The organism is Marinomonas sp. S3726, from assembly GCF_000967665.1.
Lineage (GTDB): Bacteria > Pseudomonadota > Gammaproteobacteria > Pseudomonadales > Marinomonadaceae > Marinomonas.
Map to the genome: position 1 here is coordinate 1 of NZ_JXYC01000013.1, position 115,343 is coordinate 115,343.

The 115,343-nt window shown below is 40.0% G+C and carries 114 protein-coding genes (1 of these 114 running past the window's edge); 42 read left to right on the top strand and 72 right to left on the bottom strand.

The features are described 5' to 3' along the window. Nucleotides 1-151 precede the first annotated feature (151 nt). A complete protein-coding gene (locus TW85_RS12400) occupies nt 152-577 on the top strand; it encodes a PilZ domain-containing protein (RefSeq protein ID WP_046017455.1) in 426 nt (141 codons plus the stop codon). 100 nt (nt 578-677) lie between these two features. Here TW85_RS12400 and TW85_RS12405 read toward each other — a convergent pair whose 3' ends face one another. Then, on the bottom strand, nt 678-1,613 hold the full coding sequence (locus TW85_RS12405) for a DMT family transporter (RefSeq protein ID WP_046017456.1): 936 nt from the start codon (nt 1,611-1,613) through the stop codon (nt 678-680). A gap of 183 nt (nt 1,614-1,796) precedes the next feature. Here TW85_RS12405 and TW85_RS12410 point away from each other — a divergent pair, with 183 nt between their 5' ends. Beyond that, nucleotides 1,797-2,252: an Lrp/AsnC family transcriptional regulator gene (locus tag TW85_RS12410; protein ID WP_046017457.1), complete on the top strand. Its 456-nt coding sequence runs from the start codon at nt 1,797-1,799 to the stop codon at nt 2,250-2,252. Nucleotides 2,253-2,287: 35 nt separating this feature from the next. Here the strand turns inward: TW85_RS12410 and TW85_RS12415 are convergent, their stop codons facing one another. From TW85_RS12415 to phnW, 4 genes are all read right to left on the bottom strand, one after another. Continuing rightward, on the bottom strand, nt 2,288-3,166 hold the full coding sequence (locus tag TW85_RS12415) for a DMT family transporter (protein WP_046017458.1): 879 nt from the start codon (nt 3,164-3,166) through the stop codon (nt 2,288-2,290). A gap of 206 nt (nt 3,167-3,372) precedes the next feature. Beyond that, on the bottom strand, nt 3,373-4,182 hold the full coding sequence (gene phnX / locus TW85_RS12420; RefSeq protein WP_046017459.1) for a phosphonoacetaldehyde hydrolase: 810 nt from the start codon (nt 4,180-4,182) through the stop codon (nt 3,373-3,375). A gap of 89 nt (nt 4,183-4,271) precedes the next feature. Beyond that, nucleotides 4,272-5,651: an aspartate aminotransferase family protein gene (locus TW85_RS12425; protein WP_046017460.1), complete on the bottom strand. Its 1,380-nt coding sequence runs from the start codon at nt 5,649-5,651 to the stop codon at nt 4,272-4,274. Between the two features lie 3 nt (nt 5,652-5,654). After that, nucleotides 5,655-6,773, bottom strand: coding sequence for a 2-aminoethylphosphonate--pyruvate transaminase (phnW, locus tag TW85_RS12430; RefSeq protein ID WP_046017461.1), 1,119 nt, complete (start codon nt 6,771-6,773; stop codon nt 5,655-5,657). A gap of 263 nt (nt 6,774-7,036) precedes the next feature. Between phnW and TW85_RS12435 the strand changes: the two genes are divergently transcribed. From TW85_RS12435 to phnR, 4 genes are all read left to right on the top strand, one after another. Next, the gene (locus tag TW85_RS12435; protein WP_084616281.1) at nt 7,037-8,065 is read left to right on the top strand and encodes a putative 2-aminoethylphosphonate ABC transporter substrate-binding protein; all 1,029 of its coding nucleotides are present in this window, start codon (nt 7,037-7,039) and stop codon (nt 8,063-8,065) included. 132 nt (nt 8,066-8,197) lie between these two features. Then, on the top strand, nt 8,198-9,346 hold the full coding sequence (locus TW85_RS12440) for a putative 2-aminoethylphosphonate ABC transporter ATP-binding protein (protein WP_046017462.1): 1,149 nt from the start codon (nt 8,198-8,200) through the stop codon (nt 9,344-9,346). Beyond that, a complete protein-coding gene (locus TW85_RS12445) occupies nt 9,343-11,256 on the top strand; it encodes a putative 2-aminoethylphosphonate ABC transporter permease subunit (RefSeq protein ID WP_238326209.1) in 1,914 nt (637 codons plus the stop codon). The genes TW85_RS12440 and TW85_RS12445 overlap by 4 nt, the downstream gene beginning before the upstream one ends. Nucleotides 11,257-11,345: 89 nt before the next feature. Further along, nucleotides 11,346-12,053: a phosphonate utilization transcriptional regulator PhnR gene (phnR, locus tag TW85_RS12450; protein WP_046017463.1), complete on the top strand. Its 708-nt coding sequence runs from the start codon at nt 11,346-11,348 to the stop codon at nt 12,051-12,053. A 96-nt stretch (nt 12,054-12,149) separates the two neighbouring features. Here phnR and TW85_RS12455 read toward each other — a convergent pair whose 3' ends face one another. Next, nucleotides 12,150-12,674: a DUF1439 domain-containing protein gene (locus tag TW85_RS12455; RefSeq protein WP_046017464.1), complete on the bottom strand. Its 525-nt coding sequence runs from the start codon at nt 12,672-12,674 to the stop codon at nt 12,150-12,152. 555 nt (nt 12,675-13,229) lie between these two features. Between TW85_RS12455 and TW85_RS12460 the strand changes: the two genes are divergently transcribed. Continuing rightward, nucleotides 13,230-14,789: a PAS domain-containing methyl-accepting chemotaxis protein gene (locus tag TW85_RS12460; protein ID WP_046017465.1), complete on the top strand. Its 1,560-nt coding sequence runs from the start codon at nt 13,230-13,232 to the stop codon at nt 14,787-14,789. Nucleotides 14,790-14,862: 73 nt separating this feature from the next. Here the strand turns inward: TW85_RS12460 and TW85_RS12465 are convergent, their stop codons facing one another. Both TW85_RS12465 and TW85_RS12470 read right to left on the bottom strand, forming a co-directional pair. Continuing rightward, nucleotides 14,863-15,762: an AraC family transcriptional regulator gene (locus tag TW85_RS12465; RefSeq protein ID WP_046017466.1), complete on the bottom strand. Its 900-nt coding sequence runs from the start codon at nt 15,760-15,762 to the stop codon at nt 14,863-14,865. A gap of 77 nt (nt 15,763-15,839) precedes the next feature. Further along, complete coding sequence (locus tag TW85_RS12470) at nt 15,840-16,730, bottom strand: LysR family transcriptional regulator (protein WP_046017467.1); 891 nt, start codon at nt 16,728-16,730, stop codon at nt 15,840-15,842. 96 nt (nt 16,731-16,826) lie between these two features. Between TW85_RS12470 and TW85_RS12475 the strand changes: the two genes are divergently transcribed. Then, complete coding sequence (locus TW85_RS12475) at nt 16,827-18,035, top strand: MFS transporter (RefSeq protein WP_202904861.1); 1,209 nt, start codon at nt 16,827-16,829, stop codon at nt 18,033-18,035. A 38-nt stretch (nt 18,036-18,073) separates the two neighbouring features. Here TW85_RS12475 and TW85_RS12480 read toward each other — a convergent pair whose 3' ends face one another. Beyond that, nucleotides 18,074-18,997: a LysR family transcriptional regulator gene (locus tag TW85_RS12480; RefSeq protein WP_046017579.1), complete on the bottom strand. Its 924-nt coding sequence runs from the start codon at nt 18,995-18,997 to the stop codon at nt 18,074-18,076. Between the two features lie 111 nt (nt 18,998-19,108). Here TW85_RS12480 and TW85_RS12485 point away from each other — a divergent pair, with 111 nt between their 5' ends. Both TW85_RS12485 and TW85_RS12490 read left to right on the top strand, forming a co-directional pair. Next, nucleotides 19,109-19,564, top strand: a complete 456-nt coding sequence (locus TW85_RS12485; RefSeq protein WP_046017469.1) for a VOC family protein — start codon at nt 19,109-19,111, stop codon at nt 19,562-19,564. A 50-nt stretch (nt 19,565-19,614) separates the two neighbouring features. Further along, on the top strand, nt 19,615-19,968 hold the full coding sequence (locus tag TW85_RS12490) for a nuclear transport factor 2 family protein (RefSeq protein WP_046017470.1): 354 nt from the start codon (nt 19,615-19,617) through the stop codon (nt 19,966-19,968). A 42-nt stretch (nt 19,969-20,010) separates the two neighbouring features. Here TW85_RS12490 and TW85_RS12495 read toward each other — a convergent pair whose 3' ends face one another. The 9 genes from TW85_RS12495 to TW85_RS12535 form a co-directional block, all read right to left on the bottom strand. Then, nucleotides 20,011-20,247 (bottom strand): DUF2164 domain-containing protein, encoded by a 237-nt coding sequence (locus TW85_RS12495; RefSeq protein ID WP_046017471.1) that lies wholly within the window; start codon nt 20,245-20,247, stop codon nt 20,011-20,013. Between the two features lie 23 nt (nt 20,248-20,270). Then, on the bottom strand, nt 20,271-21,044 hold the full coding sequence (locus TW85_RS12500) for a cobalamin biosynthesis protein (protein ID WP_046017472.1): 774 nt from the start codon (nt 21,042-21,044) through the stop codon (nt 20,271-20,273). Then, entirely contained in the window at nt 21,041-21,823 is a 783-nt protein-coding gene (gene cobI / locus TW85_RS12505) for a precorrin-2 C(20)-methyltransferase (RefSeq protein WP_046017473.1), read from the bottom strand. The genes TW85_RS12500 and cobI overlap by 4 nt, the downstream gene beginning before the upstream one ends. 75 nt (nt 21,824-21,898) lie before the next feature. Further along, complete coding sequence (cbiE, locus tag TW85_RS12510) at nt 21,899-23,230, bottom strand: precorrin-6y C5,15-methyltransferase (decarboxylating) subunit CbiE (RefSeq protein ID WP_238326210.1); 1,332 nt, start codon at nt 23,228-23,230, stop codon at nt 21,899-21,901. A gap of 50 nt (nt 23,231-23,280) precedes the next feature. Beyond that, a complete protein-coding gene (locus tag TW85_RS12515; RefSeq protein ID WP_046017474.1) occupies nt 23,281-23,922 on the bottom strand; it encodes a precorrin-8X methylmutase in 642 nt (213 codons plus the stop codon). Between the two features lie 26 nt (nt 23,923-23,948). Continuing rightward, entirely contained in the window at nt 23,949-24,707 is a 759-nt protein-coding gene (locus TW85_RS12520; RefSeq protein ID WP_046017475.1) for a precorrin-6A/cobalt-precorrin-6A reductase, read from the bottom strand. Then, nucleotides 24,704-25,828, bottom strand: a complete 1,125-nt coding sequence (locus TW85_RS12525) for a cobalt-precorrin-5B (C(1))-methyltransferase (RefSeq protein ID WP_046017476.1) — start codon at nt 25,826-25,828, stop codon at nt 24,704-24,706. Before TW85_RS12525 ends, TW85_RS12520 begins: the two co-directional genes overlap by 4 nt. Nucleotides 25,829-25,834: 6 nt before the next feature. Next, nucleotides 25,835-27,166 (bottom strand): cobyrinate a,c-diamide synthase, encoded by a 1,332-nt coding sequence (locus TW85_RS12530; protein WP_046017477.1) that lies wholly within the window; start codon nt 27,164-27,166, stop codon nt 25,835-25,837. Between the two features lie 65 nt (nt 27,167-27,231). Next, a complete protein-coding gene (locus tag TW85_RS12535) occupies nt 27,232-29,028 on the bottom strand; it encodes an ATP-binding protein (protein ID WP_046017478.1) in 1,797 nt (598 codons plus the stop codon). 310 nt (nt 29,029-29,338) lie between these two features. Here TW85_RS12535 and zntR point away from each other — a divergent pair, with 310 nt between their 5' ends. Both zntR and TW85_RS12545 read left to right on the top strand, forming a co-directional pair. Continuing rightward, nucleotides 29,339-29,761 carry a Zn(2+)-responsive transcriptional regulator gene (zntR, locus tag TW85_RS12540; RefSeq protein ID WP_046017479.1) on the top strand — a complete coding sequence of 141 codons (423 nt, stop codon included), beginning with the start codon at nt 29,339-29,341 and terminating at the stop codon, nt 29,759-29,761. Nucleotides 29,762-29,802: 41 nt separating this feature from the next. Beyond that, complete coding sequence (locus TW85_RS12545; RefSeq protein WP_046017480.1) at nt 29,803-30,978, top strand: SO_0444 family Cu/Zn efflux transporter; 1,176 nt, start codon at nt 29,803-29,805, stop codon at nt 30,976-30,978. A gap of 135 nt (nt 30,979-31,113) precedes the next feature. Here the strand turns inward: TW85_RS12545 and TW85_RS12550 are convergent, their stop codons facing one another. From TW85_RS12550 to TW85_RS12575, 6 genes are all read right to left on the bottom strand, one after another. Next, nucleotides 31,114-31,371 (bottom strand): hypothetical protein, encoded by a 258-nt coding sequence (locus TW85_RS12550; RefSeq protein WP_046017481.1) that lies wholly within the window; start codon nt 31,369-31,371, stop codon nt 31,114-31,116. 294 nt (nt 31,372-31,665) lie between these two features. Then, nucleotides 31,666-31,929, bottom strand: a complete 264-nt coding sequence (locus TW85_RS12555; RefSeq protein ID WP_046017482.1) for a hypothetical protein — start codon at nt 31,927-31,929, stop codon at nt 31,666-31,668. A gap of 26 nt (nt 31,930-31,955) precedes the next feature. Further along, nucleotides 31,956-32,219 carry a hypothetical protein gene (locus TW85_RS12560; RefSeq protein WP_046017483.1) on the bottom strand — a complete coding sequence of 88 codons (264 nt, stop codon included), beginning with the start codon at nt 32,217-32,219 and terminating at the stop codon, nt 31,956-31,958. Between the two features lie 28 nt (nt 32,220-32,247). Continuing rightward, entirely contained in the window at nt 32,248-32,505 is a 258-nt protein-coding gene (locus tag TW85_RS12565) for a hypothetical protein (protein ID WP_046017484.1), read from the bottom strand. Between the two features lie 28 nt (nt 32,506-32,533). Beyond that, nucleotides 32,534-32,797, bottom strand: coding sequence for a hypothetical protein (locus TW85_RS12570; protein WP_046017485.1), 264 nt, complete (start codon nt 32,795-32,797; stop codon nt 32,534-32,536). A 572-nt stretch (nt 32,798-33,369) separates the two neighbouring features. Further along, nucleotides 33,370-34,017 carry a hypothetical protein gene (locus TW85_RS12575; RefSeq protein ID WP_046017486.1) on the bottom strand — a complete coding sequence of 216 codons (648 nt, stop codon included), beginning with the start codon at nt 34,015-34,017 and terminating at the stop codon, nt 33,370-33,372. A gap of 98 nt (nt 34,018-34,115) precedes the next feature. On the opposite strand from TW85_RS12575, the gene TW85_RS25845 reads away from it, so the two are divergent. Beyond that, the gene (locus TW85_RS25845; RefSeq protein WP_071210284.1) at nt 34,116-34,283 is read left to right on the top strand and encodes a DUF2496 domain-containing protein; all 168 of its coding nucleotides are present in this window, start codon (nt 34,116-34,118) and stop codon (nt 34,281-34,283) included. A gap of 29 nt (nt 34,284-34,312) precedes the next feature. On the opposite strand, the gene TW85_RS12580 is transcribed toward TW85_RS25845, so the two are convergent. The 10 genes from TW85_RS12580 to ndk all read right to left on the bottom strand — a co-directional run bounded on the left by TW85_RS12580 (nt 34,313) and on the right by ndk (nt 44,479). After that, on the bottom strand, nt 34,313-34,972 hold the full coding sequence (locus tag TW85_RS12580) for a hypothetical protein (protein WP_046017487.1): 660 nt from the start codon (nt 34,970-34,972) through the stop codon (nt 34,313-34,315). 172 nt (nt 34,973-35,144) lie between these two features. Beyond that, on the bottom strand, nt 35,145-36,509 hold the full coding sequence (der, locus tag TW85_RS12585; RefSeq protein WP_046017488.1) for a ribosome biogenesis GTPase Der: 1,365 nt from the start codon (nt 36,507-36,509) through the stop codon (nt 35,145-35,147). 110 nt (nt 36,510-36,619) lie between these two features. Continuing rightward, nucleotides 36,620-37,759 carry an outer membrane protein assembly factor BamB gene (gene bamB / locus TW85_RS12590; RefSeq protein ID WP_046017489.1) on the bottom strand — a complete coding sequence of 380 codons (1,140 nt, stop codon included), beginning with the start codon at nt 37,757-37,759 and terminating at the stop codon, nt 36,620-36,622. Between the two features lie 5 nt (nt 37,760-37,764). After that, on the bottom strand, nt 37,765-38,406 hold the full coding sequence (locus TW85_RS12595) for a tetratricopeptide repeat protein (protein ID WP_046017490.1): 642 nt from the start codon (nt 38,404-38,406) through the stop codon (nt 37,765-37,767). Nucleotides 38,407-38,484: 78 nt separating this feature from the next. Then, on the bottom strand, nt 38,485-39,765 hold the full coding sequence (gene hisS / locus TW85_RS12600; RefSeq protein ID WP_052702138.1) for a histidine--tRNA ligase: 1,281 nt from the start codon (nt 39,763-39,765) through the stop codon (nt 38,485-38,487). A 28-nt stretch (nt 39,766-39,793) separates the two neighbouring features. Beyond that, nucleotides 39,794-40,906 (bottom strand): flavodoxin-dependent (E)-4-hydroxy-3-methylbut-2-enyl-diphosphate synthase, encoded by a 1,113-nt coding sequence (ispG, locus tag TW85_RS12605; protein WP_046017491.1) that lies wholly within the window; start codon nt 40,904-40,906, stop codon nt 39,794-39,796. Nucleotides 40,907-40,914: 8 nt separating this feature from the next. Beyond that, the gene (locus TW85_RS12610; RefSeq protein WP_046017492.1) at nt 40,915-41,937 is read right to left on the bottom strand and encodes a RodZ domain-containing protein; all 1,023 of its coding nucleotides are present in this window, start codon (nt 41,935-41,937) and stop codon (nt 40,915-40,917) included. After that, complete coding sequence (locus tag TW85_RS12615) at nt 41,909-42,688, bottom strand: hypothetical protein (protein WP_157196942.1); 780 nt, start codon at nt 42,686-42,688, stop codon at nt 41,909-41,911. The genes TW85_RS12610 and TW85_RS12615 overlap by 29 nt, the downstream gene beginning before the upstream one ends. A 77-nt stretch (nt 42,689-42,765) precedes the next feature. After that, nucleotides 42,766-43,881, bottom strand: coding sequence for a 23S rRNA (adenine(2503)-C(2))-methyltransferase RlmN (gene rlmN / locus TW85_RS12620; protein ID WP_157196943.1), 1,116 nt, complete (start codon nt 43,879-43,881; stop codon nt 42,766-42,768). Between the two features lie 190 nt (nt 43,882-44,071). Next, nucleotides 44,072-44,479: a nucleoside-diphosphate kinase gene (gene ndk / locus TW85_RS12625; protein WP_009832329.1), complete on the bottom strand. Its 408-nt coding sequence runs from the start codon at nt 44,477-44,479 to the stop codon at nt 44,072-44,074. Between the two features lie 299 nt (nt 44,480-44,778). Here ndk and TW85_RS12630 point away from each other — a divergent pair, with 299 nt between their 5' ends. Further along, nucleotides 44,779-45,042, top strand: a complete 264-nt coding sequence (locus TW85_RS12630; protein WP_046017495.1) for a late competence development ComFB family protein — start codon at nt 44,779-44,781, stop codon at nt 45,040-45,042. Between the two features lie 154 nt (nt 45,043-45,196). Continuing rightward, on the top strand, nt 45,197-46,468 hold the full coding sequence (locus TW85_RS12635; protein ID WP_084616283.1) for an MFS transporter: 1,272 nt from the start codon (nt 45,197-45,199) through the stop codon (nt 46,466-46,468). 58 nt (nt 46,469-46,526) lie between these two features. On the opposite strand, the gene TW85_RS12640 is transcribed toward TW85_RS12635, so the two are convergent. From TW85_RS12640 to TW85_RS12665, 6 genes are all read right to left on the bottom strand, one after another. Beyond that, nucleotides 46,527-47,393 carry a hypothetical protein gene (locus TW85_RS12640; RefSeq protein ID WP_046017496.1) on the bottom strand — a complete coding sequence of 289 codons (867 nt, stop codon included), beginning with the start codon at nt 47,391-47,393 and terminating at the stop codon, nt 46,527-46,529. 64 nt (nt 47,394-47,457) lie between these two features. Further along, nucleotides 47,458-48,744, bottom strand: a complete 1,287-nt coding sequence (locus tag TW85_RS12645) for a diguanylate cyclase (protein ID WP_052702140.1) — start codon at nt 48,742-48,744, stop codon at nt 47,458-47,460. A gap of 316 nt (nt 48,745-49,060) precedes the next feature. Then, complete coding sequence (locus TW85_RS12650; protein ID WP_046017497.1) at nt 49,061-52,174, bottom strand: efflux RND transporter permease subunit; 3,114 nt, start codon at nt 52,172-52,174, stop codon at nt 49,061-49,063. Then, nucleotides 52,174-53,496, bottom strand: coding sequence for a hypothetical protein (locus TW85_RS12655; RefSeq protein ID WP_046017498.1), 1,323 nt, complete (start codon nt 53,494-53,496; stop codon nt 52,174-52,176). The genes TW85_RS12650 and TW85_RS12655 overlap by 1 nt, the downstream gene beginning before the upstream one ends. Next, the gene (locus tag TW85_RS12660) at nt 53,493-54,161 is read right to left on the bottom strand and encodes a TetR/AcrR family transcriptional regulator (RefSeq protein ID WP_046017499.1); all 669 of its coding nucleotides are present in this window, start codon (nt 54,159-54,161) and stop codon (nt 53,493-53,495) included. Before TW85_RS12660 ends, TW85_RS12655 begins: the two co-directional genes overlap by 4 nt. 658 nt (nt 54,162-54,819) lie before the next feature. Continuing rightward, complete coding sequence (locus TW85_RS12665; protein ID WP_046017500.1) at nt 54,820-55,131, bottom strand: cytochrome c; 312 nt, start codon at nt 55,129-55,131, stop codon at nt 54,820-54,822. 494 nt (nt 55,132-55,625) lie between these two features. Here TW85_RS12665 and TW85_RS12670 point away from each other — a divergent pair, with 494 nt between their 5' ends. Beyond that, a complete protein-coding gene (locus TW85_RS12670; RefSeq protein ID WP_052702141.1) occupies nt 55,626-57,587 on the top strand; it encodes an LTA synthase family protein in 1,962 nt (653 codons plus the stop codon). Nucleotides 57,588-57,635: 48 nt separating this feature from the next. Here the strand turns inward: TW85_RS12670 and TW85_RS12675 are convergent, their stop codons facing one another. The 5 genes from TW85_RS12675 to TW85_RS12695 form a co-directional block, all read right to left on the bottom strand. Further along, nucleotides 57,636-58,157 carry an outer membrane beta-barrel protein gene (locus TW85_RS12675; protein WP_046017501.1) on the bottom strand — a complete coding sequence of 174 codons (522 nt, stop codon included), beginning with the start codon at nt 58,155-58,157 and terminating at the stop codon, nt 57,636-57,638. A 237-nt stretch (nt 58,158-58,394) separates the two neighbouring features. Further along, the gene (locus tag TW85_RS12680) at nt 58,395-58,937 is read right to left on the bottom strand and encodes an outer membrane beta-barrel protein (protein WP_046017502.1); all 543 of its coding nucleotides are present in this window, start codon (nt 58,935-58,937) and stop codon (nt 58,395-58,397) included. A 158-nt stretch (nt 58,938-59,095) separates the two neighbouring features. Continuing rightward, nucleotides 59,096-60,370 (bottom strand): FAD-dependent oxidoreductase, encoded by a 1,275-nt coding sequence (locus tag TW85_RS12685; RefSeq protein ID WP_046017503.1) that lies wholly within the window; start codon nt 60,368-60,370, stop codon nt 59,096-59,098. Then, on the bottom strand, nt 60,367-61,764 hold the full coding sequence (locus TW85_RS12690; protein ID WP_046017504.1) for an NAD(P)/FAD-dependent oxidoreductase: 1,398 nt from the start codon (nt 61,762-61,764) through the stop codon (nt 60,367-60,369). Before TW85_RS12690 ends, TW85_RS12685 begins: the two co-directional genes overlap by 4 nt. Then, a complete protein-coding gene (locus tag TW85_RS12695) occupies nt 61,765-62,103 on the bottom strand; it encodes a 2Fe-2S iron-sulfur cluster-binding protein (RefSeq protein WP_052702143.1) in 339 nt (112 codons plus the stop codon). It lies immediately after the preceding gene. Between the two features lie 637 nt (nt 62,104-62,740). On the opposite strand from TW85_RS12695, the gene TW85_RS12700 reads away from it, so the two are divergent. Genes TW85_RS12700 through TW85_RS12710 form a run of 3 tightly spaced genes read left to right on the top strand, consistent with a single transcriptional unit; the run spans nt 62,741 to nt 64,530 of the window. Beyond that, nucleotides 62,741-63,139: a hypothetical protein gene (locus tag TW85_RS12700; protein ID WP_046017505.1), complete on the top strand. Its 399-nt coding sequence runs from the start codon at nt 62,741-62,743 to the stop codon at nt 63,137-63,139. A 57-nt stretch (nt 63,140-63,196) separates the two neighbouring features. Beyond that, nucleotides 63,197-63,769, top strand: coding sequence for a sigma-70 family RNA polymerase sigma factor (locus TW85_RS12705; RefSeq protein WP_046017506.1), 573 nt, complete (start codon nt 63,197-63,199; stop codon nt 63,767-63,769). Beyond that, the gene (locus tag TW85_RS12710) at nt 63,754-64,530 is read left to right on the top strand and encodes a hypothetical protein (protein ID WP_046017507.1); all 777 of its coding nucleotides are present in this window, start codon (nt 63,754-63,756) and stop codon (nt 64,528-64,530) included. The genes TW85_RS12705 and TW85_RS12710 overlap by 16 nt, the downstream gene beginning before the upstream one ends. A gap of 70 nt (nt 64,531-64,600) precedes the next feature. On the opposite strand, the gene TW85_RS12715 is transcribed toward TW85_RS12710, so the two are convergent. The 9 genes from TW85_RS12715 to iscR all read right to left on the bottom strand — a co-directional run bounded on the left by TW85_RS12715 (nt 64,601) and on the right by iscR (nt 72,696). Then, entirely contained in the window at nt 64,601-65,749 is a 1,149-nt protein-coding gene (locus tag TW85_RS12715) for an IscS subfamily cysteine desulfurase (protein ID WP_046017508.1), read from the bottom strand. Nucleotides 65,750-65,822: 73 nt separating this feature from the next. Further along, entirely contained in the window at nt 65,823-66,233 is a 411-nt protein-coding gene (locus tag TW85_RS12720; protein ID WP_046017509.1) for a SufE family protein, read from the bottom strand. Between the two features lie 167 nt (nt 66,234-66,400). Beyond that, nucleotides 66,401-66,931, bottom strand: a complete 531-nt coding sequence (sufT, locus tag TW85_RS12725) for a putative Fe-S cluster assembly protein SufT (RefSeq protein WP_046017510.1) — start codon at nt 66,929-66,931, stop codon at nt 66,401-66,403. 47 nt (nt 66,932-66,978) lie between these two features. Further along, nucleotides 66,979-67,344, bottom strand: a complete 366-nt coding sequence (locus TW85_RS12730) for an iron-sulfur cluster assembly accessory protein (RefSeq protein WP_046017511.1) — start codon at nt 67,342-67,344, stop codon at nt 66,979-66,981. A gap of 9 nt (nt 67,345-67,353) precedes the next feature. Further along, nucleotides 67,354-68,571 carry a SufS family cysteine desulfurase gene (locus tag TW85_RS12735; RefSeq protein ID WP_046017512.1) on the bottom strand — a complete coding sequence of 406 codons (1,218 nt, stop codon included), beginning with the start codon at nt 68,569-68,571 and terminating at the stop codon, nt 67,354-67,356. A 9-nt stretch (nt 68,572-68,580) separates the two neighbouring features. Next, nucleotides 68,581-69,843, bottom strand: a complete 1,263-nt coding sequence (gene sufD, locus TW85_RS12740) for a Fe-S cluster assembly protein SufD (RefSeq protein WP_046017513.1) — start codon at nt 69,841-69,843, stop codon at nt 68,581-68,583. Further along, a complete protein-coding gene (gene sufC, locus TW85_RS12745; RefSeq protein ID WP_046017514.1) occupies nt 69,840-70,637 on the bottom strand; it encodes a Fe-S cluster assembly ATPase SufC in 798 nt (265 codons plus the stop codon). Before sufC ends, sufD begins: the two co-directional genes overlap by 4 nt. 12 nt (nt 70,638-70,649) lie before the next feature. After that, nucleotides 70,650-72,086, bottom strand: a complete 1,437-nt coding sequence (gene sufB, locus TW85_RS12750; RefSeq protein ID WP_009832352.1) for a Fe-S cluster assembly protein SufB — start codon at nt 72,084-72,086, stop codon at nt 70,650-70,652. Nucleotides 72,087-72,198: 112 nt separating this feature from the next. Beyond that, nucleotides 72,199-72,696, bottom strand: coding sequence for a Fe-S cluster assembly transcriptional regulator IscR (iscR, locus tag TW85_RS12755; RefSeq protein ID WP_046017515.1), 498 nt, complete (start codon nt 72,694-72,696; stop codon nt 72,199-72,201). A 303-nt stretch (nt 72,697-72,999) separates the two neighbouring features. Between iscR and kynA the strand changes: the two genes are divergently transcribed. From kynA to TW85_RS12775, 4 genes are all read left to right on the top strand, one after another. After that, complete coding sequence (gene kynA / locus TW85_RS12760; RefSeq protein ID WP_046017516.1) at nt 73,000-73,848, top strand: tryptophan 2,3-dioxygenase; 849 nt, start codon at nt 73,000-73,002, stop codon at nt 73,846-73,848. A 1-nt stretch (nt 73,849) separates the two neighbouring features. Next, entirely contained in the window at nt 73,850-74,545 is a 696-nt protein-coding gene (gene kynB, locus TW85_RS12765; RefSeq protein WP_046017517.1) for an arylformamidase, read from the top strand. 13 nt (nt 74,546-74,558) lie between these two features. Then, nucleotides 74,559-75,827, top strand: coding sequence for a kynureninase (gene kynU / locus TW85_RS12770; RefSeq protein WP_046017518.1), 1,269 nt, complete (start codon nt 74,559-74,561; stop codon nt 75,825-75,827). 68 nt (nt 75,828-75,895) lie between these two features. Beyond that, a complete protein-coding gene (locus TW85_RS12775) occupies nt 75,896-76,222 on the top strand; it encodes an Lrp/AsnC ligand binding domain-containing protein (protein ID WP_238326211.1) in 327 nt (108 codons plus the stop codon). A 66-nt stretch (nt 76,223-76,288) separates the two neighbouring features. Here TW85_RS12775 and TW85_RS12780 read toward each other — a convergent pair whose 3' ends face one another. Further along, nucleotides 76,289-77,182, bottom strand: a complete 894-nt coding sequence (locus TW85_RS12780) for a LysR family transcriptional regulator (RefSeq protein ID WP_084616287.1) — start codon at nt 77,180-77,182, stop codon at nt 76,289-76,291. Nucleotides 77,183-77,568: 386 nt separating this feature from the next. Between TW85_RS12780 and TW85_RS25485 the strand changes: the two genes are divergently transcribed. From TW85_RS25485 to TW85_RS12800, 4 genes are all read left to right on the top strand, one after another. Next, on the top strand, nt 77,569-78,135 hold the full coding sequence (locus TW85_RS25485) for a hypothetical protein (RefSeq protein ID WP_052702146.1): 567 nt from the start codon (nt 77,569-77,571) through the stop codon (nt 78,133-78,135). Between the two features lie 535 nt (nt 78,136-78,670). Next, a complete protein-coding gene (locus TW85_RS12790) occupies nt 78,671-79,021 on the top strand; it encodes a hypothetical protein (RefSeq protein WP_046017520.1) in 351 nt (116 codons plus the stop codon). 38 nt (nt 79,022-79,059) lie between these two features. Then, entirely contained in the window at nt 79,060-79,233 is a 174-nt protein-coding gene (locus TW85_RS12795) for a hypothetical protein (RefSeq protein ID WP_157196944.1), read from the top strand. A 285-nt stretch (nt 79,234-79,518) separates the two neighbouring features. After that, nucleotides 79,519-80,061 (top strand): hypothetical protein, encoded by a 543-nt coding sequence (locus TW85_RS12800; protein ID WP_046017522.1) that lies wholly within the window; start codon nt 79,519-79,521, stop codon nt 80,059-80,061. Nucleotides 80,062-80,182: 121 nt separating this feature from the next. Here TW85_RS12800 and TW85_RS12805 read toward each other — a convergent pair whose 3' ends face one another. Next, nucleotides 80,183-82,219: an NADPH-dependent 2,4-dienoyl-CoA reductase gene (locus tag TW85_RS12805; RefSeq protein ID WP_046017523.1), complete on the bottom strand. Its 2,037-nt coding sequence runs from the start codon at nt 82,217-82,219 to the stop codon at nt 80,183-80,185. Nucleotides 82,220-82,368: 149 nt separating this feature from the next. Between TW85_RS12805 and TW85_RS12810 the strand changes: the two genes are divergently transcribed. Beyond that, nucleotides 82,369-82,971, top strand: coding sequence for a TetR/AcrR family transcriptional regulator (locus TW85_RS12810; RefSeq protein WP_046017524.1), 603 nt, complete (start codon nt 82,369-82,371; stop codon nt 82,969-82,971). An 82-nt stretch (nt 82,972-83,053) separates the two neighbouring features. Here the strand turns inward: TW85_RS12810 and TW85_RS12815 are convergent, their stop codons facing one another. After that, nucleotides 83,054-83,914, bottom strand: coding sequence for a DMT family transporter (locus TW85_RS12815; protein WP_046017525.1), 861 nt, complete (start codon nt 83,912-83,914; stop codon nt 83,054-83,056). A 160-nt stretch (nt 83,915-84,074) separates the two neighbouring features. On the opposite strand from TW85_RS12815, the gene TW85_RS12820 reads away from it, so the two are divergent. Next, nucleotides 84,075-85,016, top strand: a complete 942-nt coding sequence (locus tag TW85_RS12820; protein ID WP_046017526.1) for a LysR family transcriptional regulator — start codon at nt 84,075-84,077, stop codon at nt 85,014-85,016. Between the two features lie 29 nt (nt 85,017-85,045). On the opposite strand, the gene TW85_RS12825 is transcribed toward TW85_RS12820, so the two are convergent. Then, entirely contained in the window at nt 85,046-85,996 is a 951-nt protein-coding gene (locus tag TW85_RS12825) for an AEC family transporter (RefSeq protein ID WP_238326212.1), read from the bottom strand. A gap of 164 nt (nt 85,997-86,160) precedes the next feature. Here TW85_RS12825 and TW85_RS12830 point away from each other — a divergent pair, with 164 nt between their 5' ends. Next, nucleotides 86,161-86,631, top strand: coding sequence for an acyl-CoA thioesterase (locus TW85_RS12830; protein WP_084616289.1), 471 nt, complete (start codon nt 86,161-86,163; stop codon nt 86,629-86,631). Between the two features lie 107 nt (nt 86,632-86,738). On the opposite strand, the gene TW85_RS12835 is transcribed toward TW85_RS12830, so the two are convergent. Together TW85_RS12835 and astA are read right to left on the bottom strand one after the other, a co-directional pair. Continuing rightward, nucleotides 86,739-87,719, bottom strand: a complete 981-nt coding sequence (locus tag TW85_RS12835) for an arginine deiminase-related protein (RefSeq protein WP_052702147.1) — start codon at nt 87,717-87,719, stop codon at nt 86,739-86,741. After that, a complete protein-coding gene (astA, locus tag TW85_RS12840; protein ID WP_046017527.1) occupies nt 87,716-88,765 on the bottom strand; it encodes an arginine N-succinyltransferase in 1,050 nt (349 codons plus the stop codon). Before astA ends, TW85_RS12835 begins: the two co-directional genes overlap by 4 nt. A 145-nt stretch (nt 88,766-88,910) precedes the next feature. On the opposite strand from astA, the gene TW85_RS12845 reads away from it, so the two are divergent. Continuing rightward, nucleotides 88,911-89,780, top strand: coding sequence for a LysR family transcriptional regulator (locus tag TW85_RS12845; protein WP_046017528.1), 870 nt, complete (start codon nt 88,911-88,913; stop codon nt 89,778-89,780). A 14-nt stretch (nt 89,781-89,794) separates the two neighbouring features. On the opposite strand, the gene TW85_RS12850 is transcribed toward TW85_RS12845, so the two are convergent. Further along, entirely contained in the window at nt 89,795-91,219 is a 1,425-nt protein-coding gene (locus TW85_RS12850) for a PLP-dependent aminotransferase family protein (RefSeq protein ID WP_046017529.1), read from the bottom strand. Nucleotides 91,220-91,380: 161 nt separating this feature from the next. Here TW85_RS12850 and TW85_RS12855 point away from each other — a divergent pair, with 161 nt between their 5' ends. Further along, nucleotides 91,381-92,298 (top strand): EamA family transporter, encoded by a 918-nt coding sequence (locus TW85_RS12855; protein ID WP_046017530.1) that lies wholly within the window; start codon nt 91,381-91,383, stop codon nt 92,296-92,298. A 182-nt stretch (nt 92,299-92,480) separates the two neighbouring features. Next, the gene (fdhA, locus tag TW85_RS12860) at nt 92,481-93,677 is read left to right on the top strand and encodes a formaldehyde dehydrogenase, glutathione-independent (RefSeq protein WP_046017531.1); all 1,197 of its coding nucleotides are present in this window, start codon (nt 92,481-92,483) and stop codon (nt 93,675-93,677) included. Between the two features lie 138 nt (nt 93,678-93,815). Here fdhA and TW85_RS12865 read toward each other — a convergent pair whose 3' ends face one another. The 8 genes from TW85_RS12865 to TW85_RS12900 all read right to left on the bottom strand — a co-directional run bounded on the left by TW85_RS12865 (nt 93,816) and on the right by TW85_RS12900 (nt 100,911). Next, entirely contained in the window at nt 93,816-94,172 is a 357-nt protein-coding gene (locus TW85_RS12865; protein ID WP_046017532.1) for a VOC family protein, read from the bottom strand. Between the two features lie 102 nt (nt 94,173-94,274). Then, nucleotides 94,275-95,639 carry a dicarboxylate/amino acid:cation symporter gene (locus TW85_RS12870; protein WP_046017533.1) on the bottom strand — a complete coding sequence of 455 codons (1,365 nt, stop codon included), beginning with the start codon at nt 95,637-95,639 and terminating at the stop codon, nt 94,275-94,277. Between the two features lie 248 nt (nt 95,640-95,887). Further along, complete coding sequence (locus tag TW85_RS12875; protein WP_046017534.1) at nt 95,888-96,124, bottom strand: hypothetical protein; 237 nt, start codon at nt 96,122-96,124, stop codon at nt 95,888-95,890. A gap of 219 nt (nt 96,125-96,343) precedes the next feature. Continuing rightward, nucleotides 96,344-96,748, bottom strand: coding sequence for a hypothetical protein (locus TW85_RS12880; protein ID WP_046017535.1), 405 nt, complete (start codon nt 96,746-96,748; stop codon nt 96,344-96,346). A gap of 4 nt (nt 96,749-96,752) precedes the next feature. Further along, nucleotides 96,753-97,226, bottom strand: coding sequence for an isoprenylcysteine carboxylmethyltransferase family protein (locus TW85_RS12885; protein WP_046017536.1), 474 nt, complete (start codon nt 97,224-97,226; stop codon nt 96,753-96,755). A gap of 106 nt (nt 97,227-97,332) precedes the next feature. Further along, nucleotides 97,333-98,067, bottom strand: coding sequence for a transporter substrate-binding domain-containing protein (locus TW85_RS12890; RefSeq protein WP_046017537.1), 735 nt, complete (start codon nt 98,065-98,067; stop codon nt 97,333-97,335). Between the two features lie 148 nt (nt 98,068-98,215). Continuing rightward, a complete protein-coding gene (locus tag TW85_RS12895) occupies nt 98,216-98,902 on the bottom strand; it encodes a 3'-5' exonuclease (protein ID WP_046017538.1) in 687 nt (228 codons plus the stop codon). Further along, entirely contained in the window at nt 98,902-100,911 is a 2,010-nt protein-coding gene (locus TW85_RS12900) for a DUF294 nucleotidyltransferase-like domain-containing protein (RefSeq protein WP_046017539.1), read from the bottom strand. The genes TW85_RS12895 and TW85_RS12900 overlap by 1 nt, the downstream gene beginning before the upstream one ends. 290 nt (nt 100,912-101,201) lie before the next feature. Between TW85_RS12900 and TW85_RS12905 the strand changes: the two genes are divergently transcribed. From TW85_RS12905 to TW85_RS12915, 3 genes are all read left to right on the top strand, one after another. After that, nucleotides 101,202-101,894 carry an SDR family oxidoreductase gene (locus TW85_RS12905; protein ID WP_046017540.1) on the top strand — a complete coding sequence of 231 codons (693 nt, stop codon included), beginning with the start codon at nt 101,202-101,204 and terminating at the stop codon, nt 101,892-101,894. A gap of 302 nt (nt 101,895-102,196) precedes the next feature. Beyond that, nucleotides 102,197-103,933 carry a GMC oxidoreductase gene (locus TW85_RS12910; RefSeq protein ID WP_046017541.1) on the top strand — a complete coding sequence of 579 codons (1,737 nt, stop codon included), beginning with the start codon at nt 102,197-102,199 and terminating at the stop codon, nt 103,931-103,933. A gap of 93 nt (nt 103,934-104,026) precedes the next feature. After that, the gene (locus TW85_RS12915; RefSeq protein ID WP_046017542.1) at nt 104,027-104,950 is read left to right on the top strand and encodes a DUF2608 domain-containing protein; all 924 of its coding nucleotides are present in this window, start codon (nt 104,027-104,029) and stop codon (nt 104,948-104,950) included. A gap of 107 nt (nt 104,951-105,057) precedes the next feature. Here the strand turns inward: TW85_RS12915 and TW85_RS12920 are convergent, their stop codons facing one another. Next, entirely contained in the window at nt 105,058-105,828 is a 771-nt protein-coding gene (locus tag TW85_RS12920; RefSeq protein WP_046017543.1) for a siderophore-interacting protein, read from the bottom strand. A 618-nt stretch (nt 105,829-106,446) separates the two neighbouring features. Between TW85_RS12920 and TW85_RS12925 the strand changes: the two genes are divergently transcribed. Further along, a complete protein-coding gene (locus TW85_RS12925; protein ID WP_046017544.1) occupies nt 106,447-107,241 on the top strand; it encodes a crotonase/enoyl-CoA hydratase family protein in 795 nt (264 codons plus the stop codon). 66 nt (nt 107,242-107,307) lie between these two features. Here TW85_RS12925 and TW85_RS12930 read toward each other — a convergent pair whose 3' ends face one another. Beyond that, the gene (locus tag TW85_RS12930; protein ID WP_052702151.1) at nt 107,308-108,909 is read right to left on the bottom strand and encodes a methyl-accepting chemotaxis protein; all 1,602 of its coding nucleotides are present in this window, start codon (nt 108,907-108,909) and stop codon (nt 107,308-107,310) included. A gap of 301 nt (nt 108,910-109,210) precedes the next feature. Between TW85_RS12930 and TW85_RS12935 the strand changes: the two genes are divergently transcribed. From TW85_RS12935 to maiA, 5 genes are all read left to right on the top strand, one after another. Then, the gene (locus tag TW85_RS12935) at nt 109,211-110,755 is read left to right on the top strand and encodes a sigma 54-interacting transcriptional regulator (RefSeq protein ID WP_046017545.1); all 1,545 of its coding nucleotides are present in this window, start codon (nt 109,211-109,213) and stop codon (nt 110,753-110,755) included. Nucleotides 110,756-111,121: 366 nt separating this feature from the next. Continuing rightward, the gene (hppD, locus tag TW85_RS12940; protein WP_046017546.1) at nt 111,122-112,213 is read left to right on the top strand and encodes a 4-hydroxyphenylpyruvate dioxygenase; all 1,092 of its coding nucleotides are present in this window, start codon (nt 111,122-111,124) and stop codon (nt 112,211-112,213) included. Further along, entirely contained in the window at nt 112,206-113,333 is a 1,128-nt protein-coding gene (locus tag TW85_RS12945) for a homogentisate 1,2-dioxygenase (RefSeq protein ID WP_046017547.1), read from the top strand. The genes hppD and TW85_RS12945 overlap by 8 nt, the downstream gene beginning before the upstream one ends. An 89-nt stretch (nt 113,334-113,422) precedes the next feature. Next, nucleotides 113,423-114,415, top strand: coding sequence for a fumarylacetoacetate hydrolase family protein (locus tag TW85_RS12950; protein WP_046017548.1), 993 nt, complete (start codon nt 113,423-113,425; stop codon nt 114,413-114,415). Between the two features lie 89 nt (nt 114,416-114,504). Continuing rightward, complete coding sequence (gene maiA, locus TW85_RS12955; protein ID WP_046017549.1) at nt 114,505-115,146, top strand: maleylacetoacetate isomerase; 642 nt, start codon at nt 114,505-114,507, stop codon at nt 115,144-115,146. A gap of 76 nt (nt 115,147-115,222) precedes the next feature. Here the strand turns inward: maiA and hpt are convergent, their stop codons facing one another. After that, nucleotides 115,223-115,343: the 3' end of a hypoxanthine phosphoribosyltransferase gene (gene hpt, locus TW85_RS12960; protein ID WP_046017550.1), read on the bottom strand. Its footprint extends 413 nt past the window's final position; 121 of the gene's 534 nt are visible here — the last part of the coding sequence; its start codon lies off the right edge, out of view; the stop codon is at nt 115,223-115,225.

Consider the following 115,343-nt stretch of genomic DNA (forward strand, 5'->3'; position numbering starts at 1 on the left):
AAAAGTAACACCCTGTGTTGTTACTTCTCGAAAGGTACTACATTACGTCAAAGTAACGCCTTGTGTGATACTTTTTCTGAAAAGACTGAGACGAGGTGGCTTATTCGCAGGCTCCTTAAATACATTGCTCGTAAATTGATTGGAGAAATAGATGAGGCGTTTTTTTAGACACCCAACTGATATTCCAATTTGTGTCAAAACAGCGGTCGTGAGCAAGGAAGAACAATGTGACATGAAGGACTTAAGTGAAGGTGGATTGTCTTGCTTTTTATATTCACTTATCGAAGTTGGCATGATTGTCGATATTACCATTACCTCAATTGACCCACCTTATTATGGTCAAGGGAAAATCGTTTGGGCGAAATTATGTGATGACGATAGCGCCACTCATCGTTATGAAGTCGGTATTAAATTCACTGATAATGATGAGATGTACAAGGTCAGAATGGTGCAGCAAATTTGCCATATAGAACAGTACAGACGACGCATTCTAGAAGAAGAAGGCCGAGAGCTAGACAGCAATACAGCAGCGCAGGAATGGATTCAATTATATGCCGCAGACTTTGGCCGTCACTAAGGTAAATAACTTAACCAAGATAGAACTCTATTCTCTTATGAGTATATAGCACTTATAAAGAAATAGAGTTCATCCTTATCCTCTGATAAGCAAAACAGTCCTAACTATCTTGTTTAGAAGAAAAGCTTGGCGCTTTAATCAAACGCTTTGGCATACGGAAAACCTCAAAGGCAAACAACATTCCAAGACACACTAGAATTAAACCTCCAACCTCAACCCAAGTAAGTACTTCTTCTAACAAGAATGAACCTAATAATAATGACAAAGGTGGAAGCAAAACGGAAAAAATTGCCCCTTTTGATGCACCTAACAAACTGATCGCTTTCGAATATAAATAAAGCGCGCCAATTGAAGCAAATACCCCTTGATACAAGCCTTGAACAATTAAGGTATCAGTATCAACAGCTAAAATTTGTCCACCAAATTGGTAAAGGTAAAATGGCATATAGAGCACAATAGACACCATAGAAACTAACACAGTGGCATCCCATGGATTGATCTTCCAGTATCTTGCGAGAACAGTATAAATTGACCATAAAAAACCACACATAAGGAACATAAAGTCACCAATAAGTGTGTCTTCTAGGGCCAAACTACCTAAACTATTACCTCCCACAAACACCACGCCAGCAATTATAAAGCTAATGCCTAGGATACGTGCCAGGGTGAGCTTCTCTCCTAGCCAAAGCACGCTTGCTATGGTGGTAAACAGCAACATAGAGGTAGGCATAATTATGCTAAAGTGTGAGGTAGGCGCATAAGCCATACCAGAGGTACCAACCAATACATAAGGTGCGCCTGCACCAAATGCGAGTATTACGCCTTTCCCTGCAATGGCTTTTAATTTAGCAAATCGCACAATAAATAACGGCAACAAAACTAGCCCAGAGATGCTGAACCTAAGCATAGTAATATCATAAGGCGCTAACTGACTATTCGTCGCTATTTTAGAAAGCACAGGCCAACCGGCCCAAATGACAGTGGCACTAATGCCCAAAACAATGCCTAGAATTTGATTACGATCTAATTGCCCCATCACTCACCTCACTCTTTTCGCCTAATGCAAAAAAATACTTCAAATCACGCTAAATCGCTTTAACCCGCTTTAACTAATTAAGGTGATAAGCTTAAAAGATAGATGCCGACGTTGCGCACTAAAGAACACTCATATACGCTCTTTTTATGCGTTAATTTTATTTTTAAGAGGAATAAAGACTCAATGGATAACTTTGATCATCAAATACTCAAAATTATGCAAGAGAACTGTCGAACCAGCACAGAGCAAATAGGCGCTCAAATTGGCCTTTCAGCAACCGCTTGCCAAAGGCGTATTAAGCGTTTGCGTGAAACGGGTACTATCAAAAAAGAAGTCGCTATCTTAGATAGCAAAACACTAGCAAATCATGTCACTGTCTTAGTTGAGATTATTGTGAAATATGGAGGCAGCGAAGAGATTGAAAAATTCAAACAAGCTATGCTGAGTCATGAAGAAGTTCAACAATGTTACTATGTCACAGGTAATGCGGACTTTATTTTAATTATTACCGTTGAAAATATGCATAAATACGAAGCGCTGACTCAAAAGCTATTTTTTAGTAATAATAACATCCAGCGTTTTCATACCAATGTGGTCATGGACAATGTCAAAACAGGGCTCAACATTCCCATTAATTGAAGCAATTAACAAAACCAAATTAATAATCTGACTCTTTATTTAGAACGCCCTTTTGAAGTCACTAAATAGACTCCTAATACCGTTAGCCCCATGGCAAATAAGGCAGCGGGGACTAAGCGTTCGTCAAAAAGGACCCAAGCATTGAGACTTGCTGTCGGTGGCACCAAATAAAAATAGCTAGCCACTTGTGAAGCTTCCCCTTCACGTATCAAATAAAGTAGTAAAAATGTGGCCATGAAAGACAATACTAAAATCAACCAGGTGAGTGACAAAATTAAGGTTAGCGACCATTCAATTTCTTGCGTTTCAAAGGTAAAAGACAAAATAGTGACTAGCACTAAACTACTCACATATTGCCAAAAATTAGCCGCTAATAACTCTACTTTGGCACCAAAGTGCTTTTGATAAAGACTACCAAGTGTAATCGCTAATAGTGCCAGTAAGGCATATAAAACGGCCGTAAATGAGAAGCTAAAATCAGCTACTCCCTGAGTAAATAAGACAGTAGCAATCACACCAATTAAACCAAACCCAAAACCAAAACTTTGCCTTAAGGTGAGCCTGGCTTTATAAAGATACCAACTCAAAACGACGGTTAAGATAGGTTGTCCACCGACAATAATGGCGGTTATACCAGCAGGAAGTCCGGCTTTAATGGCAGCAAACACACCAGATAAGTACACGCCATGAATTAATAAACCAGCCACCATCTGGTGTCCAATTTCTTTTTTGGTTGGCCACTTTTTGACCCAATACCAGCACATAGCCCCTAAAAGCACTAAGGTAATAAACATACGTACCATAAGCAGCGTAAAAGGTTCGATATAAACCAGCGCGTACTTGGCACCAATAAAACCAGTACTCCATAGGAACACAAAGAAAAAGGGAGCTAAGGTGATAAGTCGTGAGAACAAAACTGAGTCCTTGTTATGTAAAGCTTAATAGCTGATATACATTCAGTTTTGCAGTGTGACTGGCTTTTACTCTAAGTGAAAGTATCAAAGAGGATAAAATAGAGAAAAGCCGCCCTAAGGCGGCTTAAAATCAATTTAGATTTGCTTTCAATTTGCCTATCTAAATTAGTGGAAGGCTGATATTTGTTTAATAAACAAGTTAGCGACTATGGCTTTTCTCCCGCCGCCATTCTCTTATCAATGTCTTCAAGTACAGCCGGTAGGCTAGCAATGGTATCTATTTGATAATGTGCTCCTGAATCTTTAAAAGCCAGCCTTGCCTTAGCTCTTGCTTGAGCTAATGTCTCTTCATTAGCCGCTTCATACTCAGCTTGGGTTAAACCAGCTTCATTACCTGATAATAAAAGAGCGACTGTCCACATGCTGGCATTCAGTCCTTCTGTAATACCTGGCACTGAGTCATCAACTTTAACGCAAGCATTAACATCAGTAACCGCCAAATCAATGACGTTTTTAAGCACCATATAAGGTGCTGGTCGGCCACCAGAGGCAAGATCATCCGTCGCCACCACATTATCAGGTGCGATACCATTTGCCTTTGCAGCAGGCAATAATTCGTCAATGACACAACGAGGGTAACCCGTACAAGAACCTATTTTTAAGCCTTGCTCTCTTAACTGATTTAGTACCTGTGGCGCACCAGGGATCGGGTCAGCATGTTGGGCAACCTTTGCAATTTGCAAAGGCATAAAAACTTCATAAATATCATCGATATTCTTATTTGTCATTGGCTCGCCAAACTGAGTTAACCAACGCTCTGCAACCTCTGGAATTCGCCCAACGGCCTGAATATGATCCCATTTACCCAGCCCCATAGGAACACGTGCCTCTGCCAAGGAAACATCAAAGTCATAACCTCGTTTAAAGGCTTCCACAAAAATGGTTGTTGGCGCAAAGGACCCAAAATCAACCAAGGTGCCTGCCCAATCAAAAATAACAGCTTGTAACTTTTGCATTTTAAATCCTCTCGTTTATTTGCTATCAGGCTGAGCCCTAGCATCTATAAAAATCTAATGTCTATTAACAATGGCATATTAAAAACGGTCTATTTAAGAACCGTGAATTCAAGCTCTGACAAGGCTTGCTCTAAAATGGCTAGCGCTTCGCTTAATTCAGAACGAGTAATAATGAGAGGTGGACTAAGTTGCAGCACATTACCCTGACTCACCTTAAAACTTAGGCCTAATGCCAAACAGCGATACATCACTTGCTCAGCTTGCACCAGAGCGCGGGTTTTCTTTATAGGATCTGTTACTAACTCGATCCCCCATAGCATGCCAACGCCTCTAACATCGCCAATAATGGGAAATTTAGCCGATAACTCAGCTAATCTTGCTTTGACAAACTCATGATCTTGCCGTGTTTTTTCTAACAAATTATCCCTTTCAATCACCTCTATCATTGCCAATGCAGCAGCACAGCCTATGGGGCTTTTCTCATGGGTATAGTGGCCTAAAGACACTTGCTCAGCCGTGTTGTATTCATCCCTCGTCAGCATGGCGGCGAAAGGCACGACGCCTGCGCCTAAACCTTTACCTATACAGAGAATGTCTGGCTCTATGTCATAGTATTGATGGCTAAACCAATGTCCTGTTCGCCCCATGCCATTAGGAATATCATCTAATATCAAGAGCACATTATGGCGATCGCAGATTTCTCTTACTCGCTTCCAATAAGCCTTACTTGGCACTTGAACATCGGTATTACGCACAGCTTCTGCGATAAAAGCACCAACGCCCCCTTCTTTTTCAATCACATACTCTAAGTAGTCTGCATAATGAAGGTCACTACCATCGGGTGAAGGTAAAGCGCCACGATAACTTACCGCTGGTGGAATGCGCTCAACACCAGCCATCAATGGTCCCATGTTTTCTCTAAAACAGGCTTCACCACCGACTGAAATTGCATCCATGGAAGCGCCATGAAAACTGTCCCACAGTGAAATCACCTTGGCATTTCCTGTCACATGCCGTGCAAGTTTTAGCGCCATACCAACAACTGAAGTACCACCTGGCGCAAAAAGCACACGATTTAAAGACTCTCCAGCAATGCTAGTGAGCTTAGCTGCACAATCAACAGCGACTTGATGAGTAAAGCGCCTTGGAGCGAAAGGTAAATCAGCTAATTGAGTTTGTATTTTCGCTATCACATGAGGATGTCCATGACCTAACTGATGAACATTATTGCCATGAAAGTCCATGTATTTATGGCCAGCTAGGTCTTCTAAATAAATCCCTTTGGCAGCAACTAAGGCATCCAAGCAAGGTGTTGACATAGCCTGATGCAAAAAATGGCGGCTATCTTGTGATAGCAGATCCTTAGTTTTTTGATCGTGACTTTGTTCTATCCAGTCTTGTCTTGCAGCACTGGTATTTGTATCCCCTTCGCTGCAAGCACTTTGCGGATTAAGCGGTGAGATTTTCATATTCTATTTCAACCAGTACATAGCATTGCTGATGGCTAAAATAAGACGCTCAATATCCCTAGGATACACATCCCCGATATTGCCAATTCTAAAACAGTCCGCATCAGATACCTTGCCTGGATAAATAACAAAGCCTTGTTTTTTCAATGCATTATAAAAATCTTTGAACTTGTAACCTTGCTCTTTTGGTGAGTAAAAAGAGGTAATAATCGGCGAGTGATGGCTTTCGTCTAATAGACACTTAAAGCCCAATCCTTGCATACCTTCAACCAAGATTTTTTGGTTTTGTGAATAACGTTGATATCTGGCTTCTATACCACCTTCTTCCTCTAGTTCTAGCATAGCTTGAGCAAAGGCCCTTACCGTGTGAGTAGGAGAAGTAAAGCGCCACTTACCCTTGTTCGCTTCCATACATAACCATTGCTGATAAAGGTCTAATGAGAGCGATCTTGCTTGACCTTGGCAGACTTCTAATCGCTTTTTATTAGCAATCACAAAACCAAAACCTGGTACACCTTGGATACATTTATTCGCAGAACTAATGAGAAAATCTATGCCTAATTCAGACATATCAAGCGGTATACCACCAAAGCTAGACATGGCGTCTAAAATCATAACCTTGTCATGCTTTTTAACTGTCTCACAAACGGTTTTAACGGGATTCAGCATGCCAGTGGTTGTTTCACAATGCACCATGGCAACATGGGTAATCTGAGCATCTTGTTGCAAAACTTCATCTATCATGGCGGCACTTGGCATGGCCATTTCACCCAGCTCAAAGACATGACAATCTAGTTCTAAATAGCTCGCAATTTCTGCCATACGTGCCCCATAAGCACCGTTATTAACCACCAGCAATTTACCGCCTTTTGGTATCACAGTCCCAATCGTTGCTTCCACTGAAGCGGTACCACTTCCTTGCATCAAGGTCGCTGTATATTGTTCTGCATTTGATGCTGATACGGCTAATGAAACCAGTTTAGATCGTATGACCTGCACTATGTCTAAATTGTATTCATCATCCCAAGTACACCAATCTTGTAGCATGGCTTCACGTACTGTTTTTGTCGTTGTTAAAGGGCCTGGGGTGAGAAGTAAGTATTGATTTTCAAGATTTCGCATTCAAAAACTCCATTTGGTATATACCAGTTTGGAGAAACTATACTGACTCTTTCACTTTCTTGTAAAGCCATAAATGAAAATTTCATAAGAGAAGTATTTTAAATACTGTGTCTTTTAATGGATTTTGACACGATAAACTCATGATATATGCAATATCTCATTGTCATCAAAACTTAATATAATGACTTATCTTTGAAACATGAGTGTCATATTCCTTTTCTAGTATGAAACAAACAATCTGGTAAATACCAAAAGGAAAACTTATGAAAACCTTCTCTAAGCTCCACACGTCTTTATGTTTTAGTGTCACTTCTCTATGTGCTGCCATGTTCACTAGCTCACTTGCAAGTGCAAAAGAGCTAACTGTTTACACGGCTTTTGAAACAGAGCAACTTGCACCTTACAAAGCAGGTTTTGAAGCTGAAAACCCAGATATCACTATCCGTTGGGTGAGAGACTCTACTGGCATAATGACGGCAAAACTCTTAGCTGAAAAAAATAACCCTCAAGCAGAAGTCATTTGGGGGCTAGCTGGCTCTTCTATGGCTCTACTTAAAAACGAAGGCATAGTAAAACATTATGTACCACAGGGTTTGGCCGAAACTCGCTCCTATCTAAATGACCCTGAAGCACAACAAGCTTGGTTCGGTAATGATGCTTTTTTCAATGCCGTATGCTTTAACGAAAGAGTTGCTAAGACAAACAACTTACCTAAGCCAAACAGCTGGAAGGATTTAACTAAGTCGGTTTATCAAGGACATATTGCCATGCCAAACCCAGCCTCTTCTGGTACGGGTTATATGCAAGTCTCAACTTGGCTACAAACCATGGGAGAGCAAAAAGCATGGCAATTTATGCAAGAGCTTGATCAAAACATTGCTCACTACACCCACTCCGGCTCTAAACCTTGCGTACAGGCAGCTATGGGGGAAGTAGCAATTGGTATTTCTATGGCAAGCCGTGGTGCCAAGTTAAAGTCACAAGGTGCACCCATTGATATTCTTATGCCAAGTGAAGGCATAGGTTGGGAAGCGGAAGCGGTTGGTTTAGTAAACACTCAATCAGAAGCGGCTAAACGCCTTGTCGAGTGGTCTTTGTCTCGAAAAGCCAATGAACTTTACAGCCAATTCTATCCTATTGTGTCTCACAAACAGGTTAATAAAAAAGTGGCGAACTATCCTGACGTTGAAAAAGCCATGGTGAAATTGGACTTTAGCGCTATGGCACAAGGTAGAAGCTCCACACTGGCAATCTGGTCTCAAAAATTTGATGCCAAGTCTGAACCAAAATAAGGCTTTACATTTTTTGTGGTAAGCCACTTTTTTTGGCTTACCACAAAATTAAAAGTCTCTTAGCTAACGTCATCATGCGGTCACACAGCTAGCGTAAAACTCATCACCTACTAGACAAGAATAGGGACGCCCATGTCAGCCTACTTAAATATACATAAGCTCAATAAATCCTTTGCAAACTTTAAAGCCTTGGAAGATATCTCTCTTAGTGTTGAAGAAGGAGAGTTTATTTGTTTTTTAGGACCATCAGGCTGTGGTAAGACCACCCTATTACGCTGTATTGCAGGTTTAGAAATTGCAGACCAAGGCTATATTACTCAAGCAAGTAAAAATATCACTCGATTACCCGCAAGCCACAGAGACTTTGGTATTGTCTTTCAGTCCTATGCACTTTTTCCCAATTTGAGCGTTGCTGACAACCTTGCTTTGGCTCTCAAACAGCAAGGTCATAATAAAAAAGAAGTGCAAAAGAAAGTTAACCACTGGCTGTCTGTTATTGACCTCGCGGGTTCTGGCGATAAGTTCCCAAGCCAACTATCCGGCGGTCAGCAACAAAGAGTCGCACTTGCAAGAGCGCTAGCTTTATCGCCAGGGCTACTTTTACTCGATGAGCCTTTATCCGCGCTTGATGCCAAGGTTAGACATCATTTGCGTACAGAAATTTGCCAATTACAAAAGCAACTTGGCATCACCACTATAATGGTGACTCACGACCAAGAAGAAGCCATGGTAATGGCGGATAAAATTGTGGTGATGAATCACGGCAAGATAGAGCAGGTAGGCACTCCCAGTGAAATTTACCTAGAACCGGCCTCCCATTTTGTCGCTAATTTTGTCGGTAGTATGAACTTTCTCCCAGCACAACTTGGACAAGATAATGAATTTAGATTGGCAGGCCAAAGTTTTTCTCCACTTTGGCCTGAGTTTATTAGTGACTACATAGAGAATACAGAATCGGATGTTCAGCAATCTCTTATTTTAGGCGTTCGTCCCGAAGATATTCAATTCTCGAACATTGAAGAGAGCAACCAAAATCTTGCCTCTAACATCAGTTTTCCTATCAATATTCAATCGCTTACCTTTCAGGGTGCAAGTATTAAAGTTGACTGCCAACTTTTAAAAGATAAAGAAAAAAGAACTAGTGAAACAATAGTGCAGGAAATACAGGTCGAAATCCCTTTGCAAGAAAGCCTGAATTTAGATTTAAAAATTGGTGATCACAAGCAAATCTTCTTCCCCCACAACAAGCTTCACTACTTTCGTACTGAGATAAGCCAATGATAACAACTAAAATGAAAACAACAGGTGCTCAGGTACTGGATTATCATCTTGGTTATCAAGAGCAATCCACTACTCAAGAAACGACACTTGCTTCCAAGGAAGACACTCCTAGAAATATCCCTAGTAAGGATTTTCTTGACGCCTTTGTAACGATTGAAGAGAAAAGAGAACCGACTAAAACAAGCACCAGACAAAAAACATTTGCTCTTGAAACAAATCCAGCAACCAATCAAACGAGTTGGCTCTCGTTTCTTAACACTGATACCTTGATTAAGTTCACCTTAATTAGTCTATTGAGCCTAATGCTTTTCATCTTTACGGCTGCGCCACTTTTTAGCATGTTGCAAAAAAGTGTACTGGATAGCCAAGGAAGTTTTGTCGCACTAAGCAATTTTATCCATTACCTACAAAGCCCAACCCTTAGGCAATCCTTTATCACAACATTAACACTCGGGTTTTCGGTTAGTGGCATAGTTTCAGTTCTAGCCTTTGTTTATGCCTATGCGATTAATCGCTCTTGTATGCCGGGCAAAAACATTTTTGCAAATATTGCTTTAGGCCCTATTTTCGCCCCTTCACTGCTCCCTGCTATTAGTTTGATTTACTTATTTGGCAATCAAGGTTTAATAAAAGAGGTGCTATTAGGTCATTCGATTTACGGCATGATAGGCATAATGATAGGGCTTGTGTTTTGGTGTTTCCCCCACGCATTTATGATTATCAATACCGCATTAAAGACGACAGATGCAAGGTTATATGAAGCCGCATCGGCACTAAAATTGTCACCAATTAAAACCTTTTTTACCGTCACTCTTGCCACAGCAAAATATGGTCTAATTAGTGCGTTTATGGTGGTTTTTACCTTAGCTGTTTGTGATTTTGGTGTTGCTAAAGTAATAGGTGGAAATGTAAACGTGATGGCCACAGACATATTTAAGCAAGTGGTCGGTCAGCAGAATTTTTCAATGGCAGCGGTTACCAGTGTGTTATTACTCTTACCCGCACTTATTACCTTCATCTTGGACAATAGAGTACAAAAGAAACAACAGCAGCTCTTTAGCTCTAACTCAATTGTTTATAAGCCTAAACCAAATATGAAGAAAGACCTCGCCTGCTTCGCTTTTTGCAGCACCATTGCTTTACTGATTCTTTGTATCTTGGGGATGGCGTTATATGCTTCCTTGGTCAAGTTCTGGCCCTGGAATATGAGTATTAGCCTAGATAACTACCAATTTAGCCAATTCAGTGTATACGGCTGGCAGCCTTACTTCACTTCGCTCAAACTAGCTAGTTTAGTTGCTATTATTGGCGCTTTGCTTATCTTTGTTGGTGCTTATTTACTAGACAAGGGGCAGTTGAACAAAGGCCTAAAACAAGTATTACAAATGCTTTGCTTACTGCCTATGGCCGTACCTGGCATGGTACTTGGTTTGGGTTATATCTTCTTTTTTAATCACCCAAGTAATCCTCTTAATTTACTATATGGCACCTTAGCCATTTTAGTCATCAATACGCTGGTTCATTACTACACAGTGGGACATCTCACGGCATTAAGTGCATTAAAACAACTGCCACAAGAGGTTGAATCTGTTGCAGCCTCTCTCAAGGTTCCTCAATATAAGATTTTCTTTAAAGTCACCTTGCCTGTGTGCTTTCCTGCGATTTTAGACATTGGTATTTATCTGTTTATCAATGCCATGACGACCACCTCTGCCATCATCTTCTTATATTCAAGTAATACGCTCCCTGCTGCTGTTGCTGTATTGAATATCAGTGATACAGGTAACTTGGGGGCAGCGGCGGCCATGGCCAGTCTTATCATGCTCACTTGTGTACTCGTAAAAATAGTCCACGGACTGTTACAACAGACCTTTTATTCTAAGTTTCAAGCTTGGCGTCAACCTAGTTAGCTTTTCAGGCACCTACTTTAGTAAAGAAGGTGCCTTTGTTATGATTCCCCAAATACCCCACTCGCTTTTAATGATAGGAAACGCTTTTTTTGCAGTATCTAAAAATAATGGAATCCATCAATGAACAAATTGAAGCTGGATTACTCGCCCCTGGAAGTAAGTTTCCCGCTGAAAGAAAACTAGCAGAGACCTTTAATACTAGCCGAGTAACATTAAGAGAAGCCCTCTCCTTATTAGAGTCTGATGGAAAAATCTTCCGTGAAGATAGGCGTGGTTGGTTTGTATCACCTACAGCACTTGCCTATGATCCAACAAATACCGACAACTTTAAAACTATGGCAATTAAAGCCAAACGTGAACCTAGGTCTGAGTTGCTGAGTGCGGAGTTATTACCTTGCCCAAGGGATGCAGCCAAGTTATTAGGAGTAGAAGCCTTTACTCAGGTGTATAAGTTAGAAAGGTTGCGTTTTTTAGATAATAGGCCCGTTGCTGTCACAATAAATTATGTGATCGCTGAATATTTCCCAGAGTTACAAGAAAAAGATTTTATAGCGTCTCTTACCCATACCTATAAGGAAGATTACGACATTCTTTATAGCCAAACCCGATATCATATTCGAACTAGTTCATTACAGGGGGAGATTGCGCAAGCACTTAGAGCAACATCAGGAAGCCCAGCCATGCTAGTAGAAAGAGTCAATCATGACCAAAATGGCCGCTTAATCGATTGCGATCTAGAATATTGGCGCCACGATGCCATTAATATTCAGTCCGTGGCGACCTTAATAAAAGAATAGATAAAAAATACTGACACAAAAAAAGAAGGTATTTCTTTAGGAGAACACCTTCTTTCTAAAACTTCCATTTGAGCCTTATACCAAGCTTATTGCGAATTAAAGAATACCAAAGGTAATTTCTAACTCTTGGTTTTTCACAATGATGGATTGCAAGGTAGCTTTAGCAATCTTCTGTTTTACATCCTGATCATTTAGTACATAAACAGGACGCTGAGATAAAGTTCTAGTCAGGCTAGACTGGGCAATTTTTTTCAGTTCTGGCTGAATTTCTGGTGGAACGCCATTAAGGCTCAATTCAATTAAACGAGCATTTTTGAAATACAGTGCTCCTTCAGCCTGATTGTAATCAAGTTGACCTACCACATGAACTATCCCATCCCCTTGCAAACCGCCCGGAGCAGTCACATTAATATGAGATTTAAGGCCTAGCTCATCAGAACCTTCTATCAAGTCAATTTTTGGATCAGATAGGGTGATTGTCATAAAGTATTTCTTTTTAACAATCGGCATTACTTTCTCAACTTCTTGTTGCAGCTCTGCTTGAGTAAAATTTTGCGTATAAGAAAAAGCATTTGCAAAGCTAGTCATTGCGATAAAAAGGCAGGTAATTAGTAGTTTCATTTCATTCTCTCAAATATTAATTAATAACAAGGTAACCTACGAATAAGTTCCTCGATTTTCTTGCCTGCTCAAAATCCTTTACATAAAACGAGAATCTAAACTCGAATACTAATAGCAGTTTACTCGCACCTTTTACATTAAAAGGTGATTAATTTCAGGTTATCTAGCCTAACCATCAAAGCTTAAAGAAGCCTTAAGGATTTATAAAAAGAAAGCTGTTATTCATCCCTACTTAAGGCCTTCTTTAGGGTTAAAGCAAAGCTATCTGTCTCATTATAAATTTGTATTTTACCCTTAAAAAGCGCTTTTTTGCCTCTAAAAGAGTGGAAAAAGTGAACATAATTGAAGAAATAAAGACCTTCAAAAAACCACTCATTTGGCCTTCGTCTGACCCATATCATTTTTAAAACACAAGTTTACACTAAAATGAAATTGCCATTATTTCAGTAAACTTTTCACTACAAATAAGCGCTCTCAAGGCATATACACTGTTCGTGAACTAGTGAAAACTTTACCGACATTTGTATTAGCTTTAGAGTATTTACTGAGAAAACTATGAGAATAAACAACCCAGTCACAGGCAAAGAACAAAGCTACCCAGAAGATTTTAACATCCTATCTATTGTCTCCCCTTCTAGTCATATTACCCATGTCAGTAAGGACTTTGTTAGCCTTTCTGGGTTCAGTGAATCTGAGCTATTGGGACAGCCTCACAATATTGTTCGACATCCAGATATGCCAGAAGCGGCTTTTGAAAATTTATGGGATAACCTCAAGCAGCAAAAATCTTGGATGGGGCTGGTAAAAAACCGCTGTAAGAACGGAGATCATTATTGGGTTGATGCCTTCGCTTCTCCCATTATTCAGAATGGTAAAACAACCGAGTATCAATCAGTACGTTTAACACCAAAAAGAAAGCATGTGGAAAATGCAGAAAGGATTTATGCAAAAATCCGTTCTGGTAAGAGCCCTCTCGCACTTAAGCTTCCTCGTACACGACTCTGGCAAAGAGCCTGCCTCAGCTTCTTACCTTGCTTAGTTATTTCCTATTTTATCCAAAGTGTGTCGCCAATTGGTGCTTTGGCATTTTTATTCTTAACTAGCTCATTAGCAACCTATTGGCTTACCAGGCCATTAGAAGCCTTAAGTAAAGAGTCGAGAAAGATCTTTGATAATCCACTTATGGAACTGATTTATAACGACAAAATCAACGATATTTCTGAAATAAAGTTAGCCTTAAAAATGCGCCAATTCGAAGTAAATGCCATAGTAGGTAGGATTCAAGATTCGAATATCCAGCTAGGTTCCTCTGCCCAAATATCCAGTAATAATGGCTCGATGACAGCGGATAACTTGGATAAACAAACCCAAGAAACAGAGCTGGTTGCTACTGCTGTTGGCCAAATGAATGCCACTGCCAATGAAATTCTTGAAAATGCAGTCAATACGTCTGATGCTGCAAAGCAAGCTAATGATGCCACCACAGATGGATTACAAGCAGTAAGCGAAACCGTTAACTCAATTCATAGTCTTGCGGGCCAACTCAATAATGCATCACATGTGATAGGCCAATTAGAAGAGCACGGCAAAACAATTAATGATGTATTAGGTGTTATCGAAGGCGTTGCAGAACAAACTAACTTACTGGCACTTAACGCTGCAATTGAAGCGGCTAGAGCGGGAGAACAAGGCCGAGGCTTTGCGGTAGTTGCTGATGAAGTCAGGGCTTTGGCTAAACGCAGTCAAGATTCAACCAAGGAGATTCAGGAGGTTATTACTCAAATTCAGGGAGCGACTTTAGATGCAGTATCAGCCATGAAAGAAGGTAATATCCAAGCGGATATCTGTGTAGAAAGCGCAGAGCGTACTGGTGAAAAGTTACGAGCATCCTCTAATCAGGTAAAAGACATTTCAAATAAAAACGATCAAATTGCCAGCGCTATTCATGAGCTGGCCCAAGTCTCAAGTGAAATGAATGCCAATATTCAATCTATCAGCGACGTTTGTAACAGCACTTCATCGCTAGCAAATGAAACCGTGAAAGAGTGCTCTAGTTTAAGTCAGCAGCTAGGAGATCAAGACTCCCTGGTTAAGCAATTCCGACGTCTGGCCTAACAAAACCAGCTAACCGTAAAGCAGTTTAGCTTTATGGTTAGCTGCTATATTCCATTTAACAAGCACCTGCTCGCTATTTAAGTGGCATATAAATGTCAGTGAGTAATTCACTTGGAGGAACTTGCCTAGGGTCATTCAAGTACTCTTCAAAAGGCGGTTTATCCGCAACTTCATGGCCTGATTCAGGTAACCAAGTACCGAAAAACCAACGATAAGCGCTGTGCATATCCGCATAAGGGCCTTTAAAATGCAAAACAGCGTATTTACCGGCATCTATTTGATACTGCTCTAAAGGCGCATCTAAACTAGGCTGCTTTTCTAACGCTAACGTTAACCCAGCAAGAGAACGCAAATCTTGTTCTGGCGTATTATCAGGGTCATGAAAATATACCCCCATCATTCGGCTATCTTGATCAAATAATTGACGCATTCCCGCCCATCCTAGGAGCTTTTCAAATGCTTGCCCTATGTTCATATAAGAACCTTGATGAGGATAAGCCACTAAGGCTAGATCTTGCTCGACTTGCTCTAGCGTGACCGAAAACTCATTATTCAATTTGGCATCTTGCATACTCATTTTCTCCCTCGCCACCTCATGTGGCGTTAATAAGTGGGTTTGATGATTGGTTTTAACCTGCCTTTGCTGTCGAAAACCGACTGGAGGAAGGCCAAATTCAGCACTGAAAGCACGGGAGAAGGATTGAAGGTGACGATAACCCGATTGTTTCGCCACTTCTTCAATCGCTAAATCAGTATTCACCAACAAACCAGCTGATTTATGCAACCGTAGACGTTTGATCATACTAGAGAGGCTTTCTCCATAAATACTGGTATAAATTCGATGCAGGTGATATTGAGAAATACCCGCTACTTCAGCCATTGTGATTAAATCCAAACTCTCATTTAAGTGTGAGTAAATATAATCAATAAGCTTTTGCAATCGTGATTCATAACGTACTTTAGATACCGCCATTCAAACTTTCCCTTCATGGTTTCAGTAAAATCAGTTTAACAAGTGCCCATTTAGCAAATCTTGCTCAATTTACGCCATTACAAATCTTTCTTTTGAGTAAGCGTATAGGCTAATAAAAAGTCCAAGAATGCCTTATTAGCATGGGATAAATAACCATGCTTTCGCCACGCTATATTTAGATCTAAAAAAATAGGAGGATCAAAAGGTCGAGTAATCAAAGCCTCATCATCTTGGGTTACCATAGCAAGCAAGGTGGAGATACCAAACCCTTGTTTAATAATAGATTTTATAAGAGGAAGTAGGTTTGTTTCAAAACCAATGTTAAGACTTGCTCCCGTCTCTTTTGCTAATCTATCAACCGCTTTTCGATGAAAATAACCTTGCTTAAACATCACTAACTCTTGTGAAAAAAACTGCTCTGGGGTGATTTTTTCAAGTTCAGTGAAGGCGTGTGTTTCATCCACTGTGACTAGCATTTCTTCGGTTAAAATAGAACGCATTTCCAAGCTGTCAGGCACATCTTCTGCGACAACAACACCAAGGTCAATTTCTCCCTTTTCTATTTTATGTTGAAGGTCTGAGGTTCCACCTTCTATGACTTCAAGGTTGAGCATAGGGTATTGATGCTTAAATGCCATCAGAATAGGCGGAAAATAATATGAACCCAGCATGCTAGAAATACCGATTCTCACATCGCCTTTTACTAAGCCCCTGCGCTCATTCATCTCCAATTCCGCATCATCATGTGTCTGAATAATTCTTTGAGCATATTGATAAAGCGCTCTGCCCTCATCAGTCAGGCTGACTTTACGATCAGCGCGATGAAGTAAAGTTAATTCAAGATCTTGCTCAAGTTTTTGGATAGACATGCTCACAGCAGGCTGAGCCACACCTAGTCTTGATGCGGCTTTGGTAAAACTTAAATCATCTGAAACGGCTAAAAAATATCTAAGCTGCTTAATTTCCATCAACAATCCTTATAGATTTGATCATTAATATGAATTTTATTGATTTTAAATGTCTGCGTATAGTCAATTTATCTTAAGCACAATAGAGTAATGACAGTGATACAGACAGGCAGTAAAATTTTTTGGCGAGCGAACCTAGCCCTACTTATTGGTTCTTTTATGGTATTTGCCAATGTTTATGTGACCCAACCTTTGTTGCCAATGATAGCCCGCCAATTTGGCATCTCTAGTCTAGAAGCAAATGCGAGCTTTACTATAACAACCTTTGTTTTAGGTTTGTCTTTGCTGATATTCGGCCCTCTTTCAGATGCACTCGGTAGAAAGTGGCTAATGCTAGCGGCCATGCTGGGTATTATTATCACCACCCTTGCTCTGGCTTTTGCCTCCCAATATCAAGACTTATTAATATTGAGAGGAGTACAGGGGTTCTTTTTAGCCGGTCTGCCTGCCATGGCAATAGCCTATCTTGCAGAAGAATATCAATCTGATGCTATGACAATTGCTGTGGGTCTATACATTGCAGGAAACTCTTTAGGAGGCATTGGAGGCCGTCTGTTAGGAGGCTTTCTAGGAGAATGGCAAGGCTTAAGCAATACCTTTCTTATCATGGCTGGTATCTCAAGTTTCTGCCTAATTAGCTTCGCTTATTTACTGCCTAATTCTCAGCACTTTTCTGCAAAAACCTTAAGTTTAAGTACTATTTTAGGCAACTTTAGACAGCATCTAGCAAATAAGTACCTCATCATCGCCTATCTCATTGGAGGTTTAAGCTTTTTTATTTTTATTAATCAATATAGCTATATTACTTTTGTTCTTGAGTCAGCCCCATATTCACTCTCTAGTAAATTAATAGGCATGCTGTTTTTAACCTATTTAGCAGGCACATGTGCTTCTTCTTTATCAGGAAAACTAGCCCTTAAATACTCTCAGCCTACTTGTATGATGCTGGGTACAAGTTTTTTAATACTTGGCTCTCTAATCACGCTAGAATTAAGTCTCTTTGCCATCATTTTTGGCTTAACAATAAACAGCTTTGGCTTTTTTCTGACTCACTCCACTGCAAGTGCTTGGGTCAGTAAACAAGCAAGTCGCTCCAAAGTAAAAGCCAATGCGAGTGCAAGTGCCCTCTATCTGACCTTCTATTATATGGGGGCAAGTTTTGGCAGTTTTTACCTTGATCCATTCTGGCAAGCCTATGGCTGGAACGGGGTTGTAATGGCATCACTCTTTGCATTAATTGTTATATTTTTACTGGGCTTATCCTTATTCAAAACAAGATCGGAGATAAACCCACAAATCATATAAATTCAATTTGAGATGTCTTTAAACATCCAGGATCACAGTTATGATGGTGACCTTTTCCAATCATCCCAATAAGGTAAACTCTGATCAAACTGCTCTTCTAGAAAACTCAAAAATACACTGACTTTTTTAGCAAGATATTGCCTCTGGGGATAAAGCGCAACGAGGTTTTTATACGGCATTTGATAGCCTGTTAATAAAGGGATTAAGTTCCCTTTTTTAATTTCCTCACCTGCAATAAAACTAGGTAAGCGCCCCACTCCTAAACCCGTTAACAGGGCTTCTTTCAATGCGTCACTGTTGTTTACCTGATAATTGCCTTTTACTTCGACCCTAACGTCTTCATCATTGCGATTAAAAAACCACTCATTTGAAGTCGAGTGATATGAGTATAAAAGGCAGTTATGTTGCACTAAGTCAGCAGGCTCCTTGGGGGAACCAAACTCTTCTAGATAATTTGGGGCAGCACAAATCACACTGTGTAATGGCGCTAGAGGCTTAGCAACCAAACTGGAATCTGGAAGGTCTCCCGCCCTTAACGCAAGATCATATCCCTCTGATATCACATCAGACCAGGTATCGCTTAATTCCAGTTGGATACTGATCTTAGGGTAAGCTTTTAAAAACTTAGGGATAATAGGGGCAATATGACTACGCGAAAAAGACATAGGCGCACTGATTCTTAATACACCTTGCGCTTCTTGCTGCAAACCCGTTGCAGCACTTTCAGCCTCCTTTGCCGCTTCAAAGGCTCTTTGAGCGTGTTGATAATAGCGTTCACCCGCCTCAGTTAAGCTCAGTTTTCTGGTAGATCGGTATAAAAGCTTTACACCTAACTGAGCCTCTAAAGCACTAATCCGCTTGCTCACACCAGAGTTAGAAAAACCTAACACTTCTGCGGCTTTTGAGAAGCTACCTTGCTCAACTACTGAAATAAAGACAGGAATACTGTTAATTTCAAACATAAAACCACCAATTATTAACTTTTTTTCATTAATCATCTTCCCATAAGCGGGCTTATCAAACAATCGCCCTAGCACTAAGCTTTACCTACTAACTCATGTAAGGAGAGAAATATGATCCGTTTAGAACATGTAAATTTGGTGGTAAAGGACATAGAAGCTAGTTGCTCTTTTCTTCTAACAGCTTTTCCTGAATGGGAAATTAGAGGAGAAGGTAAAAGTGAATGGTATGGCGTTTTTCGTCGTTGGTGCCATGTGGGTACCCAGGAAAACTACATCACCCTAAATGATGGTGGCACATCAGAAAACCGTAATTTAAAAAGCCATGATATGGGCCTAGCTCACATAGGTTTTGAGGTAACAGAACTTGAAGAAATTGCTCAGCGTCTGAAGGATAAGGGCTATGAAATTGCGACGATTGGCGCCGACCATCCCTATCGTAAAACTTTATATTTTATTGACCCAGCGGGGTTTGAATTTGAGTTCATCGAGTACTTGTCAGATCAAGACGCACAGAGAAATTTATACGGTGGTGAAACGTCTGGCATTACTCGAGTAGCAAGCGCCTAAAAAGCCATTAAGACTAACAAGGTAAAACTTAAATATCAGGAGATACTCACATGCAAGCAAATCAGTTTATGAAGCGTCTATATCAGGCTGTCGATGAAAAAAGCCTAGATAAACTCTCTCTTTTTCTAGCTGATCAGGTCAACTTTAAACTAGCAAACTTTCCTAGCACACAAGGCAAGGTCGCTGTACTAGAAGCAAACAAAGCTTTCTTTACTAGCATTCAAAGTATGCAACATAGGTTAGACAATATTTGGCAGGTGGAAGGCGGACTCATCTGCCATGGTGAGGTAAGTTATATTCGATTAGATCAAACAAAGACGAGTGCGAATTTTGCCACTATTTTAAAGCTAGAAGATGACAAGATAGTCGATTATTTAGTCTATGCAGATCTAAGCCAACTTTAAAAGCTGGCCATAAGGAAAAGTAGCTGACTATCAGATAACCTGCTATTTCTCTAATGCATAGATCTCTTCGTTGATGACTTCCATTCGCTCAAGTACAACCGCTTGAGCATCTTGAAGACCCTTGTTATAAAAACTAGACCCAAATTCCTTAGCAATAAAATCTAATAAAAATTCTGCTTCAAAACCGCCAAGATCTAATTCAAACTCTGCTGACATATGCTGCTTTAGCTTAGGGATTAATTTATCTTTTTCTAGTTGAGTAAAGGTAAATTTAGACATATTCGTTTTCACTCTTTATTAAATTAGGCGTCTTTAGCGGGAAAGCTTCTTGCGATAGCACAGGTTGCCTTTGCATTTTTATGCTTAGGTAAGACTAACTCTGGCTCAGTCTCAGTAATTTTTTGACAACCAACGAGGCACGCAGACTCAGCCACACCATAGACTCCAACTGTATTAAAAATATAATCTGAATGTGTGCTTAGTAAGCGCTTCATTGGGCTTAACTCGTCAATACTCCAAGTTCTAAAAGGCTTATTATACTTTTGCGCTAAAGCAATTAAATTCACTTCATCCGCTTTAATATCAATACTATGGAAGCTATCTATTTGCTCGATAGAAAGGCCAGCTTTTAGCAGGCTCTCATGCATTAACTCTTCTAGATACACCAGAGCACAATCCCTTTCACATCCCATACCGATACTATATACAGGCCTTAAATAAGGAGATGCAGTAGTAATAACTAACTGTGCCTTGATCAGCGAAGATACTTGATAGGCCCAATCATTTGCTCCCCCTTCATGACCAGACAGAAGTGGTATAACAAAGTCACCCATTTCATCAAGAACAAGCACTGGTGGGTCTTGATATTTGTTTTCTAACACAGGTGCTAAAGTGCGCATAACAATGCCAGTAGCACAAATAAAGATCAGCTTATCACCTTGTTTAAAAGCTTCTTGTACCTGCTCTGCAAAAGGGCTTGGCTTATAGTTCACCTTAATTTCATCACTAGGCAAGACTTGTTCTAATTTTTTGGCTAGGCATAAACCTAGTTCAGTCAAAGCAAAAATTTGAATCATGAATAGCTATCCTTATGCCTTTTTTCATCACTTCTTGTCACCAGAAATAATGAAAAATAAGGCCCTGACTCATCCTTTAAGTTAGTAATATCTGTAACTATTTTTTGATTATTACGTCCAATATATTCTAAATATTGGGCCTCTTTCACACGCTTTGTTTGCTCTAATGCAGCTAGAATCTTTGATCTGGCACGGCCTGCCTTCATGATAACTACCGTGTCATTCTGAGTAAGAGCCGATTCTAATTGCCCCTGAGTATGACGCCCGCTAACTATCGTAAAAGATTCTTTAAGCATGGTTAAAGGGTGGACTAAAGCAGAGGATGCAGCATGTACAGACGAAATACCGGGTACAGACAAACACTCAAACTCAGTATTTAATCTATCTAGCAGGTATGCAAAAGAACCAAAAAACAGAGGATCACCTTCACATAAAAAAACCACATCTAAGCCCATTTTTAACTGAGCCTTAATAGAGATCGCCGCCTCATCATAAGCCTGATTAGCCAAGCCTCTATCAATCGACATGGGCATCTGAATGCCGATATGCACTTGCTCACGAGAACATGAACCAAACGCTTCACTGGCAATCGTTAATGCCTGAGATTGCCCTTTATCATTGGCTAAATAGCAAACCACAGGCGCGGCTTGAATTAGTCTTAGTGCCTTTAACGTAATAAGTTCTGGATCACCTGGCCCTACGCCCACCCCAATAAAACGGCCTTTAACTAGGTCTGTCCGAGAGTTTTGAATACTTGCAGAAGTAAACACAGAAGGCATAAGGCACCACAGAGAATTGTTTGCCCCGTACCTTGAATAAAACAGCTAGGGGCAATGGATTAATAGAGAATAAGACTAGTTTAGTTTTCTAAATCTAAACAGAGTGACAGGCAAACTTGGGCGATAGACTTGCTGGCCAGCAAGCAAATCTAATTTAGATTGAGAGACTTGCTTCGATTCCGTTTCTGCATCGCCCGCCTCTAACCTAGCTTGGAAAAACTGCTGTAACGCTAACTTAGTATTCTCAGTCACGGCACTTGCTACTAATACACCATTCGTATCAAGTGTTTGCCAAACATGTGAAAGTATCGAATCTAAATTACCGTCACTACCGCCGATGAATACCTTATTTGGCTTAGGCAAGGTTAATAAGGATTCAGGGGCTCTGCCAGAAACAAGAGAAAGGTTATTCATTACACCAAAACGAGTACGATTAGCAGAGAGACACTCTTGTCTGCCTAGATGATGTTCTACTGCATAGATATGAGCTTTTTCGTGCCAGTAACTCATCTCAATCGCAACACCACCACAACCTGCGCCAACATCCCAAACCACATCTGTATCACAAATCTGCAGTAACGAAAGGATAGATAAGCGAACATCACGCTTAGTAATCATGCCTTTGCCATCACCTTTATCCGTGATGTACTTCTCATCTTCAATGCCTGGAAACTCAGGAAAAAAGCTCGTCTGATTTGAGGTTTCTATCACCACAACATTTAGCGAATCAAAAACCAGTGACTTAAGCTCAACAAGATCCGCAGCAATAAAGTGGCTGAGTTTTTCTTGTTGGTAACCAATTGCTTCACAAATATGCAATTTGGATTGAGAAAGGCCAGCATCAATACATTCTTTTGCGAGCACTTGAGGCGTGCTGTTAGAATCAGTTAATAGAACAAGGGTTTTATTCGCTTGTAAATGACGACGTATGGTTTCAACAGGTCTTCCATGAACACTGACAACCTGAGCATTTTGTAGTGAAATACCTAGTTTATGGCACGCTGCCTGCACGCTCGAAACGGCAGGAGTAAAACGTAATTGTTTAGCGTCAAAATGGCGACTTAACCAACCGCCGATTCCAAAAAATAATGGGTCTCCGGAGGCTAAAACAACAATATTGTTTTTGCCATCTTGTTTAAAGCTTTCAAACCTTGCTTTAAGCTCCTTAATAGGCGGTAAAACCTGACGATAGCCACTCACTTGGCCATTATCACTTGCATCTAGATAATCTGCGACAGTTTCTAGTTGACGTACTGACCCCATAACACAATCAGCTTGGTTCAAAATATCTTGTGTTTCTTGATCGAGTTTAACGTTTTCTTTTACGCCTAATCCAACCACATGTATCAGCAGTTCATTCACTGTTGAACCTGTAGAATCTAACTCAGATAAGGTTAATTCTGGCACTTTCCACTCCGTTGCAAATACGCACTAACATTAAATTTCGATACAAGAGGCTAGTAGTACTCACCAATATTACATCTTAATAAAGCATTACAACTGGCTGACGATACCGCACTGCCTCCTATTCGAGACAGCAAGGTAATACATTCAACCCCTAATTCTTGGTGGCAATCCCACAAAGCCTGCTTGGACTCCGCCGCTCCCACAAAACCTACTGGCATAGCTATGATAAGGGCTGGCTTTTCAGCCCCCTTTTTAATCATTTCCATTAATCTAAATAAGGCAGTTGGTGCATTTCCAATAACAACAACACTACCAGCTAAATAAGGACGCCATAGCTCTAGTGCAGCCATAGAACGCGTTTCACCTTTTTGCCTAGCTAGAGCGGGGGTTTGTTCATGGTTTAAAAAGCACATAGGCTCTTTATTCACCATTCGCTTAGTAATCCCCTGCTTCACCATTTCTACATCACATAGAATGTTGGCATTGAGAGCTAATGCATCTCTACCAGCAGTACAGGCATTCAAACTAAACCTAACCTGAGATGCTGCTTCTGGTAACCCCATACTATGTACAATTCGCATAACAACTTGTTGCTCATCTAGACTAAAGCTATCTAGTTGAGTCAGTTCTCTAATTTGTAGGAAGCTGTTTTTTTCGATAGTTTGGGGGTTTAACTCGTATTCAAATTTCAAAAGTTTATCCGTATTTAGCAGCAATGTTAGCGAGGTTTTATTCGACTCTGCATAATAGCATCAGCACATTCAATTAATGAGTCAAACTCTCGATTTGGCTCTAATAATATTGGCCGTTCCAAGATTAAAACTTTTAGTCCCATATCCTGAGCAACTTGTAGTTTTGCTGATGTTGAGCTACCACCACTATTTTTACTTACAATAACATCAATATCTTGCGTTTGAATCAATATTTTTTCATCTTGATACAAAAAGGGTCCAATTGCCTTTACCCAATGCAGTTTTGTCAGTTTTTCGTAACAGAATTTGGGTGGTACAGCCGTTCTCCATACAAGTTTTTTAAAATTATCTTGCTCATGCAAGCACATTAGCGCCTCTAAGCTCAATTGCCCTGCGCTTAATAAAGGACAAGAATACTTCTCTAGAAGTGCAACCAATTCGTCAAAGTTTCGATAAAATTGCCAGTCATCTTTATCTGTCGCTACCCAAGCAGGTCGATGAAAGCGCCATACTGGCACCTCAGTTTCTTTAGCAGTAACCACAGCTTGATCACTCATTTTTTGAGCATAAGGGTGAGTAACATCTAAGATTAGTTCTATTCCATTTTCTTTAACATACTGAGTTAGCCCACCGAACTGAGTAAAACCTCCGACTAGTATTTCGCAATCAAGATCAGGGGTTCTCACAAGACCTGCAATACTATAAATCACGTCTACATTCTGCGTAATTAAACGATCACATAGTCGACGGGCATCCGCTGTGCCACCTAACAAAAGTATTTTCATCGTGTTGCGGCCTCTTTCGCACTAGCAATAAACTCTCCTTTACGATTAATCGCCCATACCTCAAGTTCAATATGATAAGGAATATAATGTCGACAAAAAGTAAGCGCTTTTTCACACACAAAAGCCGCTAAATCGATATAACTCTCATTACAATGCTTTAAGGCCTCAATACTGGTATTGGCACTTCTAATCTTTGTCAGTAAAGTTTCAGTCGCCCCTTGCTCTGCTGCTATTTGCGCTAACTGCTCAAAATCAATACTTGAAACTCTGCTATTCAGGTCCATATGACCATTAGCTAATTTGGTCAACTTGCCAAAACCACCACAAATGCTCAGCTTAGTTAAACCTTTATTCGCTTTTTCCAACTTACGAATATGCTTTAAAAGTGCACCAACAAAATCTCCCATTTCAATTAATGCGGTTTCATCTAACTGATAATGCGCTTTAATCGCCGCTTCACTGGCATTACCTGTTGTCGCGGCAAGGTGAGTAAAACCATTGGCTCTTGCCACATCAATCCCTTGATGAATAGAAGCAATATAGGCAGCACAAGAAAAAGGCCTAACAATCCCAGTCGTGCCCAAAATGGATAAGCCGCCCAATATGCCTAACCTAGGATTCATGGTTTTAAGCGCGATTTGCTCACCGTTCTCTACGCCTACTTTTACTTGGAAACCACCTTGATAGCCCAGCCCTTCGGCCAAGGATTGTAGATGCTCCTGCATCATTTTTCTTGGTACAGGGTTTATAGCGGGTTCCCCTATCGCCAATACCAGACCCGTTTTGGTAACAGTTCCAACCCCTTCTCCAGCTAAAAAAGTAATGCCTTTTTTAGCTGTTAGCGTAAGTTCGACAAAAATAGTTGCACCATGGGTGGCATCAGGGTCATCTCCAGCATCTTTAATTGTGCTAACTCTGATACCTTCATTGAGCACTTGGTATGCAAGTATATCTAGGCTAACTAACTGCCCTTTAGGCAAGTTCACTTCAACTTTTCGAGCTAGGTTATCTGGTTTTACTAATAGAGCTTGAGCTGCAGCGACACAACAAGCAGTAGCACAACAGCCAGTTGTCAGCCCTGTTCGTAAGGTTTGTACCTTTTCGCTGCTTTCAGGCCACATATAACATTAAGCTCGATTAAAAATCGCAGCGACGGCTACAGGGTTGGATGGGAAGAATAAATGTAAATAGCTAGCAACTAAGCCTTGTTCTTTATAGACAGCTTCACCCGGTGCCGGGTGTCTTTGTCGACGACCAAAGCTAATAGGCTCTGGCGTATTTTCACTACGAGACCTGTGATGTGCATGAGCTCTCACCTCGCCGCTTGGCAAAATGGCTGTTTGCATTCCTTGGCAGCCTCGTTTACCTCTCATGGCACCATCTCCCGTTAAAATGCCTAGCATAGGATAAGTATTATTATTTAAGTCAGTCAGGGTTTCTAAGCTGTAAAGCAAGCCACCACATTCGGCTAAAATACCTTTTCCTTGAGCAAAGAAGTTTTGAATTTCTTGTTTGATTTCCTGATTTTCTGCCAAGGCTTGAGTATGTAATTCAGGATAGCCTCCTGGTAACCAAAGCGCATCAGCGTCTGGTAAAACCTTATCTTTTAATGGCGAGAAAAAGCATATTTCAGCTCCCATCTCAGTTAAGCATTTAAGATTAGCATCATAGATAAAACTAAATGCAGCATCTGAAGCCACTGCAATGGTTTTCCCTTTTAATAATCCTAGGTGCTCTTCATTCTTTTCTAACTCAGCAGGGAAGAAGGTCACGGGCTCAGGCAAATCTAGAAGCTGATTATCATTTGACTGCATCAGCCAATCTACAGCGGCCTCAAACTTTTGCTCAAGCTCATCCTGCACTTCATTGGCTTGCACTAAACCTAAATGACGCTCAGGCAAAACAATATCCTCATCCCGCTTTAAGCTGGCAAGTAATGGGAGGTTTTCTGGTAAAGCATCTCTTATCAGCTGAGCATGGCGTTCACTACCGCAACGGTTAGCAATTAACCCTGCTATTTTTATATCATCGCGGAAGTTTGCCATACCTGAGGCAAGTGCCGCTGCAGTTTGAGCCATGCCCTTTACATCCATCACGATAGCAAGCGGTATATTAAAACGAGCGGCAAGATCGGCGCTTGATGGTTCGCCATCAAACATGCCCATGGCTCCTTCTACTAGAATAAGATCAGCCTCTTGCGCGGCTTCATAAAACTTTTGCTGGCAATAAGCATCACCTGCCATCCAGATATCAAGTTGCTCAACCGCTATCCCAGATGCCTGAGCTAAGATTTGAGGGTCTAGGTAATCTGGTCCAGTTTTAAACACATGAACGCGTTTGCCCTGTTTAGTAAAATACCTTGCAAGTGCAGCTGTAATGGTAGTTTTGCCTTGGTTGGATGCAGGTGCAGATAAAAATAATGCTGGACAAGAAATACTTGCTTTAACTTGGTTACTCACTTAGAACCGTCCCAAAATATGGTTAATACTTAATATAAGCCTGCTGTTATAAAATGGCTTATCATTTAAATTGTAAAATATTCAGCCTTAATCGCATGGGCGAGCTGCTGCGCTCGACCCCTTTTGATGGCGCTAGCTTCAATATCTATCAGACTACAACTACCCTTTAGCTCAATATCAGCAACATCTGCTTGAGTGCGCCCATCAGTAAAAATATAAGTATGACTGACGCTCATTGGAGATTGCTTATAATAACGCGTTAACCAAGATGCGACTTCTAATAGTCCATCACGAAAGGGCGTGCCACCTCCAGCTTCAATTTTATTGAGGAATTCACTCATATCTTTAGGTGCTCTTACTTTCGCCTGTACTTGCTTAACTTCATTATTACCAAAGATAAACATGGCGATTTGTTCACGCTTTATATAGGCCTGTTGTGCAATATCTAAAATAGCGCCCTTAGCTTTTCCAAAGACGGCTTGTCCTAACATGGAAGCAGAGCAATCAAGTAAAATCAGATGTAACATTCCCTGACTCGTCCGTGCTTTTTGTCTATGAAGCTTTGTCGGAGGCCATTGAAAACCCTCACTATCAGCCGATTGCGAAATTGTTTGATGCCAATTCACTGCCTTACCAGGCAAGTTGTTATTAAGGCCTTTTCCTTGAGCACTCTCGCCTTTACTTAAAAAAAAACTTTGCTCTTCAATAGAGGTTTTAAATTCATTATTTCGTTTAGATTCTAGCTTTGTATCAAAACGAATATTGTTATCTAAAGCTTGAGATTGGGCAGGCATGCTCCCCCAATCATCCTCAGTTTGATTTGGCTGGCTCTCATCCTCATCTTGTTTATCAACTTGTCCTTGCTGATTTTGCTCAACAGGATTATGAGAGTCTTTCAATCTTGAGGTATCTGGTCGCCTAGTCTTATTCTGCGATGAGTTTGGCTTTTGAATCATGTCTTGATGAGTTGAGCTGCCAGCACTTGGCGGTGAAGATGATCCTACTTGCCTTCTATGGGCTAATACTAGCTCTGCAACCATATCTAAATCTGCTCGAGTGACAGATTTTCCACCTCGCCAAGCGGTATATGCCGTTGCTGCTCTTAACCAAACAATATCCGCTCTTACCCCATCAACATTCGCTTGGAAACAAGCTTTAGCGATTAATAGGCGCATCTCATCACTACACTCAATATGTGGTAATTTTTGCTGTGCTATTTCAATACTTTGCCTAAGGTTTTTCTGTTTGACTCTATATTTTTCGCAAAAGGCTTGAGGGTTCTGATCAAATTCATCTCTCAATTTAACAATCTGAACCCTCTCTTCCAAAGTATAGTTATTAGCCAACTCAACCATGAGACCAAATCTATCTTGTAACTGAGGCCTCAACTCCCCTTCATCAGGATTCATGGTACCAACAAGTATAAATTTAGCGGCATGTTCATGACTAATACCATCACGTTCAACCCTATTTACACCACTTGCGGCAACGTCTAAAAGTTGATCGACAAGATTGTCAGCTAATAAATTGACCTCATCTACATATAACACACCACCATGAGCCTTACTTAATAGGCCTGGGTGAAAGGCGACTTCTTTGTTTTTTAGCACTTTATCTAGATCAAGCGTTCCTAATAGTCTCTCCTCACTTGCTCCTAAAGGTAAAGTTGCAAAAGGGGCTTCTAAATCAGGTAATACATGAGCTAAGCCACGTGCTAGCGTCGACTTTGCACTCCCTCTTGGCCCACTAACCAATACGCCACCTAATAAGGGGTTTATCGCAGCAAGCGTAAGGGCAAGCTTAAAATTTTCTTGGCCGGCAACAGCGGTAAAGGGGAACTCAAAGTGAGGAAGAGACGTCATAAAACAAACCAAAAAGTAATTATTCTCACGGCCTAAACCGTGTCTTAACTGTGACCTTATCTAGGCCATGTTAGCTTGTCAATTTCAGCTTTTCACGATTCTTAAAATTCAATACAAATAGCCTTAATTAACCACATAATTCAAGACAAAGTGAAAAAATAACAACTTCTCAGCATTAAATTAAACATCTCGAATACTGCATTGCTGAGTACTATATAGGGAACCTTTCATATTTCATTTAAAGCCTTGACCTTAGATCTTAGTCTAGGGTTTATACTCAATGCATTATCGTAATTATGGAGTCATCACTATGTTTAAAATTGGTGAACTTGCTGAGTTATGTCAGATCAGTACAGATACTTTAAGGTTCTATGAAAAGAATGGCTTATTCCAAGCCTCTAAAAGATCCAATGCAGGTTATCGTCTTTACACAGAATCGGATAAAAGCCGCCTTGAGTTTATCTTAACCTCAAAGTCTGTTGGCTTTAGTTTGAAAGAAATAGCTGACTTATTATCTATTAATTTGGATAAGTCTAATCGAACCTGTGGTGATGCAAAACAGCTTGTCGATGACAAGTTAACTCAAGTAAGGGAAAAACTTGCTGAGCTAGAGCGTCTTGAAAACTCATTACAAAGCTTATCGGATGCCTGTTGTGGCGGAGCCGAAAGTGCTCTTCATTGCACAATATTAGAAGCGTTAGCAAACAATCAAACTTCAGCAAGCAAGCTTTGAACTGGATGTCATTGCTTAATCAAACATAAAAAGGATATAGCATGTTATTCGCAGAAAACTTCTTAGAACTTTTTTTAGACTCTGCCCCTTGGTTATTACTTGGTCTTATTTTAGCTGGCATACTAAATAGTTTTGTCCCCATGAACTGGATGCAAAAACAACTTGGTGGTACTGGCACTAAGCCTATACTAAAAGCCGCTCTCTTTGGCGCGCCTTTACCTTTATGTTCATGTGGCGTTATTCCTGCTGCTGTTGGCTTAAGACGTGCAGGAGCATCAAAATCAGCCACCACATCATTCTTAGTCTCTACACCTGAAACAGGTATCGACTCTATTTCTGTTTCCTATGCCATGTTAGGGCCATTTATGGCTGTGATTAGACCCATAGCCGCTATCTCCAGTGCGATAGTCGCTGGCCTATTAGTTGGTAATGACAAAAAAGAAATTAAAATAGAAAGCAGTGATATTAAGACTGATACAAATACTGACTCATGTTGCGCCTCTAAGAAAAGCAGTAAGGAAGTATTTTCTAGCATCAAGAAGACACCGTGCTCTAAAGAGGAAAACATAACAAGGTCAAGTTGTGGCAATAAGAAAAAAAATGAACAAGAGAGCTCTTGCTGTGAAAGCGAGCAAGGGGAAACTCAATCAGAATTCAAGCAAAAACTTATTACAGGCTTAACTTTTGCCAGTACGAATCTAATAAAAGATATCAGTATCTGGTTGATGGTAGGATTATTCTTCGCAGCAGCCATTCAAACCTATTTACCAGCAAGCTTTATGGAAACTTGGGGGAGTGGCATTCTAGCTATGTTAGTCATGGTAGTAATTTCTATTCCCATGTACATATGTGCAACAGCATCCACTCCTATTGCAGCAGCATTATTGCTGAGTGGTATTTCCCCTGGTGCAGTTTTAGTTTTCATGATGGCAGGACCTGCGACAAATATAGCCACTTTAGGAGTTGTCTATAAGGAACTGGGATCTAGATCTCTAATTGGTTATTTAACAGGTGTATTAGGTGGCGCTTTATTCTTTGGAACAGTCGTTGACTATCTAGTACAGAACTATGGTTTTAGTGTTGTCCCACTTGTAGGCATGGAACATCAGTTACTACCTGAAACACTAACTTATATGTCTGCTATCCTACTCGCAATACTCATGCTAAATGAGTTAAGAAAAAAGCTCGCATTCTTATCTGTGAATTACGCTAACTAAATGATTTAAATAAAGTATAAAGCTGTATTCAATTAATATGGCTTTATTCAATGTAATTAAACAAGGCACTTTAGTATCTTCCCTAAAGGGAACCTAAGCTCAAGCTCTCGACTAGCTTTAATAAACAAGCTTTTTCTAATCAAATTGCTCCATCATTTTTTGTAGCTTTGTATACTGAGACCTTAACGCTTGATCTTGCAAGTATTGCGAACCATAGTTAGGCACTTCATTAATATTTACATCAACACCTAATGTATGTAACTTTTTCTCCATAACACTAATATCAACCCTAAGATCATACATCTCTTTATCTGGGTTTGATTTTGCTTGCACATTACTAGACATAAAAGCCACAAGTGCAAGACTTATAAAACCTAGCTTGTAAAACTTCATTTCTATTTTCTCCGATAAGTTCAATATTTAAGTTAATTATATATGTAAAATACTAATAAATATGCAGTTAAAATCCTTTTCCACTGTATTTACAAATTTCAAAAGATTGTGTACAAAAACAATTTAAAATTTAAAGAAAAACTCAAATAAAATATAGAAAAAACAAGAGAAATAAAACAATGCAGAAGTGGTAATATACAAAAAAAAGACAAGTGAAGAGAAATAAACTTAGGTAATAAAAACTAAAGAAGCTAAGTTTAATGAATAAACTTAGCTTTCCTTAAGCAGCCCATATTAGTTAGCTACATGGTTATTTTGAAAAATAGTTTGCAGTGAATCATATTTAGCTTCTAAAGCTTTAACTTGTTGAGAGCGATTTAACCCTGACTCGATACCTGATGAGTTATAGTCTACACCCATACTATCAAGTTGGTTTTCAAGTGCAGAAACACTGATTCGAATATCTTCTACTTCGTCAGCATAATCTGTTGCTAACGCTGAAGTTGCGGCCATAGATAATGCAGTTACAGCGAATGTGGTTGCGATAATGTTTTTCATAATAAAGTACCTTTTAAATTAATATATTAGTTAGCAAAGTGTGCATTGTTAAATTGAGCTTGAAGCTCAGAGTATCTACCTTCTAGCGCTTTAACTTCTTGAGCCCTATTTAATCCGGCTTCGATGTTAGTTGTGTTATAGTCAACACCCATGCTTTCAAGCTGTCTTTCTAGAGCAGAAACACTAATCTTTATATCTTTTACTTCATCAGAGTAGTCGCTTGCCAACACTGAACTAGCAGTAGTTGATAAAGCAGTAGCAGCAAGAATTGTCGCGATTGTTTTATTCATAATAATTTACCTTTAAATTAAACTAGTTTTAGTATTGAGCATTGTTAAATTGATCTTGCAAAGAAGAGTATTTAGCTTCTAATGCTCTTACTTCTTGGGATCTATTTAAACCAGATTCGATTTCTACAGTATGATATTCAACGTCCATGCTTTTTAATTGATTTTCCAAAGCTGAAACACTTATTTTAATATCTCTTACTTGATCAGAATAATCACTTGCAAGTGCAGAAGTTGTTACAGTAGATAACGCAGCGATTGCTAGTAGTGATGATGTAATTCTTTTCATTTTGATTAACCTTTTAAAATTTAAAATATTAGTTAGAGTAAGTTGCATTAACAAATTCATTTCTTAGAGCAGAATATTTACCTTCTAACGCTTTTACTTCTTGAGCTCTATTTAAACCTGATTTAATTTCGATGTTATTATAGTCAACATCCATAATTTCAAGCTGTTTCTCTAATGCAGATACACTTAGTTTTAAATCTTTAACTTCATCAGAATAATCACTTGCCATACTTGTAGTAGCGGTTGTTGATAATGCTGCAATTGCTAAAAAAGAAGAGATAATAGATTTCATATTTATTTACCTTTAAAGTTTTTAATTGGGAAGATTTGTTCCCCCCTGTTGATGAAATATATAATAGCGTTTTCAAAAATAAATAAAATAGCCAAACGCTCTCTTCCCCTGTGTTTACAAAATTGGAAAAGCGATGTGCTAATTTGATTAAATGTGCATATATTGTGATGAATATGCACATATAGGGAGAGAAGAATAAATTGTGAAAGAAATGTTTATGATTGGGCTGAATTTAGCCTTTATTAGGCACTTTTAGCATCATTTTTTAGTACTTAAGTTTAGTTAGTAATAGCCTTTTGGAATGAAGATGAGGGATTTTTTTATTACACTTGCACAATTGAATTGATATGTGCTTTTTTTATGTGTTTACGCCTATTTTCAAAGGGCTTTAAGCCTGAAAACCAAGTTAAAGCACCCTCTATATAAAGCTTTTTTTAAGTAAAAATTAGACATTCCTGACTGCCTTCCTATCTCTATTCTAAAAAAGCTTGATTAATGAATGAGATAGGGAAACACCTAAATTCAGATGATAAGAATCAACTAATACAAGAGCACAAATTGATCACATTCAGCTAAGCAATCAACCAAACCTTTTCAGCGAAATAAGAGTACCCCTTTGCTTTATATCGTGGGTTTTGTGAGAAGAGGTCTTGACTAAATAGTGGTTTTTTAACTCTTGACCAATACTCAAAAACCTCATCATCCATGACATTATAAGGGGGGGAGTTAGCCTCTCTGCCATCTTGATAAGCATAGTCGAGTGTTACCAGCATAAGCTTGGCACTAGGTTTTAGCCTTTGTTTGAGATGCCGTATATAACTAGGTCTAGCGGTCTGAGTGATGGCAACTAAAGATGCTCTGTCGTAACAAGCATCAAAATCAGCTTCTCTAAACTCAAAGAAGTCTTGTTCAATTAACAAAATATCAAGCTCCTTCGCTTGATAATAAGCAACACCATCATACCAATTCTGCTCATACGTAAGCTGGTTCTCTTTAAAAAAGTCTCGTATAGCAATATCTGATAATTCAACTCCAACTACCTTATAGCCCTGCTCTGCGAGCCAGATAAGGTCTTTTGTCTTACCACATAAAGGTACTAGTACTTTTGAATCATGATTAAGCTCAGGCCAGTACTCAACTAATAATGGGTTTACCTCATCAAGATGAAACCCTATTTGTCCTGATTGCCATTTTTCTAACCAAAACGTATTTTTAAGCAAACTATCGCCTCTATATGTATCGTATCTTGTTAATAAAACTAAAACTTGGCTATATGGTATATTTCGACTAATTAAATAGGAAGGAAGTAAAAACTAAAATGTCTCTAGAAAGTGCACCTAAACATATCCAACTGGCTGTTGACCTAATAGAAATTTTGGAAACCAACAAAGTTGATAATGAAACGGCTATAGCAGCTCTCAGTATTGTGTTGGAAGACTATAAAGCAAAGCTCAATAGTAACATGACTAAAACCGATGAAATTTAATGTCATCTAATAGATGAAATGCAGCGTGTTTAGCTAATATTTGCCTGAAGGAAAATCTCCTTCATTTTAGCACTAGGATTTAAACATACCCGCTTCTGCCAAGGCTGGCTCGATAAACGCTCTAATAAACCTCTACGACCATCTAGTACAGGTAACACACAAGTATGGGAACCTTTACTAATAGCATTAGAGTAATCTAATTTGTGATTTAACATAAAACTCGATTTAACCCACTCATACATAGGTTTATATTCTATAAGCGGGTATCCAGCATCACGCTCCACCAAACAATAACTCACTTTACTGAATAAGGCATTTGATAAAATAGCGCCTTGACCACACCAAAGTACACTAGGTTTTGAATAGTTCTTAATCTTTTTGAGCAAGCGATTTTGAATGATTTCATTTTCTGACCCAATATAGTCATCTAAAAGCTTAGATTGCTCACTCACTTCAAACCATATAGCTAAAATTTTGTGGTTAAATTGCCAATTATTTAATTGCTCTTCTATTTGAATAATGACAGATGTTTGCAATAGCGCATCACGACTTAAACGAATCATTCCGAGTCGTTTTCCATGATTTAAAGGGTGCTCAACTATCTGGGTAAAGTAACTACTCAGAGTTTGAGCATTTAACCCCTTTTGAAGTAGCACCTCAGATGTTTTCTTAACATTCGCTAATTTCATCCGTTCTTATTCCAAACATCCCCACTAAAGTCATAAGAAATATCACTTTTAGTTTTAAATCAAAATATTAAAAAAGCGCCTATTTAGTAACATAAAAATTCAGGTAAAAAAAAGCAGCCTAGAAGGCTGCTTTTAATCATTATAAATCAATAACTTATTTAAACTATCCTATTTATCCATTTCCTGAACCTGTACGCCAATGCTTTTTAGGCGCGTATGGGTTCTCTGAGCTCTTAAACTCAAAAGAAATTGGTGTACCTGTAATATTAAGAACCTGTCTAAACTTATTCTCTAAATATTTTTTATAACTACCAGGTAAAGAGTCAACCTGATTACCATGAATAACAATTCTTGGCGGGTTAGAGCCACCTTGGTGAGCATAACGTAACTTGATTCTGCGCCCTCTCACAAGCGGCGGCTGATGCTCACTAACAATATCTTCCATAATACGTGTTAGACGATTAGTTGACCATTTCGCATAACAAGATTCATAAGTTTCATCAATTGTATCGTACAAGTTACCTACAGCCGTGCCGTGAAGAGCTGAAATATAATGCACTTTAGCATAAGGAACAAAACCTAAACGACGCTCGACTTCCGTCTTAATTCTCTCTTTAGAGTACTGATCGAGCCCATCCCATTTATTGACAGCAATAACAAGACCGCGGCCAGCATCTAGTACATAGCCTATCATATGCAAATCTTGCTCAACCAAGTCTTCATGGCCATCAATCACAACAATGACAACATTCGCATCCTGAATCGCTTTTAAGGTTTTAACGATCGAGAATTTCTCTACAGCTTCTTTAATGTGTTTACGACGACGTACACCTGCAGTATCAATTAAGGTGTAATCTTTCTCATTTCGAATGTAAGGTATATAAACACTATCGCGTGTTGTACCAGGCATATCGTAAACAACAACCCTGTCTTCACCCAACATACGGTTAACTAAAGTTGATTTACCCACATTAGGACGGCCTATCACACCAATACGAGTCCCTTTTGACTCAATATCAATTTGACCTTTGGCTTCTTGAACTTGCTCGGCAAAAGGCAGCATACAGATATCAATTAGTTTATGTACACCTTTACCATGAGATGCAGCAATCGGGTGAAGGTCACCTAGACCAATACTATAAAAGTCTGCTAGCGCAACGTCTTCATTTATACCATCTGTCTTATTGACCACCATGAAAGTAGGTTTATTAGAACGACGTAAGTGATTAGCAATCATTTCATCAGCGGGGTTTAGACCATGGCGACCATCCACAAGAAATAGAACGGTATCAGCCTCTTCAATGGCAAGTAAGGATTGTCGCGCCATTTTCTCGTCAATTCCCATTTCATCACCACTAATACCACCAGTATCAATAACAATGAACTCATGCTCACCAATACGACCATCACCGTATTTACGATCACGAGTTAGGCCAGGATAATCTGCAACAAGGGCGTCACGAGATCGTGTTAATTGGTTAAACAGAGTGGATTTACCAACATTGGGTCTACCAACCAATGCAATAACTGGAATCATTTTTTTACCTTTATAAATACAAAGTGGCTAGCGCCTATATGAAGACGCTAGCCACTTAAAAAACCTAACTTAGCGGATTTTAACTAGAGATTAGGACTCTCGATAGCTAATTAATCAATCGTTAAGGCGGTTACATGTTCATTTGGCGTAAGTATAAACAATTGTTCACCATTAGACACCATCCTACTGCCTACTGGTAAATTTTGATCAGCCAATTTATAAGCAATCACTTCACCAGAGTCTTTATCTAATATGTACACATAACCCGCTCTATCTATTGTTGCTATCTGATTCTTAAAAATCACAGGTGAAATCAAATCTCTGTTTGCTAGCTGATCTTGTTGCCAAACTAAGTTGCCAGATCTGGTATTCAAAGCAAAGATTTTACTTTCCTGATCAATAACAATAAGCAAATCATCTATGATAGCGGTTGATAAAGCACTCGGAATACTACGCTGCCACAATGCATTTCCATTGCTCACATCAATGGCACTGATTGTACCATTATATGCGGTTGAAAAGAGTGTATTATCAGAAAGTAATAATCGTCCATCAACATCAGTCAAACGCTCGATTTCATACTTACCTTCTGGTTTGCCTACTTCAAAAGACCAAGCATCTTTACCATTTAGTAAGCTATATGCTTTAAGTTGACCATTAGAGAAACCAGCAATCACTTTACCGTCAGTAATGATAGGAACATTCGTGCCCCGTACACTTAAAACTGGCACAGACTCTTTTGTACGCCAAAGTGTATCACCCGTATTAGCGTCCAATACACTTAGCCAGCCATCCGAGGTTTGAACTGCTAGCTTATTGGTAACAACAGCCACTTCTGACAAAATTTCTGAAGTGAGCGTTTTACGCCAAACTTCAGCTTCTTGTGTTAATGAAACAGCAATTAATTCAGCATCATATGTAGAAATAAATGCAAGGTCTGCATTCTTTGCCAAACCAGCACTGACATCGGCATTGTCTACTTTAATACGCTTAATTCGATGACCATCTTCTGCATCAATTTGGTAAATTACGCCGCGCTTAGTAGCAAAAAATAAACTGCTATCTTCATTTACTATATTAAAACGCTCACTTGCTTCACCAAAACCGCCATCAACACTTCTTCGCCAGTCCGTTCTTAGGTCAACTTGGTTAACCATACGAGCGGGGGCTGATAAGGGTGGACGAGACTGTGAGCAAGCTTGTAAAACAAATGCTGTCAAAACCACTAGTAACAGAGAAAATTTATTCACGAATCTTAGCTCTCTACTAGGTCTTGCAGTTTAATATCTAACAAAGGGTTCTGAGCTTGTGGTGTTTGAGCACTAAGTGCAGCTTGATAAGAAGCTCTTGCTTCTTCAGTTTTACCTTGAGCAAGCAAAACATCACCTTTTAACTCAAGTTTAAGGCTGTCAAATTCAGTTAAATTGATCATAGCCAGTTGAGTAAGCGCTTTATCCAATTCCCCTTGATGCACTAACACTTTACTAATACGCAAATCAGAGATGGCCTTTAAGGTTACATCATCTGTACTTGCTTTTGCTTCATTTAACGTATCGATAGCAGCATCATAGTCTTCAGCCACAACATCTACTTTTGCTTGAAATAAATGAGCAAAAGTTGCATAGCCTGTATCATCAAAATCATTCACTAGCTGATCAGCGATAAAAGACACTGTCTTGAGGTTCTTTTCTTCGCTCAGGTCAGTCGCTGCTTGACTCATAGACTCAAATAAAGAAGAGGCTTCAGCCAAATGGTTTTCTTGGTTTTGTTGCCAAGCCTGAAAACCAAAATAACCCGCTACACCAACAGATACGGCAAGCACAAGTGAAGTACCATTTTTCTTCCACCAAGTTTTAAACGCTTCTATCTGTTCTTCTTCTGTCTTAAGTTCTGACACCTAACATTCCTCTTTATTCTGTTTGCATTACTCTGCACTTAAACTCTTTTGGATTAGTACCCAATTTGCAGAATTAGTTCAATTTTGTTCTTTCGTAGATAAGTAATCTGCAACGGCATCAATTACACAGTTTTTCTGTTCGCCTGTACTCATATCCTTAATTTGGCAGATACCCTCTTCAATCTCAGTATCTCCAATAATCAAGGTAAATTTGGCACCAGATGCATCAGCTTTCTTCATTTGCTTCTTAAAGTTACCGCCACCACAGTGACGTAAAATTCGCCACCCTTTATCGGCATCTCTCAAACGCTCTGCCAAAGTGAAGGTTGCAAGTTCAGCAGTTTCACCCATGCTCACCATAAAGATATCAGTTTGGCTTTTTGCTTCAGCAGGAATTAACTCAAGCGTTTCAAGCAATAGAACTAAGCGCTCAATGCCCATTGCAAATCCAACGGCTGGTGTTGCTTTACCACCTAACTGCTCAACTAAACCATCATAACGTCCACCGGCACATACTGTTGCCTGAGCACCTAAATGAGTTGTTACCCATTCAAAAACGGTTTTACCATAATAATCAAGGCCACGTACCAAACGGCTATTAACCGTAAAAGCAATACCACTTGATGTTAGTATTTCTTTTAACCTTTCGAACTCTTGGCGAGATTCATCATCAATATGATCAGCAAGATCAGGTGCATCATTAAGGATCTCCTGAGTACGAGCATCTTTTGAATCTAAAATACGCAGTGGATTAGTATCCAAGCGTCTTTGACTATCCTCATCAAGTTCGTTTTTATATTGAGTTAAATACGCAACCAATGCTGCTTTATAGGCTTCACGTGCAGCTGCAGTACCTATGGTATTTAATTCAAGTTCAACATGCTCTAATAAACCTAATGCTTGCCATAAACGAGCCGTCAGAATAATTAATTCAGCGTCAATATCAGGCGAAGCCATACCAAAGGTTTCAACGCCTATTTGATGAAATTGACGATAGCGTCCTTTTTGTGGTCTTTCATAGCGAAACATAGGACCAACATACCAAAGGCGCTGAACCTGATTAAACAGTAATCCAGCTTGGTCGGCAGCACGAACACAACTTGCAGTGCCTTCAGGTCTTAGGGTTAAAGAGTCACCATTTCTATCGTCAAAGGTATACATCTCTTTCTCAACGATGTCGGTAGTTTCACCAACGCCTCGTTTAAAAAGATCTGTTGTTTCAACAATAGGAAAACGGATTTGATCATAACCATAACTGTTTACAACATCTGTAACCTTAGCTTCAAGGTATTGCCAGATAGAAGTTTGTCCAGGCAGAATATCGTTCATGCCTCGAATTGCTTGTATTTTACGTGCCACTTTGTATTCCTTAGATTGCTAACGCAGTTTATGCCTTTGCAATAATTTGCTCTAATTCTTTCTCTTTTGCTTCAGCTTTAGCTCTTATTTGCTTTTCGAGCTGATCGACAATCTCATCTGCTTGTAACTGATTAGATGGCTTACCATCTTCATACACCATATTGTTTGGTGTTCCACCAGCAAGCCCTAAATCGGCTTCTTTAGCTTCACCAGGGCCATTTACAATGCAACCTATCACAGCAACATCTAATGGCACCTTAATATCTTCAAGACGCTCTTCTAACTGGTTCATAGTTTTAATAACATCGAAGTTTTGACGAGAGCAACTAGGGCAGGCAATGAAGTTGATGCCACGATTACGCAGCTTCAAACTACGTAACATATCCCAGCCCACTTTAATTTCTTGCACTGGATCAGCCGCTAAAGAAACCCGTAAAGTGTCTCCAATACCGTCCATTAATAACATACCAAGACCGATAGAAGATTTAACCGTACCAGAACGTAAACCACCTGCTTCAGTAATACCTAGATGAAGAGGGTTATCTATCTGGCTAGCTATCTTACGGTAAGCCTCAACCGTCATAAAAATATCAGATGCCTTCAAGCTAAGCTTAAATTCCTGAAAATCTAATTCATCAAAAAAACTTATCTGACGAAAAGCAGATTCAACCAATGCATCTGGTGTTGGTTCGCCATACTTTTTTTGTATATCTTTTTCTAAAGATCCTGCATTAACACCGATTCGAATAGGAATGCCATGATCACGTGCAGAATCGACAACAGAACGAATACGCTCTTTACTACCAATATTTCCTGGGTTGATTCTCAAACAATCAACACCATATTCCGCTACTTTCAAAGCAATTTTGTAATCAAAGTGAATGTCAGCAACTAAAGGTGTTGAGATCTCTTGACGAATTTTTTTGAAGGCTTCAGCCGCATCCATAGAAGGTATCGAAACACGAACAATATCAGCACCGGCATCTGCAATCGCTCTAATTTGAGCAACGGTAGCATCAACATCACAGGTTTCAGTATTGGTCATACTCTGTACGCTGATAGGCGCACCACCACCTACAGCAACGTCTCCTACCATAATCTGGCGAGATTGACGTCGTTTTATGGGAGATTCAAAGTGCATAGCTTTCTCTAGTTAAGCTCGAAGCGAGCTAGGTTTTTTCGGGTAAAAGATGAAAAGTCGAACTCTTCACCCTTATAAATGAGGGAAGACACACCACCAGCAAAACCAAGGACAACTTTATATGGACCTTGTGCAGTTAGTGTTAGATTTGTACCCGCTTTCTTAACGCCTGAATATAAAATGCGGCCATTACCATCTCTTACTTCAGTCCAACAGTCGGAACTAAAATTAATTACAACATCATCATCGTAAGGTGTAGGTAAACTTGCTTCAATTGCTGCTTTTTCAGCTAGACTTGGTTCATTAGCAGGTAAGGAAATATTATCAGGATTAACACCAGCATCTTTCAAGATAGCAATGGTTTCAGCAGATAGACCAGTTACAACATCAGCATCTTCATTACTTGCTGTATCAGAACGTTCACTTTTCACTACGTCTTCAGCTAATGGAGCAGTATTTTCTACGACAACCTGTGTTTCGGCTTCAGCATCCACAGATACCTGCTCTTCCTCAACAAGAGTTTCAGCATTTTCGTTTTGTGCCACTAGTGTTGGCTTAGAAGGAGTCTCTTCAATTTGGGTTTCTTGCTCAATAATTTCTTCAGTAGAAATGATAGGAGACTCTTGCATCATGGTCGGCCACCAAAATGCAAGAAAAATTAGCATGGCACCAATCACCACTGATACAAGAATGACAATCGGATCGGCCATTTGGGCTTGTTTGCCATTCTTATTAATAGGTTGAACACTAGGTTCGCATTCTTCAAGAGCACTATCGAAAGCACCAAGTAATCGACTTTCTTCCAACTCTAATAAACGGACATAATTTTTCAAATAGCCGCGGGCAAAAGTTGAGCTACGAAAGTAATCAAATTCATTTGCTTCTAAAGCACGGACTTGTTCAATTGGAATCTTTAATTGAGTCGCTATCTGACGCTCATCTAGATTTAACTCATTACGCTTACGTTGTAACTCTTTACCTATATTAACAATGATCTTATTTTCATTGTTTTCTTGAATTCCAGATTCCATATTCAATACCTTGAACGACGCAGGCAAAAGGGGGTCGCGAAGATGAGTAATGTGTTGAGTCTAACTCCGCTGCGTTGAACTGCTGCAATAGACATTCATACTCATTTTTATGCTCAATGTAAGGAGCATTTTTTTGTTTAGCCTGGATTTTGTTGTAAGATTGACGCGCCCCACTTAAATCACCCAGTATTAAAGCAAGATTGAGCTCAGTCAGCAAACCTATATAGGGTAAATTGTTGATTTCTTTCGCTCGTTGCAAGTACATTCTCGCCATATCGACCTTTTTAAAGCCAAGTTCACAACGAGAAAGGTTAATTAGCCCAGAAAATGAGTTTTGAGACGATAACAGAACAACTTTTTCAAAATAATTACAGGCTTGAACAAAGTGCTCATTCCCAAGTAAAAAGACGCCATAGTTGTTCAACAGAACAATATCATTAGGGAAGCTTTTCACTGCTGTTTGATAGTGTTTTTCAGCTTTATTAATTTGTTTCGTTTGAGTTAAATAAACACCTTTTAAGCGTAAATAGTCCAACGAATGTTGAGACAAATAACTCTGCTCGGATGATGTAAAAGAGGATAAAATTGCACCTGCTTGAGGGAAGGAGGCTAACGCTAAATACTTCTGAACAAAGTCTAACTTTGTCGTCACATCAATTGGAGGGGGATTTGAAGTTGCAATAGGAGTGGACTGATGACTGCAGCCAAACAGCACCAAACTTAATACAAGTAATGGTAAAACACGCATCATTGACATCCTTGTCATTCGAATACGATAAATAGTGGTGGCTAGTCTAACTCATCTAAAATTAGCAATAAGTGATCTAACTAGTCTTGCACTTCCTTTAGCTCAATATATTTTTGACTACGGCGAGTCTTATCATGAAAATCACCAACAAGTTGGCCACAAGCAGCATCAATATCATCACCGCGTGTCGTTCTCACAGTCACGGTATAACCATCATCTGCTAGAATTTTTTGGAAACGACGTACCTGATTATTTGAAGGCTTATCATAACCAGAATTAGGGAATGGATTAAATGGAATCAGGTTAACCTTACATTCCAAGGTTTTTAATAGCTTAGAAAGCGCTCTAGCTTGATCTTCACTATCATTCACACCTGCCATCATGGTGTATTCAATCGTGATATGACGCTTATCAGGTAAGCTGGTCAAATAATGCTGACAAGCACCTAATAGCTCATTAATTGGATACTTTTTATTGATAGGCACTAAAACATCACGCAGCTCATTTATTGGAGCATGCAGAGAAATAGCTAAAGATACATCGGTTCTTTCAGCTAGCTCATAGATTTTTGGTACAACACCAGATGTACTCAATGTGACACGACGTTTAGACATGCCATAGGCATTATCATCCATCATTAACGTCATAGCATCAACAACGGGTTCAAAGTTCATCAAGGGCTCGCCCATGCCCATCATAACAACGTTTGTTACACGACGAGGGCCATTTGGATCAAAAGGACCAAACGACTTGATAGCAACCCATACCTGTCCAATCACTTCTGCTGGGGTTAGGTTACGATTAAACCCCTGCTTACCTGTTGAGCAAAAACTGCAATCAAGGGAGCAACCCACCTGAGAAGAGACACATAATGTCGCTCTATCACCATCAGGAATAAGCACGGTTTCAACACAGTTGTTACCACCACCTTCGGTACGAATAATCCATTTACGTGTGCCGTCGTTTGAGATATTTTGAGAAACGACTTCAGGGGCGCGAATTTCACTAATATCTTTAAGCTTGTGACGTAAAGCCTTACTAACATCTGTCATCTGATCAAAATCGTCAGCACCCTTTTGATGAATCCATTTAAGCACTTGAGTAGCACGAAATTTCTTTTCGCCAATAGACTCAAAAAATTCAATCATTTTTTTAGGTGGTAAACCCAGTAGGTTCACCTTTTTAACATCAGTCATAGTCATGTCACTTGCCAAAATTCAGCATTAGGTATTAATAGTTTAAAACAAAAAAGCTTCTGAAAAAGACATCCTTTTCAGAAGCTTCTAAAAAGAAACAGGCTAAAGCCTGTTTCTTTTAGGAGATTCTTTACTTATCAAACAGATACAAAGTAAAAATTTAATAAGTTAAATCGCTGCAAAAAAGCAATTATTTTCCGAAGAAATAACCGATTTCGCGAGCAGCAGACTCTAGAGAGTCAGAACCGTGTACAGCGTTAGCATCGATAGACGCAGCATAGTCAGCGCGTAATGTGCCAGCAGCAGCTTCAGCAGGGTTAGTAGCACCCATTAGTTCACGGTGACGAAGTACAGCGCCTTCACCTTCAAGAACAGAGATCATTACAGGACCAGAAGTCATGAAACCAACTAGGTCTTTGTAGAAAGGACGTTCTTTATGCTCAGCATAAAAACCACCAGCCAATTCGTCATCTAGTTGAACCATTTTAGCTTCAACAACTTTAAGACCAGAACGTTCGAAGCGAGAGTAAATTTCACCAACAACGTTTTTAGCAACAGCATCAGGCTTGATGATAGATAGAGTGCGTTCTACAGCCATTTTAAACTCCAAAAAATTTAATTAATTGATAGGTAATTCCTACGAATTTAGTACCTATCAGTTTCCAAAAAATGATAAGCGCGCAGATTATACGCATCTATTTATTAAAATTGTATGCAAATAATGCTTTTTTTAACAAAAGCGACAATTAATAGTGATTTTTATAAATTCCTTTAGTTTCCAGCATCAAATTTTAAGCTTGAAACATAGTTTTTTAGACAAACCCACGGCAACTCATATCAAGACACCTATACTGAAATATGGCACATCCATAAATAACAAAAGCAGAGGCTAAGACGGTGAGGTTAGATAACAGTATCCATAATTACTATGAGCATCTCGTACTTGATTATATCAATACACACTTTGCAGAAGACCACTCCGACAATTTTATTGCCGACCTGATTTGCCTTACTTTAAATCATCTTCCACCAAGATATATAAGGCACGAAGTTGATATGGCCTTCTACTTACCTCAAAGTGAAAGAATGGCAATGGAATTCCAAGTCGAAAAAGCACTCAAAAAGTCTCTTACATTCCTTGAGGGTAAATATGAGATTTAACCGTCTTTATACAAGACAGGGGCTCAAATACTGAGTCTATGAAGAGCAAAATATTAAACTCAATACATATAAAAAAATCTTAGCTATCCTGAACACTCATTAAAACTTACAGTCGTACCCTTTCATTAGACTATTTGGACAGGACGACCAACTAATGCCCGCAAGCAGTAAACCCAGTAGATGGCCAAACGATAGAATTCTCTCGAACATTAACTTTATTCTCAGTGCAAAATTCCTCTCTGATTTTGCGGCTTTCATGAATATGGTTGCCCTCAGCTCATATATTTATTACTTATCAGAAAGCCCCATTATGGTAGGCGTATTCTTAGCCTGTCGCGTCATTGGCGGTATGCTTGCTAGCCTAGTTTCTAACCGCCTTTTTCGCCTTTACCCAGGCAAAGTATCCCTTGTATGCCTAGACCTCATTCGTGCGACTTGTTTATCTCTTCTTTTAATCACACATATGGATAATCATTTAACTATCATTCCTTTTATTGGTTTCATTCTTGGCATGAGTAACAGCCTATTTAGCATAGGACTTAATAGCCAACTAGCCTCCTTTGTTGGTACCCAAAATCTAGGAAATACAAACTCATGGATAACGACACTCTCCTCCATTGGTATGGTCCTAGGAGCACTTAGCTCAGGCATTATAATAGGCGTATTCAGTTATGAGTCCGTCATTCTTTTGAATATTTTAGGTTACCTAGGTGCTGCAGCCTGTATTGCTTTAGTTATTCATTTATACCCGGAAGAAATTAAACAAGGCGAATCACTGCAATCGCTTAAACAGGATATTAGGGTATTAAAACAAACTCTATCAAAGTCCCCTATCATATCTGCCATGCTCCTAATAACTCTTGCAGATACTCTAGGCAGCGCATCTCACAATGTTGGCTTCCCTATTATTGCTAAATATTTTGACCAAAACTCAGCACCTCAAATAATGGGATACATCATAGCGATATGGGCCTTAGGCAAATTAAGTGGTGCTTTATTAAGTAAATACATTCGATTAATTCCCAAACAACAGGCTAGCGAAGATGATAAAAGGCGCATGGAGAAAAGTTTTTTCATCGCAATCATCTTAATGTCATCAGGCTTTATTTTGGCTTTTAACCAAGACTCCTTAATACCAAGCCTTATCTGTTTTTTTATTGCTGGAGCCGGTGATGGTATTTCAGAAGTATGCTTTATCACCCGAGCCCAAAATACGGAAAAAAAAATCAGATTAGCGCTTTTTAGTTCAATATCCTTTATGCAAAACACAGGGTTTGGGGTTGGTATGCTAATTAGCGCCTTTGCCTTCGAATATCTAGCACATGGTTATGTAGTAGGCCTATTCCATGGCCTTCCCATTATCATTGTCGTTATTTTATTTTTCAGAATGAGACAAAAGCCATTGTCGAACACCTCCTCTATTTAACCCTAAACAACTAATGGAACTATCGTATTTGGATATCAGGTAACAAGACTAAAGTAAGCTAGTTACCTTGGTACCAAAGCGACTCGTCATTAATTGGAGTCTTTTCGGGTAAAAAAGGATTAGCTAATTTAAAAATGCGACGCTTTTCTATCTCAGCTAAATTAAAGATTTCTTTATTGGCTGGATGATTACGGAAAATAATATCGAAGGAACCATCTTCTATTGCTCTTCTCAAGCCAAGTTCAATTCGCTCGGCGAGCGCTTGGTTATCCTTGTTAACAAAAAAATAGATAGGGGCTGGATATTGCAGAATCAATGTCTTTTCCACTTCCAGGCCTTTATCCGCATGTGCACTCACTTCCGCCCAAGGTTCATTTACACCACGGGGAAAATAATCAAACCTTTCTCTTTCTAGCATGCTAAATAAAATTGAATAGCCACTTGCTTCCACTACCGTCAGCCCATTCGCTTTTAAGATACTGGTATCAGGCCAATCAGCTCCTTGTCCTGCTGATAGAGCTTTAAGCTGAGATAGACTTTCAACTGCCGAAAAACTTGGCTGTGTGCCTTTTCTAATAATGAAAACACGATACCCAAGCAACCCCTTCAATAAAGGGATTCTAATTGGCTCAAGCAATTCCTCTCTTTCAATTGATGTCATAGTCCAAACCACATCAATATTATTTTTATTCTCAAGGTTTTTCAGAGCCCGTAATTGATTCATCTCTATATCAGCCTTATTCAACTCAAAGCGACCATAACGCTCCTCTGTTTTAGACAGAGCAAGTTTAAGAACATCAATAAAGTAGGCATTACGAACATCATTCTCATCATGAGGACGAATATGGGTAAGAGACAAAACATCAGCATGTAAAAAGGGGCAAATCAGTAAGCAGAAACAGAGTATTAGTTTTATTTTTTGCATGCTGTCATCAACCCTAAAAGCTCAAAATCTATTGCGATTAAAACTAACGTTTAAGCACTTGATCTTATATCGCGACTTGATTTCGACCATTTCGTTTCGCTCGATAAAGTGCTTCATCAGCTTTAATCATAGCAGTACCCACCCCTTCTGGGTGCAACTCACAACTTGCGACACCAATACTGGCTGTTAAGCTCAAATCTTTTTTTTCAGGGATCACCAAAGAGGTTATTTTTAAACGTAATTTTTCAGCCACTAACTTAGCTTTATGTAAGCTAGTACAGGGTAATAAGACGGCAAATTCCTCTCCACCCATTCTTGCCACTAGGTCATTTGATCTAACATTTTTAGTTAATTCACAGGCAATTTCTTTTAATACGGTGTCGCCAACATGATGCCCAAAGCTATCATTTACTTGTTTAAAATAATCAAGGTCAATAATCATCACCGACATGCTTGAGCCACTCTGAATCGCACTAACTTGCTTGGTATAAGCTTCAGACATAAAGTGTCTCCGGTTTGCAATTCCCGTTAATTCATCTGTCGAGGCTTGCGCTTTAAACTCTTTTCTTTGTTCTACTATCTGAGTTATTTCTGTTGAAAAGCCAACAAAAGAAACGAGTTTTCCCTTTTCATTTTTAACCGGAATTTTAGTAGACCAATAATATTTGTCAGTGCCAAGTTCATTCGAGAAGACTTCTTCTCCTTCTACTTTTTCTTCTGATGCTAGTATTTTGTGATCCAAAATATCAAAGTTATCAGCCAACTCAGGTGGAAGAAGTTGTTTCGTTGTTTTTCCTTTAACCTCACAGGCTTTCACTCCAAACAAATCAGCCGTTTTATCATTAATAAATAAGAACTTCCCTTCCCTATCTTTCATATAAATATAAGCATCGACATGGTTAATAATGGTCTTTAATTGTTGCTCATTATCTTTAAGGTTAATCTGCATTTGTTTTTGCTCGGTAATATCTGTAGAGATACCGTTTAAACCAATCACCTTATTGTTTTCATCAAACAGAGGTTTTTTTATCGTCCAGTAGTAGCGCACCTCACCCGTTTCCATAATGACATTACGCTCTTCCTTCTCTATGGTGACGCCATTCACCATCACATAGGTATCGTTAACTGTGATCTCATCTGAATCATCTAAAGAAAAAAACGCACTATCATCTTGACCAATAATTTCCTCTAAAGAAGAGTCAAAGAGTTCTCGTACCATTTTATTTGCATAGGTGTAGCGACCTTCACGGTCCTTCATAAAAATATAGGCACTCACATTGTCTAATGCGGTTTGATGTATCGAGAGCTCATGTGAAATTTGTTTGATTTTTTGCTTTAAAGTGTCAGTCATTAACGCTCCAAACAAGCATACAAAGAAGGTGCAAACCCAACTCATATAGCATTAAAAAAACGAGATGATGTGCACACCAATATCAAAGACATGATTTATAGCTTAGTTGAGAACAAGGCAAAGTTTTGTCACAAAGTGAAGAGAGTTGAAAGTTGAGGTAAAAACAAAACTTTTTAGAGGTGATAAGTAAAGAAGCTGTAACTAAACACGCCTCTTTGTACTAGGCTTCTTCAACAAGGGCCCTATAACAAGGGCCCTATATTAATTAGCTCTTAAGATTAGAGCGACACTCCATTCATACCCATTAGTCACCTAATTAATGAGAAGGAGATGGTTTTTTTACTAAACCAAAGTCATCTAAAATGACATACAGACTTGGCAGCAAAAAGAGAATTAAGCAGGTAGACGTAACCATACCAAAAATGATGCTAACCACCATAGGCTGCATAATTTGCGCTTGAGTACTTGTCTCAAACATTAAAGGTACTAAACCTGCTATGGTTGTTGCACTGGTGATAAACACGGCTCTAAACCTTGCCTTAGATGCATTCACGGCGGCAATATGAGCAGACACACCTGCCGCGACATTCCGTTTAATATAATCAACCAATAAGATTGAATCATTAACCACTATCCCAGCGAGGGAAACATAGCCGATCATACTTGGCATAGTCATATCATAGCCCATAAAGAAATGCCCCCAAAGAGAGCCTATCAAGGCAAGCGGTATCGCCATCATGACAATCACAGGCTCAATATAACTTCTGAACTGGAAGCTTAGAATAATAAAAATCCCAACTAATCCCATTAAGAACTTATCAACAATTGAGCCTGATGTTTCATTCCCTTCTTTATTTTCCCCCTCAAGATTAACCCTAATATTTGGATAATCCTTTTCAATCTTTTTCAGGATACCATTAGAAAGGCGTGCTAATAATACGTTGGTATTGAGTACTTGGTTATCAACATCCCCAATCACACTCAAAGTGCGTAGCCCATTTACACGGTTAATACGCGAAAAACCTCTTTCATAATTAAACTCTACCAAAGCAGATAAAGGGATCTCACTACCATCACTTAACCGAATAGGGTATTGCTCAAGCTGACTTTGCGAAAGAGTATCTTGTTTTGATAGTTTCAACTCAATTTCAAGCTGCTCAGAGCCTCGCTGAATATCATCAATTTTCACCCCGTTAAAAGCCGTACCTATTTGATTTGATAAAGTGGCAGCATTCACACCTAAAGATAAGGCACCAGGCTTAAGCTTTAACTCTAATTCTTGCTTACCTGGACGTACATCCAAGATGACGTTTGACACACCTTGATATTGGTTAATTTCAGACAGAATGCGATTCCCTGCTTCCATCATCTGCTGCATATCATTCCCTTGTAATTGGATATCGATTGCAAGACCAGCAGGACCATTGGAAGGCTCTTTTATGGATAAGGCAACGACGCCAGGTAACTCACCTATTTCTGTTTCCCATGCGGTTTCTATTTCATAAATGCTCGGCTTTCGCTTAGCGACTGTCAGAAACTCAACCTGTACCGTCGCCACATGGGCTCCTGTGATAAAAGCATCAGCATTTTTATTAAACTCAACCCTGATATGTTCTATCAACTTTTGCTCACCACTTGCAGGTAAATTCGCCTCTATTCTATTTGCTGCATCAACGACATGATTCACCACTTTCTCAGTTTGCTGCAAAGCGGTTCCTGGCGGCATGATAATCCTAGCCACAAGAATATCAGCTTCAGTATTTGGGAAAGCTTTAAAGGCTAAAGTGCCACTCACCATCAAGGACACAGAGATAAATAACATACCCACTAAGCCACCGACAAAGAGATACCTAAAACGAATTATAGCCTCAACAATCGTTACTAACTGGTTATTGCGGAAACCTTCGAAGGCATTAATAAAGCCTTCTTTAAAGCGATTAATCAGGTTCGATTTAACATCTGCTTTAGGCGTTTTATGTAATGCATGGGCAAGATGACTTGGCAATATCAAAAACGCTTCAACCAAGGAGACCGTTAATGTCAAAATTAACACGATTGGAATATCTCTTAATACTTGGCCAATGGTGCCGGAAATAAACGCCATCCCCCCAAAAATAGCCAATGTGGTTAAGAAGGAAGAAAGCACCCCAGGGAAAACCATAGAGACACCTTTAACAACACCGTCATTAATATCCTGATTAGCTGCGACTTGTGAGGCAATATTTTCTGCAATAACAATAGCATCATCCATCAAAAGGCCAATCGCAATTAGCATAGCCACCATGGAAATCATATTGACACTGATCCCTAACATAGACATCAGCCACAAGGCGCCTAAGAAAGAAACCGGTAACCCCATAGCAACCCAGAATGCATATCGCCAAGTGAAGAAAAGCCACATGACGAAAAAGGCAAGCAGTATTCCTTGCCAACCATTTTCAAGCAACATATACAGTCGATCGAGAATATTAATGGATTGATCATTAGACAAAACAAGAGAAATCCCCGCAGGTGAGACCGCCTGCTCTTTCACCACGAACTCTCTAACAGTGCTTGCAATATCTATAGCATCTTGCGACTTATTTTTATTAATTTTTAAAAGCGCAATTCGTTCGCCATCTTGCCATATTTTATCTTCATCCAACTCAAACTTATCTGTGATGGTCGCAATATCTGAAAGCAAGATTTGACCACCAGCCTCGCTAGCAGAAATAACGGTTTGGCCCAATTTATCAGCGGTTACTTGCTGCTGGTCTATTCGAATTAACAGAGCTCTATTTTCATTTTTAAGCTCACCACTTGGCGCTTCAATATTTTGGTTTGAGAGAGCGTCCGACAAATCATTAATAGACAAACCGACTTGTCTTAATAAAGGTAATGACACATCAACCTGTAATTGATGTGTCGAAAAACCCTTAATATCTATTAAAGAAATACCCGGCTCTTGTTTAAGCTTTCTTTTTACTTCTTCACTGTACTCTTTTAGCTCAGTGACGCTCATATTCTTACCATGTATGGCAAGATCAATTACTTCGTCAGTTCGGTTTGCTTCTGTAATAAAAGGGCTCTCAGCATCTTCTGGAAAGGTATTTATGCCATCAATTTCATTCTTCACCTCTGACATTAATTTACTAAAATCCCCTCCTTCAAGCATTTCAACCGTCAGGGTTGCTAAACCTTCAGTTGCTTCACAGCTAACTTCATCAATATTACTTAAACCATCAACAGCGTCTTCCATTGGAATACACAAAGCACTTTCAATACTTTCTGGTGTAGCTCCTGGATAAACCACTGTGGCTTTAATGGCATTAATACTGAAGTCAGGAAAAGTCTCGCGTTTAAGGTCAGATAAAGAATTCAATCCCAATAAAATCAATACCAACATTAAGAGGTTAGCTGCGGTTGGATGTATCGCAAAAAATCGAATCATTATTCTATTTCCTGTGTCACAGTACGAATAGGCATACCACTAACAGGTGCAATTAAGTCAGTAAGAATAACTTTATCGCCAGCCTGTACCCCTTCCATAATTGCGGCAAATTCACCTTGGACATACGCCACTTTAATTGTCTTAATTACTAGCTCATTTTTTTCATCCACTAGATATACTTTATTTCCATGAATAGCCTTAACAGGTAACACTATTTGTTCTTTAGCAGGCCCTGTTACATCCACTTGAACATACATATCTTTCACCATAAGTGGCGAATCCACAGGATTAAAGTTATCCATATCATTCTTAACTTCAACGGTGACACCAATCGTATTACTTGATGGGTCAATGCCATCACTCACACTGGTGACTTTTGCGTCCCATTGAGTATTTTTATTGCCTAACCTTGCGGTAATCACGGCATTAAAGTTAAAGCCACTAATATCACTAAAGGTAACGGGACTCTCTTTTGTGGATTGCTGAGAAATAGCTCTAATTACACCAACAAAAGCAGCGACAGGCATGTTTGCCGTCACCTCCATGACTTGCATATCATGTGCTGAAATGAGTAGCTCTTGTAAGTTCACAACTTGCTGTAGCTCTGTATTCACATCCCCAACTCGCGCATCAAATGGTAACCTAAACTCAGTCCTTTCAAGGTTGCGCTTAGCGTCAGCTAAGCTTGCTTCTGCTACCTTAATATTCGCTTCGCTTACCGCCCTGTCGGTAGGAATATTGTCTAGCTGCATCTGCAAGTCCCATACAACTTTTTCTTGAGATAGAACTGCATTTCTCTGATCCTCTAAGGAAGATTTAGAAGCAACGCCTTTCTTTTGTAAGGTTTCAATTCTTGTTAACTCTTTCTTAGTCAATGCGAGACGGCTTGTTTCAATCTCTAGGGAACGTAAATACTGCTGCTCGTTTAAATTAACGCGCTTAACTTCTATTTTTTTTGTCTGTAAGTCTGCTTGGCTTTGAGCTAAATCCAGCTCGTAGTCAACAGGATCAATCTTTAACACTAAAGTCCCTTCAGAGATAAAAGCCCCATTTTTTAAACCTGGATGTTGATAAACAACACGCCCACTAACCTCACTGATAGCATCCCAAGTAGTGACAGGTTTTGCACGCCCAAACCCGGTTACTACAGGGTCTAGTCGAGCATACTGAACCTCTTCAATCACAACCAAAGGACCTTTTTTACGAGCCTCATTTATCTCTATTTTTTCAGGTGTTTGGCTAGAAACCACTAAAATAGCCACGCCAGCCACAGCAGCTATTGGCAGCATAATTTTTGTTTGCAAAAGCTTAGATATACTCACTCACTTTTCTCCTGATCAATAAATGCGGTTTCTATAAATTGAATACTTTGCTGAATCATTTGTTCAAAGTGGTCATAGGTTAAAGGCTCCCCCTCTACCTCTTCTATTGACTCTTTCATCAAATAAGGAAGGACAGTGCTCCCCATAATATGTAAGACAAGGAAGACAGGGTTTACACTTGGTTTTAGAGGCTTAAAGTGAGGAGTCTGCATAAATTTAAGTACAAACTCTTTATCTGGGCGAATCACTAAATCAATGACCTTAGAGCGACTCCCTTCATCATTAAGAAGCAACTCTCTAAAAATTAATTTTGCAATACCAGGTTCTTTAGCAAACATTGCAGCATAAGAGCGGACAATAGGCTCAATCGGGCTTGAGACTTTACCCCAGTCTGAACTGAGGATATGGCTTTGCAGCTCTTCTGCCATGCCAATCAGCATCTGCTGATAAAGGCCATCTTTATTAATAAAGTAGTAACGAATTAGGGCAGGATTAACCCCTGCTCTTTCTGCAATTTTTCTAGTTGATACTTTGGCATAAGGGCTTTTCGCAAAAAGCTCTCTTGCAGCTTGTAACAAAGCCTTTCTGGATTGATTTTTTTCATCTCCATTTAAGCTTTTTAAAGGTCGTCCTGGTTTTCTGGTTTCGGTAGGTGCTATAAACATAGGCATATCTTTTCTGTTTATTTCAATCAATTAATTACTCAATTGCAGAATTATTAGCTTGGCAATTTTTTTTATCGACCACTTTAATTATTCAATTCTAGCCGTTTTGGTTAATAACCCCATTAAAAAGCAAAAAACAGAATTTTGATTACAGAACGAAACATAAACTTTTAAAATATAAAGCTAACAATAAAAAGGCCAAACTTTTTATGAAATTTTAATTCTGGGACATTTTTTAAAAAGTGATCAATCAGTAAGATATGCATTACTTGATAAATAAAAGACGAGAGAAAGCCTTGTCGAAATTTTGTAACTACATGTTTTTAATGAAATAAATTAAATTCAGCAAGACAGTTAACCAATATTTAGAAAAAGCCCTCTTTGCTAACTCCTATAAAAATAGAGCCTTCCATTTCACTTAATTTTTCTCGTTAGAATTAGCGCCTTTTTATTCAGTTTCAATTTAAAACAATGATTTTTAGTTGTAATTACAGAAATTGAGCCAAGCTCACATAAGAAAATGGAATTTTCTACACAATGGTAATTTTCAGGCTTTTCGATTGAAAGAAGTCGAAACTGATATCAAGAATTTTGAGTTTACTAAGGCATAAATCTAAAAAGCGAGCCGAGTGGCTCGCTTTAACAATGAACAAACTCGCTATTTTAATGAACTGTAGTAAGCCGCTAAATTAGCAATATCTGCATCGGAAAGAGGTGCTGCCATTCCCGTCATGATTGCCGCTTGACCACCCGTCCTTTGACCTGCCTTATAGGCTTTTAATGCAGCACTTATATAGCCAGCATTTTGCCCCGCTAGATTTGGATAAGTAGGAATCATTGCAATACCATTTGCACCATGACATGCCGCGCAAACAGCCGATTTTGCTTTACCCGCTGATATATCAGCGGCGTTTACAGTAAAAGGTAAACAAGCAATCGCAACTGCAGAGATCCATAAACCTAATTTCATACGATTTTCCTTACAAAGAGACTCAGTTAAAAAATAAATCACCCTTAAATACATATCATAAAAACGCTAGGACAAATTTGTCTAAAAGCAGGAAAGCTTGAGTTAGGTGTTTTTATTCAGTTTTTAGTGATTTTCGCTTCGATATACATAAAACATTAACTGCTAATAAGGTGTTTTTCCAATTCATAGCATTCGTATTATGAAAAAACATCCATACTATGAACAAAGCTCTTACAACTAAAAAGTAAGAACGAACCACTTAATCAGTCAATTTCCTCCAGCATAGAAGACCAAACAACATCTATATCACTCTATTTTCCAAGAGCACTCCCCTAAGCAAAAGCAACAAAAATTTCACATAGGTTCACCTATGCTGAGCCTCCAAGTTTTTAACTCACCTTAGACTTGGGCTATTCAGCAAGGACATGCCTAGCAGTAAACAGGGATTTTAAATCGAACACTTAATAGTCATCTTTTAGATAAGTAAGGTTTTAATGGAATCCTCAAATACATTGCTAAGGCGGTTTTACGCCCCTCTCAAACCCTTCGCTCTTTTCACTTTCGTCGCTATGCTTATTCTTTCTCTTTGCAGGATTAGCTTAAGTATTTGGCAGGAAGCAAGAATTGAATCTTTTACCGACTGGATCACTTTGTTAGGTTTTGGAGCAAGGATAGACAGTGTAACCATTGCAATGTTTATTGGTATTCCAGCTGTAATCACCTTACTCATCTCAGGTATCCCTTGGGTAAATAGAGTCTGGGATAAGGTTTGTAAGCTATGGCTTATGGCTGTACTTGTCTTCTTTATCTTTATGGAGGTTTCAACTCCAGCATTCATATTAGAATACAGTTTAAGACCCAACCGTCTCTTCATTGAATACCTAATTTACCCAAAAGAAATATTTTCAATGTTATGGTCAGGTCATAAACTGACATTATTTTTAAGCTCAATTGTGACGGCTGCTGCGGTTTATTTTTGCTACAAACTGTTTTATCGAAGTAGCACACTGACAAAAGATAATCCTAAGTGGTTTGAACGCCCGATTTTTGCTGCCTTGGTCCTTGTATTAGCGGTTGCTGTTGCAAGATCCTCACTAGAGCACAGGCCAATCAACCCAAGTTTTACCTCTTTTACAAATGACCCACTAGTAAATAGCCTCACTCTTAATTCAAGTTATTCTATGCTTTACGCAGCTAAGGGAATGAAAAATGAAGTGAGCTCTTTTGACCTTTATCCAAAAATGTCCAAGCAGGAAATTACAAATACGATTAGACAGAGTATGGGGGTAGAGCCAACAGACTTCGTATCTGAAGAATACCCAACCCTACACAAACAACTTGCCAGTAAGCGCTATAACAAACCAAAAAACCTTGTCATCATTCTAGAAGAAAGCCTTGGTGCTCAGTTTGTAAAAAGCCTAGGAGGGCTTGACCTAGCGCCTTACTATGACGCCTTAAGTAAAGATGGATGGGCATTTGAAAACCTTTACGCAACAGGTACTCGTTCGGTTAGAGGTATTGAAGCCGTTATAACAGGTTTTGTTCCTACACCGGCAAGAAGCGTTGTAAAACTGCCAAAATCACAGTCTCAGTTCTTTACCATTGCAAAGTTACTTAATCAAAAAGGTTTTGATACTAGCTTCATCTATGGTGGCAGTGCTCATTTCGATAATATGAGTAGCTTTTTTATTGGTAATGGCTTTAAGCAAATTATTGAAGAAAAACATTATGAGAACCCAATTTTTAAAGGCTCTTGGGGGGTAAGTGACGAAGACTTATTTAATAAAGCCCATCAAACCTTTACGGAAAAAGCCAAGCAAAATAAGCCTTTCTTCAGCCTAGTTTTTAGCTCTTCCAATCATGATCCTTATGAATTTCCCGATAATAAGATAGCGCTTTATGATGACACTAAAAACACACGCAACAATGCTGTTAAATACGCTGATTATGCCTTAGGTAAGTACTTTGAAAAAGCTCAAACATCCAACTACTGGGACGATACAGTTTTCCTTGTAGTAGCTGACCATGACGCTAGAGTGCATAAGGCAAATCTAGTACCTATTAATAATTTCCACATTCCTGGGCTTATTTTGGGTAAAGATATCAAACCTAAAAAAGATTCTCGTATTGCCAGTCATATCGATTTAGCCCCCACACTCTTATCTTTAATTGGTATTGACAGCACCCACCCTATGATAGGTCGTGACTTCACCAAGCTTGATGATAACTACCAAGGACGAGCTATGATGCAGTTTGCAAATAACCAAGCTTATATGAAAGGTAATGATGTGGTGGTTTTACAGCCAAATAAAGCCCCTAAAAGCTTTAAATATATTGAAGGAGAGCTTATTAAGTCAGTGCAACATAAGACAGATCTAATCAAAGAAGCAATGGCTTACCCTCTGCTTGGAAGCTGGTTTTATCAAGAAGGTAAATACGATATTTCGAATCATTAACATACAAAGGGAGCTTAGATAATAAGCTCCCTTTTTAAATTATTCCCACTAATAGGGAAGCGTCAAACCAATACTAATTGAACTCAACTCAAACGCACCATTATCTGGCATAGTTCGCCACTCTATAAACAATTTGCTGACATCAAAAAGGTTATAATCTGCGCCTATACCATAACTGACACCGGATGCCTGAGCCTTGGTATTGGAAGAAATATCATAGTCAGCATAGCCAAAAAGAGCATATAAACGAGCATCCTCAAAACTCAAGTAAGGCTTAAAATACAAGAGTTTATATAGGTCTACTCCAACAGTACGATTTGACACATCTTCATTTTCAGCATCCCCAAAGCCCATCCCAAGCCTTAAAGAAATTTCTAGAGGATTAAATAGCTCGTAATCAAATATACCTTCAAACGATATAGGAGAATAAACCTCACCAGATTCATCATAATTCCAGGTAACAAATGCCCCACCTAAATAAAAGGTATCATTTACATCAGATTCAAGTGTTTCTTCATCAGCATAAAGAAAATGAGAAAAGCTAATCATGAATAATAAAAGTATTTTCATTTCTTCCTCCTAATAAAAATGAATAAATCTTTTAATACAAAGAGGATATGAACAGCTCACCAAGCAGGTTAGAAAAGAAGGTAAGTTACTTTGAGAGACCTTTTTAGAAAAACGAAGGCATAAAAAATCAATTCATATACTCCCAAATCTAAGTATATAAACTTTTTCGGTATTAGGTATTTTTACAAAGAAAAAATTAATGGCTTAATATGAATATCAAGCCATTAATATGTGAGACTAAAGAGGAATGCTTAGCCCAAGGTTAATACTTGCTAAATCATAATCTTTACCATCTGGTAGTTGACGCCATTCAACAAATAATGAATTTTCATCAAAGGCTTTGTAACTCAAGCCAACACCATAAGCAAATCCAGACTCTGAACCACTTCCTTTAGTGACGCTGCCATCAGATAAGTCTTCTACTTCAACATCCATTTTAATACTTGCAAGACCTAGTAATGCGTAAAGCTCAAAATCATTAACCTGATATTTAGGCTTTAAGTAGGCTTCAACATGACTAGTTACAAATACTCTGCTCACTAAATTACTACTGTCTCGATAACCACTCGTGTCGTGGCCGACCCCCACACCCAAACGAACAGATGCATCAAGGCTATCGATTACTTCATAATTAAACGACGCCTCTAAAGTTGATGAGTCATAAGTCCCAACATTTTCTAAGTCATATTCCCATAAACCTATTGCTGCACCAGCAGACATTTCGTTAGCAGTTACATAAATAGGTAAAGATAGAACAAGAGGCAGAATAATTTTTTTCATTTAACATCCTTAATAAATACTCAAAACAATGAGTTAAAAAATCCGCGGCAATTGTAATATCATGTAATACCAGTAAGCAAAAAGTTTTTACAAATGTTCGAAATAACAAAGCCAGCAGTTGCTGGCTTTGTTTTTTAACTTGATTAGCTAAAATTAAATCAAACTAATGCGTCTTCAATCACCTTCGAATCTTCACTTGTTTCTTCTTTTGGTTTCAAGAAACGGGAGTATTTAAATGGCGTAATATCCATATCTAAGGGCAAACCGCGATATAAGTCATTAATTAGCTTACCCGTAATAGCTGAAGTTAAAATACCTGTTCTAAAATGACCACAAGCATTGATGTACCCTTCCACACCTTCCATTTCTCCTAAAATAGGAAACTCATCAGGTGTACCAGGCCTTAACCCAGCCCAACAGCGTTTAATATTCAGATCATTCAGCATAGGGATACACTTCACCGCACCATTTACTAACTCTTTAAGCTCTGGCAGGGTATTAGTAGTATCAAAGCCCTTTTCTTCCGTGGTACTTCCTATCAAGACTTCACCATTATCCTTTTGCGCTATATAACAGTCTGTTGTAGAAACACAGCCCTTAAGAATTTTTGGCAAACGCTCAGATAGGATAATTTGGCCCTTAACTGGATAGACAGGTAACTCAATTCCCGTTGCCATTTTACTCAATTGAGCCGCCCAGCTGCCTGCAGCATTAATTAAGGTATCACAAGCAATAAAACCAACATCAGTTTCAACACCAATCACCTTATTGCCACGTTTTTCTATCGAAAGCACCTCAGTTTCTAAAAAGAGCTCAACACCATTTTGACGAGCGGCTTCTAGATAAGCTTCATTTAAACGATAAGGATTAACCTGATGATCACATTTAAACTCTAATGCACCAATAGACTTTTTATTAATGTATGGTTCATCTTCAGCAAGTTCTTCTGCGCTTAGCCAACTCACTTGGTCTATTAAACCAGGAATATGATCTACAATAGAATCGGCGTACATCTTATCGTATTCATCGTACATGACATATTTCAAGCCCGTTTTTTCAAACTTAAAATCAACGCCATGTTTGTCTTTTAATTCTTGCCATAAAGCTGGGTACATAGCATTACTTTTTAACGCAAACTCAAAAAAGTAATCAGGTAAAACATGTGGCCTCATTGGCGGTAAGTCTTCACCGGTTGCGTCTGCTTGCTGCATCGTCATGCGATTAAAGAAAATAACACCACAACCTAAACCAACAGATTCACCAATTGCCCACAAACCACCAGCAGAAGCTCGAGAAGCATTACCTGGTTTTTTAAGGTCGACCAATGCAATTTTTAAGTCTTTTTCTTTACTCAAAAAATAAGCACAAGCAGCGCCAATTACACCACCACCCGCGATCACTATGTCATATTTTTTATTTGTCTTAGTACTCATAATTGCACTCCATCAGATAAGGCAGAAAAAGGAATAGGATCAAGTGGAAAACGAGGCTTAATATGTCCGACATCTGGATTTTTTAACTCATGTCCTAATCTATCCTGACAATAGCTATTACAGGTTTTGCCTTGGCAGTCTCCCATACCTGCTCGCGTCCTCATTTTTAAAGATGTGATATCTTTCACACCTTGTTCAATCACGTCATCAATATCCGATCGAGTGACATTCTCACAACGACACACTATGGTATTTGGTTTCAATAAAGATAAAAGACCTTCTCGACGACGTCCGATTCGATCAAAACCAGCTCTGAAACTTTTCACTTTTTGCAATAATGTAAAATAGTCATCTGCTTTACTATTTGCTTGCTCCGATGTTACTTTTTGACGAGTTTGTGCAATAGATAAGGCAGCGATACGCCCTTCTACCATGGCTCCTTCCCCTCCTAAAATGCCAACACTGTCCCCTGCAATATAGATATTTTCCTGACTAGATTTTTGCCAAGTATCTATCTTAGGTTTAAGGCCACTAATAGGACAAATATCATGCTCTAACTGGAACAACTGGCTGAGCTGATTACGTGATACAAATCCATAGCCCACAGCAAGGCAGTCTAGCTCTATACTTGTTCCTGTTCCTTCAATGGGGTACCAATCATCTGTGTATTTCGCAAAATGCGCTTTTTTGAGGTTACCTTCTCCCGAAACAGATACAATCCCTTGGCCATAATGCATTGGAATGGCATTTGCCTTTAGGTAACTCAGCATGCCCATCCCTTCTAAGGCAAGAACAGGGCGATTAAGTAAAGCTCGGCTCTCCTTAGCAAAATCACTAAACTTACCCGCTTCGTATACACCCAATACTTCAACGCCTGCTTTGAATAGCTGGCAAGCGACAAGAGGCAACAAAGGACCCGTACCCACAACCGCCATTTTTTGCCCCGGCTTTACTAACCCTGACTTAAGCTGAAGCTGAACACCTCCGAGAAGCATGACACCCGGCATTTGCCAACCATCAAAAGGAACACTACGTTCATGACACCCAGTAGCAATAATGAGCTCTTCATAGCTAAGTTCACTCACCTCTTCCTTATGACGAACTAATAAGCTAGATTTCCCAGCTGGCCCTAATACTCGTGTATTTAGCCTTAATTCAATAAAGGCTTGATGCTCATGGTATTGCTGTCTGATATTTGAAATTTTTTTGCGTAGCTTAGAATCTAAATGGGGTAGTTCAATCGCTTCTCGATAAGGCCCTCGAAAAACAGCGCCACCGATTTTCGGTGCTTCATCCAATACAATAGAATGAATACCCGCTTGTGCTAATTCAACAGCAGCGGAGATGCCTGCTGTGCCAGCTCCAACAATAACGACAGGTGATGTATGAGTCATTTAGAAGCCCTCTTCTAAACGGTTTGTTTGAGTATTAATACGCATACCTGGTTCAATCAAGGTTTGACAGGCTTTCATCTTATGCTTGCCGTTTACCTGAACATTGCAGCAATGACAGATTCCCATACCACAATAAGCACCAGTAATTTTTGCATGGTCATTTTGAGCTATTTCATTCTTACCTACGGCAAAAAGTACACTTAAAATATTTTCCCCAAGCACTGCATCCACCCTCTGATCATCTATCCAAACTTGGGTAAACTGACCACTTGGCGGCACAATATCTTGCTTCCTATCAAGCTTTTTGTTGTGTTCCATTAACTCTACATATTGATCCATCTCTAGTCCTTTAATTTAATATTTTTATAAATATCAGTTACTTAGAAAAATATAAAACACGATTAGTTCTATATTTGATAAATTTAGGGCGCAGTTACCCCTACATTTATTTTGAAAATGCATACTTTATTTAAGTGATTAGGTACTAAAAAGAAAAAGGAGGATAAATAACGGCCGAGCGTATTAGCCAAGCTCTAGCAAAAAACAAAAAGCCATTAATAAAAAAATAGAAGCAAACTCAAACATCACAATAAACGCAAACACAATGCACCTTATTAATTAGCCAGCCTTAGAATCCAACCGAATTATAAAAATAAACAAAAGCTCCTGTATTGCCTTTTCGGATAAGGCTCAATTTGTAGGACTCAGCAGTTCATATCTTTAGGCTTTCAAAAAATGATTCTGTAACCCTGAACCCAACTTCAAAAACACTCATACCTAACTTGGAAATGACGATAAGCTGTGCCAGATAATATGGCTATTACTCAAGATTACAGGCAAAAGAGATATTGATATTTCTCATACAAATAAAGCGGTGTTCTGATAAAAAGTTTTATAAAAAATTCTGCCCTATGCATCCAAAACGCCACAGCAAACGTTTCTCTCTGGGACGACATAAATAAAAATGGAAAATCATATGAAAACTCTCGTTAAAACTGTTTGCGTTATTGGCCTAGCCCACTCTCTTATTGCTTGTGCTGCAAGCTCTGATTCTTACTACTCAAGTAGCAAAAGTAGCGAAAGCAAAATGGAAACACACCTTACTGATGCAAATGGCATGAGTCTTTATACATTTGATAAAGACACAACCAATACGTCAAACTGCAATGGTACATGTGCAACCCTTTGGCCACCACTCTTGGCAAAAGAGGGAGAGGAAAAACCTGCAAGCTATACACGCATCACTCGTAATGATGGAAGTTTACAATGGGCCCTCAACGGCAAGCCGCTTTATACTTGGGTTAGAGATACTAAACCTGGTGATATCACAGGCGATGGTGTTAAAGGCGTTTGGCACCTTGCAAAGAAACCTTAAAACCTTCAATGTCAGCATTAGCTCGGCTTTTAGGCCGAGCCTTACAAGGAAACTATTTTGAGTTTTGATGCCATAACGAATAAGACACAGGACAAAAGTTTTAAACATAAAGTTGAAATCTTGCTGGCACAGGTTTGCTTAAAAGACCAAACGGCATTTGAAAGTCTTTACCAAGGGACCAGCCCAAAGCTATATGGCTTAATACTGAAGATGATTCAAGATAAAGACATTGCTGCTGATATCTTGCAAGAAAGCTTTAATAAGATATGGCACCAAGCCTCCTCGTACCGTAGTGATTTAGGTGAAAACTGGGCTTGGGCTTGGATGTGTCAAATTACTCGAAATACAGCACTAGATCACATAAGAAAAGCAAATCGTCACCCTGAATCTCCTCTAGAAGAAACTGATATAAACCAGATTACAGATGAAGGCATGGCAATAGCAGAACAAAGAGATCTCAATTACTGCCTAAACCAACTAAAGCAAGAGCCGAGACGAGTGATTGTATTGGCCTATGTTCATGGTTTTTCCCATTCAGAGTTAGCAGACAAGCTAAGCACCCCAATCGGCACCCTAAAGTCTTGGATAAGACGAGGACTAAAGGAGCTAGAATTATGTCTCAAAAATTAAATTTAGCCCTTCGCTATCAAAACCCTAAAGTACGCTCTCACCTTGCCAGCCAATTCGTCTTAGGCACCTTATCTCCTAAGGTAAAGCAAAGAGTTATCCACCTAATGAAGATTGATAAGGAACTAGAGCAAGCTATTTATCAGTGGCAAAGTCGGCTAGAGCCAATTAACACCAGCATAGATGAAGTCATTCCACCAAAAAAAGTATGGACAAAACTAAGTCGCGAGCTCAATTTTACCAAACAAACGAAACCCTCTTGGTGGCAATCTCTATTCTTATGGCGAGGAGTGAGTGCTATAAGTTTCGCTCTCATGCTCAGTCTATTTATCGGTAAACTTGGATTAGAGCACACCAACACGCCACCAAGTTTAGCCTTACAAGGGCCAAGTTATTTAGCGGTTTTAACATCCACAGAGGAATCAAATAAAACACTCCCTGAACTGATTGTTAGTGCCTATAAAAGCCCAGAAGCAGGCCAATCTGAATTGCATATTCAGTGGAATAAAAATACGGATAATCAGCAGAATTTCAAACTGGAAAGCGATCAAAGCCTCACGCTTTGGACCATAGATAAAAGCACTGGAGAGCAAGTCTCTTTAGGGCCTCTTGTCAGCACAAACAACAAACAAAAATTAAGTGTTGCTCAATGGCAGCTAATAAAGAACAGCAAGGAACTTTGGTTAACGAAAGGGAATAAAGAAACTGATCCAGTTCTCTTTAAAGGCGAATGTTTGCAACTGTCCAGTTGGAAAACCAGTTAATCAGGCATAAAAAAACGGGGCTTATTACCCCGTTTTTTTATGCCTATACTTGGTAGATAAAAGTAAAGGATTAGCTCTTAAGACTGCTGATTACCTTTGTAATCGTTTCGATCGTAAAATCGATATCATCTTCCGTCGTAAAACGACCCACCGAAATACGTAAAGAAGCATGGGCTAATTGATCAGGTAAACCTATGGCTCTTAGTACATAAGAAGGTTCCAAGCTTGCAGATGTACAAGCAGAACCAGAAGAAACAGCAATATCCCCAAGAGACATCAACAAGACTTCACCATCAACATCGGCAAAGCCCACATTAAGCACCCCAGCAACTCTTTGCTCAGGATGACCATTTAAGTGCACACCACCTAAGTCTTTAATGCCACTCCATAACTTATCTCTAAGAGCAGTAATACGCTCTTTATCAGCTTGCATATCTTGGTTAGCCAATTCAAACGCTTCACCCATACCCACAATTTGATGAGTAGCAAGCGTACCAGATCGCATACCGCGCTCATGGCCGCCACCATGCATTTGCGCTTCAATTTTTACCTTTGGAGAGCGGCGTACATATAAAGCACCTATGCCTTTAGGACCATAAGTTTTATGGGCAGTTAAAGACATGAGATCTACCTTCATGGCATTAACGTCTATTTCAAGTTTACCTGTTGCTTGAGCGGCATCAACATGTAAATAAGTGCCGTTCGCGCGCGTTAACTCACCAATTTTAGCAATATCAGTCACTATACCGATTTCATTATTTGCCATAAGCAAAGAAACTAAAATAGTGTCTTCACGTAATGCCGCTTGAACCATTTCAGGCTGAATAACACCTTGCTCATCTGGCTTTAAATAAGTGACTTCAAAACCTTCAAGCTCAAGCTGCTTACAAGGATCTAAAACAGCCTTATGCTCAATCATGGAGGTAATAATATGCTTACCTTTCTTTCCATATTGATGAGCTATTCCTTTTAATGCCAAATTATTTGCTTCCGTTGCTCCCGAAGTCCAAACAATCTCTCTCGCATCAGCTTTGATCAAATCCGCTACCTGTTGTCTTGCATCTTCAACAGCTTCTTCTGCACGCCAGCCAAACATGTGTGAACGAGATGCAGGATTACCAAAATTACCTTCTAAAGAAAGGCATTGCATCATTTTCTCAGCCACTCTTGGGTCAACCGGTGTAGTTGCTGAATAATCAAGATAAACAGGGGAACGCATTTTCTTCTCCATAAAAGTAAGTGTTAACTTACTTTAGATCATATATTCTATAAGCTTTATTAAACTAGCAGACCTAAAGTGCTGCTTTTGCCATTGCCTGAATTCTAGCGACGATAGATTTAAGACCATTACCTCTAGTCGGACTTAAGTGACGCTCAAGATCTAGCTCAGCAAAATAGGCATCAATATCAAATGCATCAATATCTGTTGCCGTTTTATTATCATAAGCAGCCATCACCAAAGCTAAAAGCCCACGCACAATAATGGCATCACTATCAACAACGAATGTCATCCGTTCGCCGTCTTGACCTGGCTCAATCCAAACACTGCTTTGGCAGCCTTTAACTAAGCGCAACTCAGTTTTTAGCGCTTCATCCATAGCAGGTAAAGATTTACCTAAATCTATGATGTATTTATATCTGTCTTCCCAGTCGTCGAAAAATTCTAAATCTTCAATAATTTCAGTTGTGCTTGGTAATGACATATAAATAAAAATCTCTTTCAATAAGAAGGGGAATTGACCAGTTCTTTAATTGTGGCCATAAAAACTTCGGTCTAAAACAAAACAACCCTAGCTGGAATATCAACTAGGGTCGCTATTGTATGAGAAACACTGCTGAGGGTGAACCTCTTGAATCAGATTAAAGTCAGTTAAAAGAAAAGCCCTGCTTCTAACTGCGCTTCTTCACTCATCATTTCACGAGACCAAGGTGGATCAAACACCAGCTCGACCTTAACTGTTTCTACATTAGGAACCATAGCAACGCGATAATCCACATCACTGACTAACACAGGGCCCATACCACAACCAGGTGCGGTCAATGTCATATCAATACGAACATTCTTACCAGCTTGGTCTACTTCAACTTTATAAATGAGCCCAAGAGAGACTAAGCTAATCGGTATTTCTGGATCAAAAATACTGTCTAATGCCTGCCAAACTTGCTCTTCAACTATTTCACCTGTGCCAGAATCAGTAAATTCTAGTACTTCAGGCTCTTGTCCTATGGCATCAGCATCTGTGCCATCAATACGCAACATATTACCTTGAAAGGTAACTGTGTAATTCCCACCTAAACTTTGATTTATGGTCAGAAACTGGCCTTCTTCAATAATAGTAGGCTCGCCACTAGGCACTCTTCGTGCTGGACATTGCCTTTGGGTTACGACCATTTTTTGCATTAAATCAATTCTCTTTAAAGGCTCAATTCATTTGAGCTGAGGGCGAGTTAAACGACGCCCTGATCAGTTACACTAAAGCTCTCGCCACAACCACACTCAGACACAACATTTGGATTGTTAAACTTCACAACTTCATTAAGCCCTTCTTGAGCAACATCAATTTCAGTGCCAGCAACTAAACCTAATGCTTCACCTGAAACGGCAATGGTTAACTCGTCAAACTGAAAAACTTTATCATCTGCTTCTGGGCTATCAGCTAAATCTAGAACATAAGCAAAGCCGGTACAGCCGCTTACTTTAGTTGTCAGACGAATTAGCTTGCCTGCTTGGTTCTGCATTTTTTTAGCAAAATACGCTTTGGCCACATCACTTAGACTAATGGCCTGTGCTGGATTAAAACTAGAAACAGTCATATAACACTCCTAAGCCAACATAGTTTTGACTTTGCGTAGGGCTTCAAATAAAGCATCTACTTCTTCTAATGTATTGTAAACCGCAAATGAGGCTCTCGCTGTACCTGGTACTTGGAATCTGTCCATCAAAGGCTGAGCACAATGATCACCTGTACGTATCGCAATACCTTGTCTATCTAACAAGAAACCAATATCAGCAGGGTGACCCGAGTCCATCACAAAGCTGATCGCACCGACTTTATGATTTGCATTACCAATAATGCGAAGACCATCAAATGCCATAGCTTGTTCTGTTGCACTCAACATAAGTGCTTTTTCATGGGCTTGAACTGCAGCCTGGTCTAGCTCGCTGTACCACTTAATTGCTGCGCCCATTGCAATCGCATCACCCACATTTGGTGTGCCTGCCTCTAAACGATAAGGCAAGACATTCCAGCTCGACTCTGTATAACTTACGCGTGAGATCATCTCACCGCCCGTTTGCCATACAGGCCAATCAGCAAGAACATCTTCACGCCCCCAAAGAATACCAACCCCCATAGGGCCGTATATTTTGTGAGCTGAGAAAGCATAAAAGTCACAGCCAATGTCCTGCACATCTATGTCGCCATGAGCAGCGCCTTGGGCGCCATCAACCAATACCCAAGCGCCTACTTCTTTGGCTTTTTGTGTTAAACGCTTAATCGGATTAACACTGCCTAGGGCATTAGATACGTGTGGAAATGCCACCATCTTAGTATTTTCATTTAACAGGGCATCAAAAGCGTCAAGGTCTAACTCACCTAAGTCTGAAATAGGTGCAACATGTAAACTCGCGCCAGCTTGTAAACAAGCTTGCTGCCAAGTTACCAAGTTTGCGTGATGTTCCATTGCAGTTACCACAACTTCATCACCTGCTTTTAAAAGCTTAGTTAAACCATGCGCCACTATGTTAATAGACTCAGTCGTACCACTGGTCCAAATCACTTCGTGACGTGCTTTTGCATTCAAAAATTGAGCAATGATGTCACGGGCATTTTCAAAGCGACGTGTCGCTTCATCCGCCAATTGGTGCGCGCCACGGTGAACGTTGGCATTACATTGAGTGTAATAATCAACTATCGCATCAATGACACACTGCGGCTTTTGGGTTGTTGCCGCGTTATCTAAATAGATAAGAGGTTTACCATCAATCTTACGATCTAAGATAGGAAACTCTTTGCGTATTGCCGTTACATCAAAACTCATTTTAATCGCCTATTTCACTTCCATTTGCGAGAATTTCTCACGCATTTGCGGACGTAGCCATTCTGCCAATTCTTGATTTGGCATCTGATCAATCAACTCGTTAATAAAGCCAAAGTTCAACATTACTTGAGCTTTAGCACGACTAATGCCACGAGATTGCATGTAATACAGGGCTTTCTTATCGATTTCAGCTACCGTTGCACCATGAGCACAACGTACGTCATCAGCATAAATTTCAAGCTCTGGCTTGGTATTAATCTCTGCTTTATTAGACATCAAAAGGTTACGGTTATTCAGTTCAGCTAATGTCTTTTGTGCATCACGATGAATATGAATACGACCATTAAAAACCGCTTTTGCCTGATCCGCTGCGATAATACGAATATTTTCTTCTGTCGTACCATGCGGCACAGCGTGTTCAACCGTTGCATGTAAATCGAACAACTCTTTACCGTCTAATAAGTAAAAAGCATTCATCTTAGCGAAAGCATTTTCGCCAGCATGCACCATATCCACATCAACACGAGATAAATCACTACCAAAGCCAACTAAGGTGCTATTTAAGTCGGCACGTTCAGCTAGTTGGAAATGACTACCACCTAAGCTCACAGCCTTACCCGTTTGCAAAGCAAAACGATAATGTTCAAGACGAGCATCAGCACCAATTTCGTATTCAACGAAACCTGTATTTAGGCTTTCTTCATTACCTTGATAATGTTCACTGACTGTCAACTTCGCATGCTCACCCAACACAACCAAAACACGAGTATGTGCTTGTGCAGCTAAACCGAGTATTGAAGTCAAGCGTATAGCCGGCGCTACGCTCACATTGTCAGCCACTTCAATAACAAGTACGTCTTGCACTAGAGCATCATTCAACAAACCAAAAACATGGCGTTCAGGCTTAATACTAGAAAACTTAGCGAGTATTTCAGCTTGTTTGCTTGCATCCGCTTGGCTTGCCAATTGAATAGACAAACCTTCAGGCAGTGTCAGTGCAGCTAGATCAGTCACAAACTGGCCATTTTCAAACACTAAATCTAGGCATTCAAAACCTTGTATTTGAGTCAGTGTTGAAGCTGACGTAAAAGCCGCTGGCGCTTCTTTGCTAAACTTTTCAACTGGACGCAAAGAGGTGTATTTCCATGCTTCCGTTTTACGTGTTGGCCAGCGTATATCAGCCAAGGCGCTTAGCGCCAAATCACGTTTAGGGGAAAGCCAATCACTCACACCTTGTGCTTGAGTGATGGCTTGATTTAGCCATTCACTCATGCGTTTTGTCCTTCTTCATCACTTGGCTGTAACCAAGCATAACCTTGTGCTTCTAACTCAAGAGCAAGAGACGCATCACCACTTTTCACTATCTTACCGTCAGCAAGAACATGGACGAAGTCAGGTTTAATATAATCAAGTAGGCGTTGATAGTGGGTAACAACAACAAAGCTGCGATCACTAGAACGCTGGCTATTTACCCCTTCAGCAACCACTTGAAGTGCATCAATATCAAGACCAGAGTCAGTTTCATCAAGGATACAAACCTTAGGCTGCAACAAAAGCATTTGCATGATTTCATTACGTTTTTTCTCACCACCAGAGAAACCTTCGTTAACGCCACGCTTTAAGAAAGCAAGCGGTAGGTTAACTTGTTTACAAGCTGCTTTAGCCAATTTTAGGAAGTCAGCAGAAGAAACAGCCTCTTCACCACGTGCTTCACGTTGAGCGTCAACAGATGCTTTTAAGAACTCTAGGTTACTTACACCTGGAATCTCAACTGGGTATTGGAAAGCTAAGAAAAGGCCAGCACGTGCTCTCTCTTCTGCTTCAAGATCAAGAATATCAACCCCATCAAGAACGGCACGGCCCTGTTCTACCGAATAACCTTCACGGCCTGAAAGGACATAACCCATGGTACTTTTACCCGCACCATTTGGACCCATGATCGCATGTACTTCACCAGGCTTAACCTCTAGGTTTAGGCCTTTAAGGATATTCTTCTCTTCGACACTGGCATGTAAGTCTTTTATGGTTAAAAGGCTGCTTGTATCTTTAGTATTTGTATTCGACATGTACGTGTGTCCTCAACCTACAGAGCCTTCAAGGCTAATTTCTAGCAACTTGCCAGCTTCGACGGCAAATTCCATTGGTAATTCTTTAAAGACTTCCTTACAGAAGCCATTCACTATCATAGAGACTGCTTTCTCTGGATCTAAGCCACGTTGTTGGCATAAGAACATTTGGTCATCGCTCACCTTAGAGGTTGTCGCTTCATGCTCAACAATGGCAGAAGGGTTACGACTTTCAACATAAGGGAAAGTGTGCGCACCACATTGATCCCCAATTAGCAGGGAGTCACATTGGGTAAAGTTACGTGCGCCATCAGCACCTGGGTTCATACGAACCAAGCCACGGTAGCTGTTGTTACTACGACCAGCAGAGATACCCTTAGAGATGATGGTCGACTTGGTATTTTTACCTAAGTGAATCATCTTGGTACCAGTATCAGCTTGTTGTGCGCCACGGGTAAGTGCTACTGAGTAAAACTCACCAACACTATTATCACCTTTCAACACACAACTTGGATATTTCCAAGTAACCGCTGAACCTGTTTCAACCTGTGTCCAAGAAATTTTGGCATTGGTATGACATATGCCACGTTTGGTCACAAAGTTATAAATGCCGCCTTTACCGTTCTCATCACCTGGATACCAGTTTTGAACAGTTGAGTATTTAATCTCAGCATCATCAAGAGCAACAAGTTCAACGACCGCTGCGTGCAATTGGTTTTCATCACGTTGAGGCGCTGTACAGCCTTCAAGGTAACTTACATGACTGCCTTCATCAGCAATAATCAAGGTACGTTCAAATTGACCAGTATTTTGCTCATTGATTCGGAAGTAAGTTGACAATTCCATCGGGCAACGCGTGCCTTTAGGAATATAAACAAATGAACCATCGGTAAATACTGCACAGTTTAGTGCCGCATAATAGTTATCTTTGGTCGGTACCACACTGCCTAGGTACTTTTTAACTAGCTCAGGGTGGTTTTGAATCGCTTCAGAAATAGGGCAGAAAATAACCCCTGCTTCAGACAGTTTTTCACGGAAAGTTGTCACAACTGACACAGAGTCAAATACAGCGTCAACCGCAACACCCGCAAGCATTTGCTGCTCAATCAGAGGAATACCTAATTTTTCATAGGTGCGAATCAGTTCTGGATCAACTTCATCAAGCGACTTAGGTTTATCCTTCATGCTTTTTGGTGCAGAAAAATAGGAAATGGCTTGAAAATCAATTTTTTCGTAATCCACATGAGCCCAATCCGGCTCTTCCATTTCTTGCCATACTTTGAATGCCTTCAAACGCGCTTCTAGCATCCATTCTGGCTCATTTTTCATGGTCGATATACGACGAATGACATTCTCATCCAAGCCGGGCTCAAAAGTATCTGACTCCACATCAGATACAAATCCAGCTTCGTATTCGCGCTCAAGCGCCTTATCAATCTGATCTGTCATATCTAATAACACTCACTTAAACTAGATTGCGAAGTGCTTAGCAAAGACATTAAGCCAATAACCCTGCCGCTATTGGCTTAACACCCAAATTATGCACCTTTTTGAATTAGACTTAATTCAAAAGTTCCGCATTAATTTTACTGCTCTGGTCAATCTCACCAGTATGCACTAACTGTTCGTTTTCTTGTCTTTGCGCGACCAGTCTCACATCTTTACGTGACACTAATTGCGCCAAACTAATTTGACTTAAGAAGTCATGAATTTGATCACTAAGATCACACCACAAATGGTGAGTCAGGCAAGTTGTGCCTGATTGGCAATCATTTTTACCTTTACACCCGGTCGCATCCACAGATTCGTTTACGGCATCCACAATCTGAGCTACAAAGATCTGATCATTAGCACGGCTCAATCTGTAGCCACCGCCCGGTCCACGCACACTTGACACCAAAGTTTGTTTGCGAAGTTTGGCAAACAACTGCTCCAAATATGACAAAGAAATACCTTGACGTTGGGAGATATCAGCCAAGGAAACTGGGCCATTATCCGAGTGTAAAGCGAGGTCCAACATAGCAGTTACAGCGTAACGACCTTTAGTTGTCAGGCGCATATATTTTCTCGCTTCAAAAGTGCTGAATTTAAAAGCTAAGTATAGAACCAAAACCAAGTAAAATAGTCAAGTATTTAACCCAGTACTTTAGTAGGTTATTTAACCGATAAAAATGTGCGACGTATTCTACGCTTAGTCACATAAAAACTAAACCCATCTGACCTAGATCAGGCTAGGCAAACACAAAATACAAAATAAATTCATGAATAGGGCTCTTTTTATGAATTATATTTTTATCTTTTGACATATTAGACTGATTACATGATCGAATAAAAACAACACTAATCCTTAGCGAGATACTTCATGTCACAATGTCCTTACCAAGCCTCACACGTTGATCTAAGTGATGAAGGCGTTCACTGGGATCAAGATATTAGTTACGGCCAATACCTTGATCTTGATGCCGTACTTAAATGCCAAAGCCCGCGTTCAGACAAGCATGATGAAATGCTTTTTATCGTCATTCATCAGGTATCTGAACTCTGGATGAAGCTCTGCCTACATGAAGCTCATGGTGCAGCAAAAAGCATTTTAGCAGGCCAACTAAGCCCTGCTTTTAAAATGCTAACCCGAGTTGCCCGTATTCAAGAGCAATTAATCAAGGCGTGGGAAGTGCTTGTCACTATGACGCCAGCAGACTATGCCAGTTTTCGAGATGATCTTGGCCAAAGCTCAGGTTTTCAATCTTACCAATACCGCGAACTTGAATTCCTTCTAGGCAACAAGAATCAAGACATGATCAATGCTCATAAAAATAACCCTGAGCAGTTTGATTACCTTAATAGCGTGCTTCGCCAACCTAGCCTTTACGATGTGTGTTTGAAACTACTGGCTAGCCGTGGCTTTGATATTCCAAGTGAAATTATAGAGCGCGACTGGTCTTTGCCTTATCAACACAATGATAAAGTAGAAGCTGCATGGGCAAGCATATATCAGGACACCCTGACACATTGGGACCTATACGAACTAGCGGAAAAATTAGTAGACCTTGAGTTCAACTTCCAGCGCTGGCGCTTCAATCATATGAAAACCGTTGAACGCATCATAGGCTATAAAAAAGGCACAGGTGGTACTGGTGGCGTAAGTTATTTGAGCAAAGCCTTAGACCTTAAGTTCTTCCCTGAGCTTTGGTCTGTCAGAACGGAGATCTAACATGTCTACTGCCAATCTAAATAAGCAAGACTCATCGGCTCTTATCGATATTAGTCAGACATTACGCGCAGGTATTCCTGTGTGGCCTGGTGATACTCAATATCAAAGTGAAACTATTTGGCACATAGATGAGCAATGCCCAGTCAATGTATCTTGGCTGCATTGCTCAACTCATACAGGTACCCATGCTGATGCTCCTTATCATTATGACCAAGATGGAAAAGTAATGGCTCAGGTAGCGTTAGATGCTTATATCGGAGAGTGTCAGGTTATAGACCTAACCCAACTTGATACCAAGGGCCAAGGTATCGAGGGAAAAAGCATCAGACTCGACGATTGCCAAGCCCTTATCAACACCCAAACAGATGCGATAAAACGGGTTTTATTTAAAACCTATCAAAACTTCCCTGTGAATGAATGGGACGAGAACTTCGTTAGCATCAGCCAAGAGGTGATCAATTGGTTAGGCCAAGCTGGGTGCATTTTAGTTGGCATAGATAGCCCTTCCCTAGACCCACAAAATTCAAAAAACTTAGCGGCCCATAACGCCATTAAAGAGCAAGGCATGGCCATTTTAGAAGGCCTAGTCTTAGATCAAGTAGCAGCAGGAAAATATGAGCTCATAGCCTTGCCCTTAAAACTTGCCGACTTAGACGCCTCTCCAGTTCGAGCTATTTTACGCCCTTTAGCGCCTTAACAGGATTACTCACATGACTCAATCAACAACAGCTTCACCAGAATTGATAGTCAATCAAACTGACTTTCATGATTTAGACAAACAAGACCCTCTCGCCCACTTAAGGGAGGAGTTTGAGTTAGACCAAGACTTAATCTACCTAAATGGCAACTCTTTGGGCGTATTACCCAAAGCAGCCAAAGCACGCATGACAGAGGTAATAGAAAAAGAATGGGGACAAGGGCTCATAAGAAGCTGGAACACCCATAATTGGATCAACCTTCCTCAGCGCATAGGGACAAAGCTTGCAGGTATTATTGGCGCCCAAGATAAAGAAGTTATCGTGGCTGATTCAACCTCGGTGAACTTATTCAAGTTAGCCGCTGCAGCGGTTAAGTTACGTCCAAATCGCACTAAAATCGTCACAGAGCCAGGCAATTTCCCAACAGATTTATACATATTAAATGGTGTTAAAAACTTCATAGGGCAAGAGATTGAGATAGTTACCGTGCCAAGCCAAGAAGTGATGCAACATATAGATGAAGATACCGCATTAGTGTGTCTAACCCATGTGCACTATAAGTCAGGCATCATGCTAAATATGAAAGAGATTACTGCTGCGGCCCATGCTAAAGGCGCTCTAATGATGTGGGACTTAAGCCATAGTACAGGTGCCGTTCCCCTCGCATTAAACGAAGCTAATGCTGACCTTGCTGTCGGCTGCGGTTATAAGTACCTAAATGGTGGCCCTGGTGCCCCAGCATTTTTATATGTAGCAGAAAAACATTTACCAGTCCTAAAGCAGCCTTTATCAGGTTGGTTTGGCCACGCCAATGCCTTTGCCATGAGCGATGATTTTGAAGCAGCGCCAGGGATAGAAAAAACACTTTGTGGCACAACACCGGTATTAGGCGCATCTGCTTTAGAAGTAGGTGTCGACATCATGGCTAAAGTTGACCCTCAACAATTAAGAGATAAGTCTCTCGCCTTAACTGAGTATTTTATGCGCCTAATGGAACCGCTTTGTAAGACTTATGGTTTTGAGCTTGTGACACCAAAGGAGCAAAGTATAAGAGGCAGTCAAGTGTCATACACTCACCCAGAAGGCTACGCGATCATGCAAGCTTTGATTGCCCAAAACATCATTGGCGACTTTAGAGCACCTAATATTTTGCGCTTTGGTTTCGCTCCGCTTTATGTGCGCTTTATCGATCTGTGGCATACAGTAGAAGCATTAGAAAAAATCATGCAAAACAGCAGCTGGGACCAAGCGCAATTTAGAGCGAAGAACAAGGTTACTTAATCTTAAGCCATAAGCTTAAGTGAAATAAAAGCGGCTATTTAGGTAAATACTTAAACCAGATAGCTAATATGGATAACAAGTTAACAGCCTACGAGGCAATTTATAACGAGGATAACACTATGGTCACAGGTATTATTTTAATTAATGTAGAAAGATCTAAAACGAACGAAGTGGCGAAGTCTTTAGCTGAAGTTAAAGGTATTACCGAGGTTTTTTCTGTGGGTGGTCGCTTCGACCTTGTTGCTCTTTGTCGCGTTAACAATAATGAGCAGCTCGCGGATCTCGTCAATGTCGCTATGGCAAATGACCTTCGCATCAGCAAAACTGAAACCCTTATCTCTTTCCAAACCTTCTCTAAACATGACCTAGATACCATGTTTTCAATTGGTAACTAACTAGTTCGCCAGCCTTTCTCTTCTTTGAAAATTGCAATAATCAAATGAGAGAAAGGCTTACTCAATTTAGCTAAAGATACAAATTAAAGAGTCAGCCAGCTGCTGACAGGAAGACCCCTCTTTTTCATCCTTACGCGAGAAGGCATACCAGTCTATATAAAAGCCTTCTGGGCCTATAGATTTATACTTTAAATTTGAGTTTTCTAGATAAGGTTGCAAAGTCCATTTAGGTAAAATACTGATCCCCTTACCCGCCTTAATAAAGGCAATAATATTATCGGTTCTACCAACACGTACCACTTGTTTAGGAAAGGTATTATTTGGGCTAAATACTTGTTCGTACTCCCTGTGATATTCGGGCGTCGTCGTATCTGTGATATAGACTTGATCATTAAAGTCTTCCACTTCGATCAAGGCTTTATGGGCAAACTCATGGTCTGGCAAAAATACCACTACCAACTCATCTCGTAAAAGAAAAAGGCTTTTAAAGCCCGCCTGCGCTTTAGCACCAGACATGATACAGACATCTAAACGCCCATTTCTAAGACAATATAAAGCATCTGGGTGAGGATCACTTACCAGCTCAACTTCAGCTTGAGGGACTTTGTCATTAAAATTCTGATAAAGATCAGGCAACCAATGACTCCCTACCCTATGATCAACCCCTAATCTAAGTGTTTGCTCTATACCAGCTGAATACTTGGCAATATCAAATTCAGCCAACTCCACTTCATTTAAAATAATGTTAGCCGAATGCAACAAACGCTCACCGGCACTCGTTGGGGCCAGCTTTTTATTACGTCGAATAAATAGTGGTGCGCTCAGAAGACGCTCAGCCTCTCGAATTCTATGGCTCAAAGCTGATTGGGTTATCCCCAAGATTGCAGCAGCATCAGAAACATTGCCTGTTTGTGTAATCATTTGCACCATCTGCAAATGTCTCATTCCTATTCGAGGCATTTAATAAGGCTCATCAAAGTCTAATAAGCCAACTATTTTAAGCCTTTAAAAGGCGAATGTAATGACTTTTAATCAAACACTTCATCTCCTTAGTAGAAAAGAAAGATATTTGATACACATCAGAGAAAGTCAGAATCTATGAGAGAAAGTTAACGCAAACTCACCTGAGTTCAACTAAGACTCATTTTTTTCAATAGAATACGGCAGAACAAATGAGTCAATCCTTTGAAACCTGCATGTAAGGGCTAAAAATATGAAATCCACCTTACTTCTGTTAGCCTGTAAAAATGAATTGACTAGTTTATAAACAAACCTAAACACAGATGAATGCCTTCAAAAGGCCAATACAAAGGGTTTAAAACAACTAACTTCATAAAGGATCTAGTATGGCTGCTAAAGAAAACCTTGATATCGATGAGAAGAAATCAGCACCAAAGGGTGACTTTTTCGAAGTACACAAAAAGCTCTTTGTCGGCATATTAGTCTTTTTTGCCCTGTGTATATCCGTCATCATTTCAGTCACCTTAAGTCTTCTACTCACTCCTAAGCCCGCCTCAACGTTAGAGCTAGAAGCTCGTTTAGGCGAGCTTGTTGAAAGTGTGCAATCAATGGAAAACAGCATTGCAGAACAAAACCTAAAACTTGATCAAAACGTTGCTAGGTATGAAGTATTACAAACCCATTTAAGGCATACCAGTTCAACAACCCTTAAGAACATATTGATAGATCAAGAGAAAAACTTCCAAAGCTTTTTACATGTTCTCAGAGCAGGTATGCGAGACCTATCTGTAGAAGTGCCGAATGGGGCAGATTGGTACGATGACTACGGCGACCAAATGCAAAAAGCACTTAAGCGCAGTCAACAAAGACAAGAGCTTTTAAGTTTACTCAAAACAGGCGCAGTGCCAGAAGAAAGCACAGAGGCAATAGCAAGCCCTGAAGCAACACCTTAACCAAGTTTCTATTTTATGATCATTAAATCTTGCACTCATAAGGTTTAATGATCAAAAAGCTTACTTCATGAAATAAGACTTTCTAGCGTCCATTCGTTCCACCTCCGCTCACAATCCTAGCTTTTAGCCTTAACCTTCACTTGTGCCTAATCACGTGCTTGCTTACCCCCTTTTCCTTTTGTCTTAATTGGTCAAGAGAAACTACTAAATTAACACTATTTGTCTGTCCCCCCTCCCCTGAAAAACACATAAAATTACACTAAGAGAAATAAAAAACGATAAAAACCCATCAGAAAGCGCCCTCAACTCATCAAAAGTAATACTCTCCATGCTAATTTAGAAAACAATCAATAAAACAATATTAATTAAAATAAAAACAATAACTTATATAAATTAATCCACTTATAAAATTGACTAAAATGTTTAGTAAGAAGCAATTTCACCACTTAAAAAGTGCAACATTTTCAAAATCTCTACAAAAAATGCACTTTTTACGGCTACAATATATTTACAAAAACTAACTAGAGGATTACATATGGCCGCACTTGACTCATCTAGCCGACTTCTAGACATTGATATAGATGCAAAAGAAGAAAAGAAATCTGCAAAAGCAAATCCAAACCTAGTACGTAATCTTATTTATGGACTCATTGGCTTTTTCTTAGTCTGTTTAATTGTGACTATTTCAGTAAGCTTAAGCCTGCTTTTAGCAAAGGACCCTGAGAATCTAGCGACTAAATCTAGTGTTGAATCTCTCTCCCAACATCTGGTTGCAATTGAAGAGCAGCTAGAAGTAAGTGCAAACCATACTGAAAAGTTCAAGCAGGACTTCGAGTTGCTCCAGGTTCACTTAAGGCACTCAAGCGCCAAAGCACTAAAGCACTAAAGAATATCTTGATTGATCAAGAAAAGAATATTCAGAAAATGTTAACTATTTTGAATGCGAGTATGCGTGAGTTAGCTGTTGAAATTCCTGAAGGTGAAGATTGGTATCAAAATTATGGTGCTAAGCTAAGTCAGGTACAAAGACTCAGTATGCAAAGAGAAGAGCTACTAAGGCTTTTAAAAACAGGTGAAGTTGAGGCAACAAGCAACTAATATTTAGGCAAACAGAAAAAACTAGAGCCTGATTCTCTCGTTTTTTCTAAAAAAGAATTGAGAAAATGTACAACTCCACATTGAGTAACAAAACGTAAAAATCAAACTTATAAGAATTTCGAAGATTTTCACCTCAATACGCTTTCATTTTAACGATAAATAAGCATTTTTTTGAAAGCTACCTAATGTTAGCACCACTTAAAATAAGGTTTTTTTCTTTATAAAGAATGCACAATTTCCTCTTAACATACGTTTCATTACATATGCATTAAGACGGAGTCTAAAATGAACAAACCAAATAAACTCGGCTTCTTGGAAGTAGAAGTACAAGAAGAAGGGTTTCCTGAAAACAGCTTGTCCCAATTTATCAACGCGAATAAGGTATTCTGCTTTAGCTTATTCTTATTCCTGTGCTTTTTGATCTCGACCTTGGTTTCAATTGCCATTTCACTTTTGGTGACACCAGCACCGGCGCCCTCTACGAAAGCGGTTATGCTGTTATCCAATAGTTTGAATGAAATCAAATCCGAGCAAACTCAATTAATACAAAACTATCAGGAGTTTAAGCAGGAGCAACTTCTAGTTAAACAAGAGCTCAATAGCGACAATGTCACAGCTCTAAAACATATTCTTATGGATCAAGAGCAAAACTTTCAGTTGTTCCTACAGTCTTTAAAACAAGGTATGCAGTCATTATCAGGCGACTTACCTAACGGAGATAAATGGTATCAGGACTATAGTGAGCAAATTAACCTGGCAGAAAAACATAGCTTTAGGCGCCATACATTACTAAGCATGATTCAAACTGATACTTACCAGCAGGATTAATTTAACAAACTCTTCTTTTGTTCTTAGCATATGTGATTAAGTGAAAAGGCATATTTAATTTTGAGCCTTTAAAACAAAAAAACCGAGCAAATTAGCTCGGTTTTTTTACCTATTAGCGAGATTAAATCTCTAAGGCTAAGCGAGTACCTTGATTAATCGCGCGTTTTGCATCCAGTTCAGACGCCACATCAGCACCACCAATAAGATGATAAGTTTTATCTAAACCATCGACGAGTTCACGACATGGCTCTTGTCCTGCACAGATAATCACATTATCAACATCTAACAAGGTGTCTTCACCTTTTACAGATAAATGTAAGCCTTGGTCATCTATTTTATGGTATTCACAGCTAGCTAGCATGTTTACCCCTTTTTTCACCAAGCCAGCACGATGGATCCAACCAGTTGTTTTTCCTAATTGAGCGCCAACTTTAGTCTTCTTACGTTGAAGCAAATAGATTTCTCGTGGTGATTCATGTTCCACTGGTGTCATATTTTCAATGCCACCACGGGCCTGCATTGTCATATCCACGCCCCATTGTTTCATAAACTCAGGCACATTCTGACTAGTCGACTCACCTGCATGAGATAAGACTTCACCAATATCAAAACCGATACCACCCGCACCTATAATAGCAACCTTATTACCCACATCAGCACCATGCATGACATCTAGATAATTTAGCACCTTAGCGTGTTCAATTCCTTCAATCTCAGGCAGCCTTGGTGTAATACCAGTTGCTAGTACCACTTCGTCAAACTCATCTGAGTTTAAATCAGCAGCACTTACTTTCGTATTTAACCTTAACTCAACACCTGTTAACTCAACCTGTTTCTTGAAGTACCTTAAGGTTTCATAAAACTCTTCTTTACCAGGAATACGCTTAGCCACATTAAACTGTCCACCAATCTGATCAGTAGCATCAATCAATACCACCTTATGGCCACGTTTTGCAGCAGTGGTAGCAAACCCTAATCCCGCAGGACCAGCACCTACAACCGCAATTGTTTTCGCTTTATCTGTTGGCGTCAGAATCATTTCTGTCTCATGACAAGCTCTAGGGTTAACTAGGCAAGATGTCAGCTTATTCTGAAAAATATGATCAAGGCAGGCTTGGTTACAACCAATACAGGTATTAATTTCATCAGCACGATTCTCATCAGCCTTTACCACAAACTCAGGGTCAGCTAAGAATGGACGCGCCATAGACACCATGTCAGCATCACCACGAGATAAAACCTCTTCTGCCACATCAGGCATATTAATACGGTTAGAGGTAATTAGTGGTACAGACAGCTCTTTACGTACTTTTGCCGTTACCCAAGTAAAAGCGGCTCTTGGCACTTTAGTCGCGATAGTCGGGACACGCGCTTCATGCCAACCAATGCCAGTATTAATAATAGTTACACCGGCTTTTTCAATCTCTTTACCTAGTTGAACGATTTCTTCGAAGGAGCTACCACCTTCAACCAAATCCAACATAGAAAGACGATAAATAATAATAAAGTTCTCGCCTACTTTTTCACGCACACGACGTACAACTTCAATAGGGAAACGAATACGTTGTTCATATTCACCACCCCATTCATCATCACGGCTATTGGTGCGTGCCGCAATAAACTGGTTAATCAAATAACCTTCAGAACCCATGATTTCAACACCATCATAGCCAGCTTCTTTCGCTAAAGCGGAACAACGAACAAAGTCTTCAATCTGTTCATCTATACCTTCTTCGCTTAACTCTTTTGGTGGAAATGGATTAATTGGCGCTTGAATAGGAGATGGCGCAACCGATTTAGGGTTGTAAGCATAACGACCTGTATGCAAGATTTGCATACAAATTTTACCGCCTTCAGCATGTACTGCTTCTGTGATCATTTGATGATTCGCCACATCTTTATCTGTCGCCATCAATGCTGCCCCCATGTGTACCGCCCCTTCCTGATTAGGGCCAATACCCCCTGTCACAATCAAGGCAACGCCACCTTTGGCACGTTCAGCGTAAAACGCAGCCATACGTTCAAAACCACCTTTCTTTTCTTCCAATCCAAGGTGCATAGATCCCATAAGTACACGGTTTTTCAGCTGAGTAAAACCAAGGTCTAGGGGTTCAAATAAATGCGGATATTGAGCATGTTTTTCTGCGTTAACATTCATAATGACTGGTCTCTTTTATTCAAAAAATCTTTTTATTAGAGAGTAATGTGGTTTGCCCACCACATCTGGACACTGTCAAGATAAAGTTAAATTTTGACAGTGTCAAGATTGGTTGTTAAATTGCCCCTACCAACATTGGAATAACTCATATGACCAAAAAGCCTTATCACCATGGGGACCTAGGTGAAACCCTGCTATTAGCAGCTACAGAAATATTGAGAGAAACTGGCGTCGAAGGTCTGTCGATGAGAAAGCTAGCGGATAAAGTCGGCGTATCACGCACCGCACCTTATCACCACTTTAAAGACAAGAATGCCCTTTTGTGTGCGATAGCAGAAGCAGGCTTTAAACAACAGTGGCAATCAGTTGAAGCTATTATAGAAAGCCATAACAAAGAGGCAAAACAAGACAGCTTTGAGAAGTATGTACTAACTTACATCGAATTTGCTGACCAACACCCAGAAACCTACGATCTTATGTTTGGTAGAGATATATGGAAGTCTGGTACACCAACAGAGCCCTTACTAGAAATATCCAAAGCCAGTTTTCGACAATGGTTAAATTGGGTAGAAGAGCTACAAGCACAAGGTATTTTAACGGATGTAAGTAGCGCTTTAAGAGTCGGCCAAACCACTTGGGCAACGCTTCACGGCTTATGCAGGTTATTAATAGATGGCATCTATATCAACCGTGATGATCTAGACGACATGGCAAAGCAAACCATCAAAATCATCCTCAATAAGCAAAACTAAGTTACCACGACTTTTTTAAGGTAAAAAAAAGCCGCGATCAATCGCGGCTAACTGGGAGATAAAAGGGGTAAAAGGAGAGAGCTTACGCACTGGCTAAATTGTTCTTTCGTTCTGCTCTACCCATCAGCACAATCGGAATAATGATAAATAGTGCGCCTAGGCCTAACCATAAATCGGGTGTTTCATTAAAAACTAACCAACCCACTAATACAGCAAAAAGAAGCCCTGTATATTCAGCACTGGCAACCTTACTTGCCGCCACATAACGATAAGCCAACATAACAGCGACACTGTAACCAATCGAACAAACCGCAGAGCCTATGGCATAACCCACCATGTCCATATTCCAAGCGGCGCCTTCCCAAATACAAAGAGCAAAACTGAAAGGCAAAGCAAATAGCTGAGTTAATAACAAACCATGTAACAAGGTTTGACCCTGAGGCAGCTTTCTAATCAATAAACTATTAATCGCCAATACAAAAGAGAAGGCCAAGGCACTTAGGATGCCCCAATCAAACTCACTCGGTCTTAAAATAATTAAGATACCAGCAAAGCCACCTGTTACTGCGAGTACTATCATGCTAGTTAAACGCTCTTTCATAATCAGAGTCGACAGCACAACTATCATGATTGGCGCGGTGTAAAAAATCGCGTTCGCAGTTGCCAAAGGCAAGACTTGTAAAGAGATAATAAGAAGCAAAGATGACAGAATCCAAAGATTGCCTCTTAATAAATGCAACTTAGCCCCTCTTAATGGTGCTTTCCAATCAACAAATCGAAAGAAAGGAATCAGGATTAAAAAGGTAAAAACCGCACGAATAAAGATAAACTGGAACACAGGAATATCCTGTCCAGCCGCCTTAATAAACGCATCACAGAAGGTCGCGACAAGGTTGCCCATAATTAAAAGCAATACTGCGCTCGTTACTGTTTTTCCTGTCATTTCTACCTCTAAAACAAACTACAAAAAATTAATACTCAGTAAATAATGAAAAGTGAACCTTTACCGATTTCGTGCAGTTTAGTGAGCACTAAGTATTATGTACAATGACATTTATTAAGTTAGTATTAGTTTTTTAGATAATAAATTTTATTGAGCCAAAATGTCCTTACCTCCCCTAAAATCACTGCCTGTATTTGAAGCCGTTGCTCGCCTAAATAGCTTTTCCAAAGCCGCAGAAGAGCTAAATGTCAGTCAAAGCGCAATAAGCCACCAAATTAGACTTTTAGAGGACTATTTAGGGGAAGCACTTTTTATCAGGCAAGGTCGACAACTTAGCTTAAGCAGTGAAGGTAAACATTATTTAGATAATGTCAGCGCCTCCCTTTCTCAAATAGAAAGAGCCAGCAACCATCTAAAGGGTTTACAGAATAGCCATTTGCGTATTGCGGTTTATAGCTCTTTCGCCGTTTATTGGCTTATCCCTAGATTGACCGACTTACAAAAGCGCTATCCACACACAGAAGTCTCTATTGAGATGCTAAACGCAGATCCCGAATTATCAGATCGAGTGGGCGATTGCTTTATTACGATTGAAAATAACAAACGTGGCTTCACCTTTGAACATCTCTACAGCGAACGCTTATTCCCTGTGTGTAGTCCTGAGTTTTATGCACAGATACAAGCTGAGCTTATCAAGGTCACTGAGGATGATCTGGAAACACACTTAATCAAGCACCCTGAATGGATCACTCAGTTTCCTCTGATTACCACACACAGTATTTTTAATAAGTATGCTGAAGATTGGCGCCTCTGGTTTGCCGCTATCAATAAGAAGTTACCGGGAGAAGTGAAGTTTCATAACTTTAGCCATCTATTATTAGGAAAAGAAGCCGCCCTTCACCATTATGGCATTGCGCTCATTAACGACTATATGATTAACGAAGATGACAGTATTCCTTCTTTAGTTCGCTTGCCCTGTCATCATGTTAATTCTAATTGTGATTTTTACTTTTCTTATAAAAATAGCCGCCGTCATGAACCTGAAATCCGCGCTATTCGCAGCTGGATCAAAACTCAAAGCCAACAGCTAGGTAAGCCATAAGAAAGAGTGAAACAGAGTAGAACTTCTCCCTATGCTAGCCCAAACCAAATTTGAGCCAGCCACATAGTTAACGGCAAGGTAACCACGCTTAATCCTGTTTGCACATTAATAAATACAGACATAATAGGTGCGTTACCGCCAAGCTGTTTCGCTAGGGCATAACCAGAAGTAGCAGTAGGCACAGCGCCAAACAAAATAGCAACACAAGCAGCCAATGGATCGAGCTCTAGATAAGTACAAGCTAGGGCAATACAGAAAGGGAAAACTAATAATCGAGCTAAAGATGACCAAATTAATAAGCTGCCAGCATCTTTAAAGGCCTGCATTCTTAAGCTGGCACCTACGGCGAGTAACACCAGAGGCAAGGTGGCTCTTGCTAAAATCCCCGTAATATCCGTTAGCAAAAATACCTTTTCAATGCCTAAAAGGTTAACACTAATACCTGCCATGATTGCCAAAATTAATGGGTTCTTAAAAAGCTCTTTCACTAATAAGCTAGGCAAAGACTTAGCTGGTTTTGAGGCATCTTGTTGGCCATGTAAGCTCACCATGCTAATAACTAAAAAGACATTAATCGTCGGAATCAAAATCGCCGCCCCTAAGGTCGCCAGTATCAGCCCTTCTTCTCCATAAAGCGCACTCGCCACTGCAAGTGAAATAAAGGTATTAAACCTTACGCCGGCTTGTAGCACTGAGGTACCTGTTGGTTTATCCACTTTAGAAAAGTAGCAGACAACCAACACAAAAAGAGACACGCTAACTAAAGCAAAGGCAAGAACGCTGGCATAACTAGGCAATACTGGGCTAGATAGGTCTACTCTAGAGGTTTGATAAAACAACATGGCTGGGAACATTACCCAGTAGACAAGTTTATCTACACCAGTCCAAAAACCTTCAACCGGAAAACGTTTTCGCTGTAACAGAGCACCAAATAGTAAAAGCATGAAAATAGGCAAAACTGTCAGGGAAAGCGTTAACACTTAAATCTCCTTTTAGGGGTTAATCCGTACAAGTCGCGCATTAGAAAATATGATAAAAATAGCAGATATCTGTTATAAATGTGGTTAATTTGCATCAACTGGTCGTCATAGTGTTTAATTCTGAACTTTTCCAAAACACTATATTTAACGAAAACAGGCAAGTCATGAATCTCATTTTTCGCATGTTAAGGGTACTCATTGGTAGCTATTTTAAACCAAAGCTGACACCTGATAACCTATCTAGCCATTTATCTATGCGAGTATTGCCTAATGATTTAGATCTGAATATGCACATGAACAATGGCCGTTATCTTACCATCTGTGATCTATCAAGAGTCGATATTTTTATTCGCAGTGGCTTAGCAAAGGCCATGCTAAAACAGAAATGGCAACCTGTCATAGCCGAACATACTATGATCTATAAAAAGCCTCTTAATTTATTTCAACGATACTATGTGAAAGCAGAAGTCACTCACTGGGACGAGAAATATTTCTACCTTGTACATACCTTCGAACGCAAAGGACGCATCATAGCTCAAGGTACATCGAAGGGCTGCGTGGTTAGTAAAGCAGGCGTGATCTCACCAGAATTGGCTATAGCGAACGTGTCTTCACGTCTTAAAGTGAAATCCTAATGATTTCTGGCAGGCATAAAAAAGCTGGCACTAAAAAATCCAGTGCCAGCGGGGGAAGGGTTAATTGTCTAAGGAACCTGTGATAAACGAGAAAAGTAGCATTAGGTCTAGGGCTTGGCTTTATCGAAGAAAACCTCTGCCACCATGCAGCGTGCACTGCCTCCGCCAACGGCTTCGATAGTATCAATATCATTCACCAATAATTGGCCATATTGCTCTAACTGCTGCTTTTGCGCTTGGGTAAATCCATTAAAAGCACTTTTCGACATGATAATAAAAGCATCTTGATCTGCATTTTTCACATGTAAAATGTTGCCACAAAAATGCTTTTCCATTTGCTCTTTGCTAATTTCAATAACCTCATTAGCAAGTGATAGGCTTGCTTTAACCTCTGCGTACTCTTTTTCGTCCACAAAGCAGTCTGCGCAAATTACAGCGAACCCTTCACCGACACTCATCATCACATTCGTGTGATAAATAGATTTGCCATTATCACTAGCAGTATCAAATAAATAGCTTGCTTGATAACCTTTTTGCTCAGCAAAACGCTTGAATTGCGCTTCATGGCAACGCTCAGATTGGCTTGCGTATAAGACACTATTTTTATGATCTATCACCAAGGCACCAGTGCCTTCTAGTATCTCAAGCTTTTCATCCATGTCAGCCAATTGCTCAACAGGCCCAACTTGGTAGCCTTCTCTCTTTAACAAATCAGTTAAGTCATCGATACGTCTTTCTTGGCGGCGATTTTCAGCAAACATAGGGTAAATAGTTAAGGTGCCATCTTGACTGGTAGAGAACCAATTATTTGGAAACACAGCATCAGGTGTAACATAATCAGTGTCGGCTTTTTCTAGTACCAACACATCAATACCGGCCGCTTTTATACGCTTAACCATGCGCTCAAACTCAACAAGAGCTTGCTCAGTCACCTTGGCACTATCATCAAGCTTTTTTTGGAATTCATTATCCAAAGCAGTTTCTTCATTAAAACCAAAATCAACTGGCCTTACCATAACCACAGCTTGCGCCAATTGAACGGCTTTACCTGTATTTTGATTAAGCTTTATCTCTTTCATTAAACTCATGCTGCTTGCCTCGCACTTAATGCCACAATTCGTACACTGTCACCCGCTGCCACTTTTAAAGCATCGGCACTTGCTTGATCTAACCTAATTACACCTGCGCTCTGAGCTTTTGAAATAGATGTATTTATCAAGGTGCAGCGATAATCTTTAATACCTAAGTTAGAAATCAAGCAAGGATAAGCCTCTTCTTCTGGACTAGCATCGCCTATCTCAACCGAGACTGTCCTGCTATTTGAAATCGCTCGAATATGACGGATATTGGCCTCAATTGTGGGACCACCATCAAAAATATCCACATAACCTAGATTCTCAAACCCTTCCCCTTCAAGCATACGAAGCGCTGGTAAGGTATTGTCATGCACCTTGCCAATCACCGCTCTCGCTTTGTCATTAAGTAGGTTGATATAGATAGGTAGCTTAGGCATAAGCTCAGCAATAAAGGCTTTATTCCCTAACCCTGAAAGGTAGTCAGCTTTAGCAAAAGGCATGGCAAAAAAGTGAGTACCTAGACCATCCCAGAAAGGAGAATTGCCTTCTGCATCGCTCACACCACGCATCTCAGCGATAACACGCTCGTTGAAGCGTGCTGGAGCATTCGCCATGAACATGAAACGGCACTTAGACAATAAACTGCCATTTTTACTGTGACGAAAATCCTTATCCAAGAACAAAGTACATAGTTCAGAGCAACCAGTGTGATCATTACTTAGAGTCAAAGTATTGCTCTTCTCATACACACCTAATGTCGGTGAAGCATGAACAAGGGTACCTAGGTGATAGTTATACCAAGGTGTTTGTAGCCCCAACGCGGACTCAATACCACACACACCTGCAATGTCACCTGTGCTTGTTTCTTCTAAGACAAATAAATAACTTTGATTCTCTTCACTTTCAGGAGAAGAAGAAAAAGCCGCTTCTGCATCAGCAATACGGGCTTTTAACAAATCTAAGTTTGCAGGTAGAGAAGTAAAACCAACACCGGCATTTTCTGCCATGCGTTTAAGTGCATTTAAATCTTTCTCTACAATAGGGCGTATGATCATCATTCGATTGAGCTCACAAAAAATAGGTTTGATGTATTAATTAAGGCTCATCATAAGAGGCAATTCAAATAACACAAAACTCAATTTGTTATCCTATCGATAACTAATTAGAATGAATTGATATTAGGTTTACTTTCTGGAATATCGAATGAATACACTTGCTCTAGCGGCCTTTACCACAGCAGCAGAAGAGAACTCTTTTTCCTTAGCTGCCGAGAAGTTACACCTTACTCAACCCGGCATTAGTAAACGTATTGTCTCTCTCGAAGACCAACTTGGTTGTCGTCTATTTGATCGTATTGGTCGTCGAATTCAGCTCACAGAAGCGGGTAAAACCTTTTTACCCCATGCTTATAAAATGCTACAAGATGCGCAAAGTGGGCTTAACGCCGTGCGTAATTTATCCCATACCATTGACGGCTTTTTATCCATCGCCACCACCCAGCACATAGGCTTGCACCATCTTGCTCAGCCAGTAAAACGTTACATTATTGAATATGAAGAAGTGGCCTTTAACTTGGATTTTTTAACCTCCAAGCAAGCCTATGCAGATGTATTACAGGGCAAGCTAGAACTCGCGGTTATCACAGAGCCAACCCAAATGGATGAGCAATTACGTTTTATTCCTTTATGGACAGAAAAGCTTAAATTTGTCTGTGCTAAAGATCATCACCTAGCAAGCCTTAATAGCATAAGCCTCAAGGACTTAAGCAGTGTCCAGGGCATATTGCCTGATGCATCTAGCTTTACCCGACGTGTTATCGACGATATTTTTGAGCAAGCAAATCTAAGCATTATTCCAAGGGCGGCTTCCAACTATCTTGAAGCGATAAAGATGCTGGTTACCGCAGGCCTTGGCTGGAGTGTGTTACCAGACTCTTTAATCGATGATAACTTGAAAATCTTAGACTTAGACAATAGCCCTTTAAAGCGCCAAATTGGCTGTTTAATCCACCAAGATAGGACAGAATCTAATGCCGCTAGCGCCTTTATCAAGTTATTACAAAGCTATGATTAACATTATGATTAGTGCTATTTAAAGGACTTCACTAACTGACACAAGCGTAATAACTGTTGATAAGCACTGCTTTTATCCTCATCACTGGTGTCAGCATTCAAAATAGGCCAACCGCAATTGATACGAATACAATCACCGTAGGCATCATGAGTGCTAAAACAAGCACCACTTCGAATATCAACACCCTCTTCATTGGCTGCTAATTCCAACGCTTTGGCATCTATGTCTGGCAATTGAAGCCAGAGAACAAGTCCGCCATCAGGCACACTTATCTTAGTATTCAAAGGTAAGTTTTCAATCAAGAAGTTACGATAAGCATAAACCTGCTGGTTTAGCTGTGTACGAATACGATTAACATGGCTGCGATACTCTCCTGAATGAATAAATTCAGCCAAACTGAGTTGCATCAAGCCGTTTATGCCAAAACGAGTTTGAGAATGTTGTTTTATATAAGCATCCAAATAACGTCCAGGTAAGCACCAACCTAACCTAAGCCCAGCGGCTAAGGTTTTAGAGAAAGAACCACACCAGATAACATAACCTTCCTTATCCCAATATTTGGTCGGTAAAGGCGGTTTACCCTGATGGGATAACTCAATATAAACATCATCTTCTATCATGGGGGTTTGATAGTCTTGGGCGAGTTTTGCTAACGCCTGCTTTTGCTCATTCGATAAAGTACGACCGCTTGGGTTTATATGAGAGGTACTAAATAAGCTAGCTTTAATATTGCCTTGTTTTAAACAGGCTTCATAAAAGTCTAAATCCAAACCTTCTTCCGTACAGGGTATCTCAATAATTTTACGAGAAAGCGCAACAAGCAAGTCTAGTAGCCCACTAAAACAAGGTGAGCTAATCGCTAAGGTGTCCCCTTCTTTTGTTAGGGTTTCAATCGCAATACGAACTGAATCTATGCAACCATTGGTGATCACTAAATCTTTAGCTGAAAAGGCAAAATGATCCACTCGAAAATGTTCGCTAAGGGCTTGCCTTAAACCCACTTCACCTTGGGGGTTAGGATAAGAAAATAAGCTTTGCTGGCTGCGTGAGGCCACTCGCTTAATACATCTTTGTAGCGCTTTTGTAGGCTGTAATTCTGGCGCAATCATAGAGGTGCCTAAAGGATTAAAAAACTCAGCGCCAGCGTTATAACCTAAAACAGGTGAGTAGTTCTTAGGATCACGTCCTTGATTTTGAAGCGAGGTTAAACGTGGAAAACTTTCTTCTTCTAGATTATTGGCAACAAAATAACCCGCCTGCGGTCTTGGGTAAATCCAACCATGTTGCTGTAAATACTCATAGGTTTTAGTCGCTGTTGTTAAGCTCACCTTATGCTGCTTGGCCAACACTCTCAAAGCAGGCAGGCGACTACCAAAGGGCAAACGCTGACTCTTGATCGCATCGATATATTCATTTGCCAAGGTTTCATACAAGGTCATACCAGTATCTCCAAACTGCATCACACAAAGTTTTTTAAGCTTTCATACTCAAGCACTCACAAATTGTACTCTATTTTTTATTAAAAATTGAATCTGCACTCTTTTTTACTTTAAGGACATACTTATGCCAATGCTTTCACTATAGGATTAGGAGACAGACCATGAAAAAACTCGACCTTTGTTTACTCACCGCTCTCATGGCACTTTGGGGATTCAACTTCAGTGTGATCAAGCTTGGGGTTAATAATATAGACCCGCTAGTACTCACCGCTATGCGTTTCACTTTTGCGGTTTTTCCACTCATCTTTTTTATCAAGAAGCCCGATGTAAAGTGGCGCTATCTCATCAGCTATGGCTTGACCTTTGGCATAGGTGTTTGGGGGCTAACAACCTTAGCGATTGATGCGGGAACCTCATCAGGCATGGCATCCTTATTATTGGATATGAGTGTTGTTTCAGGCTTACTGATTGGCTACTTTTTCTTAAATGAAAAATTAACCTTTAACAAACTATTTGGCGCAACACTTGCCTTAATTGGCCTCTTTATCATAATGCAAGAACAAGGTGGTAGCGTGACAGTGAAAGGCCTAATACTGGTATTAGCGGCATCCCTATTTTGGAGTATTAATGGCCTAATCGTAAAACGGGCCAATACAAAATCTATCTTTGCTTTTAATATCTGGGCCATGCTTTTTGCCCCCTTACCTTTATTGCTTTTAGCCGTTGTAAGTCACGGACATGAAGTAATTACTAACTTACATTTAGACATCAATAGCTCAGCTATCTTTTCCGCCTTGTTTCAGGCCTACCCAACCACACTACTTGGCTACTGGTTTTGGAATAAAATGATAGTCAAATACGAGCTTTCTAGTGTCGCACCTATGACCTTATTAGTGCCTGTCTTTGCGATTTTAGGCGGTTATTGGTTTTACCAAGAAGCCATAGTTTTATCTCAAATACTGGCTGCTTTTTTCATTTTAATTGGTCTCTTTATCAGCCAATTAGCTGTCAGTTTAAACCCAGCCTTATTCCAAAAAGCAGCAAAGAAAGCGGCTTTAGAAAAGATAGGAAATAAGTAGTTTAGCTTAAAAACTGAGCAGCTCTGCATAAACCAAGACCATCCTAATGCAGAGCGACCTCCATCTAACTGATCACGACATGTACAGCCTCAAGGCGATGACCCTAGATCAAACTAGCACCATACTGATTGCCCGCAGCTAAAATTTGCTGCTGAGTAGCGTCTAATAATAAGGAGAAAGCTATGTCTTTAGCTCATGCAAACAGAGGTGTTGTTTATCAAGGTCCAGGTGTAGTGCAGGTCGACACCATTGACTTTCCAAAACTGGAAATGAACAAACGCCTATGTCAGCACGGTGTCATCCTAAAGGTGGTCACCACGAATATTTGTGGTAGTGACCAACACATGGTTCGAGGTAGAACCACAGCTGAACAAGGTCTAGTACTAGGTCATGAGATCACAGGTGAAATCATCGAGTGTGGTCGTGATGTAGAATTTCTAAATGTCGGAGACCTTGTTTCCGTTCCTTTTAACATTGCTTGTGGTCGTTGCCGCAATTGTAAAGAAGGCCGAACAGGCATCTGTCTAAACGTAAACCCAGCGCGCCCAGGTGCTGCTTATGGTTATGTTGATATGGGTGGCTGGGTTGGCGGTCAAGCTGAGTACGTAATGGTGCCTTATGCTGACTTTAACCTACTTAAATTCCCAGATCGTGATCAAGGCATCGAAAAGATCAAAGATCTCACCCTACTCTCTGACATCCTACCGACAGGTTACCATGGTTGTGTCACCGCAGGTGTAGGCCCAGGCTCTATTGTATATATCGCGGGTGCTGGCCCTGTTGGTCTTGCTGCAGCGGCTTCTGCACAGCTACTAGGTGCTGCTTGTGTCATTGTGGGTGACATGATTCAAGAGCGTCTAGACCAAGCTCGTAGCTTTGGTTGTGAGACAATCGACCTTCGTCAAGAAGGTGAAATGGCTGATAAGATAGAACAAATCACAGGCGAACGTGAAGTAGACGCTTTTGTTGACTGCGTTGGTTTTGAAGCCCACGGCTGTGGTTGTAACCATGGTAAAGAAGCGCCTGCGACTGTGCTTAACTCAGCAATGGAATTAACCCGTGCCGGTGGCCAAATTGGTATCCCAGGTCTTTACGTAACGGATGATCCAGGTGCGGTAGACGAAGCAGCACGTATTGGTGCGCTTTCTATGCGCTTTGGTTTAGGCTGGGCGAAATCTCACTCTTTCCACACAGGCCAGTGCCCAGTAATGAGCTACCACAGACAACTTATGCAAGCTATCTTGTTCGATAAGATTGATATTGCTAAAGCGGTTAACGTACAAATGATAGGTCTAGATGACGCGCCAAAAGGTTATGCAGACTTTGATGGTGGTGCGGCGAAGAAATTCGTTATCGATCCACACAGAATGGTGTCTTAATTCTTTTAGCTAAAGCTATAAGGCGTTAAACGCACACAAAAAAGCCCAATGCTTCCTACCAGCATTGGGCTTTTTTACTTTTAGCTGAAGATTTCATCTATCTAATAACTAACTCTTTAGCTACAAGGTAAAAGCTCTTTATACCGAAAAAACGATTTTGTTTTTGTCTAAATCTCTCACATAAGCTGAAAACCTTGGCCCACGATCACCCGGCTCACCTTCGCTGGTACCACCAAGTTCAAGCGCTTTTTCATAAAGCCTAATCACCTCCTCAGTCGAGCCTACATTTAAACCTATCATGGTGCCATTACCATTGGTTGCGGGTTCTTCATTAAAAGGAATAGCTATGGCAAAAGCAAAGTCCGCACCTTGCCAGAAAGTCATTCTATCGGTTGCTAACACCTGATTAAGCGCTGTTTGCTCAAACAGTGAATCGTAGAAGTTGATTGCCGCTGCCATATTGTTGGTTCCAAGAACGCAATAGTCCATTTTCATTATTGAATGCCTTAACGAGTTAGTGAATTAATCTTGATTTACAAAGTATGAAAGTCAGTATATCCACCCCCTGCTGACACCTCATGTCAGCAGTCATTCAATCTAACTTTTCCAATAATCTCTCTCTTTTCGTTCACCCGTATCTGGCAACCACTTATCCATCACACAACAAGCGGTTAGGTCGCCCGTCACATTTAAAGTGGTCCGACACATATCCAATATCCTATCTACGCCGAGTATCAAACCAATACCTGCAGCGGGCACACCAACACTTGATAGCAGTGTCGCTAGGATAACGATACCAACACCCGGAGTACTGGGTGCACCAATGGACGCACCTATCGTGGTTAACATGAGCAATAAGAGCTCGCTGGTTGTGATCTCTACGCCAAAAGCCTGAACTAAAAAGATTGCGGCTATGGTTTGGTACAAGGCAGTACCATCCATATTGATTGTCGCCCCTAAAGGAATCACAAACTGCCCTACTGAAGGCTTTACACCTAGAGTTTGCTCTGAGGTTTGAAGGGATAAAGGCATAACAGCGGCGGAGCTTGATGTAGAAAAAGCCAATAGTTGTACCGAACGAACGCCCTTTGAAAAGCCCCAAACTGACCTTGAAGCCACCAGCCTTATAATGATGAGGTAAAACACCCACAAAACTACCAGTCCAAAAATCACGGTCAGTACATAGATAGACATACCTAATAACGCATCTACACCTATGCGTATGGTAATTTCACATAAAAGTCCAAATACCGCCAAAGGTGCCAGTAACATGGCCCAACTCACTACTTGCATAGCAATGGCTTGCACACTGTCTAAAGCTTGTAGCAGTACTTTGGATTTTTTCGGTGGCAAGGCTACCAGCGCAACGCCCATTATCATGGCGTACACCACAAGTTGAAGCATACTTTTATCTAAAGTCGCTTTTGTCATATTCGTGGGGATGAGAGCGCTAATTTTATCAGGCACTGAGGAACTCTCTAATCTAGCAATGGGCTCTACTGCATCTTTATCAGCAAGTATGTCACTACTTATTTTCTGATTCTGCATTTGACTCTGCATGTATTGCCCAGGCTCAATCCATAATACTAAGCTCGCGCCAATTATGACGGCAACAGTAGTTGTGGTCACAAAATAGGGGAAAATTCTTAAACCAATTTTTTTAAGATATTCAGGGTCACCCGCTGTGGCTATGCCTAACATGATTGAGCTCAGAACAAGTGGTACTACCACCATTTGAATCAAAGCGAGAAAAACAGTACCCGGCAATTTTACCCACTGAGCAATGACAGCCGCTGTGTCTGCTTCTACCAAGCCACCGCCTGTTGGCGATAACATTAAACCTAAAGTCACACCTAAAATAAGTGCCACAATAATTTGCATCCATAACTGACTTTTAAGCAACATCGAAATTTGCTTAAGCTGATTATCAAAAGGTTGGTACCAAGGGGCTAAAGAAGTCATATTCGTAAAAACTCATCCATAATTAATCTGGCTTATTCTGAGTTTTTAGCGAGTATGTTCAAGCAATTAAAGGGCAGAACAAGGCACAGATCAACCTTGGAGAGCTAAGTTTACATATCTCCCATATCGGAGCAAAAAACTAAGCTTGGTTCACTCTAAATAAAAGAAAACAATGTGAATAAAAGAAACTAAAAGTAGAGATACAGGCTCTATCTCTACTTCAGAAATTAAAAATGAAGGATGAATAATTAGAAAAAAATAAAGCGTTTTTTAGGCTGAATATAAGCAGAAATATCAATATTGCCGTAGGAAAAAATAGGCTCAATAATTCGAATATCTTTCTTAGAAAGAGAGCCTCGACGTATTTTATCTAACATTGCCATACGCTCTTTGGTTGCTTGTGCGAATCCACATTCAACAGCAAATTCTTCTTCATACTTCATCGCGAGTGTTTCGTATAATTTAGCCAGCTCATCATTACTCATTCATAATATCCCTTTGTCGTTTTAGCCACTTCTTAGCTGTAATCAAATTAAAGATTTACCAGATTATAAGTTAGCGAGTGATTTAAGCTATGGAGGGAAAACTTACTCTGATTGAAGGTGGTCTAAGTTGATGTAAATCTATCAATTAGCAGTTTATATAATCACTACACATTATATAAAACACATTTCAAACACTGTTCTAGGTGTTTTCATACTGATTTAGCTACCAGCCAGCGCCATTAACCAGACACTCCAACTAAGTGCATGGATACCACCAGCCAAACTTGACCACCCCCATAGAGCAACCGAGCGATCTGATGTCTTTATTAAACTTAGAAAGAGAAAAACAAGAGGAAGAATAAGGTTGCTCAATAAGAGTAAAGGAGGAATCACCAAGCCAATTTGTGGCCCTAGACTTTTTAACATCACAGTACTGGCAATTAGACTAAGCAATAGAAAAGTATAAAAAGGGAGAGATTCTTTTTTTCGAGCATTTTCATGCTTTTTGTTAAGACGAAAATAAATAACTAAACAAGTCAGGTAACAAGGCAAAATCAGTAGCGGCAGATATAGCACAACACTAGAAAACAATAGGAAGTCTGGTAATAAATTCCATAGATTCATAAGCTTAACACCAGCGCCTAACTTGAGTTCGATACTCTAACACCTGATCACCAAACAAGGTTTCAAGCGCTCGTTCTTCTGGCTCAATTTGAAAACGTGACATATATAAAACAAAAAATGGCGTAAGCGCCAAAGCACCAAAATGGGCTAAAAAACCACTCCATGCAATCACACAAAGCAGCATACCTAAATACATAGGGTTACGGGTATATTGATAGATACCAGAAGTCACTAATGAAGAGGCTGATTCAGGCTTAATTGGATTAACCGTGGTACTAGCTTCTTTGAAAGCTTTCACTCCCAGAAGAGCAATCAGGCTCCCAGCAATAATGCCAAACAACAGAATAGAAAGTCGCACGATAAAAACCAAATCCAGCTGTAAGAAAGACAAAACACCTAATTGGCTAACGCCCCACATAAGCAAAGCAAAAGCCAAGACAAGCAAAACAGGCGGTAGCTTTAACTCAAGAAATGACATGAAATCTCCTTTTCATAAATTTGAAATACTAAGATGACTGAAATCCAGCTAATTTAAAAGAGCCAAGATTATGAATTGTTTTCAGACTGCGCCGTTTGTTAGCACTCTAGTTACTAGCTTCGTAATGTTTTTTCACCAACTTAGCAAGAGTGCTTGTGGCCTGTAGCTTTTCAACGGCAGCTTTGAGTTTAGGAATCTCAGGTTTGAATTCGGATTGCTTAGACATATGCAACCACTGCTGCCTTACACCCAGTACATGGAAGCCATTGCGATCTAAATAGTTAGACTGGTTACTTTGCTCTAACTGATATTTAATCGCTTTATAACTACCAGCTAAGGCATCTATTCTACCTGCTAGTAACATGGTTACCGCTTGCTCATAATCATTCAGTTCGTTGATGTTGAGTTGGGCATCTTTATCAAAACGATTATCTAATTTAGTCGAACGTGTTTTACCTATTTCAAGGCCGACAAGGTCTTCATAATATCGAACATTAATGCCCTTAGCGCCAACCACTATGGTTTTAAGTTCTCTTATTAGGCCAACTTTGATTACCTTTTCATCTCGGCTAGGTGATGCGAAACCCACAACAAGATCATGTCGTCCGACTTCTAAACCTAACCAGACTCTGGCAAAAGGCATAAGTTCTTTTTCTATGCAAAGGCCGGACTCTCGGCTAATTTCTTCAAGAAAATCCCAATGGACACCAGTAGCATTACCTTGGGAGTCCAGATAACCAATTGGTTTATTCTCTATTACACCTGCACTTAGACAATTGGCTTGCGCCATAGAAGGAAGAGATAAGAAAGCGGTGAAAAGCAATAAAGAAGAGAGTTTCACTAAAAGGCCTCAAGAATAAACAAATCTAATTACTTAAACCAACCAATATTCGGCAGGCTTTTAATAATGGCCTTTCCTTAGCGCAATCGGCTAAATGTGTTTGCACGAATTATCGCGAAACATTTTAACACCTAATCTCTTTAAGATATCAAAATCGTACTAGTTTTCCTCCTTTTTGTATTAGATCTTTAAGATTACAGTCTGCTCCAGCATGATGAAGCTGAGCTAAAAGGAGTTCGGCTGTCGCTTGGGCATCCCCAAGGGCATCATGACCTTGATAATCAGGTAGTCCATATCGCTTACGACACTCCCCTAAACGAAAAGCATCATTAGAAAGCATAGCTTGTTTTCGCTCTTGCACTTCTCTTTCCATTGCCAATGTATCTAACATAACTAAGGTAAGAGGTTTGAGCTTATGGGCTCGCCAAAGGGTATCAAGAAACGCTTTTTCTATAGGAGCATGATGTACGACCAAGACCTTATCTAATAACAACTGCCTTAGATAGCGCATAGCAACGCTGGGATTACGGCCGAGCTCGGCAATATCCTGATCGGTAATCATATGTATGGCGATTGTTTTCTCATCAATTGGGCCATTATCAAGCAAAATATGGCGGGCACTCGCGAGCTTTATTGCCCCATTTTTAATCAACACCCAACCTAGGCTGATGGCTCTATCTTGATCCCCATCTAGCCCAGTAGTTTCCATATCCAATACTAGATACTCATGCTCTATCCAAGGTTTTTTATAGGCTTTATTTGGTCTTAGGCTTTGCTCAAACCTAAGCTTCCATTCTTCCTTGGTTTGGCGTAAATGCTTTAACAGGCTCGCCATTAGCCTAGCCCTTTAGCAAACTTATTTTGCGCCACGTCCTGTGCCTGCAAAATAGTTTTAAAAGTGAGTTTTAAATGTTTTCTTTCTAATGGACTTAAAGATGATGGATCTAAAAATGCACTGGCACTTCCGGTTTTTTGCCAGCTTACTTGCTGAGCTTCTAGCCTTAAACCAGACAGATACTCCCAAGCATCTTGTAAGTTGCTCACATAGTCTTGGCTCAATAAACCTTCTTTGGCGATCCAATCTAAGCGCTTAAGCGTTGAGACCTGATATTTACTCGTGGCAAAGCTATATAAACGAGCAAGGTCATTAATTAGAGCTAGCCCTTGGTGCTTAAGGTCTAGCTTGTTTTTATGCTCACCGGAATGCTCCAATACAAAGTCACGAAAGAAGCCTAAAGGCGGACGAGAGGAAATCGCATTTTTGGTTAATGTCGCCATAAAGATGCTGTTCTTCACAGCCTTCTCTTGCAACAAATCTGTCAGTTCTTGCAGTGATTCTTCGGGCCCATAGATACTACGCATATCAAAAAAGATGCTGGCATTTAACAGCGCTTGAGGAGAATTACTTTGTACCCAATAAGCAATTTTTTTCAACCATTGAGACTTGGTCAAACGACAATCAGGATTGCTCGACATGATGTTACCAGGACACAGTGGAATGCCACATTCATTTAGCCCCTGACAGACAAATTCAGACAGGTCTTTAAAGTATTCCATCTCTCTGTCATCACCTTCTCGTTCTAGCATAATGCCATTATCTTGATCACTACCAAGAGATTGCTCTTTACGCGCCTGAGAACCAAAGACTAAGAAATTAAACTGCATGGGAGGCACACCTAATTCAGACACAGCAAGTTCGATCAAGCGTCTCGTCAGGTTATCCGTAATGCTAGCTAGAACTTCACCCATGTCCGCAGGGTTAATGTCTCCTGCCACTAGGTTGATAATAAGACGAGGAAGGCGCTGACAAACCTCTGCTAATGCCGCCACACTCTTTTGGCGATTTATCTCAGAAACCATTAATAGAGGGCTAGTTTGCTGGTTTTTTAGAACATCCGTCGCTGTGAGTATGCCAACAGGCTTTAGAGCATCATCAACAATGGGAAGATGATGAATATTGCGTTCACTCATAATAAGTTGAGCGTGAATACAAAGACTAGACTCATCAAGATAGGTGGGTTTTCGAGTCATAATACTTGAAACAGGTAAATCGGTAGATACGCCTTTAGCTAGCACTCTAGAACGTAAATCCCTATCGGTAATAATACCAATGAGAGTTTCTCCTTCAACAATTAACAAGGAGCTAACCCTAGCGCCAGTCATCTGTAAGGCAGCCATTCTGATACTGGTATCGGCCTCGGCTTTCACTAGCTGTCTAGACATTATCTTATGTACTGGCAAAGAAAGTTGCATAGCAGGATCCGCCCTATTTTGAGCTTGCCTGTCGTCCTCTTTATTACCCGCTAATTCACTCTGAACAAACTCAGTAAGACCAGAAGTTTGGTGACTCTCAAGCTGATGCTGGCTCGATTCTATTGATGCTTGATTCCCATTATCTTGCTGTAAACTTTTTGACAATAAGCTAAGGCGCTTGACTCTGGTATTGGCAAAAAATAACGCAAAGTCAGTATTCGCTTTGGTAAGCGCTAAAAAACTCTCCTTATCAAGTCGAAAGACGAGGCTATCTTCAAGGGCAACAACATATAGGCCTTCTGGGTTATTATCCAAAACACTAGAGACACCAAAACATTCACCGTCGGCAAGCTTATCGACCAAGCCCCCTTTTTTACATTGGATCTCAAAGGCTCCTCGTCGAATAATATGCAAATCGTTAAGAGGTAAGACATTAGGTGCCTGAGAGCCTAATGACATGCTTTGTTTTTGCCTTATGTAAATTACTTCTAGAGCTTCTACTAAGCGCCTTAAATCAGGCTCGGCTAAAGAGTCAAATGGCACAGTTCCTTGTAAAAACTTCACAACTTCTTGAACGTCTATGGCAGACATGAGTACATCCTTTATCAAAGCTTAGATAAAGCATGTGCCCAAGGTTTTTAAACATCAATAGTTTAAGACTAAAGTCTAAGCTCAGAAGGATTAAGATTAAAATAATTTATCTTTATTTTTCATAAAGTTAAATCTCATAAAAAGCTATTTTCAAAGAAGATTATTGGCATCACCTATCCTATATAAAACACTCAATCATCCAACAAATAAGGTTTTCTTTAAGACACGCTTGTTTTGCCAAAGATGAGCTGATAAAAACTTTATAACTCACTTCTTTACAAGGAAGCCTAATGTCAAAACCTCATCTATTTATCACAGGGGCTAATCGCGGTATTGGTCTAGAAATGGTTAAACAATTTGCACAATCCAATTGGAAAGTCAGTGCTTGTTGCCGTAACCCAGCAACGGCGACTGAACTATTTGCTTTGGCTCAAGAGAACACTGACATAAAACTTTATGCATTAGATGTAACTGACTATCAAGCCGTTACCAATTTAGCGGACGAACTTAAAGACGTTAGCTTTGACCTTCTCATTAATAACGCAGGCATTTATGGACCAAAAGGTTCAAGCTTAGATAACCTAGATATAGAGGCTTGGCGTCAGGTTTTCGAAACCAACACCATAGCACCATTAAAATTGATACAGGCTTTTACTCCTCATGTTGCCGCAAGTGAGGGCAAAAGAATTGCTGTACTAAGCAGTAAGATGGGTAGTATCAGTGATAACCAAAGTGGTTCGGCTTATATTTATCGCAGTTCAAAAACAGCGCTTAACCAAGTCATTAAAAGCTTATCTATCGACCTTTCACCTCAAAGAATTCAAGTCATTGCTCTACATCCAGGCTGGGTGAGAACTGAAATGGGCGGCCCTAATGGCTTAATCGATACCACTGAGAGCGTGACAGGCTTAAAAAGTGTGATGACATCAGAAATAAAAACAGGCCACTTCTATAACTATGACGGTTCTGAAATAGCTTGGTAAGCTTCTAAGTTGCCCCTCTAAGCTGCCCATCCAAACTAACCCTAGATAAACCGAGCTAAGGTAATACAGAGATGATTACCTTAGCACCTTCTTGTCACAATACGTCTTTAAAAAATGGATTTTATACTTAAGCTAACCTTCTTGCTGGTGAAACCTCAAAAACCTGCTAGCTTTTGATTGGCTTAAGCTAAGGAAAGCGTATAAGTCATATCACTCAGATTCAGCCTCCTAGCTTTCGCCACAAAATAATAAAAAACACCCAAATCAATAAATTCATTTTTTTGATACATAAGGACTTTGTTATGGGAAATTTCGCTTCGACTGAAAACCTTCATCATGGTTATCCAACCCCTGGCCCACAATCACCAACAGGCCAAAATGTCATGGACCATGTTTTCTTTCTTACAGAGGGACAGTGGAAAAATGCCAGAGAAAATGGCCAATATGATTTAGTTATTATAGGTACTGGCTTTTGCGCCTATGCAACAGCAGAACGTGCTTTAGAAAATGACCCTCACTGTCGCATTCTCATGATAGAAAGAGGCCCTTTCTTTTTACCTGAGCACTTTCAAAACCTTCCCCTTCCCTTTGTGAATACTTTAGGTGGATTATCAGAAACTTTCCCTTGGACCTTGTCTCAAGAAACCGCAACAGGTCGTGGTGGCCCAGTACGCTGGCAACACGGCATGGTGCCCTTTGTTGGCGGTCGCTCAACACTATGGAGTGCATGGTGTCCAAGACCAAACACAGACGAAATGAAGGGTTGGCCGAAGAAAACCATTGCCACAGCAAAAGAATACTTTGCCAGTGCAGAGAAGCTATTAAGAGTGCAAAATGCTGATCAAATCGACGCAAACCGTGACCCCATCTTAACGCGGTTAATCGGGCAGCAACGCCCTGTTTATGGTGAACTACAGCACAAGGTACAAACACTCCTCAACAATGCCAATGAAACAGGCAGTATCCCTGGGGTATATCGTACACAAGCCGCACCGCTTGCCTGCGACGGCAAAGAAGTCGATGACATCGATTTTCAAAAATACTCCACCCCAGGGCCTTTATTAGAACTTGTCAGCCAACAACAAACTCTCGCGAAAGAAGGCAAAGGTAGTACCTTAGACATTGTCACTCAATGTGTGGTCGAAAGAATTTATAACCAAGATGGCACAGCCTCAGCGCTACAAACATCCCGTGGTGTGATGCCGATAAATGGCGCTAAACTCATCTTAGCGATGGGCACCTTACCGCCAACAACCCTAGTACAAAACTCCTTCCCCGAACTTAACCATATTGGTGAGCGTTTTTCGGCGCATTTTATCAGTGCAATTACAGCCAGAGTCCCTAAAGCAGATCTTGGCTTATGCTCAGATAATCCACTGGAAATGGGAGCCTGTTATGTAGCGGGTATTGGCAACAATTACGATCAGCAGTTTCATATCCAGTTAACCTCTATCAGCAACCAAGACCCTGTTAAGAACGCTGGCACAGCACTGCGTTATATGCCAGATGTTGTGTCGACCGCTTCTATGGCTCAGCTTGAAAGTTCTGAAGATTATGTTGTCTTTGTTTGTGCGGTTTTAGGTGAACTTGATTATGACAACAAAGAGAACTGGTTTAAGCATTATCAACAAGATAAAAACATTACCACTAACTCGCTTTTACAAGTTGTGGAAAATCAGAGTGATTATGAAACTTGGAATGCTATGGACAAAGCAACTTTTAGTGTTCTCGAAGATGTCCTTTCACCACAAGGTAAAGACAAAGTCGAATACTGGCATGGTGACCCAGATTCTGGTGAATGGGCGAGCACTCAACCAAGCACTGAAGAACGTCGTGTAGATGCCTTAGTACATGAATCTTCCACTCTCTTTCTTGGTGAAACCCAAGATGCACCTGTCGATACGGACTACAAATTAAGAGGCACAAATAATGTCTATATCACAGGGGGTTGCTTATGGCCTCAAGGGGGCTCTTGGAACCCAACTATGACAATGGTAGCGCTGGCTCAAAACCTTGCGGATAACCTTGTAAGAAAGTAACTATTTAGTCCAACAAAGCCAGCGTTTTTTATACCAAAAGCGTTGGCTTTTTTATTACTCATATTACTCATTTTTTGGCTCAAGGAGTTTGCCATGAAATTTATCTACTTAACCTTTGCAATGGTAGCCGTCTGTTTCAGCCAGTTAGTTAGTGCTGAATCTAGCCATGGTGCCATTGCTTCGTTTAATGACTTGATTAAATTAAGTAAAGAGATAGATAAGCCCTACAACACGCTATTAGTAATGGATGATGACGATACGATTAGTATGATGCCATGCCCAGATAACACAGACCCTGCACACTGTCAGTACCTTGGCGGCCCAGCTTGGTTTAGCTGGCAGCAAGATCAAATCAAAAAGAACCTATACCCAAGAGTGGCTGATAAGTTTGAAGACTTGCTGGTGACTGCAACCTTATTATTTAACTTAAATACTATGGTTTATAGTCAGCAAGAAGTTCCTAAGGTACTCAAAAAATTGACTAAGTCTGGCGTCAGGCTATTAGTCGAAACAGCCAGAGGTAATACTGATATTTCTGCCACGGAACAGCAGTTTTCCAGACTTCAAATAAGCAAAAATAGAACCTTCGCGACCCATCTCAGCCAGAACTCATTACTGTTTGATAATAAGAGCAGTAAGGCGAGCCCTTACATTCCCTGCGATATCAGCACCATGAATACAATTAGCTATAGAAATGGGGCTATGTATCTATCAGGGCAAGATAAAGGCATCAACTTAAAGTGTCTGTTAGATGAGTTTAATCAGCAACAGAGTGCCACTAAGCTCACTCAAATTATCTTTATTGATGACACCCTAGCCAATGTCATCAGCGTTCATAAAGCCTTTAAAAACAGCCCTAATTACCAAGTGAAGGCTTTGCATTTTACGGCCTTAGAAAAGCACAAAGCGGCACTTAGAAATGGTAAGTATGCTAACCAGCATCAGCAGAATGCGACTGACAAATGGAACATCATTAAAGATGTTTTACAGTCAGAATTGGAAAAGCCAATTCTGTGATTTAAAAGCCCTTAGCTTAAAAAGAGCCTTCAACTAACGAGAGCCCTCAGCTAACGAGAGCCCTCAGCGAAAAAGAGCCTTCAACGGACCGAAGGCTCTGCTGATGGTTAAGAAGACTGCTGCTCCGCTTCCTGCTTTTTTGCCAATTTATGACCTTCATCACTCACCCCCATTTTCCAATAACTACTAATGTAGATCTGGCTTTTAGGTACTGACTTCTCTTTTAGGAAATAATCTCTTAATGGACGCATTGAATTCATTTCACAAGCACTCCAAACAAAACCTTTACCTTCAAGCCATGGCAAACTAAGCACCTTGTCGACTAATAAGGTATTAATATTTTCCTGATCAGGGTTAACCACACAAACAAGCTCTACCCCTGCTGGCAAATCCAAATTAGGTTTATCTTCTATAGATAAAAGCTCAACAACTAAATAACCCTTAGCATCTTTAGGCAAACGCTCAGCAATGACACTAAGAGCGGGTAAGGCTGTCATATCCCCAACTAAGAAAAACCAATCTGAATCCATGTCTGGCAATTTCACCAAACCTGGACCAAGCAAAGAAATTAGATCTCCAAGTGAGCAAGATGATGCCCATGCAGAAGCAGGTCCATTGTCACCGTGGGCGACAAAGTCTAGGTCTAAGGTTAAGGCTTTTTCATCAAAATAACGCACAGTGTATGAACGCATTCTCGGCTTATTATCACTTTCAACACCCGTTTCCATTGGCTGTGGAAATAGCAACTTTACATAGCCGCCTTCAGCGCCCATAGGAAAATCACTAAGGGCTTCACCTTGTAGCTGAATTCGAATCATATTAGGGCTAAGTTGCGTTTTTGCATTTACGGTCAAAAGACGAGTTGTTCGCGTAGACATAAAATCTCCTAAGTAAAAATGCTTAAAAATCAGTAAAGAAGACAAAAGGCTATCGCTTTATCTCTCTAGGGAACCTGCCATCATTGGCAACTAAAATAACACAACATAAGAAATAACTGTGTCTTCCGATTACAACTAGTATACACACTTCGCTAAATGAGAATAAGAATCAAATAAGAAAAGCTTAATCTCAATTTTTCTTTAAAATTCCCAACTAACAGATATCTCTTATACATGATGTTGAACATAGAAAAACATGACTTATTACTTCATGGTTATTTTATTAAGATAAAAATAGCTGTTCTTTACTACAAAACTTCATGCTTTTGTTATCTTAAAATTCTTTACTTTATTTAGGGAACCTGCGAATAAGTCCCCCCGCCTCAGCGTGTGGATAAAAGTGCCTAGGTTAATGGCGAGGGGCGTAACTTAATAGTTATTCTATTGATAAGGCCCTCAACTTAAAGATAGGGCTTTTAGACCACGCCCTTCGGGTCTTTCAGAAAAAGACTGAGAAGGGGTGATTTAATCGTAGGTTCCTTAGCTCCGAAATAAGTTAAAGCAAATTCAGTGAAAGCAAATTCAGTGAAAGCATCAAAGACACTAAAAGGGAAACTTATGTCAGATCGTATAACAATAGAAATTACTAGCCATATCGCTCAAGTTAGATTAAACCGAGCTGATAAGCTTAATGCTGTCGATATGAATATGATTTATGGATTAATCGAAGCAGCAGCAAAAATTAAACAGCAAAAAAATATCAGAGCGGTTGTGATAGCAGGTAATGGCCCCTCTTTTTGCTCTGGGTTAGATATTCCTAGCATTATGGCGCAACCTGATAATATCCCTAAATTGCTGACAACAGAAGAAGGTTATGACGCAAACTTGGCCCAACGTTGTGCCCTTGATTGGCATGACTTAAACATCCCGGTTATCGCAGCATTACAGGGACATGTTTACGGTGCAGGACTACAAATCGCCATGGCAGCAGATATACGTATCGCGCAAAAAGACACCTTGATGTCCATCATGGAAATTAAATGGGGGCTGATTCCTGATATGTCTCTTACAGCTACTGTCCCTCATTTTGCGCGCCAAGATGTGATTAAAGAACTGACCTTTACAGGTAAAAAGTTTAACGCTGAAGAGGGTCTAGCTTATGGTTTAGTGACTCGTTTAGATGAAGATCCGATTACAGCTGCAACTGAACTTGCCCAGCAAATCGTGAATAAAAACCCAGATGCAGTGCAAGGCGCTAAAACCTTACTCAATCAAGCATGGCAGCAGGAAAGACAAGCCACGCTTGCCCTAGAAGAAAAGATACAAAGGACGATTATTGGCAGTAAAAACCAAATGGAAGCGGTTCAAGCTAACTTTGCTAAACGCCAAGCTAACTTTGAAGACAATAAATAACCCTTAAATTAAACAATAAAAAAGGACCACTTGTTAGGCGGTCCTTTTTCGCTCTATAAGGTTTGATTAAACTTTAAAGTCACCCATTGTTTTCGTTAGAGTTTGAGCATGACCTAACACTTGTTTACTGGCTAAATGAGATTGCTCTGCATTACTACTGGTGCTTTGCGCGGCATCAGAAATATTGCTGATACTCGAAGTAATATCGTCACTCACTTCTGCTTGCTGATCCATTGAAGAGGCAATCTGAGTTGCCATATTCGAAATATTACTAATAGAGCTAGCAATACGTGAAAGTGCTTCACTGGCTTGTTCAGCATGTGCCACACTCGCATCCGCTTGTTCACGACTTTGCGCCATCACACTAACAGCTGCATTCGACCCTTTTTGCAACTCAGTAATCATATTTTGGATCTGTTCTGTCGACTCTTGTGTTCTACCGGCCAAGGTTCTCACCTCATCGGCCACAACGGCAAAACCTCGACCTTGCTCACCAGCACGTGCCGCTTCAATCGCAGCATTAAGCGCTAGTAAGTTAGTTTGCTCTGCAATGCCTCGAATTACATCTAGAATACTGCCAACATTCTCAGTATTTTGCTCAAGAGAGACTAAAGCATCAGAAGCTTCACTCACCCCTTTTGCCAAGCTATTAATCGACATCTTACTTTCGTTTACTACTTGCTCAACTTGCTTAGCATCATCATCAGATTGTTTAGCAGCAAGGGCTGCGCTTTCAGCATGATTAGCGACATCTTTTACCGTAGACTGCATTTCAGAAATTGCTTGAGTGATATTGTCGGTTTGTGATTGCAGTTGCTCCATGCCTTTACTGGTTTCGATAGAAGCATAGGTCATCTGCTTACCTTCACTAGAGAGCTGAATTGCTTTGTCATTTGTCTCTATGATGAGATTATGAATACCTGAAATAAAGCGGTTAAAACTACGTGAAATGTCCGATAACTCATCTTTACCCTCTTCAGATAAACGCAAAGTTAAATCTTTAGCGCCATCAGCAATATTACTTAAAGACTGATCAAGTTCATGTAGAGCAGGCAAAATTCGACGGCGTAAGAAGAGAATAGAGCCTACAATTACCACGCCACAAATTAAGCTGCTCATAAGCGCAAGAGAGTGAGTACTTTCATTTACAGCGATAACTTCTTGATCCCCTTCCACTAAAGCTGTTACCAGCTCTGATGCAATAGCATCTAATGAATCAGCTAACTGAGCAGACTTATCATCAAAGCCACCAGCCCCTTTCATTAAGGCATTACCCGCTTCGGTACCCTCTTCGATGTAGGTATAAGCCATTTTCACACCGGCTGCATACATAATATCAAGCTGGCTTTTCAAGGCTTGAATTTCTTGAGCACGCTCTGGCCACATTTGCTCTAATGCGTCAAAGCTTTCAATAGCACCCGCTTTACTCTCATCCGCTTCTGCTAGGGCTTCATCACTTCGCGTTGCGCCAATGTCGGTCAGAAACTGCTGAACTTGTACAACATAATAGCGAGCGTCTTTTATTCTTCCAACAGACTCAGAAGTGAGGGCTTGCTGCCTCATCACATTTTCATTTCGTTCTAACCCTTTTTCGGTAATGGAGAATAATGCCACTAACGAAATCAAGACGACTATGATCACAATACTAATCAACCGATTAATTGTCATACCTAAACCTACTCAGAAAATGTTTTTAGAAATTTTATTCATGTTAGACAAAGTTTTTACATCCGTTAAGCTAAGCTTGTGTAAACTTCACTTAAGAAATGTAAAGTCATTCACTTTTGTCTCCTTTAGTATTTGTAAAATCTATTACCCAAACCTTAAGGTTTTATTAAGGCTATGACATTTCTCAAATATTTGTATTTACACTTTTTTATTCACACGTCACCTCACAAGTGTAAAATTAACTAAATATTCATCATCATTTATCTAATGAGATAGCTGCAAAAATAATAAGGAAGACAGAATGCAACTAGCCATATCCTGTACGGATAGAATAGGGATTGCACAGGATGTGCTAGACGTTTTAGCTCACCATGAAATAGATCTGACAGGTATAGAAATTAACCACCAAGACGATGGTTTCTTTTTAAGCACCATGCAGGTTGAGCTGCCTAGCCTGCAGCTAGTCATGGCAGAAATACGTAAAGTAGAGGGTGTGAAGGATGTCAAAACCACATCTTATTTGCCTATGAGCCATAGTTTAAACGAGTTACAAAACATTATGGATCAGCTCACTGAGCCAGTTTTTAGCATGGATCTAAACTTTAAATTAGTCATGGGTAATCAGGCTGCTAATGCGTTATTTAATTGGCATACAGAAAAGAATAAGCAGATTATTAATTGCCAAGATCACCTTACATTGAAAGCCCTCCCTCATCAGGTAAATCAACCACATTTTGAAAATATTCAAATTAAACAAAGTGCTTTTTTAGCTGACGTAAGACTCATTAATAAAAGTCATTTGGATAGCCATTACCTAGTACGTTTATACCATCCCAAGCAATTAACTAACCTTCTCAGTCACTCACATTCGACGCCTATTTCAGAAGATAACTTTCTAGTTAACAGCCTTAGAATGCGTAAGTTACTGAAAGTAATTGATGTGGCCACACAGTCAGAAGCACAGTTATTAATCAGTGGGGAAACAGGGACAGGTAAAGACCTTCTAGCGAATATGAGCCACAAACAAGGCCCAAGAAAAGATCAAGCTTTTTTAGTATTAAGCTGCGCTACCCTGCCAGATAATGTGGCTGAAAATGAGCTCTTTGGTCATGCCCCTTTTGCTTTTTCGAATGAAGATAGCGAGGGTAAAAAAGGTCTGCTACAACTTGCGGATAAAGGCACTCTATTCTTAGATGAAGTCGGTGATATGTCAGCGGTTCTGCAAGTCAAACTGCTACGTTTTTTAGAGCAAGGTAAGTTTCGTCGCATCGCAGATGAAAAAGAAATTGAAGTGGATGTACGTATCATTTGCGCCACTCAACATGATCTCTTCAAAAAAGTAGAAAGTGGCGAGTTTAGAGAGGACTTATATTACCGCCTTAATGTACTAAGCGTAACCATTCCGCCATTAAGAGAACGTGACAATGAGATTTTATCACTGGCCAGACATTTCATTGAATCTATTTGTTCTGAACAAGGAAAGCCCCTATTAACACTAACTAAAGAATGTGAATCAGCAATCTTAGCTTACCCTTGGCCAGGTAATGTACGCCAACTTAAAAACACCCTGTTGCGTGCTATTAGTATGCTAGATCATGAACAGATTGAGCTTGAAGATCTTGCCTTACCTCAATATCAGCAAGCAACTCAAATGCAGGCTTTAGAACTAGCTGAATTCGAAGGTAGCCTAGAACAAGCTATGAAACAGTTTGAAAGCCAACTATTAAAAAGTTTATACCCTAGTTACCCCAGTTCACGCTTGCTCGCTAAGAAATTAGGCCTTAGCCATACTGCCATCGCAAATAAACTAAAAGAGCATGGCATTACTAAAGGCAAGCTTTCTTAAACATCTCCCAGCTTAATACCTGATATCAAAAAGAGGCACACCTTAAATAGGTCAACATTTAGGTGTGTAATTTCTAATTTACAGCATTTGTAAACTTAAGCTTACAGTTATATTAACGCCTTTAATAAACTGACTCAGCTCAAATTTCCTGATTCAAACTCAGTTTTCATCTTAGTTTTTATTCACTCTTCACTCACCTTTTAAAGTAACTTGATTAAAATTCAACCAAGCGTAAAGCCAAGCTTACAAGTAAGTAATTTTTCACCCCGTATCCACCTCCTAGCCATTACTTTTTTTTTACTCATAAATTCGGTTTATTTAAAAACAACTACAAAAAACAAAAACAAAATATTGCAGGAGATAGACATGAACACGGCTTTAAAAATTGATTACAGCATCAACCCACTAGGCACAGATGGATTTGAATTTGTTGAGTACACAGCAGCAGATGAAAAAGGCATTGCTGACCTTAAAGCCCTATTTGTTTCCCTTGGTTTCACTGAAGTGGCCAAACATAGATCCAAAGAAGTTTGGTTATATCGTCAAAACGATATCAACTTTATCGTTAACTCTGAACCAAATTCTCAGTCAGAAGCTTTTGCTCGTATCCATGGACCAAGTGTTTGTGGCATGGCATTTAGAGTGAAAGATGCAACAGTAGCCATGCAACACGCTCTTGCTAATGGCGCAAAAGAGTTTAGCGGCAACCTAGGTGCAATGGAGCTAAAACTACCCGCTGTATATGGCATTGGCGAAAGTACTCTGTACTTTATCGATCGCTACGGTGATAAGAGCATTTATGACGTGGACTTCAACTTCTACGATGACTATCAAGAAAAAATGCTATCTCACCAAGCTGGCTTGTATGAAGTAGACCACCTTACTCATAACGTCATGCGTGGCAATATGGACCACTGGGCAGGCTTCTATGAAAATATTGGTAACTTCCGCGAAATTCGTTACTTTGATATTGAAGGCAAACTAACAGGACTAGTTAGCCGCGCTATGACTAGCCCTTGCGGTAAAATCCGTATCCCTATCAATGAGTCTTCAGACGATAAATCTCAAATTGAAGAGTTCCTAAACCAGTACAATGGCGAAGGCATTCAACACATCGCCATGTCTAGCTCTGATATCTATGAAACAGTTCGTCAGCTTAAAGCAGGTGGCCTTAAGTTCATGAGCACACCAGATACTTACTACGCAAAAGTAAATGACAGAGTGGTAGGACATGGTGAAAACCTTGCAGACCTACAAGATTTAAATATTTTGATCGATGGAGCACCACTTAAAGATGGTACCTTGCTGCAGATCTTTACTGATACTGTAATTGGCCCTGTCTTCTTTGAAATCATTCAACGTAAAGGTAACGAAGGCTTTGGCGAGGGTAACTTTAAGGCCTTGTTTGAAAGTATCGAAGAAGACCAAATTCGCCGCGGGGTATTAAACGATGCGTAAACCTGCGAGCTTTCCCCACAAGGAAGGTATTACTTCAAATCAGGCCCATGCGGACTTCCCAGAAGAGGCGATTTATGAGAGAGAAGCGGGTCGCAGTGGCTTTTTTGGCCCTGCCACTCAATTCCATCATAAACATGCGCCAACAGGTTGGAGTGAGTGGACCGGGCCACTAAAGCCCAGAGCATTTGATCTAAATAAGTTGGATCTCACCAGTGCTAACCCTTGGCAGCAAAAGCCTGTGCTTAGTAATGCCCACTGTAAAATACGTATGTGGCAACTTGCGTCTAGCATGGATTATTTAGTCAGTAATGCCGACGGTGATGAGTTGCTATTTATTCACCAAGGACAAGGCATTATCTGGAGTGATTATGGCCACCTCACTTTCAGCGAAGGGGATTACATTGTCATCCCACGCTCAACTAAATGGCGTTTAGAGCTAGAAGAAGCAGCACATATCTTAATGATTGAAGCGACTAATGATAGCTATCAACTACCTGAAAAAGGTCTAGTAGGTAACCATGCTATTTTTGATCCTGCAGCCCTACGTATTCCTGCGATCAACCAAGCCTTTTTAGATCAGCAAGATGAGAATACTTGGCAGGTTGAGATCAAACGACACAATCAGGTTTCAATGGTTACCTATCCTTTTAATCCACTAGATGCCCAAGGCTGGCATGGTGATTTAAGTGTATTAGCCATTAACTGGCGTGAAATTCGTCCATTAATGAGTCATAGGTATCACTTACCCCCCTCTGCCCATACGACTTTTGTGGCTGAACGCTTTGTTATTTGTACCTTTGCACCTCGCCCTATTGAAAGTGACCCAGGTGCATTGAAAGTACCTTTTTATCATAACAATGATGATTATGATGAAGTGCTTTTCTACCATGCGGGAGATTTCTTCAGCCGTGACAATATCGATGCAGGCATGATGACATTTCATCCTGCAGGCTTTACCCATGGCCCTCATCCCAAGGCATTTAAAGCAGGCCTTGAGCATAAGAAGAAATTTACTGATGAAGTCGCAGTCATGATAGATACAAGGGATTCTCTAGAAATTGGTGAGATAGCTCATCAAGTAGAAAACCCTAATTATGTTTATAGCTGGCAAGAAAAATAATCAAAAACGACCAACTATAAACAACCCTATTGAGAGAAGATGATCTAGGCAAAATCTTTGGTCTAGATCTCAGAATAAAGGTTCATCCTATGAAACTAGCCACATTAAAAAATACCAGCCGCGACGGTAAACTTATTATTGTTAGCCGTGACCTTAGCGCTGCGGTTGATGCCAGTGATATTGCCCCAACCCTGCAAGCTGCAATTGATAATTGGAATGAAATCAAACCTAGACTAGAGCACAGATATGTTGCTCTTTGCCAAGGCGAAGCACCAAACAGTTTTGCCTTTGATGCAGCAGCTTGTGAATCTCCTCTACCAAGAGCTTATCAATGGGCCGATGGCAGCGCCTATGTTAACCACGTGGAATTAGTACGAAAAGCAAGAAATGCTGAGATGCCAGAAACTTTTTGGCATGACCCACTGATGTACCAAGGTGGCAGCGACCAATTTATTGGCCCATACGACGATATCCAATTAACCGATGAAGCTTGGGGATTAGATTTCGAATCTGAAATCGCAGTAGTGACTCAAGATCTTGCCATGGGAGCGAACACTCAAGCTGCTTCGGAAAGTATTTGTTTATTCATGTTAGTCAACGACGTGTCTCTGCGTAACTTGATTCCAGGTGAGTTAGCAAAAGGCTTTGGCTTTTTCCAGAGCAAGCCTTCTAGTGCGTTTTCTCCAGTTGCAGTTACTCCAGATGAGCTGGGCGAAGCTTGGGATGGTAAGAAACTTCACCTTCCTTTAGTGACCCATTTAAATGGCGAATTATTCGGTAAACCAGAAGCCGGTGTTGATATGACTTTCGACTTCCCTACTTTGGTTAGCCATGCAGCAAAAAGTCGCCCTCTAGGGGCTGGTTGCATTATCGGCTCTGGCACAGTATCAAACTATGATCGTAGTTTAGGTTCTAGCTGCCTTGCGGAAAAACGCATGTTAGAAACAATCGAACTAGGCAAACCTGAAACCGCCTTTATGAAGGTTGGTGATAAGGTACGCATTGAGATGTTTGACCCAGAGGGCAAGAGCATTTTTAGCGCTATCGAGCAGAATGTTGTGGCTTACAAGCCAGCACCTTAGTACTTTTACGATTAGGGCCTAATTAATTGGGCCCTTTTTATTTAGACCTATTTTCATTAAAACAAAACGAATAAATACAAGGGAAAAGCATGCTAACTCTCTATGGTTATTGGCGCAGTTCAGCGGCATATCGAGTCAGAATTGCCCTTAACCTTAAAGGTTTGGAGTATCACTCTAAATCTGTTCATCTTGTAAAAGACGGTGGCCAGCAACATTCAGAAAGCTATCAATCGCTTAACCCCTCTGAGCTTGTCCCAACCTTAGTTGATGGCGAACTTGTGCTAAATCAGTCTATGGCTATCTTGCAATATTTAGACGATGTTTATCCTCAGTATCCCCTTCTACCTGAGGATAAAATACAGAAAGCCAAGATTTTAGCTTTCGCATCAGATATTGCCTGTGAGATGCACCCAATTAATAATTTAAGAGTATTGCAGCATCTAAAATCTTCGTTGGGACACACTCAAGAAGAAGCCGTAAACTGGTATAGACACTGGCTAAAAATAGGCTTTGATACATTAGAAACACGTTTAGCATCTCATGGCGGCAAGTATTGTTTCGCTGATCAAATCTCAATGGCGGATTTAGTACTTGTGCCTCAAGTTTATAATGCCATCAGGTATCAATTAGATATGAAAGCTTACCCTAAGATTCTAGACGTTTATGAGAATTGTTTGTCGTTAGAAGCGTTTTTCAAAGCAGCGCCAGAGCAACAAGAAGACGCAAATTAACGTTTTAATGTTTGGCAAGATACAAAAAAACCGCCACTCTCATGAGTGGCGGTTTTTTTATTCCTTTAGAGACAGTTTAGTCTTCTAATGGAACAACCTTACCAATGTAAGGTAAGTGACGATAGTTTTGAGCGTAATCAATACCGACACCCACTACAAACTCATCAGGGATAGGGAAGCCAACCCACTTAACATCC

What these genes read in the sequence shown, in the direction of transcription:
- TW85_RS12400 (WP_046017455.1), top strand. Translation starts at nt 152, where the DNA reads ATGAGGCGTTTTTTTAGACACCCAACTGATATTCCAATTTGTGTCAAA.
- TW85_RS12405 (WP_046017456.1), bottom strand. Translation starts at nt 1,613, where the DNA reads ATGGGGCAATTAGATCGTAATCAAATTCTAGGCATTGTTTTGGGCATT.
- TW85_RS12410 (WP_046017457.1), top strand. Translation starts at nt 1,797, where the DNA reads ATGGATAACTTTGATCATCAAATACTCAAAATTATGCAAGAGAACTGT.
- phnX (WP_046017459.1), bottom strand. Translation starts at nt 4,182, where the DNA reads ATGCAAAAGTTACAAGCTGTTATTTTTGATTGGGCAGGCACCTTGGTT.
- TW85_RS12425 (WP_046017460.1), bottom strand. Translation starts at nt 5,651, where the DNA reads ATGAAAATCTCACCGCTTAATCCGCAAAGTGCTTGCAGCGAAGGGGAT.
- phnW (WP_046017461.1), bottom strand. Translation starts at nt 6,773, where the DNA reads ATGCGAAATCTTGAAAATCAATACTTACTTCTCACCCCAGGCCCTTTA.
- TW85_RS12435 (WP_084616281.1), top strand. Translation starts at nt 7,037, where the DNA reads ATGAAAACCTTCTCTAAGCTCCACACGTCTTTATGTTTTAGTGTCACT.
- TW85_RS12440 (WP_046017462.1), top strand. Translation starts at nt 8,198, where the DNA reads ATGTCAGCCTACTTAAATATACATAAGCTCAATAAATCCTTTGCAAAC.
- TW85_RS12445 (WP_238326209.1), top strand. Translation starts at nt 9,343, where the DNA reads ATGATAACAACTAAAATGAAAACAACAGGTGCTCAGGTACTGGATTAT.
- TW85_RS12455 (WP_046017464.1), bottom strand. Translation starts at nt 12,674, where the DNA reads ATGAAACTACTAATTACCTGCCTTTTTATCGCAATGACTAGCTTTGCA.
- TW85_RS12460 (WP_046017465.1), top strand. Translation starts at nt 13,230, where the DNA reads ATGAGAATAAACAACCCAGTCACAGGCAAAGAACAAAGCTACCCAGAA.
- TW85_RS12465 (WP_046017466.1), bottom strand. Translation starts at nt 15,762, where the DNA reads ATGGCGGTATCTAAAGTACGTTATGAATCACGATTGCAAAAGCTTATT.
- TW85_RS12470 (WP_046017467.1), bottom strand. Translation starts at nt 16,730, where the DNA reads ATGGAAATTAAGCAGCTTAGATATTTTTTAGCCGTTTCAGATGATTTA.
- TW85_RS12480 (WP_046017579.1), bottom strand. Translation starts at nt 18,997, where the DNA reads ATGTTTGAAATTAACAGTATTCCTGTCTTTATTTCAGTAGTTGAGCAA.
- TW85_RS12485 (WP_046017469.1), top strand. Translation starts at nt 19,109, where the DNA reads ATGATCCGTTTAGAACATGTAAATTTGGTGGTAAAGGACATAGAAGCT.
- TW85_RS12490 (WP_046017470.1), top strand. Translation starts at nt 19,615, where the DNA reads ATGCAAGCAAATCAGTTTATGAAGCGTCTATATCAGGCTGTCGATGAA.
- TW85_RS12495 (WP_046017471.1), bottom strand. Translation starts at nt 20,247, where the DNA reads ATGTCTAAATTTACCTTTACTCAACTAGAAAAAGATAAATTAATCCCT.
- TW85_RS12500 (WP_046017472.1), bottom strand. Translation starts at nt 21,044, where the DNA reads ATGATTCAAATTTTTGCTTTGACTGAACTAGGTTTATGCCTAGCCAAA.
- cobI (WP_046017473.1), bottom strand. Translation starts at nt 21,823, where the DNA reads ATGCCTTCTGTGTTTACTTCTGCAAGTATTCAAAACTCTCGGACAGAC.
- TW85_RS12520 (WP_046017475.1), bottom strand. Translation starts at nt 24,707, where the DNA reads ATGAAAATACTTTTGTTAGGTGGCACAGCGGATGCCCGTCGACTATGT.
- TW85_RS12525 (WP_046017476.1), bottom strand. Translation starts at nt 25,828, where the DNA reads ATGTGGCCTGAAAGCAGCGAAAAGGTACAAACCTTACGAACAGGGCTG.
- TW85_RS12535 (WP_046017478.1), bottom strand. Translation starts at nt 29,028, where the DNA reads ATGACGTCTCTTCCTCACTTTGAGTTCCCCTTTACCGCTGTTGCCGGC.
- zntR (WP_046017479.1), top strand. Translation starts at nt 29,339, where the DNA reads ATGTTTAAAATTGGTGAACTTGCTGAGTTATGTCAGATCAGTACAGAT.
- TW85_RS12545 (WP_046017480.1), top strand. Translation starts at nt 29,803, where the DNA reads ATGTTATTCGCAGAAAACTTCTTAGAACTTTTTTTAGACTCTGCCCCT.
- TW85_RS12550 (WP_046017481.1), bottom strand. Translation starts at nt 31,371, where the DNA reads ATGAAGTTTTACAAGCTAGGTTTTATAAGTCTTGCACTTGTGGCTTTT.
- TW85_RS12555 (WP_046017482.1), bottom strand. Translation starts at nt 31,929, where the DNA reads ATGAAAAACATTATCGCAACCACATTCGCTGTAACTGCATTATCTATG.
- TW85_RS12560 (WP_046017483.1), bottom strand. Translation starts at nt 32,219, where the DNA reads ATGAATAAAACAATCGCGACAATTCTTGCTGCTACTGCTTTATCAACT.
- TW85_RS12565 (WP_046017484.1), bottom strand. Translation starts at nt 32,505, where the DNA reads ATGAAAAGAATTACATCATCACTACTAGCAATCGCTGCGTTATCTACT.
- TW85_RS12570 (WP_046017485.1), bottom strand. Translation starts at nt 32,797, where the DNA reads ATGAAATCTATTATCTCTTCTTTTTTAGCAATTGCAGCATTATCAACA.
- TW85_RS25845 (WP_071210284.1), top strand. Translation starts at nt 34,116, where the DNA reads ATGTCTCTAGAAAGTGCACCTAAACATATCCAACTGGCTGTTGACCTA.
- TW85_RS12580 (WP_046017487.1), bottom strand. Translation starts at nt 34,972, where the DNA reads ATGAAATTAGCGAATGTTAAGAAAACATCTGAGGTGCTACTTCAAAAG.
- der (WP_046017488.1), bottom strand. Translation starts at nt 36,509, where the DNA reads ATGATTCCAGTTATTGCATTGGTTGGTAGACCCAATGTTGGTAAATCC.
- ispG (WP_046017491.1), bottom strand. Translation starts at nt 40,906, where the DNA reads ATGCACTTTGAATCTCCCATAAAACGACGTCAATCTCGCCAGATTATG.
- TW85_RS12610 (WP_046017492.1), bottom strand. Translation starts at nt 41,937, where the DNA reads ATGGAATCTGGAATTCAAGAAAACAATGAAAATAAGATCATTGTTAAT.
- TW85_RS12615 (WP_157196942.1), bottom strand. Translation starts at nt 42,688, where the DNA reads ATGATGCGTGTTTTACCATTACTTGTATTAAGTTTGGTGCTGTTTGGC.
- rlmN (WP_157196943.1), bottom strand. Translation starts at nt 43,881, where the DNA reads ATGACTGATGTTAAAAAGGTGAACCTACTGGGTTTACCACCTAAAAAA.
- ndk (WP_009832329.1), bottom strand. Translation starts at nt 44,479, where the DNA reads ATGGCTGTAGAACGCACTCTATCTATCATCAAGCCTGATGCTGTTGCT.
- TW85_RS12635 (WP_084616283.1), top strand. Translation starts at nt 45,197, where the DNA reads ATGCCCGCAAGCAGTAAACCCAGTAGATGGCCAAACGATAGAATTCTC.
- TW85_RS12640 (WP_046017496.1), bottom strand. Translation starts at nt 47,393, where the DNA reads ATGCAAAAAATAAAACTAATACTCTGTTTCTGCTTACTGATTTGCCCC.
- TW85_RS12645 (WP_052702140.1), bottom strand. Translation starts at nt 48,744, where the DNA reads ATGACTGACACTTTAAAGCAAAAAATCAAACAAATTTCACATGAGCTC.
- TW85_RS12650 (WP_046017497.1), bottom strand. Translation starts at nt 52,174, where the DNA reads ATGATTCGATTTTTTGCGATACATCCAACCGCAGCTAACCTCTTAATG.
- TW85_RS12660 (WP_046017499.1), bottom strand. Translation starts at nt 54,161, where the DNA reads ATGTTTATAGCACCTACCGAAACCAGAAAACCAGGACGACCTTTAAAA.
- TW85_RS12665 (WP_046017500.1), bottom strand. Translation starts at nt 55,131, where the DNA reads ATGAAATTAGGTTTATGGATCTCTGCAGTTGCGATTGCTTGTTTACCT.
- TW85_RS12670 (WP_052702141.1), top strand. Translation starts at nt 55,626, where the DNA reads ATGGAATCCTCAAATACATTGCTAAGGCGGTTTTACGCCCCTCTCAAA.
- TW85_RS12675 (WP_046017501.1), bottom strand. Translation starts at nt 58,157, where the DNA reads ATGAAAATACTTTTATTATTCATGATTAGCTTTTCTCATTTTCTTTAT.
- TW85_RS12680 (WP_046017502.1), bottom strand. Translation starts at nt 58,937, where the DNA reads ATGAAAAAAATTATTCTGCCTCTTGTTCTATCTTTACCTATTTATGTA.
- TW85_RS12685 (WP_046017503.1), bottom strand. Translation starts at nt 60,370, where the DNA reads ATGAGTACTAAGACAAATAAAAAATATGACATAGTGATCGCGGGTGGT.
- TW85_RS12690 (WP_046017504.1), bottom strand. Translation starts at nt 61,764, where the DNA reads ATGACTCATACATCACCTGTCGTTATTGTTGGAGCTGGCACAGCAGGC.
- TW85_RS12695 (WP_052702143.1), bottom strand. Translation starts at nt 62,103, where the DNA reads ATGGATCAATATGTAGAGTTAATGGAACACAACAAAAAGCTTGATAGG.
- TW85_RS12700 (WP_046017505.1), top strand. Translation starts at nt 62,741, where the DNA reads ATGAAAACTCTCGTTAAAACTGTTTGCGTTATTGGCCTAGCCCACTCT.
- TW85_RS12710 (WP_046017507.1), top strand. Translation starts at nt 63,754, where the DNA reads ATGTCTCAAAAATTAAATTTAGCCCTTCGCTATCAAAACCCTAAAGTA.
- TW85_RS12715 (WP_046017508.1), bottom strand. Translation starts at nt 65,749, where the DNA reads ATGCGTTCCCCTGTTTATCTTGATTATTCAGCAACTACACCGGTTGAC.
- TW85_RS12720 (WP_046017509.1), bottom strand. Translation starts at nt 66,233, where the DNA reads ATGTCATTACCAAGCACAACTGAAATTATTGAAGATTTAGAATTTTTC.
- sufT (WP_046017510.1), bottom strand. Translation starts at nt 66,931, where the DNA reads ATGCAAAAAATGGTCGTAACCCAAAGGCAATGTCCAGCACGAAGAGTG.
- TW85_RS12730 (WP_046017511.1), bottom strand. Translation starts at nt 67,344, where the DNA reads ATGACTGTTTCTAGTTTTAATCCAGCACAGGCCATTAGTCTAAGTGAT.
- TW85_RS12735 (WP_046017512.1), bottom strand. Translation starts at nt 68,571, where the DNA reads ATGAGTTTTGATGTAACGGCAATACGCAAAGAGTTTCCTATCTTAGAT.
- sufD (WP_046017513.1), bottom strand. Translation starts at nt 69,843, where the DNA reads ATGAGTGAATGGCTAAATCAAGCCATCACTCAAGCACAAGGTGTGAGT.
- sufC (WP_046017514.1), bottom strand. Translation starts at nt 70,637, where the DNA reads ATGTCGAATACAAATACTAAAGATACAAGCAGCCTTTTAACCATAAAA.
- sufB (WP_009832352.1), bottom strand. Translation starts at nt 72,086, where the DNA reads ATGACAGATCAGATTGATAAGGCGCTTGAGCGCGAATACGAAGCTGGA.
- iscR (WP_046017515.1), bottom strand. Translation starts at nt 72,696, where the DNA reads ATGCGCCTGACAACTAAAGGTCGTTACGCTGTAACTGCTATGTTGGAC.
- kynA (WP_046017516.1), top strand. Translation starts at nt 73,000, where the DNA reads ATGTCACAATGTCCTTACCAAGCCTCACACGTTGATCTAAGTGATGAA.
- kynB (WP_046017517.1), top strand. Translation starts at nt 73,850, where the DNA reads ATGTCTACTGCCAATCTAAATAAGCAAGACTCATCGGCTCTTATCGAT.
- kynU (WP_046017518.1), top strand. Translation starts at nt 74,559, where the DNA reads ATGACTCAATCAACAACAGCTTCACCAGAATTGATAGTCAATCAAACT.
- TW85_RS12775 (WP_238326211.1), top strand. Translation starts at nt 75,896, where the DNA reads ATGGATAACAAGTTAACAGCCTACGAGGCAATTTATAACGAGGATAAC.
- TW85_RS12780 (WP_084616287.1), bottom strand. Translation starts at nt 77,182, where the DNA reads ATGCCTCGAATAGGAATGAGACATTTGCAGATGGTGCAAATGATTACA.
- TW85_RS25485 (WP_052702146.1), top strand. Translation starts at nt 77,569, where the DNA reads ATGGCTGCTAAAGAAAACCTTGATATCGATGAGAAGAAATCAGCACCA.
- TW85_RS12790 (WP_046017520.1), top strand. Translation starts at nt 78,671, where the DNA reads ATGGCCGCACTTGACTCATCTAGCCGACTTCTAGACATTGATATAGAT.
- TW85_RS12795 (WP_157196944.1), top strand. Translation starts at nt 79,060, where the DNA reads ATGTTAACTATTTTGAATGCGAGTATGCGTGAGTTAGCTGTTGAAATT.
- TW85_RS12800 (WP_046017522.1), top strand. Translation starts at nt 79,519, where the DNA reads ATGAACAAACCAAATAAACTCGGCTTCTTGGAAGTAGAAGTACAAGAA.
- TW85_RS12805 (WP_046017523.1), bottom strand. Translation starts at nt 82,219, where the DNA reads ATGAATGTTAACGCAGAAAAACATGCTCAATATCCGCATTTATTTGAA.
- TW85_RS12810 (WP_046017524.1), top strand. Translation starts at nt 82,369, where the DNA reads ATGACCAAAAAGCCTTATCACCATGGGGACCTAGGTGAAACCCTGCTA.
- TW85_RS12815 (WP_046017525.1), bottom strand. Translation starts at nt 83,914, where the DNA reads ATGACAGGAAAAACAGTAACGAGCGCAGTATTGCTTTTAATTATGGGC.
- TW85_RS12820 (WP_046017526.1), top strand. Translation starts at nt 84,075, where the DNA reads ATGTCCTTACCTCCCCTAAAATCACTGCCTGTATTTGAAGCCGTTGCT.
- TW85_RS12830 (WP_084616289.1), top strand. Translation starts at nt 86,161, where the DNA reads ATGAATCTCATTTTTCGCATGTTAAGGGTACTCATTGGTAGCTATTTT.
- TW85_RS12835 (WP_052702147.1), bottom strand. Translation starts at nt 87,719, where the DNA reads ATGAGTTTAATGAAAGAGATAAAGCTTAATCAAAATACAGGTAAAGCC.
- astA (WP_046017527.1), bottom strand. Translation starts at nt 88,765, where the DNA reads ATGATGATCATACGCCCTATTGTAGAGAAAGATTTAAATGCACTTAAA.
- TW85_RS12845 (WP_046017528.1), top strand. Translation starts at nt 88,911, where the DNA reads ATGAATACACTTGCTCTAGCGGCCTTTACCACAGCAGCAGAAGAGAAC.
- TW85_RS12850 (WP_046017529.1), bottom strand. Translation starts at nt 91,219, where the DNA reads ATGACCTTGTATGAAACCTTGGCAAATGAATATATCGATGCGATCAAG.
- TW85_RS12855 (WP_046017530.1), top strand. Translation starts at nt 91,381, where the DNA reads ATGAAAAAACTCGACCTTTGTTTACTCACCGCTCTCATGGCACTTTGG.
- fdhA (WP_046017531.1), top strand. Translation starts at nt 92,481, where the DNA reads ATGTCTTTAGCTCATGCAAACAGAGGTGTTGTTTATCAAGGTCCAGGT.
- TW85_RS12865 (WP_046017532.1), bottom strand. Translation starts at nt 94,172, where the DNA reads ATGAAAATGGACTATTGCGTTCTTGGAACCAACAATATGGCAGCGGCA.
- TW85_RS12870 (WP_046017533.1), bottom strand. Translation starts at nt 95,639, where the DNA reads ATGACTTCTTTAGCCCCTTGGTACCAACCTTTTGATAATCAGCTTAAG.
- TW85_RS12875 (WP_046017534.1), bottom strand. Translation starts at nt 96,124, where the DNA reads ATGAGTAATGATGAGCTGGCTAAATTATACGAAACACTCGCGATGAAG.
- TW85_RS12880 (WP_046017535.1), bottom strand. Translation starts at nt 96,748, where the DNA reads ATGAATCTATGGAATTTATTACCAGACTTCCTATTGTTTTCTAGTGTT.
- TW85_RS12885 (WP_046017536.1), bottom strand. Translation starts at nt 97,226, where the DNA reads ATGTCATTTCTTGAGTTAAAGCTACCGCCTGTTTTGCTTGTCTTGGCT.
- TW85_RS12895 (WP_046017538.1), bottom strand. Translation starts at nt 98,902, where the DNA reads ATGGCGAGCCTGTTAAAGCATTTACGCCAAACCAAGGAAGAATGGAAG.
- TW85_RS12900 (WP_046017539.1), bottom strand. Translation starts at nt 100,911, where the DNA reads ATGTCTGCCATAGACGTTCAAGAAGTTGTGAAGTTTTTACAAGGAACT.
- TW85_RS12905 (WP_046017540.1), top strand. Translation starts at nt 101,202, where the DNA reads ATGTCAAAACCTCATCTATTTATCACAGGGGCTAATCGCGGTATTGGT.
- TW85_RS12910 (WP_046017541.1), top strand. Translation starts at nt 102,197, where the DNA reads ATGGGAAATTTCGCTTCGACTGAAAACCTTCATCATGGTTATCCAACC.
- TW85_RS12915 (WP_046017542.1), top strand. Translation starts at nt 104,027, where the DNA reads ATGAAATTTATCTACTTAACCTTTGCAATGGTAGCCGTCTGTTTCAGC.
- TW85_RS12920 (WP_046017543.1), bottom strand. Translation starts at nt 105,828, where the DNA reads ATGTCTACGCGAACAACTCGTCTTTTGACCGTAAATGCAAAAACGCAA.
- TW85_RS12925 (WP_046017544.1), top strand. Translation starts at nt 106,447, where the DNA reads ATGTCAGATCGTATAACAATAGAAATTACTAGCCATATCGCTCAAGTT.
- TW85_RS12930 (WP_052702151.1), bottom strand. Translation starts at nt 108,909, where the DNA reads ATGACAATTAATCGGTTGATTAGTATTGTGATCATAGTCGTCTTGATT.
- TW85_RS12935 (WP_046017545.1), top strand. Translation starts at nt 109,211, where the DNA reads ATGCAACTAGCCATATCCTGTACGGATAGAATAGGGATTGCACAGGAT.
- hppD (WP_046017546.1), top strand. Translation starts at nt 111,122, where the DNA reads ATGAACACGGCTTTAAAAATTGATTACAGCATCAACCCACTAGGCACA.
- TW85_RS12945 (WP_046017547.1), top strand. Translation starts at nt 112,206, where the DNA reads ATGCGTAAACCTGCGAGCTTTCCCCACAAGGAAGGTATTACTTCAAAT.
- TW85_RS12950 (WP_046017548.1), top strand. Translation starts at nt 113,423, where the DNA reads ATGAAACTAGCCACATTAAAAAATACCAGCCGCGACGGTAAACTTATT.
- maiA (WP_046017549.1), top strand. Translation starts at nt 114,505, where the DNA reads ATGCTAACTCTCTATGGTTATTGGCGCAGTTCAGCGGCATATCGAGTC.